Source organism: Massilia sp. CFBP9026 (assembly GCF_034045165.1).
GTDB classification, from domain to species: Bacteria; Pseudomonadota; Gammaproteobacteria; order Burkholderiales; family Burkholderiaceae_D; genus Telluria; species Telluria arenae.
In genome coordinates this window covers 1-114,106 of sequence record NZ_JAXCWH010000013.1, presented here as the reverse complement: position 1 = coordinate 114,106, position 114,106 = coordinate 1, and the positions used below count along the sequence as shown (strand labels likewise).

The following is a 114,106-nucleotide window of genomic DNA, read 5'->3' as shown; positions in this document are numbered from 1 at the left end:
TCATGCTGGGCACCGAGAAGAAGCTGCTGCCGGCATCGGTCATCAACCAGGTGGCCAAGGCCAAGGCGGCCGAGCTGGAAGAGCAGCAGGGCTTCCCGCCTGGCAAAAAGGCAATGAAAGAACTGAAGGAACGCGTGGCCGACGAACTGTTGCCGCGCGCCTTCACCCTGCGCAGCAATGTCTGGACCTGGATCGACCCGGTCAATGGCTGGCTGGTGGTCGATGCGGCGAGCCCGGCGAAGGCCGACGACATCGTCAAGCTGCTGCTCAAGGCGGTCGACAAGATGCCGCTGGAATCGCTGCGCGTACAGAAGTCGCCGGTCGCCGTGATGACCGGCTGGCTGGAAGCCGATGAAGCGCCGTACGGCTTCACGATCGACCAGGACACCGAGCTGCGCGCGACCGGCGAAAGCCGCGCCGCGGTGCGCTACGTGAAGCACACGCTGGAACCGGACGACATCCGCCGCCACATCGCCGCCGGCAAGCAGTGCACCCGCCTGGCCATGACCTGGAACGACCGCGTCAGCTTCGTGCTGACCGAATCGCTGGCGATCAAGGGCATCAAGCCGCTGGACGTGATCAAGGAAGGCGAGAGCCCGACCTATAACGACGATGAGCGTTTCGATAACGACATCATGTTGATGACGGGCGAGCTGGCCAAGTTGCTGACCGATGTGGTCGAGGCGCTGGGCGGCGAAGCCAAGGCCTGATGCGCTGAGGGTGATTGAACGCGTGGACGGGAAACCCGTCCACCCTACGGTACCAAAATGTAGGGTGGACGGCTCTGCCGTCCACGCGTTCAACTAACCTGTCTTATTTCGCCGCCGCGACTTCCTCGCTGGTCGCAGGCTCCGTCTTCCCACCCGCACCACCATTCTCCAGCTCCCCGCTGGTATACGTTGCTCCCTGCCGATCCTCATGCGGCGCCGGACGGTTCGGCAACGGCGGCAGCGCCTTGGCCTTCTCCAGATCGATCCCGGCGACTTCGGCCACGCGGCGACCGTAATCCTCGTCGCAGTGCCACAGATGCCACACCATGCGCAGCTGGATCGGTTCCGGGCATTGCTTCAGATCGCCCCCGACGTTGCCCACCAGATCGTCACGTTCCCAGTCCTCGAACGTGCGGTAGCGCGCGCCAGCCTGCTTGTAGTCGTCGCGCGTGGTCGTGGTCTGGTAGCGTCCCAGGTGACCTTCGACCCATTGATGGTATTCGTAGCCGGGCTGCTCGGCTTCCTGGTAGCCACCCATCAGGCTCGGCTCGTAGTTGATGTGCTTGTTCTCGTCCGAACCGTCGACGCCGTCCACATAGAACGTCATCTGGCCATCGCGCTGGTTGGTGCGCGCCTTCGCCTTCTCTTGCGGTGCGTTGATCGGCAATTGCAGGTAGTTGGGCCCCACGCGGTAGCGCTGCGTGTCCGAATACGACAGGGTACGGCCCTGCAGCATCTTGTCGTCCGAGAAATCGATGCCGTCGACCAGCACGCCGGTGCCGAAGGCCGACTGCTCAGTTTCTGCAAACACATTGTCCGGGTTCTTGTTCAGCACCATGCGGCCCACCGGCAGCAGCGGGAACTGGTCTTCCGGCCAGCGCTTGGTGTCGTCCAGCGGGTCGAAGTCGAGCTCGGGATGCTCGCCGTCGGCCATGATCTGGACGCACAATTCCCATTCCGGGTAGTCGCCGCGCTCGATCGCGTCATACAGGTCGCGCGTGGCGTGGTTGGTGTCGCGCCCCTGGATCTCGGCAGCCTGCTGGGCGGTGAGGTTGCGCACGCCCTGCTTGGGCTGCCAGTGGAATTTCACCAGGTGGGCAATACCCTTGTCGTTGACCAGCTTGTAGGTGTTGACGCCCGAACCTTCCATCTCGCGGTAGTTGGCTGGGATGCCCCATGGGCTCTTGACCCAGGTAACCATATGCAGCGCTTCCGGGTGGCTGCAGATGAAGTCATAGAAGCGCCACGGCTCTTGCTGGTTGGTGACGGGATCGGGCTTGAAGGCGTGGATCATGTCCGGGAACTTGATCGCGTCGCGGATGAAGAACACCTTCAGGTTATTGCCCACCAAATCCCAGTTGCCGTCGACGGTTTTCAGCTTGACCGCGAAGCCGCGTGGATCGCGTGCGGTTTCCGGCGATTCCTTGCCGCCGATCACGGTCGAGAAGCGAACGAATACCGGCGTCTGCACGCCCGTCTCGTTGAGCACGCGTGCCGTGGTGTAGGTGGAGGCGGGTTCGTCGCCGATCTTGCCATAGGCTTCGAAAACGCCGTGGGCGCCGGTGCCGCGCGCATGCACGACGCGCTCGGGGATGCGTTCGCGGTCGAAGTGGGTGATCTTTTCGATGAACTGGTAGTTCTCGAGCGTGGCCGGGCCGCGTTCGCCGACCGAGCGCAGGGACTGGTTATCGCGGACGGGATGACCCTGGCGCGTGGTCAGCGTGGGACGCTTCTCATTCATTGCCTTCTCCTTTGATGCGGGTGATCGAGAAGGGCAGTATAGGAAGTCGAACAGGAAGGCAGCGCGCGGCTGCCCTCGCTTTTAATCCCCGTCAAACAGACGCAGGAACTATTGCTTACAACTGCTGGAAGACGCCTTCGCTGCGGTTCTTGGTCACGTTATCCCACGGGAAAACCTGGCCGTTCATGGCGACATACACGCCGGCCGGCAGGGTCTGCGCTACGCCGCAGGCAAAGCCCAGGTTGAACAGCGCATCCGAATTGGCGATGGAATACGGGATCATGGCGCCGGTCAGCACGATGGTCTGGTCGAGTTTGGCGGCGCCGAGCACGGCGGCCGTCTGGGGCATGGTGTCGGTGCCGTGCACGATCACAATGGCCTTCTCGCTGGCGGCCTGGCACGAGGCCAGCACGCGCTGGCGATCGGCGTCCTGCATGTCGAGCGAATCGAGCAGCGGCAGCACGTCGAGCGCGACCGGCACCGTCATGCGGCTGCGCTTGATTACCTCTGGCAGATGGCTTTCAGCAAAGCCGAGTACGCCGTTCAGTTCGTTGTAATGCTTGTCGAAAGTGCCACCGGTGGCGATGAGTCGCAAAGTCATGTTGGTTTATCTACTCGCAGAAAAAAGGTGCGTCATGATAGCCGCAAACCATAGTGTATCCGACTGTGACTGCGCTAGAATCGTCCGGATCGGATGAGTACACTCATCGTCCTTCTTCTCTTTCTTTCCCTTGGCCATGAAAGCAGTCGCACCCGGCACCGTCATCTTCCACCGCCATCGCGGCTATGGCGTGATTACCCACGTCAACCTGCTCACTGGCTGGATCTCCGCGCGTTTCAACGACGAGGCGCGCGCCCTCGACCTGAACCTGTCGAGCGACGAGGTCCAGCACGCCGACGGCGAGCCGATCCTGTTCCGGCGCGCGCCGCCCGACCGCATGCCGCATGCGCGCCTGATGGCCGTGGTGCGCGCATTGCACGAGGCCGGCTACCAGAAGCTGTACCTGTACTCCTGGCCCAAGCCCTCCGGCCTGCACTGGCGCTGGCACTTGTTCACGGGGCCGCGCAACTGGATGCAGCGCACCTGGCGCGAAGGCTGGTATGGCTCGGGCGCCGACTACAACAACAATCCCGTGATGGGTTGGGGCGACGTGCCGGGCGCCACCACCGACGAGCTGATCCACGCGCTGGCGAAGTTCGATCCGCAAGGGCTGGCGCAGGCGTTGGGCCGCGACGAAGACCACACCGCCTGGTTCGCGCAAGCCTGCGACTTGCTGCTGCCGGGATACATGTACAGCCTCAATATGGAACGCCCCGCGGGCGGCGGGCTGGTCGAGACGCCGGCGGTGCCGGTCGTGCCGGTACGGGCGGGCTTGAAAGGCTACAGCGGCCCCGACATCGGCTGGCCGCCAGGCTGGGCGGGACTCTGGACCGGCACCCACGTGATGCCGGCGCCAAAGATCAAGCTCACGGGCGAGCCCGAGCTGGGCTGATCAGCGCTTGCCCAGCGCCTCCGGATTGAGGATGTTCGCCGGCTCGCCTTGCGCGAATTTCACGATGTTCTGGAACGCCGCCTTGAAATAGATTTCGTAACTGTCTTTCTCGACATAGCCCAGGTGCGGGGTGGCCAGCACCGTCGGGATGCGCAGCAGTGGCGAATCCTGCGCCAGCGGTTCGCTGGTGAACACGTCCAGCGCCGCCGTGCCCGGACGTCCCTGTTTGAGGGCTCCCTCGAGCGCGCCATCCGCCACCAGTTCGGCGCGGCTGGTATTGACGAACAGCGCGTCCGGCTTCATGCGCGCCAGGTCGCTGGCGGTGACGATGCCGCGCGTCGATTCCGCCAGCCGCAAATGCAGGCTCAGCACGTCGGCCTGCTCGAACAGCGCTTCGCGTGAGGGCGCCGCCTCGAGGCCGTCGGCGACGGCCGCCGCGCGGCTGGCCTCGCTGCCCCAGACCAGCACCCGCATCCCGAAGGCGCGCGCATAGCCGGCCACCAGCTTGCCGATCTTGCCGTAACTCCACAGGCCCAGGGTACGCCCGTGCAGCACCCGTCCCACGCCATTGAGCTCCGGATTGATCGAGGCCGTCTGCCACAAGCCATCCTTTAGATTGTTTGCATATGGCACGATCTTGCGGCTGGCCGCCATGATCAGGGCCCAGGTCAGCTCGGCCGGCGCGAACGGCGAGCCGACGCCCTCGGCGATGGCGATGCCGTGCGCGGTCGCGGCGGCCACGTCGATATGGCCGCTGACCTTGCCAGTCTGCGAGATGAGCTTCAGGTTCGGCAGCTTCGCCAGCAATGCCGGCGACAAGGCGGTGCGTTCGCGGATCAGTACCAGAGCGTCGAAAGGGGCCAGGCGGATCGCCATCTGGCCCAGTCCACGCGTGGTGTTATTGAAGACCTTGACCTCATGGCCGTCGAGCAGTCGGAAGCAGTCAAGACCGCGCACGGCGTCTTGATAATCGTCAAGAATCGCGATTTTCATTGGTGTTATCAGAGTTATATCAGTTAAATGTAAACAAATAACAGGGTAGGGCATTTGCCCAAATAGCCTACTACATTACTAGGGCATTTCTCCTACTTTTTTGTAGTGAAAGGGCCCGTAAGGCGGTTTTTGGGGTGTACAATCGGCGCAGAACTTACAGGAATGACACGTATCCAACGGTGCTCATGAGACGCACCGCTCAGCCTTGCCAGAGGCTGCCGACCCGACCGCTGACCCACCGCGATCCTGACCAGGCCGATTGCCCAATGATTGATCCCGACCCAGCGATCCACCCGAATTCTTTATTGGCATTTGGAGGACTCCCCATGAACCAGCCCGTGATGGGCGGCATTGCCGCACTGAACGTTCCAGCTTACATCAAACATCAAAAGCTCATCAATTGGGTCGCGGAAATCGCCGCCCTGACCAAGCCTGACAGCATTTACTGGTGCGACGGTTCGGAAGAAGAATACGACCGCCTGTGCGCACAGATGGTCGAAGCGGGTACGATGAAAAAGCTCAACCCCGCCAAGCGTCCGAACTCTTACCTGGCCTGGTCCGATCCGTCGGACGTGGCGCGCGTCGAAGACCGCACCTATATTTGCTCCACTACCAAGGAGCAGGCTGGCCCCACCAATAACTGGATGGAACCGGCCGAGATGCGCCGCACCCTGCACGGCCTGTTCGACGGCTGCATGGCCGGCCGTACCCTGTACGTGGTGCCGTTCTCGATGGGCCCGCTGGGCTCGCCGATCGCCCATATCGGCGTCGAATTGTCCGACTCGCCTTATGTCGCGGTCAATATGCGCATCATGACGCGCATGGGCAAGGCCGTGTACGACGTGCTGGGCCCGGACGGAGAGTTCGTTCCCTGCGTCCACTCGGTCGGCGCACCGCTGGCTGCCGGCCAGAACGACGTCGCCTGGCCATGCAATGCCACCAAGTACATCGTGCACTATCCGGAAACCCGTGAGATCTGGTCCTTCGGTTCCGGCTACGGTGGCAACGCGCTGCTGGGCAAGAAATGCTTCGCCCTGCGTATCGCCTCCAACATGGGTTATCAAGAGGCGCAGCAGGGCGGCACCGGCTGGCTGGCCGAACACATGCTGATCCTGGGCGTCGAGTCGCCCAAGGGTGATAAACAATATGTCGCGGCAGCTTTCCCTTCGGCCTGCGGCAAAACCAACTTCGCGATGCTGATCCCGCCGAAGACCTTCGACGGCTGGAAAGTGACGACCATCGGCGACGATATCGCCTGGATCAAGCCGGCGGCGGACGGCAAGCTGGTCGCGATCAATCCGGAAGCCGGCTACTTCGGCGTGGCCCCAGGCACCAACGAAAAGACCAATCCGAACTGCATGGCCTCGCTGCGCGAGAACGTGATCTTCACCAACGTGGCGCTGACCGACGACGGCGACGTGTGGTGGGAAGGCATGACGAAAGAAGCGCCTGCACACCTGATCGACTGGCAGGGCAAGGACTGGACCCCGGCCTCCGGCAGCAAGGCGGCGCACCCGAATGCGCGCTTCACCGTGGCAGCAACCCAGAATCCGGTGATCGACCCGGCCTGGGACGATCCGGCCGGCGTGCCGATCTCGGCCTTCATCTTCGGCGGCCGCCGCTCGACCACGGTGCCGCTGGTGACCGAGGCCAACAACTGGGTGGATGGCGTCTACATGGCCGCAACCATGGGTTCCGAGACCACCGCCGCAGCCGCCGGCCAGATGGGCGTGGTGCGCCGCGATCCGTTCGCGATGCTGCCCTTCATCGGCTACAACATGAGCGACTATTTCCAGCACTGGCTGGATCTCGGCAAGAAAGTGGCCGCAATCAATCCGGCTGTGCTGCCGAAGATCTTCTGCGTCAACTGGTTCCGCACTGGTGAGGACGGCAGCTTCGTATGGCCGGGCTACGGCGACAATATGCGCGTGCTGAAATGGATCCTCGACCGTACCGAGGGCAGCGCCGCCGCCGGCAACGCGCACCTGTTCGGCACGACGCCGTCGTATGGTGACCTGAACTGGGATGGCGTGGAGTTCACCGAAGCGCAGTTCACCCAGATCACGTCGATCGACAAGAACGCATGGGCCGAAGAGCTGAAGCTGCACGGCGAATTGTTCGACAAGCTGGCTTACCGCCTGCCGCAAGAGCTGGTGGATACCAAGGACCGCCTGGAGAAGCAACTGGCCGGCTGAAGACCGGCCGAGTGGGGGAGAGGCCGTGATTCAAAGCGGCAATATAAAAAAGAACAGGGGCAACGCCAATGGCGTTGCCCCTGTTTCATTTGGGTCTGAAGATCACCCCTTCAGCAGCGGCTTCAGGTACTTGCCCGTCGGGCTGTCCTTGACCTTCGCTACTTGCTCCGGCGTGCCGCAGGCCACGATGGTGCCACCGCCGGCGCCGCCTTCCGGCCCCAGGTCGACGATCCAGTCCGCGGTCTTGATCACGTCAAGGTTGTGCTCGATGATGGCGAGCGTATTGCCCTGGTCGCGCAGGCGGTGGATCACTTTCAGCAGCAGGTCGATGTCGGCGAAGTGCAGGCCGGTGGTCGGTTCATCCAGGATGTACAAGGTGCGTCCGGTGTCGCGCTTGGACAGTTCGAGTGACAGCTTGACGCGCTGCGCCTCGCCGCCCGACAGGGTGGTCGCGCTTTGTCCCAGCTTGATATAGCCCAGGCCCACGTCCAGCAAGGTCTGCAGCTTGCGCGCGATGACCGGCACTGGCTTGAAGAACTCGTGCGCATCCTCGACCGTCAAGTCCAGCACTTCGGTGATGTTCTTGCCCTTGTACTGCACTTCCAGCGTTTCGCGGTTGTAGCGCTTGCCATGGCAGACGTCGCACGGCACGTACACGTCCGGCAAGAAGTGCATCTCGACCTTGATCACGCCATCGCCCTGGCACGCTTCGCAGCGGCCGCCCTTGACGTTGAACGAGAAGCGGCCGGCGCTGTATCCGCGTTCCTTGGCGGTCGGCACGGTGGAGAACAGGTCGCGGATCGGCGTGAAGAGGCCGGTATAGGTCGCCGGGTTCGAACGCGGCGTGCGGCCGATCGGCGCCTGGTCGACCGAGATCACCTTGTCGAAGTGTTCCAGGCCGTGGATCGAGCTGTGCTCGGCCGGCTCGGTCTGCGAACCGTACAGGTGGCGCGACAGCGCCGGATACAGCGTGTCGTTGATCAGGGTCGATTTGCCGGAACCCGAGACGCCCGTCACGCAAGTCATCAGGCCCACTGGCAAGGTCAGCGTCACATCCTTCAGGTTATTGCCTTTCGCGCCCGTGATCACCAGCTGGCGCGCCGGGTCGGCCTTGGTGCGCTTCTTCGGCACTTCGATCTTGCGCCGGCCGTCCAGGTACTGGGCGGTCACCGAATGCTCGTTGTTCATGATCTGCTCGAGCGTGCCTTCGGCAATGATCTGGCCGCCATGCACGCCCGCACCCGGACCCATGTCGACGATGTAGTCGGCGGTGCGGATCGCGTCTTCGTCATGCTCAACCACCAGCACGCTATTGCCGATGTCGCGCAAATGCTTCAGGGTGGCGATCAGGCGATCGTTGTCGCGCTGGTGCAGGCCGATCGACGGTTCATCGAGCACGTACATGACGCCGGTCAGGCCCGAGCCGATCTGCGAGGCCAGGCGGATACGCTGGGCTTCGCCGCCGGACAGGGTATCCGCGCTGCGGTCGAGCGACAGGTAGTCCAGGCCGACATTGTTCAGGAACTTGAGGCGCGAAATGATTTCCTTGATCACGCGCTCGGCGATGTCCTTCTTGGCGCCAGTGAGTTCCAGGGTCTCGAAGAAGTTCAGGGTTTCGCGCAAGGGGCGATCCGACACTTCGTAGATCGCGCGCTGCTGGGCGCCCTGGCCGATCTTGACGAAACGTGCTTCGGTGCGCAGGCGCGCGCCTTCGCAGGCCGGGCATTTCTTCTCGTTGATGAACTTGGCCAGCTCTTCCTTGACCGCCATCGAATCGGTCTCGCGGTAGCGCCGCTGCAGGTTGTTGACCACGCCTTCGAAGGTATGCTCGCGGATCACGGTGCGGCCGCGTTCGTTCACATAGCTGAACGGGATCGCGGTCTTGCCCGAGCCGAACAGCACGGCTTCTTGCGAGGTCTTCGGCAATTGCTCGAAAGGCTTGTCGAGGTCGAAGTCGTAATGGGCCGCCAGGCTCTGCAGCATCTGGAAGTAGAACTGGTTGCGGCGGTCCCAGCCCTTGACGGCGCCGGAGGCGAGCGACAGGTGCGGGAAGGCCACGACCCGCTTCGGATCGAAGAACTCGATATGGCCCAGGCCATCGCATTCCTGGCAGGCGCCCATCGGGTTATTGAACGAGAACAGGCGCGGTTCGAGCTCTTGCAGCGAGTAGCCGCAAACATTACAGGCGAACTTGTTCGAGAAGACGGTTTCCTTCTCGGTATCCATCTCGTAGGCCACGGCGCGGCCATCGGCCAGGCGCAGGGCGGTCTCGAAGCTTTCGGCCAGGCGCTGCTTGATGTCCGGGTTCACTTTCACCCGGTCGATCACGACGTCGATGCTGTGCTTCTCGGTCTTCTTGAGCTTGGGCAGTTCATCGATTTCATAGATCTTGGCTGCATTGACGCCGCTGGCGATGCGGAAGCGCACGAAGCCCTGGGCCTGCATGGCCTGGAACAGGTCGCCGTGTTCGCCCTTGCGGCCGGCCACGACCGGCGCCAGGATCATCAGCTTGGTGCCTTCCGGCATGGCGAGCACGGCATCGACCATCTGCGATACGGTCTGGGCCGACAGCGGCTCATGCGGGTGCTGCGGGCAATACGGCGTGCCGACGCGCGCGTACAGCAGACGCAGGTAGTCGTGGATCTCGGTGACGGTGCCGACGGTCGAGCGCGGGTTGTGCGAGGTCGCTTTCTGTTCGATCGAGATCGCCGGCGACAGGCCTTCGATCAGGTCGACGTCCGGCTTCTCCATCAGCTGCAGGAACTGGCGCGCATAGGCCGACAGCGATTCGACGTAGCGGCGCTGGCCTTCGGCATACAGGGTGTCGAAGGCGAGCGACGACTTGCCCGAGCCCGACAGGCCGGTGATCACGATCAGCTTGTTGCGCGGCAGGTCGAGATTGATGTTCTTCAGATTGTGCGTGCGGGCACCACGAATGCGAATTTCTTCCATTAAGTTGGGCAGACTTTCTATCAGTTTTTGCGGGGCCGCAAACGCTACCAGCGCGGTAAGCGGGCCAATCGGGGAGAACCCGTAAGTGTAGCGCGTTTTTGTTTCGGCTGTACATCTATCCAGTGGTTGCTGTACCAGCGGTGCCAAGTTGGCATACCACTTTGACAAGCGCAGGAAGGCCGGGTCTATGCTATGTGGGCCGATCCCCGGGCGCTTCAATGACAAAGCGTTCAGAACTGGAAAATAATTTTCAGGGCGGTTATTTATCTGACTTAATCGACAACGAAACAGCCGATTCGATGGTGCGTCCGGACTGATGCCAGCCAACGAAAAGGATTGCTGAAACCGGGTGGCGGACCGCATAATAGTCAGCTGCAACACACCGTTCCCTGACGCCTAGAAATACGCAGAGTCAGGGCTTACCATACCCAGCAGGAGTAACACCATGGCATCAGTCAACAAGGTCATCATCGTCGGCAACCTCGGCCGCGACCCAGAAATTCGCTACATGCCGAGCGGCGACGCCATCGCGAACATCGCGGTCGCCACCTCGTACAAATCCAAAGACCGCAACACCGGCGAGCAGAAAGAGCTGACCGAGTGGCACCGTATTTCCTTCTTCGGCCGCCTGGCCGAGATCGTGGGCCAATACCTCAAGAAGGGTTCGTCGGTCTACGTCGAAGGCCGCCTGCAGACCCGCAAGTACACCGACAAGGACGGCATCGAGCGCTACGCCACCGACATCATCGCTGAAAACATGCAGATGCTGGGCGGTCGCCAGGGCATGGGCGGCGACAGCATGGGTGGCGGTATGGGCGGCGGCATGGACGACGACTACTCGGCCCCGCAGCGTCCGGCTCCGCGCCAGGCGCCACCGGCCCCGGCCGCGCGTCCACAGCCGAAACCGGCGCCGAACTTCTCGGATATGGATGACGACATTCCGTTCTAAACTGTCCGGACCGGTCTTGTAAAAAACGCCCTGTGGATCCTTGATTCACAGGGCGTTTTTCATTACGTGTATTCAGCGGTCAGGCGCTGTTGATGCTCAAGATATTCCCGTCAGGGTCTTTGAGCCACACGATCTTCAACTGGCCAGCAATATGGACGTCGCCCTCGCGCCGCAAGCCGCCCATGTCGTAATGCTCGAAGCGGGCGCCCTTGGCCTGCAGTGCGGCGACGATATCGTCAAACTTGTCGCCGACATCCCAGGTAATGGCGGTCGCCTGGTTCGTGCCGGCGTACTCCGAGCGGTAGACGAACACCCGTGTGTTGCCGCTGCGGTAGAGCGCCATGTCGTCATCGCCGCCATCGCTCTCGACCGGCTTCAATCCCAGCACATTACCGTAGAACTCTCTTGCCGCAGCCATATCGCGTACGCCGACTGTTGCGGCCGCATCCATATTCGCCAGCATGATCGTCTCCATGGTGATGGTGGCGAATACTCTAGCGCGAACAGGTCCGGTACCGCGCACGCCTTGCTAGCGCCGGGCCGCCTTCAGGAACAGTCCATGCGCCGGCGCGAAGTTGGCATGCAGCGGCAGATAGGCCGCGCCGATGACCTTGGCCGTCATCCCGATCGTCCCCGCCATCACCAGCGGCCGCTCCGTGCCCTGCCAGCTGTAGCGCGTCATCTGCTCCTGCATCGCGGCGATCAGGCGTTCGAGCAGGGCGCGGCTGACGGCGCCATCGACGATCACGCCATCCAGGTCGAGCAGGCAGGCCGCGCCGGTGACGCCGAAGGTGATCGCATTGGCGGCTTCCTCGATCCATTGCCGGGTCACGGCTTCCCACGGCCCGCTCAACAGGCGTTCATCGCCGAACGCCAGCAGTTCCAGGCCGGCCTGCGCATGCATCTCTTCCAGCCGCACCAGCGAAGCCGCCCCGAGCAGCTGCGGCGCCACGCCGCGTTCCTCCGTTCCGGCCAGGCCAAGTGGCATCGAGCCGATCGCGCCGGCATTGCCGAACTGGCCGCTGTGCGGCTCGCCGTCGATCACCAGGCCGCCGCCGACCAGGGTGTCGACGAACACGTACAGATAGCTTTTCAGCTTGCGTCCGCGGCCGGCCACCAGTTCGGCCACGCAGGCCGCGATCGTGTCCTTGGCGAAGTCCACGCGCAGCGGCGTCATGGCTTGCAGGCGAACGCGCACGTCGACCCGGCGCCAGGCTTCTGCCTCTTGCGGCAACAGGCTTTCCAGGCCGTGCCAGGTGCCCAGCGTGAGCGGGGCGGCCAGGCCGATGCCGGTCAGGCGCGGCGCCAGTTCCGGGCCGAGGAAGTCGTCCACCTCGCGCAGCCTGGCGTCGATGGCGGCGAATACCTGTTCCACTTCGGGGCTGGCGTAGGGCGTCGACGACTGCCAGCGCAGCGCGCCCGTGAAATCGAGCAGGACCACGTCCAGTGCGCGCCGGCCGATCTGGATCCCGATCGAGAACGCGCCTTCCGGGTTCAGGGCGATCGGCTGCGACGGCTGGCCGACCTTGCCCCGCACCGCGTCGCGCTTGACCACCAGTTGCTCGTCCAGCAGGCGGTTGATGATCACCGAGGCCGTTTGGGTACTGAGCTTGGTCAGGCGCGCGACTTCGGCCTTGGGCAGGCTGCCGTGGGTGCGGATCGCCTGCAGCACGACCCGCTCGTTGTATTCGCGCATGCCGACCTGGTTCGAGCCGACGCTGCGCAGCAGCGGCATGGTGGCGGGATCAAAGGCGGTAGGCGGTGCGTTATCGGGCGGCATGGCGCGGGCGTTCAAGGGGAGGGACGGCTGGAAGCCGCCAGTATAAATCCATTCCCGGTAAATAAACCCGTGCGATTTATTTTTCAGGGCAATCTCGATTGCGGAAGAAAAATAATGCGGTGACAACTGGTCGAACTTGGCGGTAGAATCGCGCCCAATCAAGTGAATGGTGCCTTCCTGCTCGTCTGCAGGGAGGTGAAACGGGAAGCCGGTGACGTGCGCGATAGCATCGCGCGCCAGTCCGGCGCAGCCCCCGCTGCTGTAAGCCTGACGACTCCGATCGAACGCCACTGTGCCCTGTGCACGGGAAGGCAGGACCGGGGAAGGAAGACGGCGAGCCAGAAGACCGGCCATCCACGATGCATTCGTACGTCCCGGGGTGAGGGCGTGCCTGTTGGTTGTTCGCTGTTCCTTCTTTTGCTGCTCGTGCTATCGCCCATGCGGTCGTGCGCCCTCGTGGCGTGCGCGCACGCGTCCCTGTTCATCGTGAAGGATGGCGGCTGCCTGTTGTCATGCGCGCTTCAAGCGCGCAGCTAAAAGGTCGACGTTCACATGAACACGCTTTTCCTTGTCCGCATCTGCGCCGCATTGGCGTTCCTGCTCGCCTGCGCTTCCAGCAGCGCCGCGACCCTGTTCGCCGTGGTCACCGAGCGCGCCGCACCCGGCGCCATCGAGGCCGCCCACCGCCACCTGGCCAGCCATCCGCAAGACCGCATCCTGCTGCGCACCCCGGCCCAGCTGATGGCGGCGGGTGAGCGCGACGTGGCCAAGTGGATCGCCGGCGCCGACACCATCCTGGCGGTATCGCTGTTCGGCGACCCGGCGCGCCGCATGAAGGATGGGCTGGCGCGCCACGCCAGGCCGGCCACCGCGGTGCTGGCGCTGAACGGCGAGGCGACCCTGAACCTCATGACGCGCTCGCGCCACGGCAGCCTGGCCGGATTCTCGCCCGAGCTGCTGCGCCAGCTGGCGGGCGAGGCCCCGCCGCCGGCCGCGCTGCAGGCGGCCGACGCCGATCCCGCCGCCCGCCACTGGCTGGCCGCGCGCCGCGTGTGGCAGGCGGGCGGCGTCGACAACACAACGGAGCTGATGCGGCACCTGCTCGCGCCAGGCACGCCCCTGGCCGATCCGCAGCCCGAGCCCACCCTGCGCCTGCGCGTGGGACAGCGCGAGATGCAGGACGCCGCCGCCTGGGGCAATGCCTCGAAGCTCGGCCTGCAGGACCGGCCGACCGTGGTCGTGCTCGACCTGGCGAATATGGATGGCGTGGTGCCCGCGGCGCTGTGCCGCCGCATCGAGCAACTGGGCCAGCCCTGCGTGCAGCTGCTCACGCGCTGGGGCGGCGCCTCGCGCGAAGCGCTCGAGCGCCTGCCGCAGCTGGTCGCGCCGGCCAAGCCTGCGGCGCTGGTGGTGCTGCAGGACTTCGTGGTCGGCGCCGCCGAGGGCCGTGCGGCGGTGGACGAAGCCTTCAAGCGCCTGGACATCCCGGTGTTCAAGGCGATCCGCCTGTCGGACCGCACCGCGATGCAGTGGCAGCTGTCGCCCGATGGCCTGCCACCCGATTCGGTCCAGTACCGCGTGGCCCTGCCCGAGCTGCAGGGCATCAGCCAGCCGATGGTGGTGGCGGCCCTGGGCCAGCCCCAGCGCGACCGCCAGACCGGCATCGAGAACCGCCCGCCGGTACTGCTGCCGGCCGAAGTCGACCGCCTGTCGGGGCGCGTGGCGCGCTGGCTGGCGCTGCGCGCCAAACCGAACGCCGACAAGAAGGTCGCGATGGTTTATTACAACCATCCGCCGGGCCGCCAGAACATCGGCGCCGACAACCTCAATGTGCCGGAATCGCTGTTCGACATGCTGCATGCCCTCAAGGCGGCCGGCTACACGGTCGGTGAACTGCCGGCGTCGTCCGAGGCGCTGCTCGACATGATCATGGCGCGCGGCGTCAACCTGCCGGAAGACCGCGCCGCCCTGCGCGAGATGGCCGGCACCGTCAATGGCGTCACGGCCCGGGATTACGCGCGCTGGTTCGCGACCCTGTCGCCGCGGGTGCGGGGCGAGATGCAGGACGGCCTGCTGGGGCGCCTGCATGCCGACGTGCTGGCGGCCGAAAAGGCCGGCGAACGCGCGCTGGGCCGCAAGCAGGCCGAGACCGTGATCGAGGAGCTGCTGCACCTGGTCGAGGGCGTCGACCATCCGCAGCGCGTGCAGGCCACGCGCGACCTGCATGCGCTGGAAGAGGGTTATTTTGCCTGCCTGGACGACGTCAAGCCACGTCCATGCCAGTCGCTTGCGCCCCTTTATCGGCGCCTGATCGGCTACGGCATCGAAGGCATGCGCGGCTGGGGCCCGGCGCCGGGCAAGGTGATGGTCGATGGCGGCAAGATGCTGGTGCCGGGACTGGTGTTCGGCAACGTCTTCATCGGCCCGCAGCCGCCGCGCGGCTGGGAAGTGGACGAGGAACTGCTGCACGCGAATACCAGCATCACGCCGCCGCACCAGTTCCTGGGCTTCTATCACTGGATCCGCGACCGCTTCAAGGCCGACGCCGTGGTGCACGTGGGGCGCCACTCGACCTATGAATTCATGCCGGGCAAGGCCGTCGGCCTGTCGAGCGACGACTATCCGAGCCTGATCGCGAGCGACCTGCCGGGCATCTACCCGTATATCGTCGACGGCGTCGGCGAGGGCACGCAGGCCAAGCGCCGCGGCCTGGCCATCATCGTCGACCACCTCACGCCGCCGCTGGCGACCACGCCGCTGTACGACGAGCTGCTGTCGCTGCGCCAGATCGTCGAGAGTTTCGAAGCCGCGTCGTCCGAATCGCTCAAGACCCAGGCCGCGCAGTTGATGCGCGAGCGCGTTGTGGCCCTGAACCTGCGCGCCGAGCTGGAGGCGTCGATGTCCGACGTGCTGGAGGTGCGCGGCATCGGCTTCGACGCGGCCGACGACGACCTGCTGGCGCACGAGATCGGTCACTATCTGACCAAGCTGCAAGAGAAATTCATGCCCCACGGCCTGCACGTGTTCGGCCGGCCGTGGAGCCGCGAGTCGCTCGATCTGATGCTCGACTCGATGAAGAAGAGCGGCATCGACGATCCCGACGTCGCGCATAAGCTGCGCGACTCGTCTCGGCGCGAGATGGCGGCGCTGCTGGCCGGCCTGGATGGTCGCTACATCGAGCCGGGCAAGGGCAACGATCCGCTGCGCTCGCCCGAGGCGCTGCCGACGGGCCGCAATTTCCATGCGGTCGACGGCGACATCCTGCCGACCCAGCTCGGCTACGGCCTGGGCCGGCAGATGGCGGGCAAGGCCGCCGAGCGAGACAAGGTAGGCGAGGGCAGCGAAGGCATCATCCTGTGGGCGTCCGACGCCGTGCGCGATGAAGGCGTGATGGTCGGCTTCGCGCTGGCGATGATGGGCGCCGAGCCGGTCTGGAATGCGCGCGGCATCGTCACCGACGTGAAGCTCACACCCGGCGCCGTGCGGCGCGACGCGGTGGTCACGACGTCCGGCCTGTTCCGCGACCTGTACCCGAACCTGATCCGCCTGATCGACCGCGCCGGCAGGCTGGCGCTGGCGGCGTCGGCGCAGACGCTGGTCGAGCAGGATCCATCGCTGCGCGAGGGTCTGCAGGCGGCGCTGGCGCCGATCGAAGGGGCTGTGTGGGGCAGCGAGCCGGCCACGAGCAATCGCGTGGCGCGCGAATGGCTGACCCGCCAGCGCGCGCTGGCGGCGGGCGGCATGGCGGCCGGCGAAGCCGGGCAGGCGGCCGCGCTGCGCGTGTTCGGCGATGCCCCGGGCGCCTACGGAACCGGCGTGAACCGCCTGGCCGAGCGCTCCGGCGCCTGGCGCGAGCGCGAAGAGATCGGGCGCGCCTACCGCAACCGCATGGGCCATGCCTATGGCTTGGATGCCGAGGGTGCCTCCAGCCACCGCGCCTTCGACGTGGCGCTCGACGGCATCCACCGCACCTACCATGGCCGCGCCAGCAATCTGTATGGCCTGCTCGACAATAACGACGCCTTCGACTACCTGGGCGGCCTGTCGCTGGCGGTCGAGACGCGCACCGGGCGCGTGCCGGCCGCGCTGATCCTGCAGCATGCGCAGCCGGGCCAGGCCGACGTCGAGCCGCTCGCCAGCGCCCTGCTGGGCGAGCTGCGCGGACGCTTCCTGAACCCGGCCTGGCTGCGCCCGCTGATGGACAACGGTTATTCCGGCGCGCGCACCATGGGCCAGGAATTCATCGAGAACCTGTGGGGCTGGCAGGTGACGCGGCCCGACCTGGTCAAGAACTGGGCCTGGGACGAAGTGAAAGCCGTCTACTTCGACGACCGGCACAAGCTCGGCCTGCCCGAATTCCTGGGCCAGCGCCACAACGCGCACGTGAAGGCGCACATGCTGGCGGTGTTCATGGTGGCGGCCGAAAAAGGATTCTGGAAGACCGATCCCGAGACCATCCGCCGCATGGGCGGCGAACTGGCGCGCCTGGTGGCGGCCAACGGCCTGCCGGGCAGCGGCCATACGGCGCCCGATCACCCGATGTGGGGCTGGCTGGCGCCGCAACTGGATGGCGCGGATGCGCAAAAGCTTGGCGTGACGCTTGCCAAGGCGCGTGGCGAGTTGCTGCCGGCAGTGGCGACGTCCGTCCCTGCCGTCGCCGCCCCGGCGCAGCAAACCCCAGCGCCTGACGCTGGCGAAGCGAGCGAACCGGCGTCGCCAGCGCCGGCGCCCGCGCTGTTGCCCGAACCAATGCGCGTCTACGAACTGAAGCAGCAACCCGAACCCGCGCAACCGGCAGCGCTGCGCATCGTGCAGGTGCTGGCCATCCTGGCCGCCTGCCTTGCCCTGTTCTCGCTCGGCCTGTGGCGCGGCCGGCACATCCCTCAACCTCTCAGGAGTCATCCATGATCGAAACCCTCTCTTACGCCTGGCTGCACGACGCCGTCAGCTGGCTGCTCGCGCCGTCCCTGGTGGCGCTGCTGGCCGGCTGCGCGATGGCGCTGGTCGAATCCGGCATCGCCGTCGGCGAACGTTTCCACGGCCTGGCCAGGCTGCGCGACAGCGGCGACGTCGAGGCGGTGCAGCGCATTGCCCGCTACCGCCTGGAGCGCGCCGACCTGCTGGCGCGCATCCCGCCGATGCTGGGCCTGATGGCCACCATCATCCCGCTCGGACCTGGCCTGGCGGCGCTGGGCGAAGGCGATCCGGCCAAGCTGGCCAGCGCCGTTACTGTCGCTTTCGACGCCACCGTGCTGGGCCTGGTGGCCGGCATCGGCGGCTTGGTGATCGGCAAGCTGCGCCGCCGCTGGTACGAAGAGACGCTGGACGCGATGGAGCCGCAAGCATGAGTGGGCGCGGCAGACTGCGGCTGTACCGCCACCTCGACGCGCGCTTCGACCAGAGCGACGAAGACCCGCGCGCCAGCCTCGTCAACCTGGTCGACGTGATGCTGGTGTTTGCCTGCGGCCTGATCGCCGCCATCGCCGGCACGCAAGGGAGTCTGAAAACCCCGCAGCCGGTGGAGAAGGGCCGCCAGATCGAGCGGCCCGCCAGCGGCGTGACCCAGGATGGCAGCGGCTATGACCGCGTCGGCGAGGTATTCCGCGATCCCAAGACCGGCCAGCTGATGCTGATCGAACCCGTGCAAACCAAGAACAAATAATGAACACCATTTTCCAAGCCCGCCCGCTCGCCGCGGCCATCGCCCTGCTGTGCGCCACCAGCGCCTTCGCACAGGACCTTCCCATCGTGACGATTCGTGGTCCGGCCGGCGACGAAGGCCTGGCGCTCGACCGCCAGAACACCATCGGCAGCCGCCTGGACATCAGTGCGCTCGACCTGCCGGCCAGCGCCGAGAGCCTGAGCGCCGCCACCATCGCCGCGCGGGGCGATCTGCTGGTCAAGGATGCGGTGACGCGCACCACCGGCCTGACCGACAGCAGTTCGCCCGGCAGCGGCATCAGCTATTCGGCGCGCGGCTTCAACGGCAACAACTCGATCGCGATGCTGGAGAACGGCCAGCGCCTGCTGGTCGGTTCCACCACCGCGACCTATCCGGCCGATCCCTGGGGATACGAGACGATCGAGGTGCTGCGCGGTCCCGGTTCGGTGGTCCATGGCAGCGGTACCACCGGCGCCATCATCAATGCCGTGCGCAAGGCGCCGCGCCGCGAATCCTCGCTCGAGATCCTGGGCGGCATCGGTGGCGGTGAATCACTGCGCGCCGGCATCGGCGCCACCGGTGCGCTGGGCGAGCAGGGCGCCTTCCGCGTCGACGCCTACGCCGGTCGCAGCGACGGTTTCATCGACCGCGGCGAATCCCGCCACGGCAAGATCCTGACCAGCATGACGACGACCCTGGCGCCAGGCGTGACCCTGTACGCCCAGCTCGATCATGCCGAACAGGAGCCGATCCGCTACTTCGGCACGCCGCTGGTGAACGGCGGCCTGGCCGAACGGCTGCGCGACGAGAACTACAATGCCGGCGACGCTGTGCTGCGTTTCGTCGACGACAAGGCCGTCGCACGCCTGAACTGGCAAGTGGCGCCGAACCTGGACATCAGCAACGAACTGGCTTACTTCAAGTCGCGCCGCGACTGGCGCAATATCGAATCGTATGCCTACGATCCGGTGCGCGACGTGGTGGACCGCAGCGACTACATCGGCATCCGCCACGACCAGGAGCAAACCGCAAACCGCCTGGAGGCGCGCTGGAAGACCGGCGCTAACCAGGTCGTGGCGGGCTGGGAAGCGTCGACCATCAACTTCAAGCACACCAACAACTCGCCGTACGGCGGCGCATCGACGGTGGCGCCGAGCGGCTTCGACCCGGGCAGCTTCTGGGACACCCCGGATCCGTTCCGCCCGAACTTCGCGACCGACACCACCACCCATGCCTTGTACCTCGAGGATGCCTGGCGCGTGGACGAGCGCCTGCTCCTGACGGCAGGCGCACGCCATGACCGCTACAAGATCGACCGCCGTAACCTGCTGGCCGACAGCGGCCATTTCGGCACCACCCTGCGCGCCAATTCGGTCCGCGTCGGCGCGAGCTGGAAGCTGGCTCCGGACACTTCGCTCTACGGCCAGGTCAGCACCGGCAGCGATCCGCTGACGAGCCTCTTGTCGATGACCCTGGCCAACAGCAAGTTCAAGCTGACCGACGCGCGCCAGGTCGAGGCGGGCGTCAAGCAGATGCTGGCCGGCGGCCGCGCCGAGTGGACGGCGGCGCTGTATCGGATCAAGAAGGACGACATCATCACGCGCGATCCCGAGAATCCGGCATTGTCGGTGCAGGGCGGATCGCAGACCTCGCAGGGCGCGGAAGTGAGCGCCAGTGTAAGCCTGGCCCCTGGCTGGCGCATGGATGCCAACGTGGCCTACACGGATGCCGAGTTCGACGAGCTGCTGGAGGCGGGCAACGTCTCGCGCGCCGGCAATCGCCCGGCCAACGTGCCGAAGGTCTCCTCGAACCTGTGGCTGACGCACCGCGCTGGCGACTGGCGCACGGGCGCCGGCCTGCGCTACGTGGGTGAACGCTTCATCAGCAATGCCAATACTCAGACCTTGCCGGCCTATACCACGCTGGACGCCTCGATCGGCTGGGCCCTGAGCCGCAACGTGCAGCTGCAGCTCAACCTACGCAACCTGACCGACAAGCTGTATGCGATCACCTCGTATGGTTCTTCGCAATACCTGCTGGGCGACGAGCGTCATGCCGAGCTGACCGTCCACTGGCGTTACTAAGTGGTGTCCTGGAAGCGCCAGCTCTACTGGTGGCACCGCTGGCTGGGCATCGCGATCGGCTTGCTGGTGCTGCTGTGGTTCGGTTCCGGCATCGTCATGATGTACGTGCCGTATCCGGAGCTGACGGAACGGGAGCGCATGGGCTGGCTGGCGCCGCTCGATCCGGACCGTGTGCAGGTAACTGCTGCTGAAGCCTGGACCGAAGGTGGGACTGAAAGCGCGGCGCCGGATGCGGTGCGCCTGAATACCGTGGCGGGCCGACCCGCGTGGCACTTCCAGCACGAACGCACCTGGCATTCGGTATGGGCCGACAGTGGCGCGCAGCTGGAAGTGAACTACCTGATCGTCTCGAGCAGCGCGCGCAGCGCGGCGCCCGATGCGCGTTCACTGGCAGTCGACAAGATCGAACTGGACCAATGGACTTTCGGCGCCGTGCGCGCGCACCGGCCCCTGTATCGCGTTGCCGCCGACGACGACGCCGGCAGCGTCCTGTACGTGTCCGGCCGCACCGGGGAGCTGGTGCGCGACACGACCCGCAGCGAGCGCGCCTGGAACTGGGTCGGCTCCGTCATCCATTGGGTATACGTGACGCCGCTGCGCAAGCACAACGAGGCCTGGCGCCAGGCCGTGATGTGGACGTCCGGCGTGGCCATGGTGCTGGCCGTGACGGGCATGGTGATCAGCATCTTGCGCCTGCGTGTGCGACGTCGTTACGCGGGAGGCCAAATGTCGCCCTATACGGGCTGGAAGGCCTGGCACCACTGGCTAGGTCTCGGTATCGGAGCGCTGGTCATCACCTGGCTGTTCAGCGGCTGGTTGTCGGTCGGTCCGTTCGGCTTTCCGTCAGGCGGCGGTGTCACCGCGCACGACCGGCAGGCATTCGCCGGCGGTGCGCTCGACAGCGACGACCTGGCGCTGGATGCGGCAGCGCTGCTGCGTGCGCATCCCGGCACCCTGGAACTGGAATGGCGTCGCGTGGGCGGCAAGCTGTATCTGAGTGCGCTCGGCCGCCAAGGACGCAAGCTGGTCGATACACGCGACAGCGCCGCCGTGCCTGGCGTGCCGCACGACGCGCTGCTGCATGCCGCGCAAGCGATCCGCCCCAGGGCGCCGATGCAGGCGGAACTGCTCACCGGTCCGGACGACTATTACTACAGCCATCACCGCGAAGCGGCCTTCCCGGTCTTGCGTGCGCGCTTCGACCTGCCTGAAGCGCCAGTGTTCTACATCGATCCGGCCCAGGGCCGCCTGGCCGGCTACGTCGACCGCGACAAGCGCTGGGACCGTTGGCTGTTCAACGGCTTGCACCAGCTGGACTTCGCCTTCCTGCGCACCAGGCCGCTGTGGGACGTGGTCGTGATCGTCCTGTGCGTGCTGGGCTTTGCCCTGACCTTCAGTGGCCTGGTGCTGGGCTGGCGGCGCTTGACGAAAGGATGATCAGCGCTGCTGGCCGCGGCCGGTCGCGGCCCAATAGATCCCGCCCAGCAGATGGCCCAGGTATTGCGGGTCGCGGTACATCTCGCCGTTGTGTCCGAGCGTGGTGACAAACACGCGGCCCTTCTCGTGCTGGTGGTGCCAGGCGATCGGGTGGTCCTTGCCCATGCCCTTCACCGTCTGGCCCGGCCAGATCAGGGTCGGGTCGTAGCTCGACTCGTCCACGTTCAGCACCGGGTTGATCGTCACGTTGTAGGGATTGGTGAAGGTGTAGAACTCGTCGCTCCAGACCCAGCGCTCGGGCAGGCCGAAGGTGGCGGGGAAACGCTTGTCGACGACGGTCACCACCCCGGTCTGCAGCTTGGGATGCAGGCCGACCGTGCGGCCCACCATCTTCTCGAACCAGACCCAGTCGTTCGGCTTGGCGATCGCCGCGCGGTGCACCACGACGGCATTGCCGCCGCCGCGCATATAGTCCTCGAAGTTGGCGCGCTGCGCCGGGTTCAGTTCTTCGCCCGGCGTGTTCAGGAACATCACGGCCGCATACTGTTTCAGGTCGCCTTCGAATACCTGGGTCTTGCTGGTGTAGGTGAGCGCAAATGAATGCAGCTTGGCCAGGCGCTCCAGGTTGTCGCGCGCGATCGGGATGTATTCGTAGTGGTATTTGCCGGGCGTGGCCAGGACCAGCAGCTTGAACTGGTCTTCGGCCAGGCTGTCCGCTGTGGCCAATGCGATCATGATGGATAGTGTCAGGTACTTCATCGTGTCTCCTCGTGTTATCAGGGCGCCGGCACGCCTTCGGGCTGGCGTCCGGCGCGCGGCACCAGCCAGCCGCCGTCGGACAGCCAGTCGGCCAGGCGGTCCGGCCAGTGCTGCAGCGAGACGCGCTCGCCGCGCTGGCCCATATTGAAGGCGTGGTCGGTGTCGGCATACAGGTGCAGTTCGGCCGAGACGCCGGCCGCCACCAGCTGCTGGTACAGCGCGATCGTGGGTGGCATGCAGCAGGCGTCGCGCGAACCGGCGACCAGGAAGGCCGGCGGGGCGTTGTTCGCATCGCTGGCGGGCGTGCCGAGCGGTCCAGGATATACCAGTACCTGGAAGTCGGGCCGGGCCGACTGGCGGTCCAGCACATCGCCGCCAGACGCGAGTGCCGGCGCCGGATGATTGGCCACCAGCGCCGCCAATTCGCCGCCGGCCGAAAAGCCCATCACGCCGATGCGTTCGGAATCGACGCCGTAGCGCGCCGCGTTGGCGCGCACCCAGCGCACCGCGCGCCGCAGGTCGCCGGCGGCGTCGCCCTCGATGCTGTAGGCCGAGTTTCCATCGCGCGCCAGCCGGTACTTGAGCACGAAGGCGGTGACGCCAATCCGGTTCAGGGTCTTCGCCGCCACCATGCCCTCGTTCTGGAACACCAGCATGCGGTGCCCGCCGCCAGGGACCACGATCACGGCGGCGCCATTGGCGTGGCGGCGGTCGGCCTGGGCCACCGTCAGCGACGGCGCATGCACATTGCTGAAGTAGACGCCGTCCTTGACCGTCTCGGGTTCGTGCTGGCGGCCCTGGGATCCGGGCGCCCCTTCGGGCCACAGCTGGATCACTGACGGCTGCTGCGCAATGGCGCTGCCGGACACCAGCAGCGCCGCGCACAGGATGCGGATCGCGCGCATCAATCCTTGACCCGGGTGGAGTACAGCGAGTGATGGGTCAGGATGAACAGCGTGCGTTTATCAAGGCCGCCGAAGATCAGCTGCAGCGGGCGTTCCGGCACGTCGATGCGGCCCTTCTGCTTGCCGTCCTTGCCATAGACGAAGACCTGGCCGTTGGCGACATAGACGTCGCCGTTCGGGCCGACCGCCGCGCTCTCGCCGCCGCGGTTGGCCAGCAGCTTGAGGTCGGTGATGCCGCCGCCCGCGTTGACGGTGCCGCTGAAGGTGCGGTTCTCGGAACCGTTGGTGAACACCACGCGCTGGCCCACCGGCGCCGTGACGAAGCCGAAGGCCTGCAGCGAATCGGCCCAGCGCCAGCCCAGGTGGTCCGCCGCGCCTTGTCGCAGCACGCGGTAGGCGGGCAGCACCAGGCTGCCGTCGGGCGATACGTATTCTTCCTTCTTCGGCAGGGCGACGTCGCGTGCGAACATCTCGGCCAGGGTCGTGAATTCGAAGGTGTCGTAGTTGAGCTGGTCCTTGAATTCGCCGTTCTGCCAGAAGTTGACCGGCACCGCGACCCGCGCACCCTGACGCGGTGCGACCGGGGTCGGCTTGATCATCGTGATCTCCGTTCCCGGCGTGCCCGGTTTGAAGGCGTAGACGCTGGCCTGCGGGCCGTAGTTCGAGATCACCATCAGGTTGCCGCTATTGTCGATCGCCAGGTTGACCGGATCGAGCGGGGCGTCGCGCACCACGACCAGGCCCTCGTCCTTCGTGTAGCTGTAGATGCGCTTCCAGTGGCGGTCGACGAAGTACAGCTTGCCCTTGGCGTCGACGGTGGCGCCGGCGATCGAATAGAAGCCGCCTTCCAGCTTGTCGACCTTGCCCAGCGGGGCGGGCGCCTTGCGCTGCTGGCCGGTGTAGTCGAACACGGCGAACTCGCGCTCGCGCACCTCGAGCTTGTTGGAGACGTCGCGGATCGCGTTCTCGTAGGCGAACTTGCTGGCGCGCAGATAGGTGGTGCAGCCATTGTCGTCGCAGGTGGCGAAGCCGCTCTCGCCATTCACGTGCACATTGCGAAAGCGGATGTCGCTGGAATTGGTGATCAGGATCGCCGCCGGCATCGGTTTATAGGAACGCGTCACGCGGTAACCGTGGTAGTTCGCGAACAGCAGGTTCTTCGAGTTGCGGATCTCCAGCGACACCGCATCGGCGCCGTCGCGGATTTCTTCCTCGGTCTGCGGCGCCAGGAATTCCCAGTTCTCGACGTTGTCCAGCACGATCTCGGCGCGGATATGGTGTTCGGCCGACAGCTCATAGACCTTGCCCGGTGTTTTGGTATTGCTCACGTAGAAGCCGGCCTGCGCATAGCCGCTGGGCGACCAGATGCCGGAGAAGGTGCCGCCTCCGCCATCGGTGACCCACACGCTCGGATACTGGCGGTCCCAGTGCGCGGTGGTGTCGAATTTTGCATCCTTCTGGTACGGGTCGGCGCGGCGGCCGTCGTACAGGCGGGTGCCATGGCCGCCCTGGATACGCACGTCGTCTACCAGCGAGTGTTCGCCGGCGCGCCACAGCAGCGCCACCGCGCGGTTGTTGATCTCGCCGGTCGCGAGGCCAATGCCGGACACGATGCCTTCGCCGCCGCGTGCGCTTTCCAGCAGCGCCTTGGGGCTGTCGACGCCCTGGAACTTGGGCGAGCCGTTCGGGATCAGGAGCTGGGTCAGGCCCGGGTGCAGGGCGATGATCACGGTGTCCGGCCGCATGCGGATGGTGTCGTTGACGACATAGAAGCCCAACGGCAGGTAGACCACGCGGTTGCTGTCGATCGCCTTCTGGATCGACGCCGTGTCGTCGGTCTTGCCGTCGCCTTTCGCGCCATAGGTGTGCACATTGGCCCATTCCTTCGACGCCGGCAGCGGGCGTAGGGCGCGGACGGGTTCCTTCAAAGGCGACGGCAACGCAGCCGTCTTGTAATTGGTCGAGAACGTCCCTGGCTCGCCCATCTGCTTGATGAACAGCCCGTAGTTGAATTCGCTGACGGTATAGTCGCGGCCCTTGCCCGCCAGCGTCTTGCCGCTGTCGCGGAAGCGCACGAACGTTGGCACGTTGCGCGCGATGGCGTTCTCCATGCCGACCTGGGTGTACACATTGTCTTCGTTGCTGACGATGAGCGCCGCCTTGCTGACGTTCTCGAAGCGCACATCCTTGCCCCACAACCAGTCGCCATAACCGCGGTTGATCTCGACGCCGACCGGTGTGTCCTTGATTTCCGTGTTGATCATCGTGAGGCTGGCTTCATGCTCGCGGATCGCGGCGTCGCGCTGCCCCTCGAACCTCGAATCCATCAGCGTGAACTGCCAGGCCGGCGAAGTCTTTTCGCTCAGGATGCCGTAGCGGCCGCCGTAGAAGCGCAGGTTGTAGGCCACGTTGCCAACCTGGTAGACGCCGGCCAGGCCGGAGCCAAGGTGGAAGTCGATGTGGCTCAGGTTGGAGTGCTGGGCCGTGTGCATGCGCACCGCGGCGGCGGCCGGATTGCCGTCCTTGATCTCGAAGTCGACGTTCGACAGCGCGGAATAGAAGGTCGAGGAGTTCGCGTTACGCACCGCCTTGCCTTCATCAAAGCTGAACGGCACCGCGCTCGGCACCGGCATCGGCACCTTGCCGACGCTGTACTGGTCGCCGCCGGTGAAGATGATCATATTGGCCACGCCCTTCTGGAAGCCGGGCGTGTTCTCGGCCAACACGAACACGGGACGGGTTGGGCCGACGCCGTACAGGCGCACGGCCAGCGGGATCAGCAGCGAGCGGGTAATGCGATAGCGGCCCGAGGGCAGGAACGCGATGCCGCCCTGGCCCTCGCCTTTTCCCGATTTTGCGGCGGTGTCGAGGGCAAGCTGGATCGCGGCCGTGTCGTCGGCCTTGCCGTCTCCCTTGGCACGCACTACGACGGCGCGCGGGTCTTCGGGCATGGTCTGGTAGGCCGAGATGGATGCGGCGTTCGCTGCGCCGGCCAGCAGGAGCGACAGCGCGAGAGCACGCGGAAATACGGATAGTGTTGTCATCATTGATCTTTTCCTCAGCTATTGAGAAACAGCGACAGAAGCATCACGAACAGCAGGCCGAACACGCCCACCAGGGTCTCCATCAGGGTCCAGGAGCGGAAGGTATCCTTCAGGGACAAGCCAAAATATTCCTTGAACATCCAGAAGCCGGAGTCGTTGACGTGGCTGCACATCAGGCTTCCCGCGCCGATGGCCAGCACCATCAGGTTCGGGTCGACGCCCGAACTGTGCACCAGCGGCGCCACGATCCCGCCGGCCGTCACACCGGCCACCGTGGCCGATCCCAGGCAGATGCGGATCACCGTTGCGACCGACCAGCCCAGCACCAGCGGCGGCACCGGAAGGCTGGACAACAGCGCACCGAGATCGGCGCTGACACCTGATTCCACCAGCACCTGCTTCAGTGCGCCGGCACCGGCGATAATCAACAGGATCGGTGCGATCTCGCGCATCGCCTCCGCCGGTCCCTGCATCACGGCGGAAAAGCGCCGCCCTTGCGCCAGGCCCAGGGTCCAGATCGCGACCACGTAGGACACCAGCATCACCACCAGCGGGTTGGCGAGGAAGGACAGGCTGCCGTTCAGGTCGGGCCGCGCCATCATGAGTACCGTCGTCGCCCCCAGCAGCAGCACCGGCAGCAGGGCGGTGGCGAAGCTGTTGACGACGCCCGGCAGCTCGCCCTCCTGCAGCGCATGGCCGTCCTGGAACATGGCCGCCGGCTGCGCCTGGATGCGGCGCAGCGACATCGCGAACACCGGGCCGGCGATGATCAGCGTCGGTATCGCCACCACGATCCCGTACAGCAGCGTGGTGCCCATGTCGGCGTGGATCGCCGAGACCAGCGCCACCGGCGAAGGATGCGGCGGCAAAAAGCCGTGCGCGATCGACAGCCCGGCCAGCAGCGGAATGGCCAGCGCCACCGCCGGACGTCCCGAGCTGACCACCAGCGAGAAGATCAGCGGCACCAGCAGCACGAAGCCGACGTTGTAGTACAGCGGAATGCCGACCACGAAGCCGGTGACGGTCAGCGCCACCGGGATGCGGGACGGTCCCAGCGCGTCGACCAGGCAGGTGGCGATGCGGCGCGCGGCCCCGCTGTCGGCGATCAGCTTGCCGAACACGGCGCCCAGGCAGATGATCACCACCAGGGAGCCGAGCAGGTCGCCGATGCCTTTCTCGATCGCGCCCGGGATCTTCGACGGCGGCACCCCGAGCAGCAGGGCCGCCACGATCGACGCCGCCACGAAGGCCAGCAGGGGCTGCACCTTGCCCCAGGCGATCAACAGCGTCAGCAGGCCGACCGCCAGCAGTACGGAAGCGATGTTCCACACGGCCGGCCCCTGTCAGAAGCCGTAGCGCAGGCCGGCCCGGTAGGTGCGTCCAACCACGTCGTACAGCGCCGGATTGATGCCATAGCTGGCATTGGTCTGCGGCGCCGCTTCCGGCGCGCGGTCGGTGACGTTGTCGATCTTGACGTAGGCCTGCAGCTGCTTCGACAGGTTGTAGCTCGCGCCGATGTCGAGATAGGCCGCACCCTTCATCTTGTTGTCGTAGATGGTCGGGTGGATCAGGGTCGACATCGGGCAGTTGGTCTGGCACTCGATGAAGTCGTTGCGATAGGTGCCGTCGCTGATCCAGCGCTCGGTCAGCGTGAGGCTCAGCTTGTCGTTCTCCCAGGTCTGCTGCGCCAGCACCTTCCACTTCGGCGTATTGCCCATGTTCGAGCCGGCCGAATCCACCGCGATGGTGCCGACCACGCCCGACTCGGTGATGTAGTGCAGGTTGCGGGTGGCCAGCGCGCGGAAGGTGAAGCGGCCCGGCAGGGCAAAGCGCTCGAGGCCAGTCCGGTAGGCGGTCTCGAGGTCGAAGCCCTTGACCTTCAGCGAGGCCAGGTTGAAGTTCTGCACCGTGACGTAGTTGTTGCCCGGGCTGTTGAGCACCATCGCCTGGCAGATCTCCTGGTTGCCGGCCACGCACAGGTCGACTTCCTGCTGGATCGTCAGCGCCGAGATCACGCCTTTGACTTCGATGTCGAAGTAGTCGGCCGAGATGGAAAAGCCCGGCGCCCACTTCGGCTGGCTAAGGACGATGCCGAAGGTGTTGTTGCGCGCGATCTCGGGACGCAGGCCGGTATTGCCGACGGTGCGTTCCTGGACGCTGATGGTATTGCCCTGGTACTGGACCACGTTGTTGACCACCACCGGCGCCGCGAACAGCTCGGAGAGGTTCGGCGCGCGCACGTCCTTCGAGGTCACGCCGCGCAGGCGCAGGCCGTCGATCGGCGTCTGCCAGGTGGCGCCGAGCTTCCAGCTGCCCACGCTGCCGGCGGTGCTGTACTTGGTCTCGCGGTCGGCCAGATTCAGGTTGGCCTCGCCCCAGGTCTCGGACTTGAACACCGGGATGTTCAGTTCCACATAGGCTTCGCGCACGTTGTAGCTGCCTTCGCCGGCGTGGAAGTTACCGGCGTACCAGTTGTTGCCGACGGTGGTATTGAGCAGAGGGTCGGCCGGGTACATCGCATTGTTCGGCGAAGACGGCATCACGCCGTTGCCATAGGCGTCGCCGCGCACGCGGTATTTCTCGCGCCGGTATTCGGCGCCGGTCGCCAGCGAGATCGGGCCGGCCCAGCCTTCGAACAGCTCGCCGTTGATGTTGAAGCTGCCAACGTCCTGGCTTTGCGTAGTGCGCTGGCGCGGGCCGTTGGCCGGTGCGATATAGGCCCAGGCGGCCGGATCGATCGGGTTGTCGCCGATGATATTGAGCGGCACGCAGCCCGACGCCGCGGCCACCGGGTTGCGGCAGACGATGCGCCCGTCCGGTGCGCGCACCGCATCGATCGCATTGTTGTAGCGCGCGTTGAGCGTCATGTTGAAGGCGTCGAGATTGGTCTTGTTCTCGCCGTGGGTCACGTAGGCGTCGTACGACCAGTCCTTGCCGAACAGGGCGAACTTGCCTTCGGCGCCGAGCACGAAGCGGCGCTGGGTGCGGGTCGGCTGGACGTCGATGTTCTCGGGGAAGACCGCGTTCGCGGTGCCGTACTGGAAGCTGGTGATGTTGTTGCGCGCGCAGGCATCGACGATCGACGCCGGCAGGAAGGGGTTCGAGCACTGGATGTTCAGGTTGGCGTTCTTGGCCGCGCCCGGGTTGGGCGAGAAGCGCGAGTCCACCTTGCCGAAGTTGGCGGTGAAGTAGAGCTGGTGGTCCGGGGTGAGGTCATACGACATGCGGGTGTAGGCCACCTGGCGCTTGAAGTTCATCGCCAGGTTGGTGCCCGAGCCCACGCTGCCGCTCAAGTCGCCGCCGATGCAGAACGGATTGACGCAGTTGGTGACGGCGCCGGTGCCGGTCGGCCGGCCGTTGGAGCCGTACTGGAACTGGTAAGGCACGCCGCCCGCGCCGAAGGCCGTGCCCTGCAGCGGGCCGCTGGTGATCAGGCCATACTTGGCGTACTGGTATTGCTGCGCCTGTTCGATCACCCGGTATTGCGGTAGCCCGTCGCCGGTCTGGTTCAGCGGACGCACCGAGTAGGCCGGGTTCTGGTACCAGGTGCGGCCGTTCGGGCCCTTGCCGCCGAAGCCGGGCGATTCGATCCCGTTCTCCTTCGTGAACTCGGCGCTGGCCGTCACGTGGAAGCGGTCGTTCAGGAAGGCCTTGCCCCAGGCCGCCTGCACGCTGCCGCCCCGGTCGTCGTCGTACTTGGTCTGGCCGCCCTGGACGTGGGCCTTGAAGCCGGTGAATTTTTTATCGGTGACGAAGTTGACCACGCCGCCCACCGCGTCCGAACCATACGATGCCGAGGCGCCGCCGGTCACCACGTCGACGCGCTTGACCAGCAATTGCGGGAACTGGCTGACGTCGGTCACGCCGGTGACGTTGGCGCCGACCACGCGCTGGCCGTCGAGCAGGGTCAGGGTCCGGATCGTGCCCAGGCCGCGCAGGCTCAGGGAAGACAGGCCCTGGATGCCGCTGCTGGTGCTGTTGGTGCTGGTGGTGCGGCCGGTGCTGCCCTGCAGGGCCGGCAGTTCGGCCAGGGTGTTGAACAGGTTCGGCTTGGCCGATTTCTCGAGGTCGGCGCTGGTGAGGCTGGTGGTCGGCGTCGGCATGGTGAAGCCGCGCGCGGCGATGCGCGAACCCGAGATGCGCACGACGGTGGTGGCGCTGCCGTCGGCCGGTGCCGGAGCGGCGGCCGCCTGTGCGGCGTCGGCCGGCACGGTCTGTTCCGCGCTGTCGGCGGCGGGCGCCGGCTCGGGCTGCACTTGCTGGGCGTGGGCGATGCCCACATTCCAGCAGGCGCTGGCCACGGCCAGGCTGATGAGAGTCCGTTGAACTGGTGTACGCATGATGTCTCCTCGATGCTTGTTGTATGGGAGCGCGCCGTCTCTATGGTCGGCTGCGCGACAGCTTGCACTGGCTGCTTGCGATGAATCTCGCCGAACCCCGGTGCCAGGGTCGTGGTTCGGGCGTCGTGGTTCAGGCGCTTCGGGTGATGCTGTCCACCAGCGCCGACGGCGCCAGGGTGATGTCCAGCGTGAGGCCGGCTTCGTCGGCCTGGAGCGGTTCGAGAATACTCAGCTGCGAATCGAGCAGCGAGGGCGGCATGTAGTGGCCGGGGCGGCCGTGCATGCGCGCGGCGATCAGCTCTCGCGGTCCGGCCAGGTGCACGAAGCGCAGCGCCGGATCGGCCATGCGCAGCAGGTCGCGGTAGCGCCGCTTGAGGGCCGAGCAGGACAGCACCAGGCCTTCGCCCCGGCTGCGGGCCTGGCCGATCTCGCCCGCCAGCGCGTCCAGCCAGCCGGCGCGGTCCTCGTCGTCGAGCGGGATCCCGGCCGTCATCTTGCTGACGTTGTCGGCCGGGTGGTAGGCGTCGCCTTCGAGGAAGGGGACGGCGAAGTGGCTGGCCAGGGCGGCGCCGATCGTGCTCTTGCCCGATCCGCTGACGCCCATGACGACCCAGCGCAGGGCGCCGGAAGCTGCGGACGGGGTGTTGACGCTTGATGCTGACATCGTTTCTCCTCGAAGACCGTTAGCGCTAACATCGCGGTTTCCGAAGTGTTGTTCAGCTAATTTTTTTTGTAAACACGTTATCGATGTTGCAATGCAATGTGATCTGCGGCTGGTTTTGCCGCTTTGCGAAGGGCGCAAACGGGGGTGCCGATGGTTTTTCACTCAGCAAGCGTCATGAAAACTTGATAGCGCTAACATTGTTGCGGCGCGCAATCTATTTTTCGCGATGTTGTATTTACTCGACGTTGGGGGGCATGAGGGCGATGAAAAAAAACGGCCTGGAGTATGTCCAGGCCGAGTTCGGGTTCGAGACCGATGCCGGGCCCTATTCGCGCGAGATGGTATAGACCTCGCCCGCGGTGGCCCCCGCGTCGCCCTTCTTCGCGCGCAGGTCGCGGTAGACGGCGGCGCGCATGATCATCATCGCCACCACCGGCGCGGTCAGGAGCACGAACACGGTGATGATGATCTCGTGCACGACCACGCGCGATTGCGCCACCGTGAAGTAGAGCATCGAGGCGATCAGCAGGCTGCCGGCGCCCAGCGTGACCGTGATCGCCGGGCCGTGGATGCGCTGGTAGAAGCTGCGCAGGCGTATCAGGCCGAGCGCGCCGATCAGGATGATGCTGGAGCCCAGGATCAGCAGCAGCGAGACCAGCAGGGCGGCCCAGTCGGGCAGGTGTTCGATGCCGGTCATTCGATGATCTCCCCACGCATCAGGAACTTCGCCATCGCGATGGTCGAGACGAAGCCGACCAGCGCGATCAGCATCGCCACTTCAAAATAGATCTGGGTGCCGAAGCGGATGCCCAGCACCAGGGCCAGCAGCATGCCGCACATCCAGAGGGTGTCGAGGGCCAGCACGCGGTCGTGGGCCGAGGGGCCGATCAGCAGGCGGGCGGCGCACAGCGCCATTGCCGCCAGCACGCACACGAGGGCGTAGCCGATCGAGAGTTCAAGCAGGGTCGCCATGGCGGGCCTCCGTGTCGAAGATTTGAATGAGGGGCTGTTCGTAGCGGGTCTTGATGGTGTCGACCCACCACGCGGCATCGTGCAGGTCGAACACGTGCAGCACCAGCTCATGTTTGTCGGGATCGCTCCCGGGCTGCAGCTCGGTCCACACCGTGCCCGGCGTCATATTGATCAGGCAGGACAGCGCCGCCAGGCCGTACGGGTCGCGCATGTCGAGCGGCACGCGGATGAACTGCGAGTTCAGGTTGGCATAGTCGGCGAACAGGATCACCTTGCTCACGTTGAGACAGGAGCGCACCACCTCGACCGAGGCAAAGCCCAGCAGGCGCAGCGCGACGATGGGCTTGTGCAGGCGCGGGTAGCCCAGCGGGTTGAGGTGGCGGGTCAGGATCGGACCGGCGATGCCCAGCAGCGCGCCGAGCAGGATGTGGCCCGGGTACAGGGTCTGGTTCAGCAGCAGCCACAGGCCGCACAGCGCCAGCGACACGAACGGGTAGGGTAGCCAGCGCGTCATGGCGCCTCCTTGGGCGAGAGGGTCGCGGGCGCGAGGCCAGGCGCGGAGCCCGGTCCGGGAACGGTCGGCTCGGACAGCACGCGGCCGATGTAGTTGCCCGGACGGTGGATGTCGTCGCTGGCGCGGGTCAGGTAGCCGAACAGCGGATTGGCCTGCACGGTCATCAGGACCGACAGCGCCAGCAGGAACAGGATCGGCGCCACTTCGGAGCGGTGCACCTTGGGCGGCTCGGTGGCGCCGCTGGCCCAGAAGGTACGCACGCCGAAGCGCATCATCGAGATCACGGCGATCAGGCCGGAGAGGATGATCAGGGCCATCAGGACCCAGCCGGACGTGGAGATCGCGGCCACGCCCGACACCGCGTCGACCTGCGGATTGAGCAGCGCATGGAACATGCCGAACTTGGCCACGAAGCCCGACAGCGGCGGCAGGCCGGCGATCATCAGCGCGCAGGCGGCGAAGGCCAGCGACAGGAAGGCCATCGCGGCCGGTACGCCGCGGCCGGTCGGCTCGTCCGGCGCATCCTCGACCGCGAACGCTTCCATGGTCAGCGCCAGCATCGCCGAGCGCGGGGTGCGGATGCGGTCGATCAGCTCGATCAGCAGCAGGAAGGCGGCCACCGCGATGGTCGAGCCGATCAGGTAATAGATGCCGGCCGTGACCAGGGCCGGCTGGCCGTAGCCGATCACCGCCAGCAGGGTGCCGGACGAGACGATCGCGCCATAGCCCGCCATGCGGCCGGCGGTGTCGGTCGACAGCATGCCGGCGGCGCCGAACACGATGGTCGCCATGCCTGCATACAGCAGCGCGTCGCCGCCGAAGCCGGCGGCGGCGCCTGCGTTGTCCGAGAAGATCAACAGCCACAGGCGCAGCACGACATAGGCGCCGACCTTGGTCATCAGGACCAGCATCACCGCCACCGGCGGCGAGGCCGCAGCATAGGTGGTGGGCAGCCAGAAGCCCAGCGGCCACATGGCGCCCTTGGTCAGGAAGGCCAGCGCCAGCACGCTCGCGCCGACCTTGAACAGCGCCAGTTCCTCGCCCGACAGCAGCGGCACGCGCGCGGCCAGGTCGGCCATGTTCAGGGTGCCGGTGGTGGCGTAGATCAGCGCGGTGCCGAGCAGGAACAGCAAGGCGGCAGCCAGGTTGATCGCGATGTACTGCATGCTGGCGCGGATGCGCTCGGCGTTATACCCGTGCAGCACAAGGCCATAGGACGCGGCCAGCATCACCTCGAAGAACACGAACAGGTTGAACAGGTCGTGGGTCAGGAAGGCGCCGTTGATCCCCATGAGCAGGAACTGGAACAGCGTGTGGTAATGCACGCCGATCCGGCCCCAGCGGGTGCGGGTGAAGTGCAGCGAGGCCAGGCCGAGCACCGCGGTGAGCAGCAGCATCAGGGCGGAGAGGCGGTCGGCCAGCAGGGCGATGCCGAACGGCGCGCTCCAGTTGGCGGCCAGGTAGATGCCCATGCCGTCCTGCCAGTGGCCGCCGTCGGTCATGAAGATCAGCGCTAGCGACGTCGCAAGAAGGCCGAGCAGCGAGGCGTAGCTGAGCCAGTACTTCAGGCGGTGCCAGCCCTGCGTCAGCGGGGCCAGGGCGGCGCCCACCAGCAGCGGCAGCAATACCGGCACCAGGATCAGGTGCTGGGTCCAGTGCAAACTCATAATTCAGGCTCCTTGCCATCCACGTGGTCGGTGCCGGTCAGGCCGCGCGAACCGATCATCACCACCAGGTACAGCGCGGTGGTGGCAAAGCCGATGACGATGGCCGTGAGCACCAGCGCTTGCGGCAGCGGGTCGGCCAGCAGGGCCGGGTTGGGCGTCGTGCCGGCGGGCGTGAGCGGCGGGGCGTCGACCCACAGGCGGCCCATCACGAAGATGAACAGGTTGACGGCGTAGGACATCAGCATCAGGCCGGCCAGCACCTGGAAGCTGCGCGGACGCAGGATCAGCCAGATGCCGGAGCCGAACACGATGCCGATGGCGAGCGAAATGACGAGCTCCATCAGAAGATCTCCTTGGCGGGCGGGATGGTGGCGCGCGTGGCGTCGGCCGCCGCGCGGTGGCTGCGCAGCGACTGGTGGGCCAGCGCGACCAGGGTCAGCATGGTGGAACCGACCACCACCAGGAACACGCCCAGGTCGAACATGAAGGCGCTCGGGATGTGGATCTCGTCCAGGATCGGCAGCGTGACGTGGGCGGTATGGCTGGTCAGGAACGGGTAGCCGAGGAACCAGGCGCCGATGCCGGTGAAAGCGGCGCAGATCAGGCCCCAGGCGATCCAGCGGTGCGGCCGCAGGCGCAGGTGCGATTCGACCCAGTCGGTGCCGGCCACCATGTACTGCACGATCAGCGCGGTGGCGAAGATCAGGCCGGCGACGAAGCCGCCGCCCGGCAGGTTATGGCCGCGCATGAAGAAGTAGGCCGCCATCACGCCCATTACCGGCAGCAGCAGGCGCAGGTAGACGGCCGGCACCATCAGGTAGCCGGTGCTGGCCTGCTCGGCCGGCGTCTGGGTGACGGCCGGATCGACGTCGCTGGCCTGCTGCACCGGAATCGCGATGCTTTCGGTGGCGGGGCGGAAGCGGCGCAGCAGGGCATAAACCGTCAAGGCTACAGCCGACAGCACGGTAATTTCGCCCATGGTGTCGAAGCCGCGGAAGTCGACCAGCAGCACGTTGACCACATTCGAGCCGCCGCCTTCGGTGAGCGCGCGCAGCACGAAGAATTCGCCGATCGAGGGCGGCGGGGACAGGCTCAGGACCGCATAGCTGGCGGCGGCGATGCCCAGGCCACCGGCGACGGCGATGGAGCTGTCGCGCCCGCGCCGGAACCAGGTGCTGACCGGCGCCCTTTGCTTGAGGCCGGCCGGCGCGAAGCGCGGCGGGAGCCAGCGCAGGCCGAGCAGGATCAGCACCGTGGTCACGGTTTCCACCATCAGCTGGGTCAGCGCGAGGTCGGGCGCCGACAGCCAGACGAAGGTAATCGCGGTCACGATGCCGGTGCCGCCGACCAGGGCCAGCGCCACCAGGCGGTGGTATTTGGCGCTGTAGGCCGCGCCCAGTGCACAGCCGGCGCCGATGATCCACAGCACCGCGAACAGCGGGTCGAGTGCATGCACGCTCAAGGTCGGAATGGTGGGCAGCGGATCGACCAGCAGCAGCGGCGTGGCCACCATGATGGCCATCAGCACCAGCATTTGCGGTTGCAGGCGGCGGGTGCCGGTCCAGCGGATCAGCGCGCTGGCGCCGGTCGACAGCGCCAGCATGGTGTTCTCGTAGGCTTGCGCGCCCTTCAGGCGGTGCAGCACCGGCACCTGGGTGCGCTCGCGCAGGTCGTGGCGGCGCAGCAGCACCCAGTACAGCAGGGCGCCCAGCAGCAGCGCGGCGCCGCTCATCCCGAGCGCCAGGTTGAAGCCGTGCCAGATCGCCAGGTCGTATTCCGGCATGGCGCTGCCCAGGATCGAGCCCGACGCGACGGCCAGCACGTCGCCGACCACGCGCTCGGGCATCACGCCGACCGCGATGCACAGCACCACCAGGCACTCGACCGGGAAGCGCATCCAGCGCGCCGGCTCGTGCGGCTCTTGCGGCAGGTCCTTGGACAGGCGGCCGAAGAACACGCTGATGAAGCGCAGCGAGTAGGCGACGCTGAAAATGCCCATCGCCACCGCCACGTACGACAGGGTCCAGTCTTCGCTGCCGCCCACGTGGGCGGTCTCGGCGAAGAACATCTCCTTCGACAGGAAGCCGTTCAGCAGCGGCACGCCGGCCATCGAGGCCGAGGCCACGATCGCCAGCGCGGCCGTCACCGGCATCGCCTTGCGCAATCCGCGCAGCACGCGCATGTCGCGGGTGCCGGTCTCGTGGTCGACGATGCCGACCGCCATGAACAGCGAAGCCTTGAAGATCGCGTGGTTCATGATGTGGAACACCGCCGCCACCACCGACAGCGGGGTGCCGATGCCCAGCAGGCAGGTGATCAGGCCCAGGTGGCTGATGGTCGAGTAGGCCAGCAGCCCCTTCATATCGTTCTGGAATATCGCGAAGAACGAGGCCAGCACCAGGGTGGTGGCGCCGGCGCCGAGGATGAGCCAGGTCCATTCCGGGGTGCCGCCGAGGGCCGGGTACAGCCGCGCGAGCAGGAACACCCCGGCCTTGACCATGGTGGCCGAGTGCAGGTAGGCCGACACCGGGGTCGGCGCCGACATCGCGTGCGGCAGCCAGAAGTGGAACGGGAACTGCGCGCTCTTGGTCAGCGCGCCGAGGGCGATCAGCACCAGCGCCGGCAGGTACAGCGCATGGGCGCGGATCTGGTCGCCGGCCGCCAGCACCGCCTCGAGCTCGTAGCTGCCGACGATGTGGCCGAGCGTGAGCACGCCGGCCAGCAGGCACAGGCCGCCGGCGGTGGTGACGGTGAAGGCCATGCGCGCGCCGCGGCGGGCGTCGATACTGTCTTGCCAGTAGCCGATCAGCAGGAAGGACGTCAGGCTGGTGAGTTCCCAGAACACCACCAGCTGGATCAGGTTGCCCGACAGGACCACGCCCATCATCGAGCCCATGAAGGCCAGCATGTAGGCGTAGAAGCGCGCCACGGGGTCGCGCTTGGACATGTAGTAGCGCGCGTACAGGATCACCAGGAGGCCAATGCCGAGCACCATGATCGAGAACAGCCAGGCCAGGCCGTCCATGCGGATGATGATGTCGAGGCCGAACATCGGCAGCCAGCTGTGGCGTGATTGCAGCACCTCACCGGCATCGAGGGCGGGAAACTGGGCAATGGCGAAGATGAGGGCCGTCAGGGTAAACGCGCCGGCCGCGATGGCGGGACGGTTGCGTGACCCATTGGGCAGGCAGGCGGAGACGAAGGCGCCGGCGAAGGGAAGAAGGACGAGCAGGATCAGTGGCAGTGAGGTCATCGACATCATCCTTCGGGGCAGTGCGACATATAGCGGCGCGCGCAGAGGCGCAGGGCGATTTTAGGTTTTCTCATTCTCATCATCTTCTCCAGGGCGCACAGGGGGACGTACAAGCAGCGTGTCGCACACGACTGCCTGCAGCAGGTATTCACTGCGGCTACCGGTCAGGAGGCGCATCAGCGCCGATTCTTCATGCAGGCCGAGCACGACCAGATCGATACTATTATCCACTACATGGCGCGCAAGCTGGGAGGCGGGTTCGCCTTCGCCGATCACCGGGTCGACCAGTTCACGGGCGCCGGGCGGCAGCGCGCAGCCGTCCAGGAAGCGGATCAGCTCCGCGTGCGGCGGCGCATCCGGCGCCAAAGTGTCGGCTACCCGCATGTCGGCGTCATGGGCGTGGAACACGGTGATCCGGCGCCCCGGGAACAGGCGGGCCGCCGTTTCCAGTGCCAGGGTCGATGCCGGCGTGAAGTCGGTCGCGACCATGATGCGGCGGTAGGGGCCGCGCACGCGCTGGCGCACCACCAGCAGCGGCTGCGCCAGGCCGCGCGCCAGTTTCTCGACGGTGGACCCGAGCAGCAGATCGCCCAGGCTGTCGTGCTGCGAGGCGCCGGCGACCACGATGGCGCCGGGCAGGGTGGCCGCGCTGTCGAGGATGGCGGCGGGGGCCGCACCGGTGGCGAAACGCTGGGCGACCTGCAGGGACGAGCCGGCGAACTCGCGCGCGAACTCCTCGCGCGCCGCGCGTTCCTGGTGGGCGCGGCCGGCGTCGCCGTCGAGCCATTGGAGTACGTCGCCGGGGGCCTGGGGTGCGTCGTGCACCGTCAGGACCACCAGCGGTATTGAAAATTCGTCGGCCAGCTGCTTGGCGCGTTCCAGGGGCCGGTCGCAGCGGGCGCTCAGGTCCGTCGCAAGCAACAATCCGGGGGGCGTAGTCGGGCTAGGGTCTGGCATGCGCCGCCTCATGGAAAGTCTTCTCGGAAGGCGACACTCTACCGTAGTTGACTACCTGACTACAACGCGTTTCTTCAGTTATTTTGAATTTACTTCGTATAACTCCGGGTGCAGTGCAGCATTCTCGCGCATCGTCGACCCGGATCTCTGCGTCAGGCGGTAACGTCGAGCGCCGGCGCGGCGGCATCAATCTGTCCATACGCGGCGCGCACCTCGGCCTGCTTTTCGTTCTGATCGCGCAGTTTGGCCTCGTAGGCGGCGCGCTCCTCGTCGCTGACCGTCTTGTCCGAATTGGTGTCGGCTTCGGCGATGTAGTCGGTGTCGGTGGTCTCCGAGGACGCTGCAGCGCCGCCTGCCGGCGCAGGGGGCGCCGCGGCCGGGGCCTGGGCGCTCGCGGTTTCCTCGACCGCTTCACTGGTTTCGCTCGACGCCGTGGCCGATGCCGGCGCTGCGTCCACGGCGCGCTGTACGCGCGCGGCGTCGGCCTGGGCATTCAATTCGTCGCCCAGGCGCGCCGCGGCCACCGACTCGGCGCTTTGGGCCGGCGCCGGTGGCGGCGCGTCGGCGTCCGGTGGCGTGACCGTAGTGGCGGAGGCAATCGCCGCCTCGTCGTTCTTCTTCAGGCTTGGGGCATATGCCGCCTGTGCGACGCTGGCGCCGCCGATGCTGTCGATCATGGTCGTTTCCTGTTGCGGGGTTCGTCCATGATTAACGGCCGGGCGGACCGCGCGGCGCAGGGTGCGAAATGTAAAGCGGCGTAAAACCAACACGTTTGGGGGGATCGATCTCCCCTCGATTGGGGATAGGCCGGGATGGGTCCCGTGGCCGACAATTCTGGCAAGGAGAGTCTTCGATGAGTAAATACATGCGCCGCAGTGCGCTGGCGTTCGCGGCATGCGCCGCCGCCGCCCAGACCCAGGTTCAGGCCCAGACCCAGGTCCAGCTCTATGGCCGCCTGAACGCTTCGGCCGAGTACGTGAAGGCGTCCGCCACTGCCGACGGCCCGCGCCTGAGCCAGCAACGGGTATCGAACAACCGCTCGGTGCTGGGTTTTCGCGGCAGCGAAGACCTGGGCGGCGGGGTCAGCGCCATTTTCCAGGTCGAGGGCACGCTCTCGCTCGATACCGGCGCGGGTGAGCTCGCGCGCCGCGATACCCGGGTCGGCCTCGATGGCGGCTTCGGCACGCTGTTCGCCGGTCACTGGGTCACCGCCTACAACGGCGCGACGTCGAGCCTCGACCCTTTCTACCCGACTACCGCCGGCTATATGAGCATCATCGGCAACGGCGCCGGGGCGGCGGTCGACAACGTGAACAATCTGTCGTCCTTCGACCGGCGCCAGGCCAACTCCATCCATTACTGGAGCCGGCCCTGGAAGGGTCTCGGCCTGCGCCTGACGCACGGCCTGGCAGAGGAACGCCCGGCCAGTGGCGCCAAGCCATCCCTGACCTCGGTCGCGGCGGTCTATGAGCAGGGGCCGTGGTATGCGACGCTGGCCCACGAGCGGCACCACGAATACCAGGGGCCGGGATTGCGCGACAGCGGCACCAAGCTGGCCGTGGCGCGGCGCTTCGGCGATACCCGGGTGGCGTTGCTGGCCGAACGCCTCGAATACGAGACGCCTGCGGGCGGCCTGGATCGCAATGCCTGGTATGTCTCGGTCACCCACCAACTCGGCGCCCACGGCCTGCGCCTCGGGCTGGCGCGCGCCGGCGACGGCAAGGGCGCCGGCGGCAACCGGGTCGGCTTCATCCGCGGCGGCGCGCAGACCGGCGCTACCCACCTCACGCTCGGCTACGAGTACACGCTGTCGAAGCGCACTGCGCTGCATGCCTACTTTACTCACCTCGACAACGAGGAAAATGGCGGCTACGACTTCGCGATCAACAGCCTGGGCGCGGCGCCCGGCGCCACCTTGAAAGGCGCCACGCTCGGGCTGCGCCACGCCTTCTGATCCGGACGATTGTCCGGCGCCGATACTGGCGCTACACTTGGTTGCCCCGTCGCCGATACGGGAATTCAGCCGAGGAGAAGCCGATGAAAATGCTGTTGGTGGCAGTCGTGTCGCTGTTGGTTGTCAGCTGTTCGAGCGCGCCGCGCGGGCCCGACCCAGGCTTCTCGGACCGCGACGTCGAGGCCCTGATGGCGCGCGAAAAAGTGGTGGGGCTGGCGCTGGCGGTGATCGACGAGGGCCAGGTGGTCAAGGTCGCGACCTACGGCAAGCGCAATCTGGAGCGCGACCTGCCGCTGCAGCCCGATACCGTCATGTACGGCGCCTCGCTGACCAAGACCGCCTTCGCCTATATGTTGCTGCAGCTGGCCAGCGAGGGCCGGCTCGATCTCGACGCACCGCTCACGCGGCTGCTGCCGAAACCCTTGCCCGACTATCGCCTTGGCGAGCGCCGGGATTTCAGCGACCTGGCCGGTGACGAACGCTGGCGCCAACTGACGCCGCGCATCCTGCTGACGCATGCGGGCGGCTTCGCCAACTTCCGCTGGCTCGAGCCGGACGAGAAGCTGCGCTTTCACTTCGACCCCGGCGCGCGCTATGCCTATTCGGCCGAAGGCATGTACATCCTGCAGTTGATCGTCGAGCAGGGCCTGGGGCTCGATGCCGGCCGCGAGATGCAGGTGCGCGTGTTCGACCGCCTCGGCATGCCCAATACCTCGATGCGCTGGCGGCCGGACTTCGCCGCCAACCTGGCCGACGGCTACACCATCGAAGGCAAGATGGAGCCGCACGACCAGCGCAGCGCCGTCACCGCCGCCGGTTCGATGGACACCACGATCGCTGACCAGGCCCACATGTGGGCGGCGCTCGTGCGCGGCGACGGCTTGACGCCCGCGCTGCGCGCCGAGATGGTCCGCCCGCAACTGCCGATCGTGAGCGCCGGCCAGTTCCCGACCCTGGTGTCGCGGCCCGGCGCGCAGGTAGCGGGGCTGGCCGCCGGCCTGGGCGTGGTCACCTTCCAGGACCGCAGTGGCACCGGATGGTTCAAGGGCGGGCACAACGACAGCACCGGGAATATGGCGATCTGCCTCGAGGCGCGCCGGCGCTGCCTGGTGATGCTGTCCAACGACGTGCGCGCCGAGCGCATCTTCCCCGAGATCGCGCGCCTGGCATTGGGCGAGAACGACATGCCGTGGCGCTGGGAATATGGCTGGTACGGGAGCGCGGCGCAGCCCTGACGGTTTGCTCCTGGGCATCCGTGCCCGCCTGAAAAGTCGCGGCTGGTAGCATGGGCGGGTATGCAACCATTCACCAGCCCATGAGGACTTCTCCCACCCTGCCTCTCGTTGCTGCGGGCGCCGCACTCGCCTGCCTGCTGCTTGCGACCGTCACGCTCGCGGGCTGGGGCCTGCATTCGGCATCGCTGATCGGCGCGGCGGGCGGCAGCCCGCAGATGTACCCGGTGACCGCGGCCGGCTTCCTGTGCGCCGCCGCCAGCGTGCTGCTGCAATTGCACCCGGTGCGTGCGATCGCACGCGCCGGCCGCGTGCCGGCCCTGCTGGCCGTGGGGATCGGGGTGGGTAGCGCGGCGATGCGTCTCTCGGGATGGGCGCCGGCGCCGCTGTCGCTCGGCCTGGGCGGCGCGTCCAGCGCATGGAGCCTGCCGGCGCCGTTGACCTCCGGCCTGCTCGTCGTGCTCGGCGCCAGCCTGGCCCTGGTGGGCGTGCGGCGCACGGTCGGCATCGCCCAGGCGCTGGCCGCCAGCGTGCTGCTGTTCGCGCTGTTGACCATCGCCGGCTTCGCCGCCGAAGACACCATCCTGTACCAGCTGCTGCCGGGACGCGGCACCTCGCTGCGCACCGCGCTGGCCTTCATGCTGGCCGCCACCGGCGTGCTGGCGCTGCGTCCGGACCGGGGCATGATGGTGGCGCTGGCCAGTTCCACGCCCAGCAGCCGCACGTTGCGCCGGCTGATCGTGCCGCTGGTGCTGGCACCGATCGCGCTGGGCATGGTCGCCACTGCCGCGGTGCGCACGGCCAATCCCGCCATCGACCTGACCACCATGATCTGGCTGTTCGTGTGGGGCCTGCTGGTGATCCTGATCGCCGTGGTGTGGCGCTTCGCCTATCAGCTGTACCGCCAGGACCTGATCCGCGGCATGGCCGAGCGCGAACGCAATGAGGCCCTGCAGGCGCTGCGCCTGGCGGACGAGCGCAAGAACGAATTCCTGGCCATGCTGGCGCACGAGCTGAGAAATCCGCTGGCGCCGATCAGCACTGCGGCGAGCCTGCTCAGGAGCGTGTATGCGAGCGATCCCGACCGGGTGCGGCGCACCAGCGACATCATCACGCGCCAGGTCGACCACATGGTGCACCTGATCGACGACCTGCTCGACGTGTCGCGCGTCACGCGCGGCATGATCGAACTGAAACGCGAGCGGGTCGACCTGCGTCAGGTGGTCGGCGCCGCGCTGGAGCAGGTGCAGCCCTTGCTCGACGCCAGGCGCCAGCGCCTTCGTACCGGGCTGCCTGATGGCGGGGTGCTGGTCGAGGGCGACGCCAAGCGCCTGATCCAGGTGCTGGCCAACCTGGTCAACAATGCGGCGAAATACACGCCAGAGGAAGGCAATGTGCACGTGTCGTTGCGGATCGAGGGGGCGCAAGCGGTGCTGGCGGTGCGCGACGACGGCATCGGCATCGCTCCCGATCTGCTGCCGGACATTTTCGGCCTGTTCACCCAGGCCCGGCGCACGCCGGACCGGACCGAGGGCGGCCTGGGCCTGGGGCTGGCGCTGGTGCGCAACCTGGTCGAGCTGCACGGCGGGCGCGTGCGCGCCGACAGCGCCGGACCGGGCCAGGGCAGCACGTTCACCGTGACGCTGCCGCGCGTGGAAGAGGCATCCTCTGCCGTGTCCGCTTCCGCGCCCACGGCGGCGGCGGGGCATGCGCGCGGCGCGCGCGCATCGAGCGTGCTGGTCGTGGACGACAACGCCGATGCCGCGGCCTCGCTGGCGCTGCTGCTGGAGGTCCAGGGTTACGGGGTGGACGTCGAACATGCCCCGGCGCCGGCCTTGCGGCGCGTGCTGGAAGAGCCCCCGGATGCCTGCATCCTCGACATCGGCCTGCCCGATATGGACGGCCGCGAACTGGCGCGCCGCATCCGCGCCGGGCTGGGAGAACGCACGCCGCTCCTGATCGCGCTGACCGGCTACGGCAGCGCCGCCGACCGCCAGGCAACGCTGGACGCCGGCTTCGACCACTACCTGGTCAAGCCGGCCAATATCCAGCAGCTCGAAGCGCTGCTGGCCAGCTCTCAGGCGTCGCTCGGATAGCGCAGGCCGATCTGCCTGCGGATCGTGTCGAGCAGGTCCATGATCGCCAGCGTCTCGTCGTGGGTCATGTCGAGATGCTCGAGCAGGCCGTCGCGCAGGCACTGGCCGGCGGCGATCGCCTCGTGGGTGTAGCCGTTGCCGAGCCAGGGCGTGGAGATCGTGCGCGAAGGGCCGTCCAGCAGGTCGACCGTGACGCTCTCGGTCATGTGGAACATGCGGTGCATGCGCACGCTGCCGCGCGTGCCGGACACCACCAGCTCGCTCGGCGCGCGCGCCCGCAGCGAGCAGCTGCAGATCGACAGGGTGCCGCCTGCGTGGCGCATGGTGAATGCCGTGGTGAGATCGACACCGGTCTCGCCCATGACGGCCTGCGCCTGCACCGTCTCGACCCGGCCCAGCAGGGCGCAGGCGATCGACAGCGGATAGATGCCCAGGTCGAGCAGGGCGCCGCCGCCCAGGGTCGGATCGTTGACCCGGTGGGCTGGGTCGGGCGTGGCGGAGAAGCCGAAGTTGGCGTGCAACTGGGTCACGGCGCCGATCTCGCCGGAGCCGATGATGCGCCTGACCTCCGCCAGGGCCGGCATGAAGCGGGTCCACATCGCCTCCATCAGGAACAGGTTCTTTGCCCGCGCCAGCGCCACGACCTCGCCCGCCTCGCGCCGGTTCATCGCGAACGGCTTCTCGCACAGCACCGCCTTGCCGCCGCGCAGGGCGAGCAGGGCGTTGGCGGCGTGCATCGGGTGCGGCGTGGCGATGTAGATGATATCGGCCTCGGGCGAATCGGCCAGCTCCTCATAGGTGCCGAAGGCCAGGGGCACGTCGAACTGCTGCGCGAAGGCCTGCGCGCCTTCGCTGCTGCGCGAGGCGACCGCCGCCAGCACGGCGTCGGGCGTGGCGCGCAGGCCGGCGGCGAAGTCGCGGGCGATGCGCCCGGTGCCGAGGATGCCCCAGCGGACGATGCGGGTCATGGCTGTTCTCCGATATGCAGATGGTCTTTCAGCGCGGCCACCACCAGCGCGTGGTCGTCGGCGCCGGGCAAGCCCGAGACCGTGACCGTGCCGACTGCGCCGCGGCCGCGCACGACGATCGGGTAGGCGCCGCCGTGGGCCGCATAGTCGCGCATGTCGAGGCCGGGCAACTTGTCATGGTCGCCGCCGGCCTGGCGCACCTCGTTGTGGGTGTAGAAGGAGCTGTGGCCGGTGCGCCTGACCAGGTTGTTCTTGCGCCGGATCCAGTCGGCGTGGTCGGGCGAGGCGCCCGGCATCGCATGTGCGAACAGGACGGTGTCGCCTTGCCTGATCTCGAGCGTCACCGGCCGGCTGGCGCTTTTGGCCCGCGCGACCAGTGCCGCGCCGAGGGCGGCGGCGGTGTCCTGGTCGAAGCGGTCGAACTGGAGCTGTCGTTCTTCCTGCAGCAGGGCATCGAGTGACATGGTGGCGTGCATGGCGGATAAAGGTGGAGCTTGTTGCGCCGTGGCCGCGGCCGCAGACAGCAGCAGGCAGGTAGCAAACCGGGCATGACGCTTCATGCCGGCACCGTCTTGCCCTCGGCTCCGGCGTCCGGCTCCGCCTTCGGCTGGCTGCCGTCGTCGTGGTAGAACGGCGCGAACCAGGTGGCGAGGAAGGAGGGAATGGTGGCGACCATCACCAGCACGAAGTAGCCGACATAACCCATCATCTCTTGCAGGTGGCCGCTGATCACGCCGGTGACCATCCCGCACAGGCCCATCAGGCCGGTGCCGAAGGCATAGTGGGTGGTGGTGTACTTGCCCGGGGCGAGCTGCTGCATCAGGTAGATCATGAAGCCGACGGCCCCGAAACCGAAGAAAAATTTTTCGATCGCGACGCCGAGCGTGATCAGGACCAGGCTCGATGGCATGGTGAGCGCCAGCACCAGGAAGGCCACGTTCGGGATGTTGATCGCGCAGCACAGCACGAACAGCGTCGCCTTCAGGCCGCGTCTGGCGACATACAGGCCGCCGAGCAGCGAGCCGACCAGCACCGCGGCCAGGCCATAGGTGCCGTAGATCAGGCCCAGCATCTCGTTCGACAGGCCCAGGCCGCCCTTGGAGGCGGGATCGACCATGAAGAAGGGGCCGATCTTTTCCAGCAGGCCCACGCTGAAGCGGAACAGGAAGGCGAAGGCGATCATGCGCCACACGCCGCGCTTCTGGAACAGGGTGACGAAGGCGTCGAGCAGGATGTGGCCGGCATCCTTGACCGAGGACGGCGTGTCGGCCGCGCGCGCGCCTTGCGGCATGGTGCGCCAGTGCCACAGCGCCATCAACAGGGTCAGGCCGCCGACCAGCAGGAAGATGATGCGCCAGGCGTCGATCCAGTCCGGCCCGAACACGGTGGGATCGTGGCCGAAGACGTGCGTGTGCAGGTAGCCGGAGAGGTAGACCATGCCGCCGGCGGCCACGATCGGGCCGATATTCCAGGACAGGCTCTGGATGCCGCAGTACAGCGACTGCGCGCGGGCGTCGAGCGAGGTGACGTAGACGCCGTCGCTGGCGATGTCCTGCGTGGCGCCGATGAACGACAGGGCGAAGAAGATCGCCATCAAAAAGGTCATGTAGCCGGGCAGTTCCATCAGCAGCGCGACCCCGGCGAAACCGGCGCCGATCGCCACCTGTGCGCACAGCACGAAGAATTTCTTGGTGCGGTACATCTCCACGAAGGGCGCGAACAGCGGCTTGACGGTGTAGGCCAGGATCAGCAGGCTCGAATACTGGGCGGCGCGGCCGTTGTCCATGCCCAGGTTCTTGAACATGATGGCGGTGACGCTGGTGAGCATCACGTAGCCGAGCGCCATCGTGAAGTAGCCGGTCGGCACCCACAGCAGCGGCGAGGCGATCTTACGCATGGGCGGCCTCCGTGTTCATATGCGGTGCTGTCGCACGGGTCCAGGCCAGGTGGTCCGACAGGATCGCCGACGCCCCCTGCAGGGCCGGATAGGGCGCCGTGATCAGCCAGGTAGGGATGCGCGCGGTGAATTCGCTGAAGCGGCCCTTGCGCTCGAAGCGCGGGCGGAACGGCGAGGCGACGAAATAGGCGCCCAGGCGCGGCACGACGCCGCCGCCGATATAGATGCCGCCGCGTGCGCCGAGGGTCACCGCCAGGTTGGCCGCCACCGTGCCCAGCATGCCGCAGAAGCAGTCGATCGCTTCCAGCGACAGCGCATCGCCGCCGGACAGGCCGCGCGTCACGATGTCGGACGGCGACAGGTCCTTGTCCGGCGCCATGCCGCGGCTCATGGCCAGCGCCTCGCGGATCAGCACCAGGCCGGGGCCGGAGACGAAGCGCTCGGCCGAGACGTGGTCATAGCGCTGCCAGGCGTGGCGCAGCACGGTCACCTCGCGCTCGTCGAGTGGGGAAAAGGCGACGTGGCCGCCTTCGCTATTGAGGGGAATCCAGCGCTCGCCGCTCGCGACCAGTCCCGAGACACCGAGGCCGGTGCCGGCGCCGACCAGGCCGATGGCGGCGCCGTCCAGGGGCGCGCCGCCGCCGACCTGGGCCAGGTCGCCCGGCCGCAGGGCCGGCAGCGACATCGCCAGCGCCGTGAAATCGTTCACCACCAGCAGCGTCTCCAGGCCCAGCGCACGGCGCGCCGCCTCGATCGAGAACGCCCAGTGGTGGTTGGTCATGCGGATGGCGTCGCCGTCCACCGGATTGGCGATCGCGATCACTGCGTGGCTAACCTTCGCATTGGCGCCCGCCAGGTAGCAGCGCACCGCGTCTTCGAAGCGGGCATGGTCGGCGCAAGCCAGCGTCTGCACGGCCTGGATGGTTCCCGGCGCCAGCTCGAGCGCGAAGCGCGCGTTGGTGCCACCGATGTCGGCCAGCAGGCGCGGGCCGTCGGGGTAGGTGTTCATTTGCATGTCTCCTCCTTGTCGCTCTTTTTTGTGGCGATCAAGTCTTGATGCGGTTTGCCCTGTTACGGGCCGCAATGAATTCGCGATACCACAGCGCGCTGTCCTTCAGGGTGCGCTGCTGGGTCGCATAATCCACGTGCACGATGCCGAAGCGCTTGGCGTAGCCCGAATTCCACTCGAAGTTGTCGAGCAGGCTCCAGAGGAAGTAGCCGCGCACGTCGACGCCGGCATCCATCGCCTCCTTGAGCGCGGCCAGGTGGCTGCGCACGTAGGCGATGCGTGCCGGATCGTGGACACGGCCGTTCTCGACCACGTCGGGATTGGCCATGCCGTTCTCGGTAATGTACACCGGCGGCAGGTCGGGGTACTCGGCTTTCAGTTTGATCAGCAATTCCGGCAGGCCTTCCGGGAAGATCTCCCAGCCCATGTCGGTCACGCCGTGGCGCGCCGGCGGCGGCACCGGCGGCGTGGCGGCGCTGCACCAGCTGCGGAAATAATAGTTCGAGCCGAGGAAGTCGATCTTCTGTTTGATGATGTCGAAGTCGCCGTCGCGGACCTGCGGCGCGTTGGCGCCATGGCCGCGCAGGGCGAGTTCCGGGTAGTGGCCCTTGAAGATCGGGTCCATGAACCACTGCACCGAGCGCGCATACTCGAATTCGGCCATGGCGCGGTCGGCCTCGGAACCGGTGGCGGGATCGGCGGTCCACTGATTGAGCACGATGCCGAGTTGCGCCGCGCCGCCCACCTCGCGCATGGCGCGCATGGCCAGGCCGTGCGACAGCAGCAGGTGGTGCGAGACCTGGATCGACTGCTTCAGGTCGACCACGCCCGGCGCGAACTGGGCGTTGCCGTAGCCGAGATTGGCCGTGCACCACGGTTCGTTATGGGTGGCGATCGCCTCGATGCGGTTGCCGAAGCGGCGCGCCACTTCATGCGCGTAGTCGGCGAAGCGGTGCGCGGTGTCGCGATTCATCCAGCCGCCATCGTCCTGCAAGCCTTGCGGCAGGTCCCAGTGGTACAGCGTGGCGTGCGGGCGGATGCCCCTGTCGAGCAGCTCGTCGAGCAGGCGGTCGTAGAAGCCGAATCCGGCCTCGTTCCAGGCGCCCTTGCCATCCGGCTGGACGCGGGCCCATGCCATCGAGAAGCGGTAGGCGTCCACGCCCAGCGAGGCCATGATGCCGACGTCTTCGCGGTAGCGGTGGTAGTGGTCGCAGGCGACGGTGCCGTCGCTGCCATCCTTGATGTTCGCCTTGTCCTTGCAGAAGGTATCCCAGATCGACGGGCCCTTGCCGTCGACGTCATGCGCGCCTTCGATCTGGAAGGAACTGGTGGCCACGCCCCAGGTGAAGTCGGATGGGAAGTCGTTGTTGAAGTCGAAGTTGGGGCTCTTGGTCATGGAACTCTCGAATCTGGAACAAATCCACGTGAAAAACAAAAAAGCAGGCCCGGTGAACGGGCCTGCCGTGCTGCGGCTTAGAAATCGAAGCCGGTGTTGATGCCGACGGTGCGCGGCGGCTTGTACTGCGCCAGCCACGGACCGAAGCCGTTGAAGGCGCTGGTCTTGATCTTCTTGTCGCTCACGTTACGCACGAAGGCGTCGACCCACCATTTGTCTTTCGCATAGCGCAGGCCGAGGTCGGCGCTGGCATAGGCTTTCTGGCGGTCTTCCTCACCCAGGTCGAACACGCTCAGGCGAACGTCATCCTCGTAGCGCGCCGTGATGCGCGGCACGATGGTGCCGCCGTTGGCCAGGTAGAAGGTGTGCTGGTACTGGACCGTGGTCGAGAACTTGGGCGCATGCGGCAGCTTGTGGCCGGTGACCTCGAGGCAGTTCGAGATGCGCGGGTCGACCGTGCACGGCGGCAGCGCGTAGTCGTTCGAACCGGCGATCAGGCGACCGAGCTTGGTGTCGAGCACCGCCAGCGCGATCGACAGGCGGCCGTCCTTGGCGATGCGTGCCGCGATCTCGGTTTCCAGGCCGTACACCTCGGCGCCTTCCGCGTTCTCGATGGCCAGGCCGCGGCTGCCGTCAGCAAAGCTGACCGGCGAATTGAACTGGAAGTCCTTGAAGTCCATGTAGAACAGCGCGTTGTTGATGCGCAGGGCGCCGTCCATGAAGGTGCTCTTGGAGCCGATCTCGTAGTTGGTCAGGGTCTCTGGTTGATACGGCAGGCCGCGGTCCTGCACGCCGCCCGACTTGTAGCCGGTCGACACGCTGGCATAGACCATATTGTTGCGGTCGATGTCGTAGTTCAGGCGTACCAGGCCGGTGGCCTTGTTGTCACTGTAGCGGCCGTCGTTCGGCACGCCTTCGACATAGCCGTTGGCCGGGTCGCGCGGGTCGATGTGCGGGTTGAGCGGCAGCTGCGGCGCGCTGGCGTCATAGCCCCAGGTATAGCCGCGGCCACCGATGTGGACGCGCTTGTCGTGCGTGTAGCGCACGCCGCCGGTCAGGTGCCAGGCGTCGTTGATGTTCCAGGTGGCCTGGCCGAACACGGCCGAGGTGTCCACGGTCTGCTCCGGCTGGATGAAGGAACCCTGCCAGTTGACGGCGCCGTCCTGCGTGGCGCGCATGCCGGCGATGTCGAAGCGGATATCGTTCTTCTCGTGGCCATAGTAGGCGCCCACCTGCCAGTCGATGGTGCGGGTGCCGGTCGATTGCAGCAGCACCTCGTGGCTGTAGCTGCGGTAGTTGGAGTCGACCGTCGTGTGTTCCTGGAAGATGCCGCCGGTGGTGATCGAGGTCGGGACCACTGTGCCGCCATCCTGGTCGAAGCGCATGTCGCCGCTGTACTTGGACCAGCCGGCCACGTATTGCAGCGCCATGTCGGGGCTGATGTCCCAGCTCAGGCGGCTGCGCACATTGTGGCTGTCGCGGTTGATCCACGGGGCGCTGTCGGACAGGGTCGACCAGTGCTTTTCTCCCGGACGCGGGGTCTGCATCAGGTTGGCGCTCGGGGTGCCGCGGTCGATGAATTTTTCGTAGGCGATGTCCCAGCGCAGGTTGGGCGCCAGTTGCCACAGCAGCGACAGGCGCGCCGCGCTCTGGTCCTGGGCGCTGTACTTGTCGCCGCCCGACACGAACTGGTTCGGATTGATCGGACGGAAAGCCGCCGGGTCGGCGCCCGAGGCCAGGTAGGCGGCGCGCTGCGACTCGACCGACGGGTTGTTGAAGCGCTGGTAGTCGACGTAGCCGTCATGGCGCTCGTGCACCACGGAGAAACGCAGCGCCGCATTGTCGGCGATCGGGATGTTGATCGCGCCGCGCGCGCCCAGGCGGTTGTAGTCGCCGATGCCGCCTTCGACATAGCCCGAGCGGCTGTTCAGTTCCGGCTTGACGGTCTGGATGTTGACTGCACCGACGGTGGAGTTGCGGCCCCACAGCGTGCCTTGCGGACCGCGCAGCACCTCGATGCCCTCGACGTCGAACAGCAGGGCGGTGGCGCCTTCGGCGCGCGGCGAATAGACGTTGTCGACGAAGGTCGCAACCGCAGGATCGGCGTACTCGGTCTTGGCGCTGTCGTTGCCGATGCCGCGCAGGGTCATGGTGGTGACGCCATGGTCGCCCTGGGCCGTGGCCTGGAAGCCCGGCACCAGCGCCACCACGTCGAGCATGGTCTGCACGTGGTTGTCCTGCAGGGTGGCGGCATTGAGCGCGGTGACCGCGATCGGGGTGCGCTGCAGCGAGGTCGACCGCTTGGTGGCGGTGACCTTCACCTCGGCGATCTGGCCGTTGTCGACGACGGCGGGCGGCGTGGCGGCGGCAGGGGATGCCGGATCGGACGCGCTTTGCGCCTGGGCGCTGCCGATACCGGCCAGCAGGGTCAGGATGGCGAGGCGGATGGGGGTGGACGACGAGGTGCGTACTGCGGCCCCCGCGGGCGTAGTCTTGGTCATTGCTTGTCTCCGAGTATTGTTTTATGGGGTAAATCAAGGCGCTGAGAGCGCTAACACATGAATTGACGAGAAATCGATTTCATCAATTCTGAAAACGGTTTCATAGTAGTTTCGTCCGTAAAAAAATGTCAATTAGAATTTGTGAACACCGTTGTCTGGTTTGTTGCATCTCAACGACGGCCTTCTTATGAAAGATTTTCATAATGTCGCTCTTTCTATCCTTTCCGGGTGAGTATCGGTGATATACTTCAAGCAACTATCTGCCTTGAATGGGTCCGGAACGCTTCATGAAAAACGTCGAGAGCAGCACCAGCACCCTGTACCAGGTCGCCAGCGCTGCCGGCGTCTCTCCCGCCACGGTCTCGCGCTTCCTGAACGGCACCGCCAAGGTGTCCGAAGACAAGCGGCGTACCATCGAGCGCGTCATCGATGAACTGAACTACCGGCCGAACCGCCTGGCGCAAAGCCTCAAGATCGGCAGCACCCGCACCATCGGCGTGCTGACCCAGTCGCTCGAGAGCGGCTACTTCAACCGCGCCATGGTCGGCATCGAGGATGCGATGAAGGCGGCCGGCTATGCGCTGCTGATCATGAGCGGGCACTGGCACGCCGACGAAGAAGCCGAGCGGGTCGAGCTCTTGATCGGCCGCCGCGTCGACGGCGTGGCTATCCTGACCGGCAATATGAGCGACCAGCAGATCCTCGATTTCTCGAAGCGGGTGCCGATCGTCGCCTTCGGGCGCGACGTCCAGGGCGCGCGCACCCACGGCTTTTGCCTCGACAACTACGGCGGCGCCTGCGAGGCGGTGGAATACCTGATCGCGCAAGGCCATCGCCGCATCGCCCATATCGCCGGCCCGGACGACCACCGCGACGCACGGGCGCGCCTGGCCGGCTACCACGACACCCTGGCCAAGCACCGGATCGAGGCCGATCCGCGGCTGGTGGTGGCGGGCGACTTCAGCGAGTCCGGCGGCTTGCTGGCCCTGAACGGGCTGCTGGCCGCCAACCTGCGCTTCACCGCGATCTTCGCGGCCAACGACCTGACGGCGTATGGCGCGCGGCTGGCCCTGTACCGGCGCAATATCCGGGTGCCGGAAGATATCTCCCTGGTCGGCTTCGACGACCTCGAAAGCTCGATGTATACGACGCCTCCATTGACCACGGTGCGCCAGCCGCTGTACGACGCCGGAATCGGCATCGGACGCCGCATGCTGGCGATGCTGGCGCACGAGCAGCCGGAAGGCGAGGTGCCGCAACTGAGCCTGATCGTCAGGGAATCCGTCAGATTGCTGTGAGTACCATGCTGGCACTCAGTTACATCTGGTAACACACCGGCAAACAAAATCGTTTGCAATTAAATCGTGAGCTATGTAATATGCTTTCCATGGCAGCGCCGAACGGACAGATAAACGGGTCGGCGGGCCAAGGCAGCAAACCATTTATATAGCGCGCTATTAAATAGCGATTTAATTAAAACGGGCGGCAAGCGCCGCCGACCAAGACAAGGAGTCTCATCATGGCAATCGAACAAGTCCTCTACCGTGCAAGTGCTAAAGCCTCGGGTGGCCGCGAAGGTCGCGCCGTTTCCTCGGATGGCGTGCTGGACGTGAAATTGACCACCCCGAAAGAACTGGGCGGCGCTGGCCTGGAAGGCACGAACCCGGAACAGCTGTTCGCTGCCGGCTACTCGGCCTGCTTCCTGGGCGCCATGAAATTCGTCGCCGCCCGCGACAAGCTGAAAATCTCCCCGGACGTGTCGGTGGAAGGCACCGTCGGCATCGGCGCGATCCCGACCGGTTTCGGTATCGAAGTCACCCTGAAGATCAGCCTGCCAGGCGTGCCGGCCGATGAAGCGCAAATCCTGGTCGACCGCGCCCACATCGTCTGCCCTTACTCGAACGCGACCCGCGGCAATATCGACGTGACCCTGCAGTTGGTGTGATGTACCGCTCCCCCGGGCAACCGGGGGACACGGAACCACGTGAATAAGCAAGTAGCCAGAATGAATAGGTAGTGTGCGATTTAATCGTGAATATAATCACCAGTCCGCTACTACCACCGAATGATCCGTTTATGCAATCAAGGCCTGCGGCGCGCTGCTAATGTGGCAGACGGCCCCCGCCCGATCCAATCGAACCCAACAAGAAAGGAAGCACCATGAACACCCTGAGCAAAGCCCTCGTCGCCGCCTCCCTGGCCCTGACCTATGGCGCCGCCGCAGCCGCCGACATCCAGCCCACCGTGGAACGTCGTACCGCCGAATTCCTGAAGGCGCTCAACTCCGGCGGCGGCAAGCCGATCGAGCAACTGTCGCCGGCGGACGCCCGCAAGGTGCTGGAAGGCGCGCAAAAAAGCGTCAAGGTCAACCTGCCGGCGGCCGACGTCTCGGACAAGGTGATCACCGTCGACGGCAAGCAGATCAAGCTGAAGATCGTGCGTCCGGCCGGCGTCAAGGGTGTGCTTCCCGCCTTCATGTTCGTCCACGGCGGCGGCTGGGTGCTGGGCGATTATCCGACCCACGAACGCCTGGTGCGCGACGTGGTCGAGAGCTCGGGTGCGGTGGCGGTCTTCGTCGACTATACCCGCTCGCCGGAAGCCGGCTACGGCGTGGCGATCAACGAGATCTATGCCGCGACCAAGTGGGTGGCGGAACATGGCAAGGAATTGAATATCGACGGCAGCCGCCTGGCGGTGGCGGGCAATAGCGTCGGCGGCAATATGGCGGCCGCGCTGACCCTGATGGCCAAGGACAAGGGCGGACCGAAACTGCGCTACCAGGTGCTGATGTGGCCGGTGACCGATGCCAACTTCGAGACCGGTTCGTACAAGCAGTTTGCGGATGGTCACTTCTTGAGCCGCAATATGATGAAGTGGTTCTGGGACAGCTATACGAAGGATGCCGCGATGCGCAAGGAAATCTATGCCTCGCCGCTGCAAGCCACCCTGCCGCAGCTGAAGGGCCTGCCGCCGGCGCTGATCCAGGTCGCCGAGAACGACGTGCTGCGTGACGAAGGCGAAGCTTATGGCCGCAAGCTGGACCAGGCCGGCGTCGACGTGACCGTCACCCGCTACAACGGCATGATCCACGACTTCGGCCTGCTCAATCCGCTGGCCACTGTACCGGGCGTGCGTTCCCAAGTGCTGCAGGCCGGCACCGAACTGAAGAAACACCTGGCCAAGTAAAGCTTGCTGCTCCCTGTTTGGGCCGCCTGAGGGCGGCCCTTTTTTATGGGCGCCGTTATCGATCGGTGTCATCGGTGCGCATGGATTTAACAATTGAGGGAATGGTTTCGTGGCTGGCGCAGGCGGATGAAAAGTGATGGGAAATCATGAACATGGTCTGGTCTCGGCGGCGCTTGACTTGATCCGATGGCATGTCGCTTTGTCCAAAAAAAGACCGCTTTTGAATAAAAATGCTGCTTTGCAGCAATTTTTGCGAATCGGTGCGGTACCGACAGGCTCAGCAATAAATGCTTACATCTACCCCTAAATTCCAACTTCTCCTTCCGTAAATCGTGCCGAGCTGACATGAATTCGTATGTGTCCAGCAAGTAAGTTGTCATATTTGCGTCAGCGCAATACAACGACGCGAAATATTTTTCCGCACGGAAAAGAAAAGCGAAAAAAGGTGTTTAGAATTGCCGTCCATCAGCTTCCTGACGTAAATATTTCAGACGCGTCCGGGCTGTAAAAAGCACTCTAGCAATTACTTTACACCTCAAGAAATTTAACAATTCGCGGCTTCCATGCAAACCACTGTTTCTGTTCCACGTCGTTCTTCTTCCGTACTCGTACAAGCCCAGCTGTTTTCGCTGCCGGTCGTGTTTGCCCTGTTCGGTCTGATCATGGGCTCGTGGGCCGGCCGCATCCCGGCCCTGGCCGCCGGCGTCAACGTCTCGCACGCGGCGCTGTCGATGGTGCTGCTGTGCGGCGGCCTCGGCGCCGTGATCTCGTACCCGATCTCGTCGTTCCTGATGGCCCGCTTCGGCGCGCGCAAGACCATCATGATCGCGGGCCTGGCCCTGCTGTGCGTGCTGGTGTCGATCGGCATGGCGCCGGACGTGTCGCGCCTGATGATGGCGGTCCTAATGCTGGGCATCACGGCCAGCACCTTCGACGTCGCCATGAACTCGGCGGCCGCCCGCCGCGAAAAAGAGAGTGGCAAGTCGGAAATGTCGCGCCTGCACGGCCTGTGCTGTGCCGGCGGTCTGGTCGGCGCCACCCTCGGCAGCCTGATGGCCAGCATGAAGATCGCCCCCGCCACCCACTTCCTGATGCTGGCCGGTCCGCTGGCCGTCGTGCTGTGGCTCGCCGTCAACCTGCTGGAAGCGGATGAAGTCGGTGAGAAGGTCGAGAAAAAGAAGTTCGCACTGCCGCGCGGTCCGCTGGTCCTGCTGGGTCTGCTGGGCTTCTTCGGTTCGATGGCCGAAGGCAGCATCGCCGACTGGAGCGGCGTGTTCCTGAAAGAGCATTTCGGTGCATCGGACGGCCTGGCGCCGCTGGCACTGTCGTCGTTCTCGCTGATGATGCTGATGTCGCGCATGGTCGGCGACAAGATGAAGGAACGCTATGGCGCCAAGCGCCTGGTGACCCTGGGCGCGCTGGTCGCCGCATCAGGCCTGTTCTTCGCGGTGCTGGCGCCGAACGCCTACGTCGCCCTGGGCGGCTTCGCGATCGCCGGCGTCGGCCTGGCCCTGGTATTCCCGTTCGTGTTCAGCGCCGCCGGTGCGCAAGGCCCGGCTGCCCTGGCGGCAGTGGCCAGCATGGCCTATAGCGGTAGCCTGATGGGCCCGCCGGCGATCGGCGCCGTCGCCCACTTCGTCGGCATGCAGGCAGCCATCGCCTACGTCGGTGGCCTGTCGCTGGTGATCGCCATGGTGGCGTGCCGTACCCGATTGCTGAAGTAAGAAGATGGCGGCCTCGACGGCCGCCTCGTAGTAGTTCGACGCAGACGCATCCGCAAGGATCGTCTGCGTTTTTTATTAGCTGGCCGCCTGCTTGAGCCACTCGCGCGGCGAGGCGCCCATCATCGTGGTGAAGGCGCGGGTAAACGTGGAGGGGCTGGTGTAGCCGGCGCGGCTGCTGACCTGCTTGACCGGCATGCCCTGGCGCAGCAGGCGGCTGCCGACGCCGATGCGCCAGCGGGTGAGGTATTCGCCCGGCGGGATGCCCATCACTTCGCGGAAGCGTTCGGTGAAGGCGGCGCGCGACATGCAGGCGACCTGGGCCAGCGATTGCAGGCTCCAGGGTTCGTGCGGACGCTCGTGGATGGCAGCCAGCGCCAGCGACAACTGGCGGTCGGACAGCCCGGCCAGCAAGCCCACCGACAGCCTGCCACTGTCGAACTCGCGACGGATGACCTGGATCAGGAGGACGTCGCACAGGCGGTCCAGGATCACTTCGCGTCCCGGTTCGCTGCGGGCGGCCTCGTTGAAGAGCAGGTCGAGCGTGGAGTGCAGTCCGGCGATCTCGCTCAGCGGCAATACCAGGCATTGCGGCAGGATGCGCGCCAGTGGATTGCTCATCCCGTCCTGGAACACGATGTGTGCGCACAGCAACTCGGCGCTGTGGCCCGGATGCACCTGCAGCCGGTGGCTGGCGCCGCGGGGATAGAACAGCAAGGTCGGCTGGGTAATGCTGGTCACGGTCCCGTCGTCATGGAAGAAATCCACGGGGCCGGCTCGCACGACGTGCAACTGGCCGGATACGCCGTCTTCCGTGAATTGATTGGCATCGCAAAACGTCCCGTTGTAGAAGATGCGGGCATTGAACGAGTGGCGGCCGACCAGTGATGACAGTTTGTCCATGACGATAAGGATGTCGAATTGATCCAGGTATTCTGGACGAAAAAATAGTTTGCCGCGTGGGAATTGGTGAGATTTAGGATGCGGATACAACGCTTTGTGACATCCGTGACGTTTCCCACGTGTTTCTCGGCAAAGGAAGAACTCCACTGACGCCGGCTTTGTCACGGGTGTGCTTGACTGCGTGCAACTCCCTATAGTGGTGGCAACATACCTTGGAAAGCCGGTACGTAGTAATGGCTGGCTTTACATCATCGGTTCATAGCCTGTTCATCATTATCGATCAACAGTCACGGTGGCCAGCCGATGGCGGCCGAGGTTTTCGCGGATGCGGGACGCGGTCGCTCACCAATAAGGCCACATCCCCGCTGCCCGTTGCCTGCTGGGTTCGGCTCCCGTGAGCAAGGTGCGCGCGTGTTGCAGCACGACGGTGGCGCGCTCGGCCCCGGGATCCCAGATGCAGCGGTGACGCAGGCGGTCGAGCGGCGCCCAGCGCGCGATGTCGGCCTTGCTGAAGATGACCACGCTGTTCAGCCCCAGCCCGGCCGCGATGTGCGACACCCCGGTGTCGTTGCAGACCAGCAGGCGCGCGCGGCTCATCAGGGCCGCCATGGCGCCGATCGAGATCGGGGCGGCCGCGATGATGGCAGGCGCGTGCATGCGATCGGCGACCGCCTGCGCGAGCGGCGCCTCGTCCGCCGACCCGGTCAGGACGATGCGCATGCCGAACTCGTCGGCAAGCCGGTCGGCCACCCTGGCGAAGCGTTCCGGCGGCCAGCAGGTGTCGCGCTGGCGCGCTCCCGGGTGCACGCAGATATAGGCGCCCGGCTCGAGCCCTGCCGCCAGTCCGCTGGCGGCAAGCTCGTCCTCGTCTTCGCGCAGGATCGGGAACTCCAGGTGCGTGCCGGCCACCGGCGCCCCGAGCTGGTCGACCAGGTGCAGCAGGCGTTCCGGCTCGGCGCCCGTCTCGGGGTAGGGGACGAGGACGGTCTTTTCGGTGGTCAGGGGCTTGCCGCGGGAGTGGCCCGCCATCGCGGTCGCCCCGAACCCGGAAACGATGTGGTTCGCGATGTCGCCGCTGCCGTGCAACTGCACCGCCAGGGTGAATTCGCGCGCACATACCGTGGCATAGAACGGGGGCAGGTCGTCGTGGTGCACGGTTTGCTCGGGCAGCAGGGGATGGCCCGGGAAGGGCAGGAATTCATCGAGGTAGGCGCTGAAACGGTGGACGAACTGCGCCGCCCAGGGCAGGCCGACAAGGGCAATCCGGGCCTTGGGCAGGGCGGTGCGCAGGGCGCGCAGGGCAGGAACCGCGCACAGCATGTCGCCCAGATGCAGCGCGCGGAACACCACGACGGACTGGACCGGGAGACGATGCAGCAAAGGTCGCCGGAGCATGGTTTTCTCCTCTCACTATCGTTTTTCATCGTCGCGAATTCTTGTCGTTCGCCGATGTGCCATCTTGCTACGCTACCTAAGCCGGCCCATGCCGCTCGCGCGAAGGAAGGTCTTGCCAGTGGCAGTCGAGGTGGCAGGCCGCCAGCACCTGGTAGCCGCGGATCATGCCGGCAGCCCGGGTTCGTGGCGCTTCATGACGAGGTAGGGCGGCATGGCCAGGCCGTGCAGGGGCAGGCGCCGGAAGGTGGCGACGGCCTCTTGCGGCGTCTCGACCAGGGGTTCATGCCTGTCGCTCAAGGAGGCGTTGAGCAGCACCGGCACCCCGGTACGCACTTCGAAGCCGGCCAGCAGGGCGCGCAGCACAGGATCGTCGCTGGGCCCGACCGTTTGCAGGCGCGCGCTGCCGTCGACGTGGGTGACCGCCGCCAGCAGCGGCATCACGCTGCTGCGCACCGGTACGGCGAACTGCATGAAGGGCGATGGCGCCCCCAGGTCGAAGTACTGGGATGCACGCTCTTCGGCCACCATGGGGGAGAAGGGGCGGAACCACTCGCGTTCCTTGACGCGCACGTTGATCCAGTCGCGCATGCGTTCGCGGCGCGGATCGGCCAGGATGCTGCGGTGGCCCAGCCCGCGCGGGCCGAATTCGCTGCGGCCCTGATACAGGGCGACGACCCGCCCCGAACACAGCAGGTCGAGCATGCGCGCGCACAGGGCGTCGCGCCCGCGCGGATGCTCGACGATCAGGTCGCTCGCGCCATCGAGCGCCGCCTCGATGTCGGCCAGCTGGGGCGCCGGACCGAGATAGTCGTGGGTCCAGCGGAAGTCGACGCTGCGGCCGGCCAGTTCGAGCAGGCCGTGGATGGCGCAGCCGAGGGCGGCGCCGGCCGCGCCCGGCGCCGGCGGCACGAACACGCGCCGGAACGGGCCTTCGCGCAGCAGGCGCGCATTGGCCGCGCCATTGAGGGCGGCGCCGCCGGTGAGGCACAGGTCGTCCAGGCCGGTGCGCCCGTGCAGCCAGTGGGCCAGCGCCAGCAGCGCTTCTTCGAAGGCGCGCTGGCCGGCCGCCGCCAGGTTGGCGCAGTCGGTGAAACTGGCCTTGGGCGAGCCGAAGCGGAAACGCTCGGCGTTTTCGAGCAGCACCGGCCAGGCCTGCGGGATGGTGAGCTGCATGCCTTCGACCCCGAGGTGCGGCAAGCCGAGCGCGTGCGGATCGCCGTAGGGCGCCAGGTCGGCCACCTTGCCCTCGTTGCCCTGGCCCGGGAACAGCGCCTGGGGGAGGCTGGCGTAGAACATGCCGAGCCCGGCCGCATGCCGGTCGTCATCCCCGCCCAATTGCCGGCCGATGCAGGCGATGCGTTCGCGGTCGACGCGGTGGCAGGAGGCGACTTCGCGCCGCCCGTCGGCCCCCGGGCTGCCCCGGCCCCCCACGACCATCACCGCCGCCTCGCGGAAGGGAGACGGGTGGAAGGCGCCGACCACCTGCGCCAGGTGCTGCGGAATGCGGGCGCGCCGCGCGCCGCGGGCGAAGGAGAGCGTGCTGTCGCCGTCGCTGCTGGCCTCCTCGCTGACCACCCCGTCGGCAACCCCGCCGGACGCATGGCATTCGACCAGTACGTCGAGCGGCCGCTCGAGCCCGGACAGGCGGGGCAGGTAGAACGCGCCCATGTCGCCCGGTTCTCCCGGGTGGTGCTTGTGGCGCGTGAGGCGCTCTTTCTGGATTGCCCATTGCACGTGCGAGCCGTGCATGAGGCAGACGCTCGCATGCCGGCCGCGGTTTATGCCGAGCACAACGGGGGTATCGTCCATCGTTTTCTCCTGGTTAGCGCAGCGGCAGGTCAGTGGGTCGAACACCGGGGGCGAAAGCCGGTGTCGTATGCCGGAATGAAAGCGGCGGGCAGCATGCGGTGGTCAGCCATTCTTTGAGCGCGACCGTTCAGGATTAGTTCGCGGCCACGCGGCGAATTCGGCCCGCCGCGCCGGGCCGGCGCCTGTACGTTGCCGGGAAAGGCGGTATCATCATTGGATCCTGGCCACCATCCTCCCGACCATGCTCCAGACGCCCGCCTCCTTCACGCCGCTGTTCGCGCCGCATCCCGATCCGGAACCCTTGAACTTCATTTTCCACAAGGGACAGCTCCTGGTGCGCGAAGACGGGCCGGCATTGCCGGACGTGGCGGCGCTGGAGCGCATGGGCGTGGCGCCCGCCACGCTGCAACCGCTGGGCTTGCTGGACGGGCGGTATTGCCAGGCCGGCTGGTTCGACCTGGAACCCGCGCTGCCGCCGGGCCATGCCTGGCGCGGCCTGCGCGCGCTGTTCGGGGCGATCGACGAGGCGCTGGTGGGCGTCGCGGGCCGTGCGGCGCAAGTGGCCGAATGGGCGCGCACCCACCGCTTCTGCGGCGTGTGCGGCAGCGGCACCGTGCTGGCCGTCGGCGAGCGCTGCTTCAAGTGCGTCAATTGCGGCCACATGGCCTATCCGCGCATCTCGCCGGCCATGATGGTGCTGATCCGCAAGGGCGACTCGGTGCTGCTGGCCAAGCACCTGCAGCATGCGACGCAGCGCTTCGTGCCGCTGGCCGGTTTCCTGGAAGCGGGCGAGTCGATCGAGGAAGCGATCCACCGCGAGGTGTTCGAAGAGGTGGGCCTGCGCGTGCACAATCTGCGCTACTTCGCCAGCCAGTCGTGGCCGTTCCCGCATTCGCTGATGCTGGCCTTCACGGCCGACTATCTCGAAGGCGAGATCCGGGTCGATACCAGCGAGATCGCCGAGGCGCGCTGGTTCGGGCCGGACGACGAATGGCCGGAGCGGGTGCCGCAGATGTCGATCTCGAGCGTCCTGGTGGACGCCCATCGCCCGCCCGGCCGTTAAAGACCGGCCAGCGGACGCACGCGGGGCTGCACGCTCAGGAGTGGACTGGCGCCACTGCCGGGGCCACTGCCGGGGCCACTGCCGGGGCCACTACGACGGTCACGCCATCCGGCGCGCGGGCGGCGGCCGGCGTCGGCGTGGGCGCCAGGGCCTGTTCGACATTGAACGGGGCCGGCTTGGCGCCGGTGCCGCGCAGGTTGATCGCGCGCTGCAGGATGTCGAACCAGAATGGCGCGCCGAACAGGGTGGTGCTGGCGGTGACCAGCCAGCCCGAGGCCTGCAGCGCGAACGCGGCATCGAGCACCGGCGGAAAGAGTTGCCAGCCGATCGGCAGCACCCACAGCTGGGCCATCACCTCGGCGTCCAGCCCGTCGGGCACGGCGGTGATGTGGGCCGCCATGGCGGGATGCTGCCACAGCGTCTGGAACAGGTGGATGCTGTCGATGTTGAACAGGATCGTCAGCAGCAGCGAAACCAGGAACGAGATCAGCAGCTGGCGCCGCTTGTAGACGCCGGACAGGCGTTCCATGGCGGTTTCGAACCAGCCGGCAAGGGCCGCCTGGAAACGCTGCAAGTCGCCGTCCGCCTGCCGGTACAGGGTCTGCAGGGTGCGCCGCAATTGAGGATCGGGGATGGCGGCGATGTCGGCCTCGAGCGAGCCCTGGGTGCCGCGGATGGCGTCGATCAGCGCGATCGCGAAGTTTGCCGGTTCGATGTAGGATGGCCGATGCCTGGCGGGCAGGCGTGCGCCGGGATCGAGTCCACCGGCGCGCGGGTTGACCAGCGGATGCGCATACAGCACCCGCGCCGTGGCCTCGAAGCGGGGATCGTTGAGCATGCGCTTGACGGCATCCTGCAGCATGCTGGCGCGCAGGTGGAAGCTGGCGGCCAGGGCCTCTTGCAAAGTGGTGACGACCAGCGCCAGGGTGCCGTAGCAAAATGCCAGACCGATGGCGACTTCCAGAACCGTGCTGCCGAACATAGCGCTCTCCCAGGCTGGAACCACGCTCAACGCTAAGCGAGATGTGTCATATCGGATTTAATTTTCCTCAAGAATAGGGTGGTCGCCAGCCGGTGACAGTGCTTCCCTATATACTTGCGGCAATCGTTTTTTTAAGGTGCACCATGTCTGACAAAGAAGCTTTCACCGAACACGACTGGCGTCGTCTCCTCACCAGCCTGGGCGAAAATCCGGAACGTCCGGGCCTGGTCGAAACGCCGGCGCGCGTCGCGAAAGCCTGGAAACACTGGACCTCGGGCTACAACCAGGATCCGGTGGAAGTGCTCAAGGCGTTCGAGGATGGCGCCGAGGAATACAATGAACTGATCGTGGTGCGCGGCATCCCGGTGTATAGCCACTGCGAACACCACCTGGCGCCGTTCTTCGGCAAGGCCACCGTCGGCTACCTGCCGAACGGGAAGATCGTGGGCCTGTCCAAGCTGACCCGCCTGGTCGACATCTTCTCCAAGCGCCTGCAGGTGCAGGAACGCATGACGATGCAGATCGCCAATGCGCTAATGGAAGTGCTGGAACCGAAGGCCGTCGGCGTCGTTGTCAAGTGCCGCCATATGTGCATGGAAAGCCGTGGCATCCGCGCCATCGGCGAAGAAACCATCACCTCGACCCTGCTGGGCGAACTGCAACCGAACCTGGCGCTGCGCACCGAGTTCCTCGCGCTGGCGCGCGACTGAGATCCCTGGAATAGGTTACCTTGTAAATACAACGGGAACCTGTTCCAGATCAGGACCTCCAAGTTGTTTTGGAGGTCAGTATGGATCGTCCAGCCTATCCCAGTGATATTCCCCGCGAGCAGTTCGAGGCGATTCGCACCATGCTCGAGGCGGCCCGGCGCAAGACGCGTCCGCGCAAGCATGATTTATACGATGTGTTCTGCGCCGTGCTGTACTTCCTGCACACCGGCACCACCTGGCGTGCGATGCCTCCCGGCTATCCGCCCTGGCGCACCGTGCACGAGTATTTCACCCAGTGGACCATGCAGCGCGAGAACGGCCAGTCGCTGCTAGAAAGTGTGCTGGAGAGAGCGGAGAGACCGGCCGAACTTGCCCAGCTGCGCTCCCTGCTGCACAAACGCTAGGCACTGCCCGCAGGCTGTCACTTCTTTGTCACATTCTGTTGCACTTTGCCAAAGGTGTGCAGGAATGGATGGGCTAAGCTATGGAAAAAGTTATCAATTTTTCATCAATAGCCCCGCGCCATGATCGAGCACGTCAACCTCATCCTGTTTTCCGTCCTGAACGCCCACGCTGGCCTGACTGGCTGGCAATTGCTGGGGGCTGTGTTTGCGGCCGAATGGCTGATTTTCCTGGTGCCGTTTTCCCTGGTGCTATTGTGGGTCAGCGGAACGGGACCGCGGCGCGAGGTGGCGCTGCGCGCCTTCCTGGCGGCGGCCTGTGCGCTGACCGTGAACGCCATGATCGGCCACCTGTGGTACAGCCCGCGTCCCTTCGTGGCCGAGATCGGCCATACCTTCCTGCGGCATGCCCCCGACAGCTCCTTCCCCAGCGACCACGCAACCAGCATCTTCTCGGTGGCGCTGGTGCTGGCCTTCAGCCGCGTACCGCTGGCGCGCAGCCTGGGACTGGTGATGCTGCCGCTGTCCCTGATCGTGGCCTGGTCGCGCGTCTATCTGGGCGTGCATTGGCCGAAAGACATGATCGGCGCGCTGCTGGTGTCGGGCGGCTTTGCACTGCTGGCCTATACGCCGCTGGCCCAGGCCGCCTGTACACGGGCGCTGCCGGCGCTCGAGCTGGTCTATCACCGGCTGCTGGCGCTGCCGATCGGTCGCGGCTGGCTGCGGCCCTGATTTCCTGATTATTCGGTCGGCGCTTCCGGCTTTTCGAAGGTCAGCTTGTCGTCGTCCCCGAGTTCGAAGATCCCCAGCGGCAGGCCGGTGATGGCGTCGGCATCCGGCGCTTCCTGCCCGGTGCAGTCCGTGGTGTCGATCTGCCAGGCCTGGTCGTCGGCGCGCAAGGTATAGACGTTGTTGCCGTTGCCGAACAGCTCGACCTGCAAACCCGACAGCCATACCGAACCCAGCTCGAGCTGGCGCTGGCATTCCGGCAGGCGCGACATGATCACGCGCAGCGTTCCTTCCTTGGTCCAGAAAGTATCCTTTTCGACCCTGACCGTGATCGCGTGATCGGTATTGGGATCGATGGAATAGGTGGCCGTCTCGATGAAGCAGCCGGTCAGCAGCAGGGGAGCCAGGAAGATGGGGAGTAGACGCATCGGCAGTGTCATTGTTCATTCATGCAACAGTGTGGTGTGCCGAGTATAGCAATAGCGATAAGGGCCAGGCCAATTCAGGCGGACACCATGGATTGCCGTTTTGCGCCATCATGCGCCGCATGGAACAGAACGACTACGATGTGCTCGGCGGTACGGACCAGCTTCGTCCCATCAAGATGTGGACCCGGGGCGTGCCGGTCGAGCCCGAAGCGAAGGAGCAGTTGTCGAAACTGGCGCAACTGCCGTTCGTCTTCCACCACGTCGCCGTCATGCCCGACGTCCATGTTGGCAAGGGATCGACGATCGGTAGCGTGATCCCGACCCTGGGGGCCGTGATCCCGGCCGCGGTCGGCGTCGACATCGGTTGCGGCATGATGGCCGCCAAGACCACGCTGCGCGCCGAGGACTTGCCCGACAACCTGGGCAAGCTGCGCAGCGCCATCGAGCAGGCGGTGCCGCATGGCATGTCGCCCAAGACACGCAATGCCAGGGGCCGCGACGCCGGCTCCTGGGACAAGCCGCCGCCGGCCGCCGATGCCGGCTGGGCCAGGCTCAAGGATGAGTTCGACGAAATCTGCCGCAAATACCCGAAGCTGCGCCATGCGAACCACTACAAGCACCTGGGCACACTGGGTAGCGGCAACCACTTCGTCGAGGTCTGCCTGGACGAGGAAAACTTCGTCTGGCTGATGCTGCATTCCGGCTCGCGCGGCGTGGGCAATGCGATCGGCACCCATTTCATCGAGCTGGCGCGCCAGGACATGCGGCGCCACATGGTCAATCTGCCGGACCAGGACCTGGCCTACCTCGAAGAAGGCACCCAGTACTACGACGACTATGTCGAGGCGGTCGGCTGGGCCCAGAAGTTCGCGCGCATCAACCGCGAAGTGATGATGCAGAACCTGATCGGCGCCGTCCGCAGCGTGATCAGGAAGCCTTTCGAGACGCATGTCGAAGCAGTCAATTGCCACCATAACTATGTGCAGCGCGAGCGCCACTTCGGCAAGGACGTCCTGATCACGCGCAAGGGCGCGGTGTCGGCGCGCGAAGGCGAGCTGGGCATTATCCCCGGTTCGATGGGCGCGCGCAGCTTCATCGTGCGCGGCAAGGGCAATCCAGAAAGTTTCAACAGCTGCAGCCATGGCGCGGGACGCGTGATGAGCCGCACCGAAGCCAAGCGCCGCTTCACGGTGGCCGACCAGGAACGCGCCACGCGCGGGGTCGAATGCCGCAAGGACGAAGGCGTGATCGATGAAATCCCGATGGCCTACAAGGACATCGACGCCGTCATGCACGCCCAGCGCGAGCTGGTCGACGTGGTCCACACCCTCAAGCAGGTGGTGTGCGTGAAGGGATGAGCGCCCCATCTTCCACAAAGCGAGCCTGTCCATGATTGAAGACCAAAGCCTGACTGCCCGTTCCGGCAACGCGCCGGTAGCGCCACGCGCCGAGGTGAGCGATCCGGAGCACAATCCGGCGCCATCTACTCCGCCCGACAACCTGTGCCGCGCCGGCAGCTATGCCGGTCTCGTCACGGCGGTACGCAAGGCGGTCGAGCGCAAGGCCGACTTCGGCAGCTGAAGCGGGCTGAGGGGCGCTACCGCCGCGCCAGCGACAGCAGGTCGGCGGGCGCGCCGAACTCGCGCTCCGGCGCCGTCCGGCGCAGCATCTCGATCGGCGCATAGCCCCAGCTGACCGCGCCGAAGCCGATGCCGGCGCGGCGCGCGGCGTCGGCGTCGGTGCTCTGGTCGCCCACGTACAGCGCCTGCGAGGGCGGCGTGCCCGCCCGCCGCACCACCTTGCGGATGCGCGCGGCCTTGCCGAAGATCGACATCCCGCATTCGTACTGCCCCATCAGGGCCGCCAGCTCGGGGCCGAGCACGGCGCGCACGTTTTCCTCGGCATTCGAGGACACCACCGCCAGCCGCACGCCAGCGCGGTCGAGCGCGTGCAAGGTGGGGCCGATGCCGTCGAACAGCGGGATGCGGCCCGAGCCGGTGACGGCGCGCATGTGCTCGATAAAGGAGCGCGAGGCGAACGGCAGCTTCCAGGCCGGCATGCCGACGTGGCGCATGACGTCGCGCGGACCGTAGTGGCGCAGCCGCTCGGCCTGCTCGGCGTCGACGCGCCGGAAACCATGCTGGTCGGCGATATCGTTGAACACGCTCAGGAAGAAGGGCCAGGAGTCGGCCAGCGTGCCGTCGAAGTCGAAGATCGCCAGGCGGTAGCTCATGCGGGGAGCCGGGAAAGAATGGTCATGGCGCGATTATAGAAGAGGGCGACCATGGGACGACGCCATCGAAACCGAATGGCATGCGTTTTGCTTAACGGGAAGTAGATTTTACCCCTACCTCCCATGAACCAAGAACCCGATACCGATCTGGTGGAGAGCTTCCTGCCATACATGCAGGATGTCGTGAAGCGCCAAACGGCGCTGCATGAGCTGCACCAGACATGGCGCCTGATCGAGGCGTCCGCGAAGATGAATTGCCCGCTCGAGGCGCGCCTGCTGTTGCCGGCCGTGCTGGCCACGCGCACCGGCCTGGTGCAGCTGGAGCGCGACCTGGTCGCCAATATGGTGTCCGAAAAGGTGCGCCAGGTAACCCGCGAGGCCGCCACGCGCGCGCAGTATGCGCTCGACCTGCTGGTGCGCAACCTGTTCGAGCGCACTGCCGATGTGGGCTTCCTGGCGGCCGACCTCGACCTGTGCCGCTTCCTGGCGCGCCTGGCCGCCGGCGAGGCGCCTGACCGCGAGGCGGCGCGCCGGCGCCTGGTGGCCTACCGCGACAAGTACACCGTGTACGACGACATCGTGCTGCTGGCGCCGGACGGAGCGGTGCTGTTGCGGGCCGATGCCGGCGCCACGCTGGAGCGGAGCAGCGATCCCCTGGTAGAAGCCACCCTGGCGGCGCCGGGCTATGTGGAGACCTTCCGCGCCAGCGACCTGCGTCCCGGTGCGCCGCATGCATTGCTGTACTCGCAGGCCATGCGCGATCCCGACAGCGGCGCCATCCTCGGCGTGCTGTGCCTGAGTTTCTCTTTCGAGCACGAGCTGGACGCGATCTTCACTGCCTATGGCGGCGCCGACCGGCGCGCCAATATGCTGCTGCTCGATGCCGATGACCGCGTCGTCAAGAGCCTCGATCCGCTGTGGATCGCGCCCGGCGTGCGGGTGCCGGTCAACCTCGATGGCGCCCCGGCTCCGTGCCTGTTCGCCGGCCGCGAATACCTGGTCGCCACCGGCATCTCGCAGGGCTACCAGGGCTATCCCGGCCCGCCTGGCTGGAAGACGCAAGTGATGGTACCGCTCGAGCTGGCCTTCCGCGGCGCGCACCCGGACGCGGCGGCCCAGCTGGCGCCACGCATGCTGCAGGGACTGCTGTCGCACGCCCACACCTTCAGCCCGGCGTTGCATGCGCTGATGTCGTCGGTGCTCGGCGCCACCCAGGCGATCAAGCGCATCGTCTGGAACGGCAAGGTGACCAGCAGCGGCGCCGCTGCCGGCAATAGCGGCGGCCGCCTGGATCCGGTGCTCGACCAGATCACGGAAACGGGCGAACGCAGCGACGAGGCTTTTTCGAAGTCGATCCAGGGCCTGTACCAGACCGTGCTGGCGTCGAGCCTGCAGGAGGCCGGCGCCACCGCCCAGCTGCTGGTCGACATGCTCGACCGCAGCCTGTACGAGCGCGCCAACGACTGCCGCTGGTGGGCCCTGGCCGGCCAGCTGCGCCAGGCGCTGGCCGGCGGCGACGATCCACGGCAAGCCGAGGCGATCGGCGCGCTCCTGGGCCACATCAACGGCCTGTACACGGTGTACAGCCGCCTGTTCGTGTACGACCGCAGCGGCCGCATCGTGGCCGCCACCGGTTCGCAGGAGGTGGTGGGCAGCCGCATCGCCAGCGATACGCTGGGCGCCGTGTGCGGCCTGCGCAGCGAGATGGACCACTATGCCGAACCGTTCGGCGCATCGGCGCTGTACGACGGCCGGCCGACCTTCGTCTATCACGCGGCGATCCGCCACCCGGAGCGCGAAGCGACGGTGGTGGGCGGCATCGGCATCGTGTTCGACAGCGGGGTGGAGCTGCGCAATATGCTGGACAGCGGCGTCGCCGGCCGCGCCGACATGCAGGCCTTCCTGGTCAGTCCCGACGGCCGCGTGCTGTGCGGCACCGACCCGGACCAGCCGGCGGGGACGCAACTGGCGCTCGATCGTTCATTGCTGGAGGCGGCGGCGCGGCACGGCGCCGCGCGCCGCATCGTGGAGCATGCCGGCCATTACTGCGTGGCGGCCTGCGCGCGCGCCGGGGGCTACCGCGAGTTCCGCGCAGGCGCCAGCCGCGAGGAGCCGGTGCTGTCGGTGCTGCTGCAATCCTTCGGGCCGGTGCGCGAGGAGGCCGAGCTGGCGGCGCTGGCCGGCGCCGAACGTGTAAGGTCGGAGCACGAGCATGGACGCGACTATGCGCTGTTCCAGGTGGCCGGCGCCCTGATGGCGCTGGACGCCGCGGTCGTGATCGAGGCGCTGCCGTTCGCGCGGGTCAAGCGCACGCCGCCGACGGACGGCGCGCGCATCGGCATGCTGGACGTCGAGGCCGAGCTTGGGCAGCACCCTGGCCAGGTAAGGCGGCCAGGTTTCGTCTGGGTGTTCGACCTGGCGCGCCTGGTCTCCGGCCGTGCGCATGCGCCGCGCGCGGACGGCCAGGTGATCCTGGTGCGCCACGGCGCCACCACGGTCGGCCTGGTGGTGGACGACGTGCATTCGGTGCAGCGCTTCGATCCGGCGGCGTCCACCGCCATCGGGCTGGCGGGCGACGATGCCGCGCTGGCGGCCGGCCTGATCAAGGCGAACGGCGGCGCGCTGCTGATCCAGGAGCTCAGCGCGCAGCGCATCCTGGAGCGGGTCTGCGGCGCGCCGGTGACCGCCTAGCGCATCGCCTGCAGCAGGCTGGCGCCACCCTGCGACTGGCGCAGCCGCGTCGAGTCGCGCCCCGGCGACAGGCCGAAGAAGCGCGCGTATTCGCGCGAGAACTGCGAGCTGCTCTCGTAGCCGACCGCATGGCCGGCGCGCGCCGCATCCTTGGCGCCGGTGAGCATCAGGCGCCGCGCTTCCTGCAGGCGCAGCTGCTTCTGGTATTGCAGGGGGCTCATCGACGTCACCGACTTGAAGTGCTCGTGCAGGGTCGATGAACTCATGCCCACGTCGCCGGCCAGGCGCTCGATGCTCAGCGGGCGGTTGAAGTTATCCTTGATCCAGCAGATCGCGCGCGTGACCTGGGCCATGCGGCCTTCGCCGCGTGCGATGTGGCGCACCACGTCGGCGTGTTCGCCGGTGAGCAGGCGGTAGTGCAGCTCCTTGAGCAGCAGCGGGGCCAGGACCGGGATGTCGTCCGGGTTCTCGAGCAGGCGCACCAGGCGCGCCGCGACGTCGGCCAGGCCGGGCGTGGTCTCGCTCAAAAACAGGCCGCGCGCCGACGCCGCGCCGCGTGCGCGCGGGATGGGGCGTCCCGGCAGTTCGAGGTCGAGCGCGGCCAGCATCTGCGGATCGAGGTCGACCCGCAGGCACAGATAGGGCTCTTCCTCGCTGGCCTGGGTGACGCAGCCGGTCACCGGCAGGTCGACCGACACCACCAGGAACTTGGCGGGATCGTAATGAAAATCGCTGCCGGCCAGCGACACCAGCTTGGCTCCCTGGGCGATGATGCAGACCGCCGGCGCATGCACCACGTGCAGCGGGTCGGTGGTGCGGTCGCTGCGGATCAGCCACATGCCCGGCACCTGGCTCCGGTGCATGCCTTCGTCAGGCGCATGGCGGGCGATCAGGTCGGCGAGGTCACGGATCGCTTGCATTGTCGGCCTCCTCGTGGCATGGTGATTGGTGCCCCTATTACACCTTATTAACGGGGTACGATGCTCCGCAAGACTTGCCCAATCCTCCGGAAATGGCGCTAGACGACGCCACCGTTGGCGCGCAAGACCTGGCCGTTGATAACAATCTCAGTAGCAGAACTCATTATTGGCGGTCATGCAGACGGTGGCGACCCGTTTCCGTTCCACGTAGTCGGGCCGTGGCACGCTGGCGTCGTCCGGGCAGGCGCCAGCGCCATTGCAGGCGACCGACTCGATCCGGTAGATGTGCTTGATGACCGATACCGGCGCCCCGCTGGCATCGGCTTGCTCGCCTTCGCGATAGACGCGGTAGGAACACGTGACCTTGACGTTGAAGCCGGCGTCGCTGACGAAGTCGGTGAGGCTCGCGGTGCTGCCGGCCTCCGTGCAGCGGCTGCCGAGGTCCTGGTAGACCCATTCGATGCCGCCGCGCGCGGCCAGACCAGCGCGAGCTGAGAGCAAGGCCTGGTTGACGGTGGTTTGCTGGGTATTGGTCAGCTGCAGCAGGGCCACCGCGATCCCGGCGATCACCACCAGGAACACGATCGCCGCGATATAGGCGAAGCCGGATTGTGGGCGCGGTTGGCTCATGGCACGTTGTCCACGTGGGCGCCGATGATGAGCGGGACCGACTCGCCCTTGTCGCTCAGGGTCAGCTGCAGCTGGATGAAGCCGCTTTCCTGGGTCGCGCCCTGGTTGGGGGAATAGATGAAGGCGCAATGCGATACCTTGTCCGCGACCAGCGCGGCGCCGGCCGGCGCCTCGCTCGGGCAGGTCGGTTCGGGATGGAAGGCCGCGTCGGCGAGGCGATACAGCTTGCCTGCCCCAGTGCACAGGTAGGTGACGACTTTTTCGTCCTTTGGCACGACAACGAAGCGTCCGCCGTCATAGCCCGGGGGGATCTGGATGGCGGCGTCGAGGGTGATGCTGGAGACACCAGTGGCGGCGTTCGTGGGGGCGCCCGATGCATTGACGATGCCGACGTTCACCTGCTTATAGACGTCGTCCGTGTTCTGGTTGCCGATCACGATGGCATCGCCCTGGACGGGCGTGTTGGTGGCCTCGGTCAGCACATCGAACCGGCTCCTGGCTTCGGTATCGTCGAGGAAGTCGCCGGCCACAGTGTTGCCGTCGATGTGAGGACCCATGCGATAGCGGCCGCCATCCTTGGTCGGCACCAGTTCCATGCACGTGGACGACCCGAGCCGCAACGAATTGGGCACCGCGCTGCGCACTTCGCCGACGATCTTGCGCAGGGCGGTGTCGGCCTGGTTGGTCAGCGCCGCGCGCTGCCCGACCAGCAGGTAACTGCGGATTGCCGGCAGCAGTTGCAGGACCAACACGCCGCCGATGATGCCGATCAGGACGATGACGACGATCAGCTCGACCAGCGTGAAGCCACGCGCAGGCAGGCGCCTCATGGTGTTGCTGGCTGCCATGGCCGGGTCCTCCATCCGGTGAGCTGCAGTTGCTGGCCGCCGCGTTCCGTCACCACCACCTGGATGCGCCGGGCATCGGCGGCATCGGCGACGTTCGTCAGCGTTGTCGGGGTGACGCTGACCGCGACGTCGTAGCGGTCCAGGCCCGCGACTGCGCTGCCGTCCACGGCCACGATGCCGCCGGCGGTCGCATACTTGTTGTAGTGGCCGATCTCGGTATAGTCGGCGCGGCCTGCGGGCTGTGCGGCGTTGCCACCGTCGGTCAGATAGGGCTTGAGCATGACCTCTTCCATCATGGTCTCGGCGATCGCCAGCATTTGCTGGGTGATCAGCGGGTCGGCGCTGGCGACGTTGGCGCGGTTGTAGACCGCGACCAGGCCGGCCAGCGCCGTGCCCACGATCACGATGGCGATGATCAGCTCGACCAGGGTCATCCCGGCCATGCGCTTAATTGACAAGGCCGGTCCTCCCGTCGACGTGGATCGTGCGCCGTACGCCACTGGAATCGCTGACCGTGATGTCGAAGCCCGTGAGCGGTGCGTCGCCCGCCGTGGCGGCGATGGTGCCGTCCGGACGGAAGAACAGGGCGGGCCGCGGGTTGTTCATGCTGATCTTGTCATCGTTGCTGTCGAACGTGCCGTCCCCGGCGCCGTCGAGCTGCAGGTTGCAACTGGCGGTGCCGGCAGTCGGGCTGATGCGCAGTTGGAGAGTGCGTTGGAGGGTCGTCACGCACACGATGCGGCGCTTGGCCACCGCGCTCTTCTGGGCGGTGCGCAATGCGCTGGCCACCTGGTCGCCGAAGACGATCGCATTGATGCTGTTCTCGCCCATCAGCCGTGGGATGCCGATCGCGGCCAGCACGCCGATCAGCACCATGACCGTGATCAGTTCGACCGTCGTGAAGCCGTCCTGCGGCCTAGTGTGCTTCAATTGAACACCTCGCGCATGTGGATGATGCGGCGGCTCTCGGGCGCGAAGATGCCGAAGGTGGCGCGGCCGGATGGGTCGGTGCAGCCGCTGAGCGATTGCAGCCAATGCAGGTTGGCGAACGATGTCTGAGGATGCGACTTCAGGCAGGATTGGTCCTGCCCGGTGCCTGCGCCGGCGCCGAGGTTGAATGCGATGTCGATCCAGCCCGCCGTATCGCCCTGGACTGGCAGTTTTGCCTTGCCGCCCTCGAGTTTTAGATCGGATAAGACCTGGGTCTTGGGCTTGGCGCCGTTTCCGTTGGCATGCGCATGCGAGGTCTGTGCGATGGCCGCCGCAGGCACGATGGTGAAATCATCCCGGTTGTTGAACAGCCAGCTCTTGCCGCTCCAGTATTCCGCCGTGACTGGTAGATCGAGCGTGGAGCCTGCGCGGCCGAATAGCGTGGCGATGCGCAGGCGTCCGCTGCGGATTTCCGGCTGCGCTTTTTCATGGGCTTTTTCGCCCGCCGACGTGATGTCGTGGCCGGCAGGCAGGATGCCGGTGGCCGCCTTGTTTGCTACGCGCAGGCGAATCGGCGTGGGCGTGGTGCGCGCGTTACCGAACTGGAAGGTCGCCTGGGGCGACTTCGTCGAAGAAGTCCAAGTGGCGATGCCTGCCACGAAATCGCTCGCCGCGAGCGTTCCGGCAAGTGTGCCGAAATCGTCGGTAAACGGCGTGCCTTCGGTATCGACAGCACTCAGGGTAAATGCGTGATCCGACCCATACACGGCCGGATAATTGGTGGTCGGCTGGCCCTTCGCGTTCATGGCCGTGATCTTGAGCGGAATCGGCTCGCGCGAATAATAGAAGGTCAGGTCCTTGCCGTCCTGCTGCACGATGCGCGCGGTGTCGTTCAGCTCGACCTGGAAGTACATCGGCACGAAGGGGCCGACGGTGCTCGTCGTGCAGGGCTCCGGTTCATTCTTGCCTGTAGTGCTGACGGTATCCAATTCGGTGCCCAGGAAATCCTGCAAATCCGCCCGCAGGTTGATCGAGCCGGCTTCGGAATAATTCGCCGCTACCGTTGCCTTGCCGTCGGTGAACTCGGTCATGACGGGCGCCAGCGCGCCTTTGGTGCAGGGCATGCTGACCGTGGTTCTGGTTGCATTAGCGGTGGTGGGATAGCCGGCCTTGTTGAAGTTGGGTGTCGTGGCGCCGCCTGCGTTTCGTGCGGTCAGCTTCACGTCGAAGTCCAGGCCGGCGCGCAAGGGGCTCGGAGTGACGATGTCGAAATGGTCCGGTGCGGCCGTGAACGTGTGGGCGCCGCTGATCTCATCGGTCTTGGCACTCAGCGTCACCTTGCCGGCGTCGGTGTAGGTCAGGCCGATCTGCGCTTTGGCGTTGCCGTCGAAAGCGGTGTCCCACAAGACCAGCTTGGTGGCTGAGCACATCAGTTCGACAGGATTGGCGGGATTCGTTCCGAGCGTGCGCGCGAGCATCACCGGCATGGTGCCGCTCGTCGGCTCACCATGGCTGCAGGTGTACTGGACCGGCTTGGTGACATTGATGAAGGCCGGTTTGCATTCGGCGCCGTTCGACTTGAGCGCCTGCAGTTCGGCCGTCACCCAGTTGCCGGCCTTGTGGTTCGGCACCTTGATCTGGAAACCGACGTCGCCCGTGAAGTTGACGTCGCAACTGGACGAATTGTTCGAACTGTTCTTCGTGTTGCGGCACCTGAACTGCGTCGCCCCGCCGTCGAGCGTCAGCGACAGCTTGTTGACGCCCTTGCGGGCGCTCGATACCTGGACCGTGCCGGAGCCGATGAAGTTGGCGCTGGCGCCGCCCGGCTGCATGATCACCCTTGTGGAAGTGGCGAGCTTCTGGCTGCAGTCGTCATTCGCGCACGCACTGACCTTGACGTCCTTTGTCGAGCAGGTGGCGACGTCGTTGCCGTCATGTTCGATGAGGAAGTGGCTGAACGTGCCGCCTACGGGTTTTGGACTTTCGCAGCGCGGCCCATTGGCGGTATTGACCGGATAATCGCTCTGGTTGTCGACGCAGTCGCAATATCCCGGCCGCGTGCCCTTCTTGCAGAAGATCTTCTCGCTGACGCGACCATGCCAGTACAGGGTCGCGAAGTCCACGGCAGCATTGCCGTTGACAATCGCGTCCGAGGCTTCCAGCTTGAGTTGGCCGGTATCGACGTCGCCCTTGATGCGCACGGCGTGCCCCATGGTGAGGTATTTGGCCGCAGTGACCTTGCCGGTGACGACGCTGCTGGCCGCATACATGTCGATCTCGGGCGAGGTGATGTCGCCGTTGACCGTGCTGCCCGAGGCCAGCGTGAAGCGGCTGGTTGCGACGATATTGCCTTTCAGGGTGACGGGCGAACTGGTGGTGACGACGGTGCCGCTGATCGCGCCATCGATGTTCGCGTGCGATCCGATCGTGATCGGCCCTTTCGAGGTCACGGTGCCCACGATGGTCGACGGCGAATTGAGCGTGATCGAGGTCGTGCCGCTGATCGGTCCGCGGATCGACGAATGCGAGCCCACCGTCAGGACGTCGCTGGCCTTGACCGCGCCGGTGATCGTGACCGAAGCATCGAGGGTGATGGCGGTGCCGGTGACATCCGAGCCCACGCTGCTGCTGGAGCCGATCGTTACCCGCCCCGCCGAGGTCAGGCTGCCGCCGATCTTGACAGACGAGTTGGTGGTGACCTCGGATCCGCTGACCGCGCCGGTGACGATACTGCTGGAGCCGATCGACACAGCGCCTGGCGACGCCAGGTTGCCGGTAACCGTGACCGATGAGTCGGCGGTAATGGATGCGCCGGTGACGCCCGCGCCGATGCTGCTGCTCGAGCCGATCGACACCGCCCCCGTCGCGTTCAGGCTGCCGCTGATCTTGACCGACGAGCCGACGGTGACCTGGACGCCACTGACCGAGCCGTTAACGATGGCGCTGGTGGCGACCGACAGCGCGCCTTTCGACACCATATTGCCGGTGATCTGGAAACCCGCTTCGCCACCGAGCGTCATGGAGCCAGCCGTCACATTGGCCGTCACGCGGATCGGCCTGGTCAAGGTGAACTCGCCGGCCGCGTCGAACGAACCGCCGGAAATGCTGATTTTTGCCGGGTTGATCCCGTTGAGGTTGATGGAGCCGCCACTGGTCAGGCGTGCGCTGCCGGACATCGACACGCCATAGTCCCAGCCTGGACTGACACTGGATTTAATATGGACGCTGTAGCCGTTGGCGATCGCCATCGAGTCGTCCCATGCGGTCGAGGGCAGGTTGCCGCAGGTGTAGGCATTGCCGTCAAGTTGGCAACCTTTTACTTTATTTCCATTGAATGCATGCACCTCTCCAGCTTCGGCCGGCGCCTGGCTCAGGCATAGGGCGCCCAGCAGCAGCCACGCCCACAGGCGTAACGCTGGAGTCGGAATCGCGAGGAAGACGGAAGGTAAATGCACGAAGACCCTGACGCTATGCGTAATGCCCGAAAGTGTGCACCGGATTGCCGCCAGGCGACAATAAGTTTTTCACTTCGGCAACGATTCCCCAGCTTTCCCCGCCAATAATGCGTTCCCCCGACAACGGTGTGTGACTATCAGGGAAACAGACTTACAATAGTTTCCACCTTACTAACGCTTGCGGACACCATGGCTCATATCCAACCTGCCGGCTGGCGCGAGATGGCCGTCACCGGCGCCGCCGCGCGCGAGATCGAAACCCTGAGCTACCTCGAGCAGCGCCTGGCCGACACTCCCTACGTGATCTACCACGGCGTGCACTGGACGAATGTCGAGCAGGGTTACTCCGTATATGGTGACGTCGACTTCATCGTACTGGCCCCGAACGGCCGCATGCTGGTGATCGAGCAGGTCGCGGGCTTTCTCAACGAGACGCCGGAAGGCCTGGTGAAAAGCTACCAGGGCAAGCCGCGCAAGATCCGCAGCCAGATCCTGACCACCATCGAGGGCCTGACCAGGCGCTACCACGGCACGCTGTCGGTCGACTATCTGCTGTACTGCCCCGACTACATCGTGCGCGACCAGCAGTTGGCGGGAATCGACCCGGACCACATCATCGACGCCACCAACAAGCCCAAGCTGGCGCGGGTGATCCGCGAGTCGCTGCCGGTCACTGACCGCACCGACGACTTCGACAAGGTCACGCGCTTCCTGGGCGACACGCTGAACCTGCGGCCCGACCCCAGCGCCATGATCGGCAACGCGGTCAAGATGGTAACGCGGCTGTCGGGCGGCCTGGCGACATGGGCGCGGCGGCTGGAGTTTTCTCCGTTCCGCCTGCACGTGATCGGCACCGCCGGCAGCGGCAAGACCCAGCTGGCGCTGGCCGAGTACACGGCCGCGCTCGACGCCGGCCTGCGTCCGCTCTACGTCTGCTTCAACCGGCCGCTGGCCGACCACATCGAACGGCTGGTGCCGGCCGGCGGACGGGTCGCCACCTTCCACATGCTGTCCGACGCCTGGCTGCGGGCGCAGGACGTCACGCCCGACTACGGCGCGGCCGACGTCTGGGACAAGATCGAAACCTCGATGACGGGCGCCGAGCTGCCCGAGACCTGGCAGTTCGACGTGGTGATCGTCGACGAGGGCCAGGACTTCTCGGTGGCCTGGCGCGATATCGTGCTGCGCATGCTCAAGCCGAACGGGCGCGCGATCTGGATGGAGGACCCGGACCAGAACCTGTACGGCCGCGCGATGGTGCCGCTGCCGGGCTGGGTCACCCTGCATTCGCACACCAACTACCGCAGCCCGCGCCAGATCGTCGACATGCTGACGGAGCTCGGCGCCGCGCGCCAGCCGGTGGAGGCGGGCAGCCCATTCAAGGGCGCCGACATCGAGGAGCTGACCTATCCGGAAGGGGACGAGGAAGCGATGCTGGCCCAGACGCGGCGCGCCGTGACCTCCTGCCTGGCGGCTGGCTTCGGGCGCCAGGACATCGCGATCTGCGCGTTTCGCGGGCGCGAAAAATCGGCGATCCTGAAGCTCGACCGCCTGAGCGATGCGCACACGCTGCGCTCGTTCACCGGCGCCTATGATTTGTTCGGCAACCCGGTGTTTCGCGAAGGAGGCTTGCTGGCGGAGTCGGTGTACCGCTTCAAGGGCCAGTCGGCGCCGGCGCTGATCTTCACCGAGATCGATTTCGAGGAACTGGACGAGCGCGCGCTGCGTAAGCTCTTTGTGGGCATGACGCGTGCGCGCCTGAAGCTGGTGCTGGTGATGAGCGAACGGGCCTCGCTGCAGATACTCGACCGGATGAGCGGACCGGGAGCCGCCGAGTGAAGCGCGCGCCGCCTGGCGCGCGCCGGCGTATAGTCGGTGCATCCGGCCACATTGGCGGGGCACAGGAGGCAGCATGCGCGAAGCGACCCCGGGCACCACGTTCCACGGCCTGCCATTGACCTCCGAACAGCATAGCGAGATCCAGCACTACATCCACCGCCGGCAGCGCGCTGGCGAAGACTGGGACACGCCGGAACTGCAGGCCATGCTGGCCGACATGCTCGATCCGCCCGAGGCGGCCGTCCATTCCCCATCCGACGACGATGTATCGACCGCAGCCGAGCGCTTCACGGCCGGCCGCGACGACGGCGAAGAGCCGATGCCGCATTGAGCCAGTACGAACATTATTTTGTGCGCCGCACAAAAATGCTGTTATACTGGGTTGCTCGATCAGGTAACGCCTGCTCGAAAGTCCTCCGATCCGTGACCGCGCCTGTGCAGTGCGCGACTTTCCGGAGGACGTGTTTTCGGTATGTCAGTCAGCCTGTACAGCGGACGCACCACGCAGATAGCGCGGGCGCCCACAGCTCCGGCACCACGCAGATAGCATGGGCGGGAGCGGCGATAAATCGGTAATGCTTTGAAACGAAGCCCGCAGGATGCGGGCTTTTTTTTCATCCCTCTCCTGGCGTTGCATGCCGGGCCCTAACGATCCCCCGCATCCACGACGCCCGGCGCCTGCCGGCGCCACACCAGGAGAACCCGCATGGCAAAAGAAGAACTGATCGAAATGAACGGCCTCGTGTCCGAAGTGCTGCCCGAGCTGCGTTTTCGCGTCGAGCTGGAAAACGGCCACAAGATGATCGCCTATACGGCCGGCCGCATGAAGAAGAACCACATCCGCATCCTGATGGGCGACCGCGTCACGCTGGAGCTCTCGCCTTACGACCTGACCAAGGGGCGCATCGTGTTCCGTCATCTCGAGTCGCGCGGACCGGCCGGCCCGCGCCGCGCGCCACAGCGCCGCCGCTGATCGATCGGCGGCGCAGGCAGGGCGTTCCTCGCCCCGCCGCCCGCCCCGAACCTCAGGCCGCCAGCGCGGCCGAATTCTCTCCGCCCGCCGCCATGTGACGGTTCACCGCCGACAGCACCGACTTGAACGAAGCGGTCACGATATTGCTGTCGATGCCGACGCCGAACAGCGTCGGGCCATTCCCCACGCGCAGTTCGACGTAGCAGGCCGCGCGCGCATCGGCGCCCGAGCCGATCGCATGCTCGTGGTAATCCATCAGGCGGATATCCAGGCCCAGCGCCGTCACGAAGGCGTCGATCGGACCGTTGCCGGTGCCGCTGAAGGATTGCTGCGCATGGTGGCGCGTTACCGTCACGTCCAGCTGCACGTCATGCTCGCTGTCCTCTACCATGCGGTGCGAGACGTAGTGATATGGCTCGTCCTGCTCCAGGTATTCGCGCGCGAACAGCGCGTGCAGGTCGCCCGCGTTGATCTCGCGGCCGCTCTCGTCGGCCACGCGCTGCACGGCGCGCGAAAACTCAATTTGCAGGCGCCGTGGCAGCTGCAGGCCGAATTCCTGCTCCAGCAGGTAGGCCATGCCGCCCTTGCCCGACTGGCTGTTGACGCGGATGACGGCGTCGTAGCTGCGGCCCAGGTCGGCCGGGTCGATCGGCAGATACGGCACCTCCCAGATCGCGTCGGGCTGCTGCTTGGCGAAGCCCTTCTTGATCGCGTCCTGGTGCGAGCCCGAGAAGGCGGTGAACACCAGGTCGCCCGCATACGGATGGCGCGGATGCACGGGCAGCTGGTTGCAGTCTTCCACCAGCTGGCGCACGGCGTCGATGTCCGAAAAGTCCAGGCCGGGGTTGACGCCCTGCGTGTACAGGTTCATCGCCAGGGTGACCAGGTCGACGTTGCCGGTGCGTTCGCCATTGCCGAACAGGCAGCCTTCGACGCGGTCGGCGCCGGCCATCACTGCCAGCTCGGCGGCGGCAACGGCGGTGCCGCGGTCGTTGTGCGGGTGGACGCTGATGACGAGCGATTCGCGGTTGTTCAGGTTGCGGCACATCCATTCGATCTGGTCGGCATAGACGTTCGGCGTCGCCGCCTCGACCGTCGACGGCAGGTTGACGATCATCTTGTTATCCGGCGTCGGCTGCCACACGGCGCTGACCGCATCGGTGATCTGCTTCGAGAAATCGAGTTCGGTGGTCGAGAACGATTCCGGCGAATACTCCAGGCCCCATTGGGTATGCGGGTGCTGCGCCACCAGTTCCTTGATCAGCTGGACGCCCTTGACGGCGATCTGCACGATCTCGTCACGCTCCATATTGAACACCACGCGGCGGAACACCGGGGCCACCGAGTTGTAGACGTGGACGATGGCGCGCTTGGCGCCGACCGCCGATTCCACCGTGCGGCGGATCAGCTCATCGCGCGACTGGGTCAGCACGATGATGGTGACGTCGTCCGGAATGTGCTTGTCTTCCACCAGCATGCGCACAAAGTCGAAGTCGGTCTGCGAGGCGGACGGGAAGCCGACCTCGATCTCCTTGATGCCGATCTTGACCAGCATCTTGAAGAAGCGCAGCTTCTTCTCCACGCTCATCGGCTCGATCAATGCCTGGTTACCGTCGCGCAGGTCAGTGCTCATCCAGATCGGCGGCGTGGTGATGCTGCGGCTCGGCCACTGGCGGTCGGCCAGGGGGACGGCGGGGAAGGGACGGTATTTGGTGGCGGGGTTGTTCAGCATGATCGGGGCTCCTGATGGGGTGGTCACTGGGCGACCTTGTGGGTCTGAGGGGTGGCGACAGGCTGCCGGGCGGGCCACGAAAACGCTAGGCCCGGCAACCGATCGGTAGCTTTAGCAGCGCACGTGTCGGTGCGCGCAAGCCGGCCGCCAGGACGAACCCGGTGAGGAAAAACGATGGTGCGAAAAATTGGGTGGTAGACATCGGTGCGAATCCTACTGCTGTTGGGGCCGGCGGAGCCGGGACGTACGGCGGAGAGTTACGCGCGTAGTAGCAGGGCAGCCAGCGATAGCGCGCCGGCGGCTGGTAGGGTGGTCGACAGATGCAGGGTGAAAGACATATTTTCGACTTTAAGGAACTCTTGGCCGTATGTCAAGCGGGCAATTGGCAATTGTGGGAAAGAAAGTACGGGAAATTCGTTGTGTTGCTTAGGCAGATTGCTCGGCGAAAGTGTCACTTCAATGTCGTGGTGGCGCCGTGACGATGCAGTTTATGCAGCTACCATGGCTGAGAACAGGGGCGGGTAGTTTGCTGCGTGATAGCATCGAAGGCGGACCTTTCTGGAGAGATTCATGACCCGCCGTGCCGTGACCGATAACGCCCGACTCCGCCTCAAGCTGTGTGGCGCCGCCGCCCTGATGCTGCTGTGCTCCGCGTGCGGCGACGGCATCCCGAAGGACCAGGACGACGAGGACGGCGGCGATCCGCCGCCGGCGCCGGTGGCGGCGCTGTCGATCCTGGCGGGTGATCCGACCATTGAAGGCACGATGGATGGCAGCGGTACGGCCGCGCGCTTCAAATGGCCGCAGGGCATTGCGATCGATGCCGATGACAATCTGTATGTCGCGGACACCGGCAACTTCATTATTCGCAAGATCACGCCGGCAGGCGTGGTCACGACGGTGGCTGGGGCGGCCGGCACCAGCGGCTTTGTCGATGGCGATGCGGGTAATGCGCGCTTCGGCAATCCGGTGGCCGTGGCGGTGAGCCGGCGCGGGACGATTTATGTTGCCGATAATTTGCGCATCCGGAGCATCACGTCCGCAGGACGCGTCAGCACCACGGCCACGATTCCGATCGGGAGCAACGTTGGCGCGGGCCGGGTGGCTTCCGTGGTGCCTGGTGCGATCGCGGTCGATGCCAACGATAACCTGTTCATCACCAATAGCTACAGTACGCGCAGGATTTCGGGAGGCGACACGCTGATGCTGGAAGGCCAATCCGTCGTGAACGACCTGAGCGGCGTGAGCCTGTTCGAACCGCGCGGCGTGGCGCTGGACAACAGCAACAACCTGTTCGTGTTCGACCTGGATCGCGAGATCAGCCGCTGGAATCCGAATGGCCTGATTGGTGTCAACAATATGATTTTCCTGGCCGGCGCGGCGAATGCACGGGGGGCAATCAACGGCATCGGCACTGCCGCGCGCTTCGAGCAGGTGGTGGCGCTGACGGTCGACCCGCGCGGCAATGTGTATGCCGCCGATGCGATCAACAACCTGGTGCGCAGGATCACGCCGGAAGGCGTGGTCACCACCGTGGCGGGATCGACGCGGTCGACGACCCTGCGCACCGGCGACCTGCCGGGCAGCCTGGCCGACGTGCGCGGCATCGTCACGGATGGCAAGGGCAATCTGTATGTCACGTCCGGCAATGCGGTGGTCAAGATCAGGCTGCCGTAGGCGCTGACCCGCATCTTCGGATGATCGTGCAAGCTTCCCGGATGATCGAGCTAACGTGCGCCAGCGCATGCGCTGCACACTAGCCGGAAGCGGAAGAGCCGGGATGGCCTTCCCATTCAACGATCATCAAGGAGGACGATATGGAATTTTCTCGATCGGGTTCGGGTGCCTCGTCACGTTGGACGGCTGCCTGGGTGTTGATGGCTGCGCTGGTCTGGTGCGCGTCCGCGGCGCGCGCCGACAGCGGGTCTACGCAAGCGCAGGGCAACAAGGAAGCGGTCGGCAAGGCATTCGCCGCCTGGGCAGCCGGCGGGAAGACCTTCTTCGACGACATGCTGGCGCCGGATGTGGTCTGGACCATCAAGGGCAGCAGCCCGACCGCGCGCGTTCTTCGCGGCAAGCAGGCATTGATCGACGGCGCCGTCACACCGCTGTCGACCCGACTACAACGCCAGATTCGGCCCACGATCCGCAACCTGTGGGCCGATGGCGATCACGTCATCATCGAGTGGGACGGCGAAGCGGTGGCGAAGGACGGCAAGCCCTATCGCAACAGCTATCTGTGGATCTTCCGCATGCAAGGCGGCCGCGCGACCGAGGTGACTGCTTATCTCGACCTGGCGCCTTATGACGACGTGTTGCGGCGGGTGCCGGCCTCGCAGTAATCAGGCTGGCATTACGACAGCCTGCTTTCCATACTCGACCAACCGGCCGCCATGTTCACGTTGCCAGGCGGCGGCAGTCGGCTGGTCCGCAAACCAGATGTGCTCATGGTCGCCGAATGCGCCGAGATCGAGCCGGAACCGGTCCAGCACTTCCGGCGGACGGCGGTCGATGTCGCGCTTGCAGGCGTCCCAGGTCGCGTAGCCCAGCTCCGCGGCCAGCGTGCGGAATATGTGCTTGAGCTGCAGCGCCGTGCGTGCGTGGTAGAGCTGCGTGACGCGCGCGTCTGCCGTCTTTCCAGCCGCGTGCACGCGGCGCACGATGGGTAGGGCTTTGCTGGGCTGGTCCGAATGGACGCTGCGCAGCATGCCGCGGGCGTAGCGGCGCAGGAAATCGGTATTGGTATCGGGAGGGGTGTTTCGATGGAGGCGCATGCCAAGTCCTTTTCACATGGTATTGGCCGTTCTCGCTACGGCATCAGTGAATGAACAGGGGATGAACTCCTGAAAAACGGTCACGTCGTGGGACGTTGGCAGGTGCGCTGGCTTTCGCGAGAGTGGGCGTCCTGCACAGCCCGGAGCGGATGGTAGCACGAGTTTTATGTCTTGTTGTCGCTGTGTTGCAAACATGCCATGGCAAAAAAGGCGTAACCAGTCAGTGATCGTGTTTGATACCATCCCGAAATGAACGTTACCCCTACTCACCTGATCGCGACTTCGCGCATCCGCTACCGCCAGAATCTGGCGCTGACGCTGCTGGTCGTCACCGGCGTCATCAACTACCTCGACCGCGCCACGCTGGCCGTCGCCAATGAATTCATTCGCGCCGACCTCGGCCTCTCGCTCGGCGAGATGGGCGTGCTGCTGTCGGCCTTCTCGTGGAGCTATGCGCTGTGCCAGCTGCCGGTCGGGGCGCTGGTCGACAAGATCGGGCCGCGCTGGCTGCTCGGTGCGGGACTGGTGATCTGGTCGCTGGCCCAGGCCGCAGGTGGACTCGTCTCCACCTTCGGTTGGTTCGTGCTGGCGCGCGTCGTGCTGGGGATCGGCGAGGCGCCGCAATTCCCGGCCGCGGCGCGGGTAGTGAGCAACTGGTTCCCCTTGCGCGCGCGCGGCACGCCGACCGGTATCTATAACTCGGCCTCGCCGCTGGGCTTCGCGCTGGCGCCTTTGTGCCTGTCGCCGTTGATCGCCGCGACCAGCTGGCACTGGGCCTTCTTCATCACCGGCGCGCTGGGCATCGTCGCAGCCATCGTCTGGGTCATGCTGTATCGCGACCCGGTGCGCGAAGAGTTGACCGACGCCGAGCGTGCATACCTGGACGAAGGACAGACTTCGGAAGCCGCGCCGGCGGCGGGCTTCGCATCCTGGCGCGCGCTGTTCCGCCAGCGCGCCACCTGGGGCATGCTGCTTGGCTTCTTCGGCTCGGTGTATCTGAACTGGGTGTTCCTTACCTGGCTGCCGGGGTATCTGCGCACGGAGCGTCATATGGACGTGGCCTATGTCGGTGTGGCGGCGACGATTCCCTTCCTGTGCGGCTTCCTGGGTGCGCTGTCGGCCGGCTGGGCGTCGGACCAGATCACACGCCGCGCGAAATCGGTCGTGGCGGGGCGTCGAACGGCTGTGGTGCTGTCGATGCTGGGCATGGTGGCGTTCACGATTCCGGCCGCGCTGGTCGAGAGCAATACCGCGGCTATTGCGTGCATCTCGGTCGTGATCTTCCTGGCCAATGCGGCGTCGGCCTGCTCGTGGTCGCTGGTGACGGCAGTGGCGCCGCGCAGCCGCATTGCCTCGCTGGGTGCGATCCAGAACTTCGGCGGCTTTATCGGCGGCGCCCTGGCGCCGATCTTTACCGGCTATATCGCACAGGGCTGGTCGTTCGTGCCGGCATTGCTGACTGGCGCCGGCATCGCCTTCCTTGGCGCGATGTCATACCAGTTCCTGGTGGTTCGGCCGATACCCGAGCAGGATTGAGCAGCAATAAAAAACGGCCTCATGAAGAGGCCGTTTTGACTTGAAGTGCAATACGATCAGACGTCGATATTGCCAGCGCGCAGAGCATTGGCCTCGATGAAGTTGCGACGTGGTTCGACCTCATCGCCCATCAGCGTCGTGAAGATCTGATCCGCCGCAATGGCATCCTCGATCTGCACTTTCAACAAACGACGCACGGTCGGATCCATCGTGGTCTCCCACAGCTGCTCCGGATTCATCTCGCCCAGACCTTTGTAACGCTGCTTGGACACGCCACGTTCCGCTTCTTCACGCAGCCATTCCATCGCTTGATGGAAATCGCGCACCGCGAATTCCTTCATGCGTTCGCCTTCGCCGCGGCGCACGATGGCGCCTTCGCCCATCAGGCCCTGGAAGGTCGCCGCCGAATCGGCCAGCACTGCGTAATCCGCACCTGCGACGAAGTCGGCGTCGATCGACGTCACCTGCACGTTGCCGTGGTAGATGCGTTCGATACGCAGGGAATGCTTCTCGGACAATTCGTCCGAACGCACCTTGACCTGCACCGCCTTGTCGCCGATCGCGCTTTCCATGGCCTTGGCCGATGCCTCGGCGCTCTCGAGCGTCGTCAGGTCCAGCGCCACGCCGCCGCTGAAGATCGCGGTCAGTGCGGCGCGGTCAATCACGCGCGCCAGGCGCAGCATGATGGCGTTGGCCAGGTTGTACTTGCGTGCCAGTTCGCCCAGTGCTTCGCCATTCACAGGTTCCGCACCATCTCTTGGAATCAGCGACGCGGTGTTCAGCGCGAACGTCATCATGTAGCTGGCTTCTTCGACGTCATCTTTCAGATAACGCTCGTCACGGCCGGCCTTGACCTTGTACAGCGGCGGTTGCGCGATATAGATGTGGCCGCGCTCGACCAGTTGCGGCATCTGGCGGTAGAACAGGGTCAGCAGCAGGGTACGGATGTGGGCGCCGTCGACGTCCGCATCGGTCATGATGATGATGCGGTGATAGCGCAGCTTGTCGACGTTGAATTCGTCCGGGCCGATCGACGTGCCGAGGGTCGCGATCAGGGTCGTGATCTGCTCCGACGACAGCATCTTCTCGAAACGCGCCTTTTCCACGTTCAGCACCTTGCCGCGCAGCGGCAGGATCGCCTGGAATTTACGGTCGCGGCCCTGCTTGGCCGAACCACCTGCCGAGTCACCCTCGACGATGTACAGCTCGGCCAGCGCCGGGTCGCGTTCCTGGCAGTCGGCCAGCTTCGACGACAGGCCCAGGCCGTCCATGATGCCCTTGCGGCGGGTCAGGTCGCGCGCCTTGCGCGCCGCTTCGCGGGCGCGGGCGGCTTCGACGATCTTGCCGCAAATGATTTTCGCGTCGTTCGGCTTTTCCATCAGGAAGTCGGTCAGCGTCTTGGCGACGATTTCCTCGACCGGGCCACGTACTTCGGACGACACCAGCTTGTCCTTGGTCTGCGACGAGAATTTAGGTTCAGGCACTTTCACGGACAGCACGCAGGTCAGGCCTTCGCGCATATCGTCGCCCGAGATCTCGACCTTGGCCTTCTTGGCGAAGTCGTGCTCGTCGATGTACTTGTTGATCACGCGCGTCATCGCCGCGCGCAGGCCGGTCAGGTGGCTGCCGCCGTCGCGTTGCGGGATGTTGTTGGTGAAGCACAGCACCTGCTCGTTGAACGAATCGTTCCACTGCATCGAGACGTCGACCGAGATATTCGTGTTCTGGTCCGACAGGCGGTCGCCCGTTGCCTGGAACACGCTCGGGTGCAGCACGGTCTTGGCCTTGTTGATGTACTCCACGAAGCCGCGGGTACCGCCTTCGAAGGCGAACAGCTCTTCCTTGCCGGTGCGCTGGTCGGTCAGCTTGATGCTGACGCCATTGTTCAGGAACGACAGTTCGCGGATACGCTTCGACAGGATCTCGTAGTGGAACTCCACCAGCGTGAAGATCGTTTCGTCGGCCCAGAAGTGCACCTCGGTACCGCGCTTGTCGGTTTCGCCGGTCACCTTCATCGGGGAGACTTCGAAGCCGTCGCGCATCTCGATCAGGCGATCGACCGGGACGCCGCGCGTGAATTCCATCTGGTGTACCTTGCCGTTCTGGCGCACGGTTACGCGCAGCAGCTTCGACAGTGCGTTCACGCAAGACACGCCGACGCCGTGCAGGCCGCCCGACACTTTATAGGAGTTCTGGTTGAACTTGCCGCCGGCGTGCAGCTCGGTCAGGGCGATCTCGGTTGCCGAGCGTTTTGGCTCGTGCTTGTCGTCCATCTTGACGCCGGTCGGGATGCCGCGGCCGTTGTCGGCGATCGAAATCGAGTTGTCGGAGTGGATGGTGACGTGGATCTCGGTGCAATAACCGGCCAGCGCTTCGTCGATCGAGTTGTCGAGGACTTCGAACACCAGGTGGTGCAGGCCGGTGCCGTCCGAGGTGTCGCCGATATACATGCCAGGGCGCTTGCGCACCGCTTCGAGGCCTTCCAGGATCTGGATGGAAGACGCGCCGTAATCATCCGCGCTTGGGGCGGGCTGTTCTGCTGGGATATTCTCGGACATGGACTGCTTTCTATAAAACGGGTGGATCCGGTGTATGCAGTCCGGCACATCAACTTCGGCCTGCAGCTCGGAAACGTCGTTCCCGCGCAGGCGGGAACCCAAGCTCGTTGGCTGTTCACGCAAACTTGGGTCCCCGCCTGCGCGGGGACGACGGTCTTGAGGCTAACTGTTGTTGGCGCGCCGTCTGCCTGCCAACCTTCTTAAATGCGCATCGGCATGACGACATACTTGAAGTCGCCATTGTCGGGAATCGAGATCAGGGCCGACGAATTCGAGTCGCCCAGGGCGATGTTCACCTGGTCGCACTTGAGGTTGTTCAGCACGTCGAGCAGGTAGGTGACGTTGAAGCCGATGTCGATCGAATCGCCACCGTAGTCGATCTCGAGTTCTTCGACCGCTTCTTCCTGGTCGGCATTGGTCGAGCTGATCTTCATGACGCCCGGCTCGATGATGCAGCGCACGCCCTTGAACTTGTCGCTGGTCATGATCGCGGCGCGCTGCAGCGAACGCAGCAGTTCATCGCGGCTGATCGTGAAGTCGTTCTTGTAACCCTTCGGGATCACGCGGGTGTAGTCAGGGAACTTGCCCTCAACCAGTTTCGAGACCAGCTCGATGTCGGCGAAAGTCAGTTTTACCTGCGAGGCCGCGATGTCCAGGCGCACGGTTTCATCGCTTTCTTCCAGCAGGCGCTGCAGCTCGATGATGGTCTTGCGCGGGATGATGACTTCCTGGCGCTCGAACTGCTGCTCGGTTTCCACCTGGCAGAACGCCAGGCGGTGGCCGTCGGTCGCTACCGCGATGATATTGCTGCCGTCCAGCACCAGCAGCAGGCCGTTCAGGTAGTAACGGATGTCCTGCTGGGCCATCGAGAAGTACACCATATTGAACAGGTGCTTCAGCGTTTTTTGCGGCAGGGTCACCGAGGCGTTATAGCTGTCGGCCACCGAGACGGTCGGGAATTCCTCGGCCGCCAGGGTTTGCAGCGCGAAGCGCGATTTGCCGCTCTGGACCGCCAGGCGCTTGTTCTGCAGCGTCATCGTGACGTCGCCCGATTCCGGCAGCGCGCGCAGGATGTCCAGCAGTTTACGCGCGGCCACCGTGGTGCCGGTCACGTCGTCGCCCGAGCCGATATTGGCGTGCGTGGTGATCTGCACTTCGGTGTCGGTCGACAGGAAGGACACGCTCTCGCCGGTCTTGCGAATGAGGATATTGGCCAGAATCGGCATAGTGTGCCGACGCTCGACAATACCGCTCACGATCTGCAGTGGCCGGAGAAGCGTATCTCGGGTGGTTTTGACCAATTGCATAGTTATCCTCAGTACGTTTGAAAGGTGATGTGTTACTAAAGCGATATTGTGCCATTGCCTGAGGCAAACACAAAAAAACTGCTCAAAGACAGGCGATCAGCCCTTGAGCGTCTGTTCCAGCACGTGCAGCTCGTGGTTGCACTCCGGATTCTTCTGACGGTCGCCGGCGATCTTGCGCACCGCGTGCAGCACGGTCGTGTGGTCGCGGCCGCCGAACAGTTCGCCAATTTCCGGCAGACTCTTTTGCGTGAGCTCTTTTGCCAGGTACATGGCGATCTGGCGCGGACGGGCGATGTTCGCCGGCCTGCGCTTCGAATACATGTCCGCGACCTTGATGTTGAAGAAGTCGGCCACCGTCTTCTGGATGTTTTCTACAGAGATCTGGCGGTTTTGCACCGACAGCAAATCCTTCAGTGCTTCCTTGACCACGTCGATGGTGATGTCCTTGCCGTGGAAGCGCGAGTAGGCCAGGATCTTGCGCAGCGCGCCTTCGAGCTCACGCACGTTGGAGCGCAGGTGCTTGGCCACGAAGAAGGCGACGTCGTCCGACAGGGTCACGTCCTCGGACTGCGCTTTCTTCAAGAGAATCGCCACGCGCATCTCGAGCTCGGGCGGCTCGATCGCCACCGTCAGGCCGGAATCGAAGCGCGAGATCAGGCGGTCGTCCATGCCCGTGATCTCTTTCGGATAAGTATCCGAGGTGATGATGATCTGCTTCTTGGCCGCGATCAGCGCCTCGAACGCATAGAAGAATTCTTCCTGCGTCCGGCTTTTGCCACCGAAGAATTGAATATCATCGATGAGGAGCATGTCGAGCGAGTGGTAGTAGTGCTTGAAATCGTCGAAGCCCTTGCGTTGATAGGCGGTGACGACGTCGCGCACATACTGCTCGGCGTGGATGTAGCGGATGCGCGCGTTCGGCTGGTCGGCCATGACCTGGTTGCCGATCGCATGGATCAGGTGGGTCTTACCGAGGCCGACGCCGCCGTAGAAGAACAGCGGGTTGTACGACACGCCCGGGTTGTTGGCGACCTGGATCGCGGCGGCGCGCGCCAGCTGGTTGGCCTTACCGGTCACGAAGCTATCAAAAGTAAGCTCGGTGTTGATCCGGCTTTGCTCGCGCTTGGGCGAGTTGGCGATGTTCAGGTTCTGGGTCAGGCTCGGGCCGGCGGACGGATGCGGGTTCTCGGCGCCAGGCGCAGGGCGCGGCGCATTGAAATCGACGGTGGCCGAGTTGCCGGACGCGCTCGAGTCGCTCGCTTTGCGGGCAGGATTGTTCTTCGGGTCGAGCACGAACTGCACCTCGACCGGCGCTTCCCAGTACTGGGCGGCCAGTTCGGTGATGCGAGTGGCGAACTGCGTCTTGACCCAGTCGAGCTTGAAGCGGTTGGGCGCAGCGATGCGCAGCTTGCCGTCTTCGTAGTCGAGGGCGACCAGCGGTTTGATCCACGCGCTGAATTGCTGCGGCGTGAGCTCTAGCTCAAGCTGCGCGGATGCTGACTGCCAAAAATTTTCCATACTTCGCTTTTGATACGTAACACGCTATTTTACCTGTCTCGGCCCAAGTTATCCACAGGCGCTGCACATATTTTCCACCGAAATGGCGAGCCGGGCCGACCCCTTGCCAAGCTGGAAACGTGCGCGGGCGGCGCTTGGTGAAACAACACCTGCCTTGACACGAGGGTGCGAAGTAGAGTCTAATTCAGGGTTCCCCGTCCATGCGCCATGCCAGGCTGTGATTTTTCAGCGGCTGGTGGTTGGGCGACGAAAGACTTGCTGTGGCGTGACGCTGGTATAACCTTGAGCGAAACTGTCATCGGCGCCGAATCTGACACGACGTCAGACCCGATTTTGCATCTTATTTTGCTTTAAGCGAGACCACCATGAAACGTACTTACCAACCTTCCGTCGTCCGTCGCAAGCGCACGCACGGCTTCCGCGCACGTATGGCTACCCGTGGTGGCCGTCAAGTCCTGAACGCTCGCCGCGCCAAGGGCCGCAAGCGTCTGGCTGTCTAAGTCACGCACCGCAGATCGATTGCGGTCGGTGATGACAGGCGAAGGTTCGCACGACTTCGCGCGCGCTCGGCGCATCGTTAAAACGGATGAATTTTCATCCGTTTTTCGTTTGCGGCCGACGCAAAAAACGGCGCATTTCGTGCTCTACACGCGTCCGAACGACCTGCCGCATGCGCGGCTGGGCGTCGTTGCGGCCAAGCGTTTTGCGCCGCGCGCGGTGACCCGCAATACGATCAAGCGCATGACGCGCGAGCTGTTCCGTACGAGCAGCCTGGCGCAGGTCGATTGCATCGTCCGCCTGTCGCGTCCCGTCAATACCAAGGACGGCCCGGCCACCACGCGCGCCCTCAAGGCCGCGCTGAAGGTGGAACTGGCGCGCCTGTTCGGGTCACAGCAAGCCCTGCAGCAGCGGCCGCGTCCTACGCCGGCCAGCACGCCATGAAGACGCTGCTCGTCTGGTTGCTTCGCGGCTACCAGCTGCTGCTGTCCCCCATGCTCGGGCCGCGTTGCCGGTTCTATCCCAGCTGTTCCAATTATGCGATCGAAGCGCTGCGCGTCCATGGCGCCGCACGCGGTTCCTGGCTGGCCGCGCGCCGCGTGGGCCGCTGCCATCCGTGGAATGCGGGTGGCGTCGACCCGGTGCCGCCGAAAGACGGCCCCAAGGAATCTCACTCAGCCGCTTGCGGTTGCAACCACTCCTGAAGACTCCAATGGAATTCAATAAACGTACTGTCCTGTGGATCGTGTTCGCCATCTCTCTGATTGTTCTCTGGAACAATTGGATGGTGGCTAACGGCAAGCAGTCGCTGTTCTCGGCGCAACCACCAGCGCAAGTCGCGCAGCAGACCAAGCCGACGGATGTTCCAGCCGCGGCGCAGCCGGGCAGCGCCGCCGTGCCGGGCGCTCCGGCCGCCGCCGCTACCGCGGTGCCGGGTGCTCCCGCTGCCCCTGCAGCGCCAGCCAGCCAGATCGTCACCGTCACCACCGACGTGGTGAAAGTCGACATCGACTCGGTCGGCGGCGTCATCAAGCGCCTCGAACTGCTGCACTATCCGGATCACTTCGACAAGACCAAGAACCAGGTCCTGTTCAATGTGAACGGCCCGAACGTCTACCTGGGCCAGACCGGCCTGATCGGCACCAGCGCCGCCGGCGTGCTGCCGAACCACACCACGCCGTTCACCGTCAAGTCGGCGCAGACCACGCTGGGCGGCAACAACCAGGCGCAGGTCGTGCTGGAAGCCGAGCAGGGTGGCGTGCGCCTGACCAAGACGCTGACCTTCCGCAAGGGCGACTACCTGGTCGGCGTGCGTCATGACGTCACCAACATCAGCGCCGCGCCGGTCCAGCCATCGATCTACCTGCAGCTGCAGCACGACGGCAACAAGCCGGCGACCGATTCCTGGTTCATGCCGAGCTACACCGGCCCGACCCTGTACACCGACGCCGACAAGTACCAGAAGCTGACCTTCGAGGAAATCGAAAAAGGCAAGGCGGACCACTCGACCAAGGCCGACAACGGCTGGGTCGCGATCTCGCAGCACTTCTTCGTCTCGGCCTTCATCCCGGCCGACAAGACGCCGCGCGACATCTTCACCAAGAAGATCGCCAACAACCTGTACGCGATCGGCACCGTGCAGTCGCTGGGCACCGTGGCGCCTGGCGCGACCGTGTCGAACGACACCCGCCTGTATTCGGGTCCGCAGGACGAGCAGATCCTGGAAACCATCACTCCGGGCCTGGAGCTGGTGAAGGACTACGGCATGCTGACCGTGATCGCCAAGCCGATCTTCTGGGTGATGACCCAGCTGCACTCGATGCTGGGTAACTGGGGCTGGACCATCGTCGCCCTGACCATCCTGATCAAGCTGGCCTTCTTCCCGCTGTCGGCGGCCGGCTACCGCAGCATGGCCAAGATGCGCGTCGTGACGCCGAAGATGCAGGCGATCCGCGAACGCTACAAGAGCGATCCGGCCAAGATGCAGCAGGCCACCATGGAGCTGTACAAGACCGAGAAGATCAACCCGCTGGGCGGCTGCCTGCCGATCCTGGTGCAGATGCCGGTGTTCTTCGCCCTTTACTGGGTGCTGCAGGCATCGGTCGAGATGCGCGGCGCGCCATGGATCCTGTGGATCCAGGATCTGACCCAGCCTGACCCGTTCTACATCCTGCCGGTGATCTACGCGGTGTCGATGTTCATCACGACCAAGCTCAATCCGCAGCCGACCGATCCGGTGCAGGCCAAGATGATGCTGTTCATGCCGATCGCGTTCTCGGTGGTGTTCTTCTTCTTCCCGTCCGGCCTGGTGCTGTACTGGGTGGTCAACAACATCCTGTCGATCGCCCAGCAGTGGGTTATCACCCGCAAGTTCGAGACCGCCGCGGCGAAGTAAGCTGCGTGGTTCTTCGCAAAAGCCCGCGCCTTGTGCGCGGGTTTTTTGTTTGTGGTCGATGTAGCCGTTGTGGTTTGCACGGGACTTGGGTTCCCGCCTTCGCGGGAACGACGTGCGTCGGGAGCGGGCCAAGGCATCTGCCATAGTCCGCTACCGCGAAACCGTCGTTCCCGCGAAGGCGGGAACCTAAGGTTCCCCGCATACCCGCCGCACCCGCATCCACCTCGCATCCCTTACAATCCCCCCATGAAACTCGACACATCCCCCATCGCCGCCATCGCCACCGCCCCGGGCCGCGGCGGCATCGGCGTCGTGCGCGCCTCCGGCAAATCGCTGGCCTTCCTGGTCGACGCCCTGTTCCCCGGCGTGACCCTGGCGCCGCGCCACGCTACCTACATCCCGTTCAAGGCCGCCAATGGCGACATCCTCGACGAGGGTCTGGCCCTGTACTTCAGGGGACCGCATTCGTATACCGGCGAGGACGTGCTAGAACTGCAGGGCCATGGCGGCCCGGTGGTGCTGCAGATGCTCCTGGCCCGGGTGCTGGAAGCCGGCGCGGCGTCCGGCCTGCGCCTGGCCGAACCGGGCGAGTTCACGCGCCGCGCTTTTCTGAACGATAAACTCGACCTGGCCCAGGCCGAGGCGGTGGCCGACCTGATCGACGCCTCTACCGAAGCCGCCGCCAAGTCGGCGTCGCAATCGCTGTCGGGCGCCTTCTCGCAAGTGGTGCACACCCTGGTCGACGGCACGATCAATCTGCGCATGCTGGTCGAGGCCACGCTCGACTTCCCGGAAGAAGAAATCGACTTCCTGGAAAAATCGAACGCGCGCGGCCAGCTGGCCGGCATCATCGAATCGCTGGAAAACGTGTTCCGCCAGGCGGCGCAGGGCGCGCTGCTGCGCGAAGGGCTGAACGTGGTGCTGGTCGGGCAGCCCAACGTTGGCAAGTCCTCACTGCTGAACGCGCTGGCCGGGGCCGAAGTGGCGATCGTCACGCCGATCGCCGGCACCACGCGCGACAAGGTGAGCGAGACGATCCAGATCGAGGGCATCCCGCTCAACATCATCGACACCGCGGGCATCCGCGCGGTGAGCGAAGAGATCGACGTGGTCGAGCGCATCGGCATCGAGCGCACCTGGGGCGAGGTCGGCAAGGCCGACGTGATCCTGCACCTGCTGGACGCGAATCTCGGCCCGAGCGCCGCCGACGAGGCCATCGTCGCGGCCTTCCCTCCGAACGTGCCGGTGGTGCGCATCTGGAACAAGATCGACCTGTCGGGCCACAAGCCGTCGAAGGACGAGAGTTCGGACGCTGTTCACTTGTACCTGTCGGCGTACGAAAAGCTCGGCATCGACCTGCTGCGCGCCGAACTGCTGCGCATCGCCGGCTGGCAGCAGACCGGCGAATCGCTGTACCTGGCGCGCGAGCGTCACCTGATCGCGCTGCGCGCCGCGCGCGAACATCTGGAGCTGGCGCGCCAGCACGCGATGCAGGACGACCAGTCGCTCGACCTGTTCGCCGAGGAACTGCGCCTGGCGCAGGATCGGCTCTCAAGCATTACAGGTCAATTTACGCCGGACGATTTGCTGGGGGTGATCTTCAGCCGCTTCTGTATCGGCAAGTAACCGTCAATGAGCCATGGGCGGGCTCGTGCTAGGCTTTGAATATGGATAAATACACGCCACCTTATTCCTCCACGCCGATGCGGCGCACGGTCGTCAGGCTGGCCGCCATCGCGGTCGGCGCTGGCCTGCTGGCCTCCTGCTCCAGCCTGATCGGCCCGCGCCAGGTCGAGCTCCCCCTGCACAAGCTGCAGGCCGGCCTGGACAAGCGCTTCCCCGTCAACGAGCGCCTGCTGGAACTGTTCGACGTCCAGCTCACCCGTCCGCAACTGGCGATCCAGCCGGAAGACGACCGGGTCGCGCTGGCCGTCGAGGCCTCGGTCGCGCCGCCGTTCGCGCGCGCCTGGACCGGCAATATCGCGTTCTCGGGACGCCTGTACGTCGATCCGGGTCGCGCCGCCGTCATGATGGCTGAGCCGCGCATCGATCGCCTGCAGCTCGGTAATCCCGAAGCCGAGCGTCACCTGACCCGCGTCGCCAACGGCCTGATCGACACCGTCGCACGCGACATGCCGGTCTACACCTTCGAGCAAAAAGACCTGCGCTATGCGGGTGTGCAATTCGTCCCTACGCGAATCCAGACCACGCGCACCGGCCTGGTCGTGACGCTCGAGCCGGCGAAATAAGCAGTGTGCGCAAGCATGCATGCCGATAGTTGGCATTACACTACGATTTTTGGCGGTGCATTGGGGCTCGTGCAGCCGAAACGTTGCACGCATGTCAAATCGGTCCCCGGGAGCGGGGCAGGGGATTGCACCCGCCTGGCATTGGGCGCACACTGATACGCAACGAAAGTCGTGATGGGTTCGCCTGTCGCGGTCCGGCTTGCGCTTTCTCATGCGCACGGAGTTCCGCTGAAGTAATCTTTCTCTGACTAAAGGCTGCCGTATCAGGGGGTGGATCTTGGAAACGACACACGAGAGTCTTCCGGACAGTGGGCTGCCCGCTGAGCCGCCGGTGGCCGTCTCAGTTGCCTCCACAGGCAGCATGCCGACCCGCGCCAGTCTTCCGGCCAAGGGCTCGTGCTGGTACTGCGAAAAGCCGCTCGACAGCGTGCGGCGCTTTTGCGGCAAGCCCTGCGCCGACTCCTTCGACGAAGAAGCCGAGTTCACGCGCTGAGGGCTAGCGCCGGCCGGCCTGCTCCAGCAGCGCCAGCGCGTTCTCGAAATCGAAGCGCCTGAGCGCCGCGTCGAACGCCGCCACCTTCTCGCTTCCCATGCTTGCCAGCAGGCGCGGACGCAGCTGCGTGGCCAGGTCCGGCGCGCGGCCGTCGCCGAGGTCGAGCATGTCGCGCAGGCGCGCCAGGTCGTCGCAGGCGGCCGGCGAGCTTGCCGGCGCCGGCGCCGGTGTCGGCGCATCAGGCGCGGCCAGCAGCGCGTCGACTTCCGCCAGCACCCGCGCCAGTTCCTCGTCCAGCGCCGCGATCAACGCCAGCGGCGCCGCGTCGCCGGCCTTCATCGCCAGTTCGACCTCCAGCGCCAGCTCGCGCAGCTGGTTCGCCTCGATCATCCCGGCCGCGCCCTTGAGCGTGTGGGCGATGCGGTGGGCCAGCACGGCGTCGCCGGCATCCAGCGCCGCATGCAGGCGCGCCGCGAGGTCGCGGTAGTCGCCGGCGAAGCGTCCCAGCACGCGCAGGAACAGCGCGCGGTCATCCATCACCCTTTCCAGGCCGGCCGCGAAGTCGATGGCCACCGCTGCGCCGCTCACCGCGTCGTGAACGACCAGGCGCGCGTAACCGCCGCGCCATTGACCGTACCGGTGAAATTGACCTCATAGGTCGTGGCCGCGCGCAGCGGAGCCACGGGGATGATGGAGGCCGCCGTTGCCTGCCCGAGCGGATCGACGCGCAGCACTTGCAGGTTGGCGCCGCCGCGCGGGCGCACCGTGAAGCTGCCGACCGCCAGCGTCGAATCGAGGTTGGTGTGCACGCTGATCGGATATCCCACCTCGTTGCGGTCCGGGACCGGGTCGGGTTCCTCGGTATCGCTGAAGAAGTTGGGCGCGACCCCGGTCTGGCCGTTGAAGGGCCAGCTGACGATCGTGCCGCGCGCGATGCCGGGGCCATAGCCGTTGCGGCTGGCGAAATCGGCGGTGAAATAGTGGTAGCCGCGGCTGGCGCTGGCGGCGCCGGTGCCGAGCTCGCGGAACATCGGCTCGAAGATCACGAAGCGGTGATAGATCGCCGTGATCAGTTCTTCGGTCATGAAGACGCCCGAGCCGTTGTTGCTGCCGGAGATCACTTCGCCATAGGCGAAACCGCGCGTCCGGTCCAGCGTGTAGCCAGCCGCGTTCAGGCGGTCGCCCAAGGTGGCGCCGGTGAAGCCCTGGCGGCCCGGCTCCTGATCGTGGCTCATCAGGTTGTTGATGCGCAGGTATTCGGAGTGTCCGAGCGCTGCATTGTCGATCTGCGCGTTCTGGGTGACCGTCGGCACGCCGGCCTGGGCGCGCCGGTAATTGATCCAGTTGCGGCCATCGAGGGCGATATTGCCGGTTAGGGCGGGGGCATCCACCGCCGGGGCGGGTGCGGGTGCAGCGGGGCTTGGCGCGGCCGCCATGCCGCCACCGGCCTGGGGCGTCGGACTGCTGCTCCCGCCGCCGCCGCATGCACTCATGGCCAGGGCAGCGCCCAGGATCGCGGCGATCGACCGCCAGCGTGGCGTATAGCTCATCTTGCAACTCCTGTCAATACATAAGCGTGGGGCATCATTCTAGGCCAAAAACGACGATCGTGACCGCCGCTGCAACCATCGCGCAACACCCTTACAGGGGTCCCTGTAGAATAAGCCAACATTTCCCTTGTCGAGTCGACCATTGAAGCTATCTAACCAGCAACGCCTCGCGCGCGCCAAGTTCGCCCTGCCCAGTTCCGTGACGCTGCTGTCGATCGCCTGCGGTTTCGCCAGCATCGTGATCTCGGTCGACAACGCACGCGTCGGCGACCCGGACGACTTCCGCCTGGCCGCGATCCTGCTGGTGCTGGCCGGCGTGTTCGATGCGCTCGACGGTTTCGTGGCGCGCGCCACCAATACCCAGTCCAGCTTCGGCGTGCAGCTCGACTCGATCGCCGACGTGATGAATTTCGGCTGCGCCCCCGGCCTGCTGCTGTACTGCTACGGCTTCACCCAGCTGGGCGACGTGCACCCGACCCTGGAGCGCATGGGCGGCCTGGCCTGCTTCGTGTTCGTCACCTGCGGTGCGTTGCGCCTGGCGCGCTTCAACATCAGCCATGGCCGCACCGACCCGCGCTACTTCGTCGGCATGCCGATCACCGCCGGCGCGGCCTGCGTGGCCTCGGTGGTGGTGGCCTGGCCCGATCCCGTCGTTTCCCTGGCGCCGGCCTTCATGGTGTGTGCGCTGATGGTCTGCGTCGGCGCGCTGATGGTCTCGACCATCCGCTTCCCCAGCTCCAAGCACCCGAAAGGCAAGGTCATGCTGGCGCTGGTGGGCGTGTGTCTGGTGTTGTTGGCGCTGTTGCAGGAGCGCTTCTTCGTGCTGTTCTTCCTGCTCTATGTGTGCGTGACCCTGCTGCTCAACATCGGCTGGAAGCTGGGCTGGCGCGGCGTCGCGCCGCCGAAGGTGTTCGAGGACTGACGCAGCGCCGTCGTTCCCGCGGAGGCGGGAACCCAAGTGTGCGTGCAGGAGCAGCTACGTTTGATGCTGCCAGTGTGCAAATGACTTAGGTTCCCGCCTCCGCGGGAACGACGTTTTTACGCCCGTTGTTCAAGCGAACTTGTCCAGCATCGCCGCCAGGTGGGCGGCGCGGGCGCGCGCGTCTTCGAGGTCGGTGGCGTCGCCGGTCTGGGTCAGGATGGATGAAGTCAGCAATTGCACGAAGGAGCGGTCGAGCGCCTTGCGCGCCGCCGCCATCTGCTGCGCCACCGCGTCGCAATCCGACGGCGAGTCGGCCAGCGCGATCAGTTTCTGCACGCCTCGCAGCTGGCCCTCGATCCGGGCCAGCCGGTTCAGCAAGTCCTTTTTTTGCTGCGCGCTGAGGGCCTTGCCCTCGACGATCCGAAGCGGGCCCTCGACCATCTCAGGCCACCTCGTGTCCGCGCGCGGCGCGCAGGATGCGGAACCAGTCCTCGCGTTCGAGCTCGAAGCTGGCGCCCACCACCGCCTCGCGGATCGCCGCGATGCGTCCGCTGCCGGTGAGCGGGATCGGCCGGCAGGGCAGACGCATGATCCACGCGAACACCACGCTGCAGAACGGCTTGTCCATGCGCTCGGCCACGTCCTGGATGGCCTGGCGCAGCGCGGCGCCGTGTTCATCCTGCGCGCCGAACAGGCGGCCGCCGCCCAGCGGCGACCAGATCATCGGCGCGACGCCCAGGTCTTGCAGGCCGTCGAAGGTCTCGTCGAACATCGGCGCGGTGTGCAGCGGAGAGAACTCGACCTGGTTGGTGGCCAGCGGTATGCGGCGATTCAGTGACTCGAACTGGTGGCGCGTGAAGTTCGACACGCCGAAGTGCAGGACCTTGCCGTCCTGCTTCAGGCGCGTGAAGGCGGCGGCGATCTCGTCGAATTCCATCAGCGGATCGGGACGGTGGATCAGCAGCAGGTCGAGGCGGTCGGTGCCCAGCTTGCGCAGCGACTCCTCGGCCGAGCGCATGATGTGGCTGGCGCTGGTGTCGTAATGCTGGATGGTGTGGCCGGGATGCTTGTCCGATAAAAGCTTGATGCCGCATTTGCTGACCAGTTCCATGCGCTCGCGCAGCGACGGTTGCGCGCGCAGGGCTTCGCCGAACAGCTCCTCGACGCCGTAGTTGCCGTAGATGTCGGCGTGGTCGAAGGTCGTCACGCCCAGCGCCAGGCACTGTTCGATGAACTCGACGCGCGCCGCCACCGGCATGTCCCATTCGACCATGCGCCACATGCCGGCCACGATGCGCGACAGTTCGAGGCCGCCCTCGCGCGTCGGAATGCGGGGGAAGAGGAGTTCGGCGGGCGCTTGCGGCATCGGAGTTCTTTCGTGATGACTGGATAGCATGATTATAGCGGGCCGAAGCCTGCCCCGCGTCAGCCGCCGCGCATGAAAAAAGCCCGTCCGGCGTGACGCGCGGACGGGCTTTCTGGGATCAAGCGCGGGAGATTACTGCATCCAGAGACGCATCGAATCCCAGGCGCGTCCAAAAATGCTCGCTTCCTGCACTTCTTCCAGCGCCACCACCGGCAGCACCAGCAGCGGCTTGCCGTCGACGGTCATCTTGAGGGTGCCGACCTGGCCGTTCAGCGCCAGCGGCGCGACCAGCGGATCGCGGCGCTCCAGCACCGGCTTGAGCTTGCCCGCCACGCCTTTCGGCACGGTCACCAGGATGTCGCGCGTGAAGCCGATCTTGACGGTCGATTGCGCGCCCTTCCAGATCGATGGGGTCTGGATCGCCTGGCCTTTCGAGTACAGCTTGACGGTGTCGAAGTTCTGGAAGCCCCAGTTCAGGAGCTTCTGGCTTTCCTGCGTGCGCACGTCGGTCGAGCTGGTGCCCAGCACCACCGAGATCAGGCGGCGTTCGCCGGTGCTGCCGTTCGGACGGCGCGCCGAGGTGATCATGCTGTAGCCCGAGGAGTTGGTATGGCCGGTCTTCATGCCGTCCACGGTCGGGTCCAGCCACAGCAGGCGGTTGCGATTCTGCTGGGTGATCTTGTTATAGGTGAACTGCTTGATCGAGTCGATCTTGTACAGCTCCGGGAAGTCGCGGATCACGTGGGCGGCCAGTTGCGCCAGGTCGGCCGCGGTCGAGTAGTTGTTCGCGTCCGGCAGGCCGTGCGGGTTGGCGAAACGGGTGCCCTTGAGGCCCATGCGCTGCGCTTCGCGGTTCATCAGGGTGACGAAGGTAGCTTCGTCGCCCGCCACTGCTTCGGCGATGGCCACGGCAGCGTCGTTACCCGACTGGATCATCAGGCCATGCAGCAGGTCGTCGATCGAGACCGGCACGCGCGGATCGATGAACATCTTCGAGCTGCTGGAGTCGACCTTCCAGGCACGCTCGGACACGTTCACCATCTGGTTCAGGCTGATGCGCTTGTCGCGGATCGCGACAAAGGCGACGTAGGCCGTCATGACCTTGGTCAGCGATGCCGGTTCGATGCGCATATTCTGTTCTTGCGAGGCGATGACCTGGCCGCTCGTCGCGTCGAGCAGCAACCACGATTTGGCGGCGATGGCGGGCGCGGGCACGGTTTGCGCACTGGCCGAGACCATCACCAGGCTGGCGGCGAAGGCCGCTAACAGTTTTTTCATGGGGAGAATTTCGTCATTAAAAAGGTAGGGCGGTGTTAAAGCGCAAGGCAATGTCCCGAAGGAAGCATTGCCTCAAGAGAAGGGAATTATTATAGGGGACTGTGACGACTAAATGTCACGCCGCCACAGTTGAATCACGAGATTTTTAATGTGGCCGAGCTTGCGATGGAAGAAGTGGTCGGCGCCTGTAATGACGGTGACAGGCAGGTCGAGCGGTCGCGCCCAGTCGAAAACTTCCTTCAGGGTAATAGTGTCGTCCAGTTCGCCGTGAATCAGGATGGTGTCTTGCGGCACTTCCGGCATCGGCCATTTGCCGGCCGCCGTGCCCACCAGCACCAGGCGCTCGGCCGGCCGCCCCTCGGCCGCCAGGCGCAGCGCGAATTGCGCCTGCACGAAGGTGCCGAACGAGAAACCGGTCAGCGTGATCGGCAGGTCCGGGTATTGTTCGCGCATGTGCGCATACATCACGGCCATGTCGTCGACCTCGCCCCGGCCTTCGTCATGCACGCCTTCGGATTCGCCCACGCCGCGGAAATTGAAGCGCGCTGCCGCATAGCCGAGCGTCACGAAGGTGCGCGCCAGGGTCTGGGCAACCTTGTTTTCCATGGTGCCGCCATACAGCGGATGCGGGTGCGCCACCAGGGCGACGCCACGCGGCGCGCCGTCAGGCAGGTCGAGCAGGCATTGCATCTTGCCAGCGGGGCCGTCGAGTTCGAATTTGTGCGAATGGATGTTCATAGAGCGTCTTGTCGGATCAGATCTTGAGGCGGTCGACGACCTTGCCGCCGACCAGGTGGGTGTCGATGATGTCGTCGATGTCATCGGTGTCGACGTAGGTGTACCAGGTGCCTTCAGGATAAACCACGAGCACCGGGCCTTCCTCGCAGCGGTCGAGGCAGCCGGACTGGTTGATGCGCACCTTGCCCTGGCCGCTCAGGTCCAGTTCCTTGATGCGTTTCTTGGCATGCTTCTGGGCTTTTTCGGAACCGCACTTGCCGCAGCTCGGGCGCGCGTCCTTGCCCTCGCGGATGTTCATGCAGAAAAATACATGATGCTTGTAAAACTGCTCGTCATTCACTTGATCGTTCATGTCGTTCTCATTGGAAAGAGTGGCATGGCGTCGCGCCAAAGCGCCATCATACAAGCTCTTATTGCCGATTGAGTTTATGCGAGGGCAGCAGCAAGAACCATAGGGCAACGAAGGGCCAGGCCAGCGCCAGGCCCTGGGCCGCGCCATTGAAGTTGAGGAACCTGCCTTGCACCCAGCCCTGCAGGGTGGACGAGAAATACGGGTTCACCGGGATCGTATTGACCACCACCAGCGCCAGGATCAGGGTCACGACCGCCAGCCGGCGCTGCGCCACTTGCGGCGCGAACACCAGGCCGGACAGCATGATCAGGCCGATCAGGAAGCCGCCTTCGGCGCCCGGCGTGACCCAGACGAAGGCGTTATCGGGCCTGAACAGCAGGGAGCTGGAGAACGCTTTCACCACGAGCGCGCTCGCCAGCAGGGCCAGCATGAGCCAGAAGCGCGGGGCGCCGCGGCGCACCAGGCACATCAGGGTGAGGGCGGCGCCGGTCATGCCGCAGGCGGTGATGATGGTCTCCGACAGCCAGTATTGTTCCACGCTCATGGTATCGCCGCCGGGCCGCAGCAGGCCCACCAGGTCGATCTCGGTGTCGAACCAGGACGACATCCAGCCGGACAGGATCGGCAGCACCTGGCCGTGGCCGAACAGATAGCTCTGCGGGTAGATCTGGGCCAGCGGCCACATGGCCACCAGCACCAGGCCCTGGCTGGCGTGCGGCGCGAACCAGCGCTGGCGCAGCTTGAACAGGCGGCTGCGGTCGAGCAGGCCCGGGGCCCACAGCGCGCCGAGGATGGCGCCGATGAAGCAGCCGCCGGCGTTGGTGACGAAGTCGAGGTTCGACGGCACGCGGCTGGGCAGGTAGGTCTGCACGGCTTCCATCGTGCCGGTGGTGAGCAGACCGGCGAGCGTGGCCAGCAGCACCGCCCACACGCCGCGCACGCGCGGATACATCGACAGCACCAGCAGCATGCCGAACGGGATGTAGCCGGCGATGTTGACGCCGGCGTCGAAGCCGGTCCAGTAGCGCTGCTTGACCAGGTTCAGGAAGGCCAGCGGCGAGATGCCGCTGTCGCGCCAGCCGGTGAACGGGAACCAGCTGGCGTAGACGATCAGGAGCAGATAGGCCAGCAGCGCGGCGCGCACGATGGGCGAGCCGCGCGAGCGGCCGGCGGCGACGTCGGCAGGGACTTCCGCTTCGGTCATTTGCCTTGGGTGTCCAGCGACGCCAGCCAGGCCAGGAGGTCGGCCGCCACCTGGTCGGTGCCGGTGGCCAGCGCCGCCACGCCGCCGGCGGCGTCCTGGCTCGGCGCGGGCGCATTGCGGTGGAAGCTGCGCTGGTCGACCAGGCGGTGTTCCTGGAACACCGAGGCGCGCAGCATGATCTGGCCTTCACTCTGGCCGGCGCTGGCAAAGGCGTGCACGAAATCGTCGATCTCGATGCGCAGGATCGGCACGCCGGTGGCGGCGTCGGTGGCCGACAGCACCTTCATGCCCGACTGCGCCAGGCGCGCCTTGATGCGCTGGGTGACCAGGCTGACCGGGGTCGCGCTCCAGCGGCTGTTGGCGTAGGTGCGGGCCTGCTGGGCATCGGCGTAGTTCAGGCGGTAGAACATGCGCTCGGTATCGAGGGTGGCCGGGCCGGTGACGTCCATCACCACGATGGCGGCAGGCTTTGGTGCAGCCGCCGCCTGCATGGCAGGCGCCACGGGGCCGAAGTCGAAAATCGTATTCGACGTGCGTTCCTTGCTGGCGCAGCCGGCCAACATCAGGGAACAAGCGATAGCGACGGCAGCGGAAAAGCGAAGGGGTTGAAGATTCACTGTGGTCCTCATTTGGTCGGTGGCGCGTAGCCCGGCTCGCCGGGGCCGGGCGCGTCGCCCGGGGTGCCGAACAGGATGCTCTGCGGGCGATCGGAGAACGAGTTGGCGGTGCGCCGCACCGCGCGCAGCGAAGCGCGCGCCTCGTCGGTCATCTGCACCACGTGCGGCAGGGTCTCCAGTTCCAGGTGGCTGGTGGCGGCGCCGAGCGCACCGATGGTGGTGTTCAGGCGCTCGATCGGGCCGTCCGGCGCCTGCAGGCGGGTCGCCAGCTGGTCGTAGTTGCGGGTCATCGAGTTGGCGCTGTTGGCCAGGTTCTGGATCGAATCCATGCTGTCGTTGGCTTTGGCGACCATCCCGGGCAACTGGTTCAGCACCGGATCGAGGCGCTGCGGAATGGCGGCGTAGGCCTCGGCGGCGCGGTCGACGCTCTCGAAGGCGCCGACCATCTTGGCGCGGTTGTCGTCGCTCAGCAGCTCGTCTAGGCTGGCGGTCACTTTCTCTGCCTTCTCGAGGATCGCAAGGCCGCGGTCTTCCAGCTGGTCGAGCAGGCCTGGACGCAGCGGGATGCGGGCGATGCGATCACTGCCGGTCGCCATGCGCGGCGAACCGGTGCGCTCGTCGTCGAGCTGGATGAAGGCGATCCCGGTCACGCCCTGGTAGCCGAGGGTGGCGAAGGTGGTGCTGGTAATCGGCGAGGCGGCATCGACCGACAGGCGGATCAGGATCTGGCCGGTGACGCGCGGGTCGAAGATGATCTCGTCGACGCGGCCAATCTCCAGCCCGCGGTAGCGCACCGTAGCTTGCGGGTTCAGGCCGGGGATCGACTGGGTGGTGACGATCTCGTAGGGCACCAGTTCGGTCTTGTCGCGGTTGAACCAGAGGCCGATCAGGACGGTCGCCACCAGCAGCGCGATCGTGAAGATGCCGGTCATCAGGGCATGTGACCTGTTTTCCATAACTATCGATTCTCCGATTCATGCTGGGCGTGGCGCTCGTCGAGCACTTCGAGCGCCCGCTGGCCGCGCGGGCCCAGGAAAAAGTGTGTAATGAAGGGATGCTCGACCTGCAGCACGTCGCACGACGGTCCCACCGCCAGCACGTGCTTCTCGGCCAGCACCGCGATGCGCGAGGACAGCGCGAACAGGGTGTCCAGGTCGTGCGTGACCATCACCACCGTGAGCTTGAGCTCGCGGTGCAGGGTCTGGATCAGGGTGACGAAGGCGTCCGACAGGTCGGGGTCGAGCCCGGCCGTCGGCTCGTCCAGGAACAGCAGCTGCGGTTCGAGGGCCAGCGCGCGCGCCAGCGCGGCGCGCTTGACCATCCCGCCCGACAGGTCGGACGGCATCTTGTTGGCGTGCTCGGGGCCCAGGCCCACCATATTCATCTTGAGCAGCACCGCGTCGCGGATCACGTCCTCGGGCAGGGAGCGCAATTCGCGCATCGGCAGCGCGATGTTGTCGAACACGCTCAGCGCCGAGTACAGCGCGCCCTGCTGGAACAGCATGCCCCAGTGGTTGCGCATGCGCTGCAGCTGTTCGGGCGAGGCCGCGCTGATGTCCTCGCCGAACACGTGCACGCTGCCCTGCGATGGCCGCTCGAGGCCCAGCATCTGGCGCAGCAGCACGGTCTTGCCGGTGCCCGAGCCGCCGACGATGGTGAGGATTTCGCCGCTGTAGATCTCGAGGTTCAGGTCCTGGTGCACCACGGTGCGGCCGAATTTGGTCCACAGCTTGCGGATCTGGACCACCGGCGCGCCGACTTCTTCGTCGGGGCGCAGGTTCAGCTCTTGCTTGCGGGGTTGTTTGGAATCCGGCATCTAGAAACCCGTCCCGCTGAAGATGATGGCGTACACCGCGTCGGCCAGGATCACTACCGTGATCGCGGTGACCACCGAGGTGGTGGTGCCGCGGCCCAGGCTCTCGGTGTTAGGCTTGATGCGCAGGCCGTAATGGCAGGCGATCAGGGCGATCAGCACGCCGAAGGTCGCGCCTTTGAGCAGGCCGATGGTGTAGTTCACGAACGGCACCGCGTCCGGCAGCTTTTGCAGGAAGTAGCGGAACGACATGCCCATCTCGATCTTGGCCGAGACCATGCCGCCCAGCAGGGCCATGGCGTCGGTCCAGACGACCAGCAGCGGCATCGAGATCGCCAGCGCGATCACCTTGGGCATGATCAGGCGGTAGCCGTGCGAGACGCCCATCACCAGCATGGCGTCGAGTTCTTCGGTCACCCGCATCACGCCCAGTTGGGCGGTGATCGAAGAACCGGAGCGGCCGGCGACCAGGATCGCGGCCAGCAGCGGGCCCAGTTCGCGGATCACCGCCATGCCGAGGATGTTGACCAGGTAGGCGTCGCCGCCGAACATGCGCAGCTGCTGTGACGACAGGTAGGACAGCACGATCCCGATCAGGAAGCCGACGACGGCCGTGATGCCCAGCGCCTGGAAGCCGGAATGATAGATATTGGCCGAGATTTCGCGCCACGGCCCGCTTTGCGGACGGCGCAGGAAACGGCCCAGGTCCTGGATCACGATGCCGATCAGGCCAATGAAGCTGCGCAGGTGCTCGAAGAAATTCAAGATGCCGGCGCCCAGCTTGATTACCCAGTCGAAGGGACTGGTGCGGTGGCGCGGCAGCTTGATGTGGCTGGCCTCTTCGATGCGCTTGAACAGGTCTTCCTGGCGCGGGTCGAGCTTGAGGCGCTTGGGACGCTCCTTGTTCCAGGTGTTCCAGAACATCTGGGCGCCGATGTGGTCGAGGCTTTCGATGCCCGACAGGTCCCATTCGCAGGCGCCCTTGTCCTTCAGGCCGGCCAGCTGGCGCGTGATGCCCTTGAGGACGCCGCGCTGCGACAGGCCGTGGACTTGCCAGACCCCCTCGGCAATGACGGATTGGCCGGCACCCTGGCCGGACTGTTGAATGGTTAATGTTGGCGCATTTTCAATCCGCATTGCGCCAGTGTAAAAGAGAATCGTTACTGTTGCCAGCCACGATCCTCTTGCGTGCTTGCCCCATCAGGCAGCCAGATGGCGGACCTGGCGCGCCGGGGCCACCGCTTTCGGCGCATCCGACGGCTGCTTCACGGGGCGTGCCGGGGCGTCGACCTTGCCGGCATAGTCGCTGGCCAGCAGCGCCGCCGCCTCACCGGCATCCATGCCGCGTACCTGCAGCCACTGGGCCACCAGCTTGGCCAGGCGGTCCAGCGCGATGCGGTGGGTGGCGTCGGTATGGGCATAGATCCAGTCCGAGAAGGCCATGAAATTGTCGAACGGGGTCTCGCCCAGCAGCACCGGGGTGGTGTTGGCGAAGCGGCCCGAGTTGGCCACCAGGTCCCAGTAGCGGGCAAAACGCACCAGGCGCTGCATGGTGGCGAAGTCGATCTTGTTCGTCGCCAGCACGGTATAGGGCGGGTAGGGATCGTAAACCATGCCGAATTCCTGGGTATGGCGGATGATCGGCGTGCCGCGCAGGCGCTTGAGGATGCCGAACTGGATCTCTTCGGCGCCCAGGCTCACCAGGTGGTCGAAGCCGCGCGCGAAGCTGGCCATGTCCTCGCCCGGCAAGCCGGCGATCAGGTCCACGTGCAGGTGGGCGGTGGAGTGCTGGGTCAGCCAGCGGATGTTCTCGGCCGCTTTTTCATTGTTCTGGCGGCGGCTGACCAGGGATTGCACCTCGGGATTGAAGCTCTGGATGCCGATCTCGAACTGCAGCGCGCCGGCCGGGAACTTGGCGATCGTTTCCTTCAGCGCTTCCGGCAGGTGGTCGGGCACCAGCTCGAAGTGGGCGTAGACCGGGTCGTTTGGCGCCGCCTCGATCTTATCGAGGAAGAACTGCATGATGCGCAGGCTGGTCTTGACGTTCAGGTTGAAGGTGCGGTCGACGAACTTGAACAGGCGCGCGCCTTTCTGATACATCGTCTCCATCTCGGCCAGGAAGGTATCCAGGGGGAAGGGCCAGGCCGTCTTGTCCAGCGAGGACAGGCAGAATTCGCACTTGAACGGGCAGCCGCGCGAGGCTTCCACATATAAGGTGCGGTGGGCGATGTCCTCCTCACTATATAGAGAGTAGGGCAGGGCGATGTCTTCCATCGGCGGCTGCACGCCCGCATGCACCTTCATGATTGGCTTGGGGCCGTCCAGGATCTCGCGGCACAGCTTGGGGAAGGTGACGTCGCCCCAGCCGGTGACGACGTAGTCGGCCAGCTTGACGATTTCCTGCTCGCCTGTCTCGTGCGAGACTTCCGGGCCGCCCAGGATGATGGTCAGATGCGGCGCCACGCGCTTGAGCATGGCCACCAGGCGGGTGGTCTCTTCCACGTTCCAGATATAGACGCCGAAACCGACGATGCGCGGCGCGTGCGCCAGGATGCGCTCGACCAGGTCGGTGGTCTTGGCGCCGATGACGAATTCCTGGATCTTCGTCTGCTCTTGCAACGGGCCCATATTGGCCAGCAGGTAGCGCAGGCCGAGCGAGGCGTGCGTGTAGCGGGCGTTGAGGGTCGAGAGCAGGATGGTCATGGCGGGGAGCAGGAGGGCGGCGGCGGAAAGGCGGTATTTTACTGTGATTACAAGCACTTGCCTTTATATAGAAGCGTCTCCCCCATGTGTTTTTGTGGCGTGGCGGCCAATAACGCTGGCGCTTGGCAGGATTGCTTGTTAGAATGCTCGCCGGAATTCAGGAAGCCTGTTGCCCAGTAGAGGAACAGTTTTCCAGCAAGTTATGCCTGATGACCATAGCAAGTCGGTACCACCCCTTCCCATCCCGAACAGGACCGTGAAACGACATTGCGACGATGATAGTGCTGCAACCAGTGTGAAAGTAGTTTATCGTCAGGCTATTCAATAGAGAGAAAGCCCACCAGATGTCTGGTGGGCTTTTTGTTTTCTGGCCTTGTTTCTGGTCTTGCCTAGCGCCAGGGCCTTACTACGCCGATGCTGCGGGAGTGGCGATCGCTTCCAGTCGCGCCAGGACATCCGCCGACAGCACCATCTGGGCCGCCGCCAGGTTTTCGCGCAGGTGGAGGAGCGAGGAGGTGCCCGGGATCAGGAGGATGTTCCGCGAACGCTGCAGCAGCCAGGCAATCGCCACCTGCATGGGCGTTGCGCCGAGCTGCGCCGCGACGGCCGACAGGGCATCCGACTGCAGGGGCGAGAAGCCGCCGAGCGGGAAAAACGGCACGTAGGCGACGCCTTCGGCAGCCAGCGCATCGATGAGCGGGTCGTCATGGCGGTGCGCCAGGTTGTACATATTCTGGACGCAAGCGATCGGCACGATCCGCTGTGCCTCCCTGACTTGCTGGATCGAGACGTTGCTCAGGCCGATGTGGCGGATCAGGCCGCGCTGGCGCAGCCCGGCCAGGGCCTCGAGCTGGGCTGCAAGCGAACCTTCAGCCGGCTTGAATGGATCGAACATGGCGCGCAGGTTAACTACGTCCAGTGTTTCCAGGCCCAGGTTGCGCAGGTTGTCGTGCACGGCTAGTTCGAGTTCCTGCGCCGAGAAGGCGGGCAGCCAGCTGGCGTCATCGCCGCGGCGTGCGCCGACCTTGGTAACGATCACCAGGTCGTCGCGGTAGGGATGGAGTGCTTCGCGGATCAGCTGGTTGGTGATGTGCGGGCCGTAGTAATCCGAGGTGTCGATGTGGTTGACGCCGAGTTCCACGGCTTCGCGCAGCACCGCCCGCGCGGCATCGGCGTCCTTCGGCGGACCGTAGACATGCGGCCCGGCCAGTTGCATGGCGCCATAGCCGAGGCGGCGGACTGTTCGGTTGCCGAGTGTGTAGGTGCCGGCTTGATCGATCGTGGTGGACATGGCGTCACTCCTTGTTGGGTTGGTGCGATCAAGATAAGCCGCGGCGATCTGTGTGACAATCGGGTGAAATCCACACGGGCTGTGCGAAAAAACGAACAATGAAAATCGAACTAGGGGATTTATCCGCTTTTGTCGCCGTTGCACGCGCTGGCGGCTTCCGGGAGGCGGCACGCGCGACCGATGGCAGCGCTTCCGGATTAAGCGAAGCGGTCCGGCGCCTTGAAGCTCGCTTGGGCGTGCGCCTGCTGAACCGGACGACGCGCAGTGTGGTTCCGACCGAAGCAGGCAGCAGTCTGCTGGCGCGCCTGGATCCGGTGTGGAGCGAAATCGACAGCGCCCTGGATGTGGTCAATGGTTTTCGCGATACGCCGACCGGTACCTTGCGCCTGAATGTCTCGATGAGTGCGGCGCGCCTGGTGCTGCCTTCGATTGTGCCGGCGTTTCTTACAAAGTATCCTGAGATCCGCCTGGAGGTGGTGGCCGAGGAGAGCTTCGTCGACGTGCTCGCGGCAGGTTGCGACGCCGGCATCCGCTACGAGGAGCGGCTGGAGCAGGACATGATTGCTGTGCCGATCGGTCCCCGCACCCAGCGCATGGCGGCCGCAGCGTCTCCCGCGTGGCTGGGCCGCCATGGAATGCCCGGGCATCCACGCGAGCTGGCGCCCGGCGCATGCATCCGGGCGCGCTTTGCCAGTGGCGCGATGATCGATTGGGTGTTCGAGCGGGGCGGCGAGACGGTGACCATCGAGCCGAGCGGGCAGTTGCTGGTGCAGGTGGGCGGGGCGCTGGACCTGGCGATCGACTCCGCCGTGCAGGGATTGGGGGTGATCTATTTGTTCGAGGATTGGTTGAAGCCATATGTCGAGCGTGGGGAGCTGGAGCCGGTGCTGCGGTCATGGTGGCCGCAGTTCTCCGGCCCTTATCTGTACTACTCCGGCCGTAGGCTGGTGCCGGCGCCGCTGCGGGCCTTCATCGACTTCATCCGTAACGACGCGGTTTCGTCACAAAACTGAAAAATAAGGTGTTGACGAAGCTCAGCAGGACGAGCATAATCTCATTCCTCTGCTGCTGACGAACAAAACGATTCGAAGCAAACGGCAGAGATGCAGCACCGAATAAAGTTCTTTAAAAATTAACAGTCGATAAGTGTGGGCGTTTGATGAAGGTGCCAGGAACTTCGGTTCTTGATTACTTAAATTATCAAATGTTCACAAAAAAGAAATACGTTGTCTCAGCAATGAGATAACGGTCAGTATTTTGAGTGAGCGACCCCTGCAGCAATGCAGGGTGACTCGAAAGAGTCAACAAACAGAGATTGAACTGAAGAGTTTGATCCTGGCTCAGATTGAACGCTGGCGGCATGCTTTACACATGCAAGTCGAACGGTAACAGGGAGCTTGCTCCGCTGACGAGTGGCGAACGGGTGAGTAATATATCGGAACGTACCCAAGAGTGGGGGATAACGTAGCGAAAGTTACGCTAATACCGCATACGATCCAAGGATGAAAGCAGGGGATCTTCGGACCTTGTGCTCCTGGAGCGGCCGATATCTGATTAGCTAGTTGGTGAGGTAAAGGCTCACCAAGGCGACGATCAGTAGCTGGTCTGAGAGGACGACCAGCCACACTGGAACTGAGACACGGTCCAGACTCCTACGGGAGGCAGCAGTGGGGAATTTTGGACAATGGGCGCAAGCCTGATCCAGCAATGCCGCGTGAGTGAAGAAGGCCTTCGGGTTGTAAAGCTCTTTTGTCAGGGAAGAAACGGTGGGGGCTAATATCCTTCGCTAATGACGGTACCTGAAGAATAAGCACCGGCTAACTACGTGCCAGCAGCCGCGGTAATACGTAGGGTGCAAGCGTTAATCGGAATTACTGGGCGTAAAGCGTGCGCAGGCGGTTTTGTAAGTCTGTCGTGAAATCCCCGGGCTCAACCTGGGAATTGCGATGGAGACTGCAAGGCTAGAATCTGGCAGAGGGGGGTAGAATTCCACGTGTAGCAGTGAAATGCGTAGAGATGTGGAGGAACACCGATGGCGAAGGCAGCCCCCTGGGTCAAGATTGACGCTCATGCACGAAAGCGTGGGGAGCAAACAGGATTAGATACCCTGGTAGTCCACGCCCTAAACGATGTCTACTAGTTGTCGGGTTTTAATTAACTTGGTAACGCAGCTAACGCGTGAAGTAGACCGCCTGGGGAGTACGGTCGCAAGATTAAAACTCAAAGGAATTGACGGGGACCCGCACAAGCGGTGGATGATGTGGATTAATTCGATGCAACGCGAAAAACCTTACCTACCCTTGACATGTACGGAAGCCACGAGAGATCGAGGTGTGCTCGAAAGAGAGCCGTAACACAGGTGCTGCATGGCTGTCGTCAGCTCGTGTCGTGAGATGTTGGGTTAAGTCCCGCAACGAGCGCAACCCTTGTCATTAGTTGCTACATTCAGTTGAGCACTCTAATGAGACTGCCGGTGACAAACCGGAGGAAGGTGGGGATGACGTCAAGTCCTCATGGCCCTTATGGGTAGGGCTTCACACGTCATACAATGGTACATACAGAGGGCCGCCAACCCGCGAGGGGGAGCTAATCCCAGAAAGTGTATCGTAGTCCGGATCGCAGTCTGCAACTCGACTGCGTGAAGTTGGAATCGCTAGTAATCGCGGATCAGCATGTCGCGGTGAATACGTTCCCGGGTCTTGTACACACCGCCCGTCACACCATGGGAGCGGGTTTTACCAGAAGTAGGTAGCTTAACCGCAAGGAGGGCGCTTACCACGGTAGGATTCGTGACTGGGGTGAAGTCGTAACAAGGTAGCCGTATCGGAAGGTGCGGCTGGATCACCTCCTTTCTAGAGTAGCACCGGAGTCAGCCTTAAAACTGAACTCATCATCAAGCGTCCACGCTTATCGACTGTTGAATGTAAAGAACAGTTTTATCGGGGCTGTAGCTCAGCTGGTTAGAGCACCTGCTTTGCAAGCAGGGGGTCGTCGGTTCGATCCCGTCATCCTCCACCAAAAAAGTTCAAACGTAAGTCGTCAGTAAATAACTGATGAGATTTAGGTTTGGTCTTTTCGAGATCACTGTTTTTTCGTTCTTTAACAATCTGGAAGAAGTAAAGTTTTTTTAAGCGTGTGCGAAAGCACACACTTAGGGTAGTAGTAATTTGTATCAAGCAAACATAGTTGTACTCTTGAATCCTGTGACGATCTCTGTAACTCATGCAGAGGCCAACGTTATA

General features: G+C 65.3%; 94 protein-coding genes, 1 tRNA gene, 2 rRNA genes, 1 pseudogene and 1 riboswitch (1 of these 99 cut by a window edge). Of the genes and pseudogenes, 41 read left to right on the top strand and 57 right to left on the bottom strand.

Features of this window, described 5'->3' with window-relative positions:
• On the top strand, nt 1–710 hold the 3' portion of the coding sequence (locus SOM28_RS24490) for a recombination-associated protein RdgC (RefSeq protein WP_123070554.1). The gene continues 187 nt to the left of window position 1, outside the view; only the last 710 of its 897 coding nucleotides appear in the window; its start codon lies beyond the left edge, outside the window; its stop codon occupies nt 708–710.
• A gap of 103 nt (nt 711–813) precedes the next feature.
• Here the strand turns inward: SOM28_RS24490 and SOM28_RS24485 are convergent, their stop codons facing one another.
• Both SOM28_RS24485 and SOM28_RS24480 read right to left on the bottom strand, forming a co-directional pair.
• Nucleotides 814–2,451: a catalase gene (locus SOM28_RS24485; protein WP_320469732.1), complete on the bottom strand. Its 1,638-nt coding sequence runs from the start codon at nt 2,449–2,451 to the stop codon at nt 814–816.
• A 115-nt stretch (nt 2,452–2,566) separates the two neighbouring features.
• Nucleotides 2,567–3,052: an asparaginase domain-containing protein gene (locus tag SOM28_RS24480; RefSeq protein ID WP_123068451.1), complete on the bottom strand. Its 486-nt coding sequence runs from the start codon at nt 3,050–3,052 to the stop codon at nt 2,567–2,569.
• 136 nt (nt 3,053–3,188) lie between these two features.
• Here SOM28_RS24480 and SOM28_RS24475 point away from each other — a divergent pair, with 136 nt between their 5' ends.
• On the top strand, nt 3,189–3,944 hold the full coding sequence (locus tag SOM28_RS24475) for an L-asparaginase (RefSeq protein WP_123068478.1): 756 nt from the start codon (nt 3,189–3,191) through the stop codon (nt 3,942–3,944).
• Here the strand turns inward: SOM28_RS24475 and SOM28_RS24470 are convergent, their stop codons facing one another.
• Nucleotides 3,945–4,937 carry a D-2-hydroxyacid dehydrogenase family protein gene (locus SOM28_RS24470; protein WP_320469731.1) on the bottom strand — a complete coding sequence of 331 codons (993 nt, stop codon included), beginning with the start codon at nt 4,935–4,937 and terminating at the stop codon, nt 3,945–3,947.
• A gap of 326 nt (nt 4,938–5,263) precedes the next feature.
• Between SOM28_RS24470 and SOM28_RS24465 the strand changes: the two genes are divergently transcribed.
• Nucleotides 5,264–7,132, top strand: coding sequence for a phosphoenolpyruvate carboxykinase (GTP) (locus SOM28_RS24465; RefSeq protein WP_320469730.1), 1,869 nt, complete (start codon nt 5,264–5,266; stop codon nt 7,130–7,132).
• 102 nt (nt 7,133–7,234) lie between these two features.
• On the opposite strand, the gene uvrA is transcribed toward SOM28_RS24465, so the two are convergent.
• On the bottom strand, nt 7,235–10,084 hold the full coding sequence (uvrA, locus tag SOM28_RS24460; protein WP_123068454.1) for an excinuclease ABC subunit UvrA: 2,850 nt from the start codon (nt 10,082–10,084) through the stop codon (nt 7,235–7,237).
• 445 nt (nt 10,085–10,529) lie between these two features.
• Between uvrA and ssb the strand changes: the two genes are divergently transcribed.
• Entirely contained in the window at nt 10,530–11,033 is a 504-nt protein-coding gene (gene ssb, locus SOM28_RS24455; RefSeq protein ID WP_109345880.1) for a single-stranded DNA-binding protein, read from the top strand.
• 79 nt (nt 11,034–11,112) lie between these two features.
• On the opposite strand, the gene SOM28_RS24450 is transcribed toward ssb, so the two are convergent.
• Both SOM28_RS24450 and SOM28_RS24445 read right to left on the bottom strand, forming a co-directional pair.
• Nucleotides 11,113–11,496, bottom strand: coding sequence for a VOC family protein (locus SOM28_RS24450; RefSeq protein ID WP_320469729.1), 384 nt, complete (start codon nt 11,494–11,496; stop codon nt 11,113–11,115).
• Nucleotides 11,497–11,562: 66 nt separating this feature from the next.
• Nucleotides 11,563–12,813 carry an ROK family transcriptional regulator gene (locus SOM28_RS24445; protein ID WP_320469728.1) on the bottom strand — a complete coding sequence of 417 codons (1,251 nt, stop codon included), beginning with the start codon at nt 12,811–12,813 and terminating at the stop codon, nt 11,563–11,565.
• Nucleotides 12,814–12,963: 150 nt separating this feature from the next.
• Nucleotides 12,964–13,182: riboswitch (cobalamin riboswitch) on the top strand.
• Nucleotides 13,183–13,365: 183 nt separating this feature from the next.
• Between SOM28_RS24445 and SOM28_RS24440 the strand changes: the two genes are divergently transcribed.
• From SOM28_RS24440 to SOM28_RS24420, 5 genes are read left to right on the top strand one after another with little or no spacing between them, the layout of a single operon-like run.
• Nucleotides 13,366–17,721, top strand: a complete 4,356-nt coding sequence (locus SOM28_RS24440; protein ID WP_320469727.1) for a cobaltochelatase subunit CobN — start codon at nt 13,366–13,368, stop codon at nt 17,719–17,721.
• Nucleotides 17,718–18,161, top strand: coding sequence for a MotA/TolQ/ExbB proton channel family protein (locus tag SOM28_RS24435; protein WP_320469726.1), 444 nt, complete (start codon nt 17,718–17,720; stop codon nt 18,159–18,161). Before SOM28_RS24440 ends, SOM28_RS24435 begins: the two co-directional genes overlap by 4 nt.
• Nucleotides 18,158–18,475: a DUF2149 domain-containing protein gene (locus SOM28_RS24430; RefSeq protein WP_123068461.1), complete on the top strand. Its 318-nt coding sequence runs from the start codon at nt 18,158–18,160 to the stop codon at nt 18,473–18,475. The genes SOM28_RS24435 and SOM28_RS24430 overlap by 4 nt, the downstream gene beginning before the upstream one ends.
• Nucleotides 18,475–20,559, top strand: coding sequence for a TonB-dependent receptor (locus SOM28_RS24425; RefSeq protein ID WP_320469725.1), 2,085 nt, complete (start codon nt 18,475–18,477; stop codon nt 20,557–20,559). The genes SOM28_RS24430 and SOM28_RS24425 overlap by 1 nt, the downstream gene beginning before the upstream one ends.
• Nucleotides 20,560–21,996, top strand: a complete 1,437-nt coding sequence (locus SOM28_RS24420) for a PepSY domain-containing protein (protein WP_320469724.1) — start codon at nt 20,560–20,562, stop codon at nt 21,994–21,996.
• On the opposite strand, the gene SOM28_RS24415 is transcribed toward SOM28_RS24420, so the two are convergent.
• From SOM28_RS24415 to SOM28_RS24350, 14 genes are all read right to left on the bottom strand, one after another.
• Nucleotides 21,997–22,755 (bottom strand): ThuA domain-containing protein, encoded by a 759-nt coding sequence (locus SOM28_RS24415; RefSeq protein ID WP_123068464.1) that lies wholly within the window; start codon nt 22,753–22,755, stop codon nt 21,997–21,999.
• A 17-nt stretch (nt 22,756–22,772) separates the two neighbouring features.
• Nucleotides 22,773–23,660, bottom strand: a complete 888-nt coding sequence (locus tag SOM28_RS24410) for an alpha/beta hydrolase (protein ID WP_123068465.1) — start codon at nt 23,658–23,660, stop codon at nt 22,773–22,775.
• Nucleotides 23,660–26,707, bottom strand: a complete 3,048-nt coding sequence (locus SOM28_RS24405) for a glycosyl hydrolase family 28-related protein (protein ID WP_320469723.1) — start codon at nt 26,705–26,707, stop codon at nt 23,660–23,662. The genes SOM28_RS24410 and SOM28_RS24405 overlap by 1 nt, the downstream gene beginning before the upstream one ends.
• Before the next feature lie 11 nt (nt 26,708–26,718).
• Nucleotides 26,719–28,035 (bottom strand): gluconate:H+ symporter, encoded by a 1,317-nt coding sequence (locus tag SOM28_RS24400; protein ID WP_320469722.1) that lies wholly within the window; start codon nt 28,033–28,035, stop codon nt 26,719–26,721.
• A gap of 12 nt (nt 28,036–28,047) precedes the next feature.
• On the bottom strand, nt 28,048–31,044 hold the full coding sequence (locus SOM28_RS24395) for a TonB-dependent receptor plug domain-containing protein (protein WP_320469721.1): 2,997 nt from the start codon (nt 31,042–31,044) through the stop codon (nt 28,048–28,050).
• 130 nt (nt 31,045–31,174) lie between these two features.
• Nucleotides 31,175–31,708 (bottom strand): gluconokinase, encoded by a 534-nt coding sequence (locus SOM28_RS24390; protein WP_320469720.1) that lies wholly within the window; start codon nt 31,706–31,708, stop codon nt 31,175–31,177.
• 325 nt (nt 31,709–32,033) lie between these two features.
• The gene (mnhG, locus tag SOM28_RS24385; RefSeq protein ID WP_123068469.1) at nt 32,034–32,405 is read right to left on the bottom strand and encodes a monovalent cation/H(+) antiporter subunit G; all 372 of its coding nucleotides are present in this window, start codon (nt 32,403–32,405) and stop codon (nt 32,034–32,036) included.
• Nucleotides 32,402–32,680, bottom strand: a complete 279-nt coding sequence (locus SOM28_RS24380; protein ID WP_123068470.1) for a K+/H+ antiporter subunit F — start codon at nt 32,678–32,680, stop codon at nt 32,402–32,404. The genes mnhG and SOM28_RS24380 overlap by 4 nt, the downstream gene beginning before the upstream one ends.
• The gene (locus SOM28_RS24375; RefSeq protein WP_123068471.1) at nt 32,664–33,194 is read right to left on the bottom strand and encodes a Na+/H+ antiporter subunit E; all 531 of its coding nucleotides are present in this window, start codon (nt 33,192–33,194) and stop codon (nt 32,664–32,666) included. The genes SOM28_RS24380 and SOM28_RS24375 overlap by 17 nt, the downstream gene beginning before the upstream one ends.
• On the bottom strand, nt 33,191–34,861 hold the full coding sequence (locus SOM28_RS24370; RefSeq protein WP_123068472.1) for a monovalent cation/H+ antiporter subunit D: 1,671 nt from the start codon (nt 34,859–34,861) through the stop codon (nt 33,191–33,193). Before SOM28_RS24370 ends, SOM28_RS24375 begins: the two co-directional genes overlap by 4 nt.
• Nucleotides 34,858–35,202: a Na+/H+ antiporter subunit C gene (locus SOM28_RS24365; protein WP_123068473.1), complete on the bottom strand. Its 345-nt coding sequence runs from the start codon at nt 35,200–35,202 to the stop codon at nt 34,858–34,860. The genes SOM28_RS24370 and SOM28_RS24365 overlap by 4 nt, the downstream gene beginning before the upstream one ends.
• Nucleotides 35,202–38,114 (bottom strand): monovalent cation/H+ antiporter subunit A, encoded by a 2,913-nt coding sequence (locus SOM28_RS24360; protein ID WP_320469719.1) that lies wholly within the window; start codon nt 38,112–38,114, stop codon nt 35,202–35,204. Before SOM28_RS24360 ends, SOM28_RS24365 begins: the two co-directional genes overlap by 1 nt.
• Nucleotides 38,115–38,174: 60 nt before the next feature.
• Nucleotides 38,175–39,071, bottom strand: a complete 897-nt coding sequence (locus SOM28_RS24355; RefSeq protein WP_320469718.1) for a universal stress protein — start codon at nt 39,069–39,071, stop codon at nt 38,175–38,177.
• 152 nt (nt 39,072–39,223) lie between these two features.
• Entirely contained in the window at nt 39,224–39,748 is a 525-nt protein-coding gene (locus SOM28_RS24350) for a hypothetical protein (RefSeq protein WP_123068475.1), read from the bottom strand.
• Between the two features lie 176 nt (nt 39,749–39,924).
• Between SOM28_RS24350 and SOM28_RS24345 the strand changes: the two genes are divergently transcribed.
• The 3 genes from SOM28_RS24345 (at nt 39,925) to SOM28_RS24335 (ending at nt 44,353) form a co-directional block, all read left to right on the top strand.
• Nucleotides 39,925–41,025 carry a porin gene (locus tag SOM28_RS24345; protein WP_320469717.1) on the top strand — a complete coding sequence of 367 codons (1,101 nt, stop codon included), beginning with the start codon at nt 39,925–39,927 and terminating at the stop codon, nt 41,023–41,025.
• An 83-nt stretch (nt 41,026–41,108) separates the two neighbouring features.
• The gene (locus SOM28_RS24340; protein ID WP_123068477.1) at nt 41,109–42,260 is read left to right on the top strand and encodes a serine hydrolase domain-containing protein; all 1,152 of its coding nucleotides are present in this window, start codon (nt 41,109–41,111) and stop codon (nt 42,258–42,260) included.
• 80 nt (nt 42,261–42,340) lie between these two features.
• Nucleotides 42,341–44,353, top strand: coding sequence for a hybrid sensor histidine kinase/response regulator (locus SOM28_RS24335; protein ID WP_320469716.1), 2,013 nt, complete (start codon nt 42,341–42,343; stop codon nt 44,351–44,353).
• On the opposite strand, the gene SOM28_RS24330 is transcribed toward SOM28_RS24335, so the two are convergent.
• The 6 genes from SOM28_RS24330 to SOM28_RS24305 all read right to left on the bottom strand — a co-directional run bounded on the left by SOM28_RS24330 (nt 44,335) and on the right by SOM28_RS24305 (nt 52,124).
• Entirely contained in the window at nt 44,335–45,321 is a 987-nt protein-coding gene (locus SOM28_RS24330) for a Gfo/Idh/MocA family protein (RefSeq protein WP_320469715.1), read from the bottom strand. The genes SOM28_RS24335 and SOM28_RS24330 overlap by 19 nt on opposite strands.
• Complete coding sequence (locus SOM28_RS24325) at nt 45,318–45,881, bottom strand: heme-degrading domain-containing protein (RefSeq protein WP_320469714.1); 564 nt, start codon at nt 45,879–45,881, stop codon at nt 45,318–45,320. Before SOM28_RS24325 ends, SOM28_RS24330 begins: the two co-directional genes overlap by 4 nt.
• Nucleotides 45,878–47,218 (bottom strand): MFS transporter, encoded by a 1,341-nt coding sequence (locus SOM28_RS24320; RefSeq protein WP_320469713.1) that lies wholly within the window; start codon nt 47,216–47,218, stop codon nt 45,878–45,880. Before SOM28_RS24320 ends, SOM28_RS24325 begins: the two co-directional genes overlap by 4 nt.
• Complete coding sequence (locus tag SOM28_RS24315) at nt 47,211–48,233, bottom strand: glucokinase (protein ID WP_320469712.1); 1,023 nt, start codon at nt 48,231–48,233, stop codon at nt 47,211–47,213. The genes SOM28_RS24320 and SOM28_RS24315 overlap by 8 nt, the downstream gene beginning before the upstream one ends.
• 31 nt (nt 48,234–48,264) lie before the next feature.
• A complete protein-coding gene (locus tag SOM28_RS24310; RefSeq protein WP_123067993.1) occupies nt 48,265–49,623 on the bottom strand; it encodes a GH1 family beta-glucosidase in 1,359 nt (452 codons plus the stop codon).
• A gap of 77 nt (nt 49,624–49,700) precedes the next feature.
• Nucleotides 49,701–52,124, bottom strand: a complete 2,424-nt coding sequence (locus SOM28_RS24305; protein ID WP_320469711.1) for a TonB-dependent receptor — start codon at nt 52,122–52,124, stop codon at nt 49,701–49,703.
• 287 nt (nt 52,125–52,411) lie between these two features.
• Between SOM28_RS24305 and SOM28_RS24300 the strand changes: the two genes are divergently transcribed.
• The 4 genes from SOM28_RS24300 to SOM28_RS24285 all read left to right on the top strand — a co-directional run bounded on the left by SOM28_RS24300 (nt 52,412) and on the right by SOM28_RS24285 (nt 57,034).
• Nucleotides 52,412–53,422 carry a LacI family DNA-binding transcriptional regulator gene (locus SOM28_RS24300; RefSeq protein ID WP_229414822.1) on the top strand — a complete coding sequence of 337 codons (1,011 nt, stop codon included), beginning with the start codon at nt 52,412–52,414 and terminating at the stop codon, nt 53,420–53,422.
• 221 nt (nt 53,423–53,643) lie between these two features.
• Complete coding sequence (locus SOM28_RS24295) at nt 53,644–54,069, top strand: organic hydroperoxide resistance protein (RefSeq protein ID WP_123067990.1); 426 nt, start codon at nt 53,644–53,646, stop codon at nt 54,067–54,069.
• Nucleotides 54,070–54,284: 215 nt separating this feature from the next.
• Nucleotides 54,285–55,310, top strand: coding sequence for an alpha/beta hydrolase (locus tag SOM28_RS24290; protein ID WP_123067989.1), 1,026 nt, complete (start codon nt 54,285–54,287; stop codon nt 55,308–55,310).
• 563 nt (nt 55,311–55,873) lie between these two features.
• A complete protein-coding gene (locus SOM28_RS24285; protein WP_123067988.1) occupies nt 55,874–57,034 on the top strand; it encodes an MFS transporter in 1,161 nt (386 codons plus the stop codon).
• Nucleotides 57,035–57,109: 75 nt separating this feature from the next.
• Here the strand turns inward: SOM28_RS24285 and SOM28_RS24280 are convergent, their stop codons facing one another.
• The 3 genes from SOM28_RS24280 to SOM28_RS24270 all read right to left on the bottom strand — a co-directional run bounded on the left by SOM28_RS24280 (nt 57,110) and on the right by SOM28_RS24270 (nt 61,138).
• Nucleotides 57,110–57,934: an AraC family transcriptional regulator gene (locus SOM28_RS24280; RefSeq protein ID WP_320469710.1), complete on the bottom strand. Its 825-nt coding sequence runs from the start codon at nt 57,932–57,934 to the stop codon at nt 57,110–57,112.
• 342 nt (nt 57,935–58,276) lie between these two features.
• Entirely contained in the window at nt 58,277–59,329 is a 1,053-nt protein-coding gene (locus SOM28_RS24275; RefSeq protein ID WP_320469709.1) for a glycosyltransferase family 9 protein, read from the bottom strand.
• 162 nt (nt 59,330–59,491) lie between these two features.
• Entirely contained in the window at nt 59,492–61,138 is a 1,647-nt protein-coding gene (locus SOM28_RS24270; RefSeq protein WP_320469708.1) for a carbamoyltransferase C-terminal domain-containing protein, read from the bottom strand.
• Between the two features lie 241 nt (nt 61,139–61,379).
• Here SOM28_RS24270 and nudC point away from each other — a divergent pair, with 241 nt between their 5' ends.
• Entirely contained in the window at nt 61,380–62,201 is an 822-nt protein-coding gene (gene nudC, locus SOM28_RS24265) for an NAD(+) diphosphatase (RefSeq protein ID WP_320469707.1), read from the top strand.
• A gap of 34 nt (nt 62,202–62,235) precedes the next feature.
• Here the strand turns inward: nudC and SOM28_RS24260 are convergent, their stop codons facing one another.
• Entirely contained in the window at nt 62,236–63,183 is a 948-nt protein-coding gene (locus tag SOM28_RS24260) for a hypothetical protein (protein ID WP_320469706.1), read from the bottom strand.
• Between the two features lie 143 nt (nt 63,184–63,326).
• On the opposite strand from SOM28_RS24260, the gene folE reads away from it, so the two are divergent.
• The 3 genes and pseudogenes from folE to SOM28_RS24245 all read left to right on the top strand — a co-directional run bounded on the left by folE (nt 63,327) and on the right by SOM28_RS24245 (nt 65,026).
• Entirely contained in the window at nt 63,327–63,893 is a 567-nt protein-coding gene (gene folE, locus SOM28_RS24255) for a GTP cyclohydrolase I FolE (RefSeq protein ID WP_005664537.1), read from the top strand.
• Between the two features lie 80 nt (nt 63,894–63,973).
• Nucleotides 63,974–64,246: pseudogene (locus tag SOM28_RS24250) on the top strand (transposase); the annotation flags it as partial.
• A gap of 171 nt (nt 64,247–64,417) precedes the next feature.
• Complete coding sequence (locus SOM28_RS24245; RefSeq protein ID WP_123067981.1) at nt 64,418–65,026, top strand: phosphatase PAP2 family protein; 609 nt, start codon at nt 64,418–64,420, stop codon at nt 65,024–65,026.
• An 8-nt stretch (nt 65,027–65,034) separates the two neighbouring features.
• Here SOM28_RS24245 and SOM28_RS24240 read toward each other — a convergent pair whose 3' ends face one another.
• Nucleotides 65,035–65,451, bottom strand: a complete 417-nt coding sequence (locus SOM28_RS24240; protein WP_229414821.1) for a hypothetical protein — start codon at nt 65,449–65,451, stop codon at nt 65,035–65,037.
• Between the two features lie 119 nt (nt 65,452–65,570).
• On the opposite strand from SOM28_RS24240, the gene SOM28_RS24235 reads away from it, so the two are divergent.
• Together SOM28_RS24235 and SOM28_RS24230 are read left to right on the top strand one after the other, a co-directional pair.
• Nucleotides 65,571–66,809 (top strand): RtcB family protein, encoded by a 1,239-nt coding sequence (locus SOM28_RS24235; protein ID WP_320469737.1) that lies wholly within the window; start codon nt 65,571–65,573, stop codon nt 66,807–66,809.
• A 31-nt stretch (nt 66,810–66,840) separates the two neighbouring features.
• Nucleotides 66,841–67,032, top strand: a complete 192-nt coding sequence (locus SOM28_RS24230; RefSeq protein WP_320469705.1) for a hypothetical protein — start codon at nt 66,841–66,843, stop codon at nt 67,030–67,032.
• Nucleotides 67,033–67,048: 16 nt separating this feature from the next.
• Here the strand turns inward: SOM28_RS24230 and SOM28_RS24225 are convergent, their stop codons facing one another.
• Nucleotides 67,049–67,684, bottom strand: coding sequence for an HAD hydrolase-like protein (locus tag SOM28_RS24225; RefSeq protein WP_123067979.1), 636 nt, complete (start codon nt 67,682–67,684; stop codon nt 67,049–67,051).
• A 123-nt stretch (nt 67,685–67,807) separates the two neighbouring features.
• On the opposite strand from SOM28_RS24225, the gene SOM28_RS24220 reads away from it, so the two are divergent.
• On the top strand, nt 67,808–70,375 hold the full coding sequence (locus tag SOM28_RS24220) for a chemotaxis protein CheW (protein WP_320469704.1): 2,568 nt from the start codon (nt 67,808–67,810) through the stop codon (nt 70,373–70,375).
• Here the strand turns inward: SOM28_RS24220 and SOM28_RS24215 are convergent.
• The 6 genes from SOM28_RS24215 to SOM28_RS24190 all read right to left on the bottom strand — a co-directional run bounded on the left by SOM28_RS24215 (nt 70,372) and on the right by SOM28_RS24190 (nt 77,158).
• Nucleotides 70,372–71,295: an AraC family transcriptional regulator gene (locus tag SOM28_RS24215; RefSeq protein WP_320469703.1), complete on the bottom strand. Its 924-nt coding sequence runs from the start codon at nt 71,293–71,295 to the stop codon at nt 70,372–70,374. The two genes, SOM28_RS24220 and SOM28_RS24215, sit on opposite strands and share 4 nt — an antisense overlap.
• Nucleotides 71,296–71,442: 147 nt before the next feature.
• Nucleotides 71,443–71,925 (bottom strand): MSHA biogenesis protein MshP, encoded by a 483-nt coding sequence (locus tag SOM28_RS24210; protein WP_320469702.1) that lies wholly within the window; start codon nt 71,923–71,925, stop codon nt 71,443–71,445.
• A complete protein-coding gene (locus tag SOM28_RS24205) occupies nt 71,922–72,773 on the bottom strand; it encodes a prepilin-type N-terminal cleavage/methylation domain-containing protein (protein WP_320469701.1) in 852 nt (283 codons plus the stop codon). Before SOM28_RS24205 ends, SOM28_RS24210 begins: the two co-directional genes overlap by 4 nt.
• Nucleotides 72,752–73,231, bottom strand: a complete 480-nt coding sequence (locus tag SOM28_RS24200; protein WP_320469700.1) for a prepilin-type N-terminal cleavage/methylation domain-containing protein — start codon at nt 73,229–73,231, stop codon at nt 72,752–72,754. Before SOM28_RS24200 ends, SOM28_RS24205 begins: the two co-directional genes overlap by 22 nt.
• Nucleotides 73,221–73,703: a GspH/FimT family pseudopilin gene (locus tag SOM28_RS24195; protein ID WP_187271464.1), complete on the bottom strand. Its 483-nt coding sequence runs from the start codon at nt 73,701–73,703 to the stop codon at nt 73,221–73,223. Before SOM28_RS24195 ends, SOM28_RS24200 begins: the two co-directional genes overlap by 11 nt.
• A complete protein-coding gene (locus SOM28_RS24190) occupies nt 73,700–77,158 on the bottom strand; it encodes a DUF6701 domain-containing protein (protein WP_320469699.1) in 3,459 nt (1,152 codons plus the stop codon). Before SOM28_RS24190 ends, SOM28_RS24195 begins: the two co-directional genes overlap by 4 nt.
• A gap of 189 nt (nt 77,159–77,347) precedes the next feature.
• Here SOM28_RS24190 and SOM28_RS24185 point away from each other — a divergent pair, with 189 nt between their 5' ends.
• The 3 genes from SOM28_RS24185 to infA all read left to right on the top strand — a co-directional run bounded on the left by SOM28_RS24185 (nt 77,348) and on the right by infA (nt 79,970).
• On the top strand, nt 77,348–78,997 hold the full coding sequence (locus SOM28_RS24185) for an ATP-binding domain-containing protein (protein WP_320469698.1): 1,650 nt from the start codon (nt 77,348–77,350) through the stop codon (nt 78,995–78,997).
• Nucleotides 78,998–79,070: 73 nt separating this feature from the next.
• Nucleotides 79,071–79,328, top strand: coding sequence for a hypothetical protein (locus SOM28_RS24180; RefSeq protein WP_123067969.1), 258 nt, complete (start codon nt 79,071–79,073; stop codon nt 79,326–79,328).
• Between the two features lie 375 nt (nt 79,329–79,703).
• Complete coding sequence (infA, locus tag SOM28_RS24175; protein ID WP_005664553.1) at nt 79,704–79,970, top strand: translation initiation factor IF-1; 267 nt, start codon at nt 79,704–79,706, stop codon at nt 79,968–79,970.
• Between the two features lie 52 nt (nt 79,971–80,022).
• On the opposite strand, the gene leuA is transcribed toward infA, so the two are convergent.
• Complete coding sequence (leuA, locus tag SOM28_RS24170) at nt 80,023–81,705, bottom strand: 2-isopropylmalate synthase (RefSeq protein WP_320469736.1); 1,683 nt, start codon at nt 81,703–81,705, stop codon at nt 80,023–80,025.
• Between the two features lie 567 nt (nt 81,706–82,272).
• Between leuA and SOM28_RS24165 the strand changes: the two genes are divergently transcribed.
• Both SOM28_RS24165 and SOM28_RS24160 read left to right on the top strand, forming a co-directional pair.
• The gene (locus tag SOM28_RS24165) at nt 82,273–83,379 is read left to right on the top strand and encodes an NHL repeat-containing protein (protein ID WP_320469697.1); all 1,107 of its coding nucleotides are present in this window, start codon (nt 82,273–82,275) and stop codon (nt 83,377–83,379) included.
• A 140-nt stretch (nt 83,380–83,519) separates the two neighbouring features.
• The gene (locus SOM28_RS24160; protein ID WP_320469696.1) at nt 83,520–84,044 is read left to right on the top strand and encodes a nuclear transport factor 2 family protein; all 525 of its coding nucleotides are present in this window, start codon (nt 83,520–83,522) and stop codon (nt 84,042–84,044) included.
• On the opposite strand, the gene SOM28_RS24155 is transcribed toward SOM28_RS24160, so the two are convergent.
• The gene (locus SOM28_RS24155; protein WP_320469695.1) at nt 84,045–84,476 is read right to left on the bottom strand and encodes a hypothetical protein; all 432 of its coding nucleotides are present in this window, start codon (nt 84,474–84,476) and stop codon (nt 84,045–84,047) included.
• A 249-nt stretch (nt 84,477–84,725) separates the two neighbouring features.
• Here SOM28_RS24155 and SOM28_RS24150 point away from each other — a divergent pair, with 249 nt between their 5' ends.
• Complete coding sequence (locus SOM28_RS24150) at nt 84,726–86,012, top strand: MFS transporter (protein ID WP_320469694.1); 1,287 nt, start codon at nt 84,726–84,728, stop codon at nt 86,010–86,012.
• Between the two features lie 56 nt (nt 86,013–86,068).
• Here the strand turns inward: SOM28_RS24150 and gyrB are convergent, their stop codons facing one another.
• The 3 genes from gyrB to dnaA form a co-directional block, all read right to left on the bottom strand.
• Nucleotides 86,069–88,570, bottom strand: a complete 2,502-nt coding sequence (gene gyrB / locus SOM28_RS24145) for a DNA topoisomerase (ATP-hydrolyzing) subunit B (RefSeq protein WP_320469693.1) — start codon at nt 88,568–88,570, stop codon at nt 86,069–86,071.
• A 200-nt stretch (nt 88,571–88,770) separates the two neighbouring features.
• Nucleotides 88,771–89,877 carry a DNA polymerase III subunit beta gene (dnaN, locus tag SOM28_RS24140; RefSeq protein WP_109345937.1) on the bottom strand — a complete coding sequence of 369 codons (1,107 nt, stop codon included), beginning with the start codon at nt 89,875–89,877 and terminating at the stop codon, nt 88,771–88,773.
• A gap of 96 nt (nt 89,878–89,973) precedes the next feature.
• Entirely contained in the window at nt 89,974–91,395 is a 1,422-nt protein-coding gene (gene dnaA, locus SOM28_RS24135) for a chromosomal replication initiator protein DnaA (protein WP_320469692.1), read from the bottom strand.
• Nucleotides 91,396–91,760: 365 nt separating this feature from the next.
• On the opposite strand from dnaA, the gene rpmH reads away from it, so the two are divergent.
• The 7 genes from rpmH (at nt 91,761) to SOM28_RS24100 (ending at nt 97,030) form a co-directional block, all read left to right on the top strand.
• A complete protein-coding gene (rpmH, locus tag SOM28_RS24130; RefSeq protein WP_040378179.1) occupies nt 91,761–91,895 on the top strand; it encodes a 50S ribosomal protein L34 in 135 nt (44 codons plus the stop codon).
• 31 nt (nt 91,896–91,926) lie between these two features.
• On the top strand, nt 91,927–92,337 hold the full coding sequence (gene rnpA / locus SOM28_RS24125) for a ribonuclease P protein component (protein ID WP_320469691.1): 411 nt from the start codon (nt 91,927–91,929) through the stop codon (nt 92,335–92,337).
• Nucleotides 92,334–92,597 carry a membrane protein insertion efficiency factor YidD gene (gene yidD, locus SOM28_RS24120; protein WP_123067961.1) on the top strand — a complete coding sequence of 88 codons (264 nt, stop codon included), beginning with the start codon at nt 92,334–92,336 and terminating at the stop codon, nt 92,595–92,597. Before rnpA ends, yidD begins: the two co-directional genes overlap by 4 nt.
• 8 nt (nt 92,598–92,605) lie before the next feature.
• Nucleotides 92,606–94,288: a membrane protein insertase YidC gene (gene yidC / locus SOM28_RS24115; protein WP_320469690.1), complete on the top strand. Its 1,683-nt coding sequence runs from the start codon at nt 92,606–92,608 to the stop codon at nt 94,286–94,288.
• A 246-nt stretch (nt 94,289–94,534) separates the two neighbouring features.
• Entirely contained in the window at nt 94,535–95,914 is a 1,380-nt protein-coding gene (gene mnmE, locus SOM28_RS24110) for a tRNA uridine-5-carboxymethylaminomethyl(34) synthesis GTPase MnmE (RefSeq protein WP_320469689.1), read from the top strand.
• Between the two features lie 41 nt (nt 95,915–95,955).
• Nucleotides 95,956–96,537 carry a DUF1439 domain-containing protein gene (locus tag SOM28_RS24105; RefSeq protein ID WP_123068598.1) on the top strand — a complete coding sequence of 194 codons (582 nt, stop codon included), beginning with the start codon at nt 95,956–95,958 and terminating at the stop codon, nt 96,535–96,537.
• A 361-nt stretch (nt 96,538–96,898) separates the two neighbouring features.
• Nucleotides 96,899–97,030, top strand: a complete 132-nt coding sequence (locus SOM28_RS24100; RefSeq protein ID WP_267874118.1) for a hypothetical protein — start codon at nt 96,899–96,901, stop codon at nt 97,028–97,030.
• A 3-nt stretch (nt 97,031–97,033) separates the two neighbouring features.
• On the opposite strand, the gene SOM28_RS24095 is transcribed toward SOM28_RS24100, so the two are convergent.
• Both SOM28_RS24095 and SOM28_RS24090 read right to left on the bottom strand, forming a co-directional pair.
• Nucleotides 97,034–97,603 carry an Hpt domain-containing protein gene (locus SOM28_RS24095; protein WP_320469688.1) on the bottom strand — a complete coding sequence of 190 codons (570 nt, stop codon included), beginning with the start codon at nt 97,601–97,603 and terminating at the stop codon, nt 97,034–97,036.
• Between the two features lie 11 nt (nt 97,604–97,614).
• Nucleotides 97,615–98,580, bottom strand: coding sequence for a CAP domain-containing protein (locus SOM28_RS24090; protein WP_320469687.1), 966 nt, complete (start codon nt 98,578–98,580; stop codon nt 97,615–97,617).
• A 142-nt stretch (nt 98,581–98,722) separates the two neighbouring features.
• Between SOM28_RS24090 and pssA the strand changes: the two genes are divergently transcribed.
• The gene (gene pssA, locus SOM28_RS24085; RefSeq protein ID WP_123068601.1) at nt 98,723–99,502 is read left to right on the top strand and encodes a CDP-diacylglycerol--serine O-phosphatidyltransferase; all 780 of its coding nucleotides are present in this window, start codon (nt 98,723–98,725) and stop codon (nt 99,500–99,502) included.
• Between the two features lie 129 nt (nt 99,503–99,631).
• Here the strand turns inward: pssA and SOM28_RS24080 are convergent, their stop codons facing one another.
• The 11 genes from SOM28_RS24080 to SOM28_RS24030 all read right to left on the bottom strand — a co-directional run bounded on the left by SOM28_RS24080 (nt 99,632) and on the right by SOM28_RS24030 (nt 109,573).
• On the bottom strand, nt 99,632–99,943 hold the full coding sequence (locus SOM28_RS24080; protein ID WP_123068602.1) for a metal-sensitive transcriptional regulator: 312 nt from the start codon (nt 99,941–99,943) through the stop codon (nt 99,632–99,634).
• Nucleotide 99,944: 1 nt separating this feature from the next.
• On the bottom strand, nt 99,945–100,868 hold the full coding sequence (locus SOM28_RS24075) for an aldo/keto reductase (RefSeq protein WP_320469686.1): 924 nt from the start codon (nt 100,866–100,868) through the stop codon (nt 99,945–99,947).
• Between the two features lie 132 nt (nt 100,869–101,000).
• Nucleotides 101,001–102,146, bottom strand: coding sequence for a D-alanyl-D-alanine carboxypeptidase family protein (locus tag SOM28_RS24070; protein ID WP_123068604.1), 1,146 nt, complete (start codon nt 102,144–102,146; stop codon nt 101,001–101,003).
• Between the two features lie 108 nt (nt 102,147–102,254).
• Nucleotides 102,255–102,884, bottom strand: coding sequence for an alpha/beta hydrolase (locus tag SOM28_RS24065; protein ID WP_123068605.1), 630 nt, complete (start codon nt 102,882–102,884; stop codon nt 102,255–102,257).
• 16 nt (nt 102,885–102,900) lie between these two features.
• Nucleotides 102,901–103,236 carry a (2Fe-2S) ferredoxin domain-containing protein gene (locus SOM28_RS24060; RefSeq protein WP_320469685.1) on the bottom strand — a complete coding sequence of 112 codons (336 nt, stop codon included), beginning with the start codon at nt 103,234–103,236 and terminating at the stop codon, nt 102,901–102,903.
• Nucleotides 103,237–103,294: 58 nt separating this feature from the next.
• On the bottom strand, nt 103,295–104,440 hold the full coding sequence (locus SOM28_RS24055) for a VanZ family protein (protein WP_320469684.1): 1,146 nt from the start codon (nt 104,438–104,440) through the stop codon (nt 103,295–103,297).
• On the bottom strand, nt 104,437–105,003 hold the full coding sequence (locus tag SOM28_RS24050; RefSeq protein WP_320469683.1) for an ABC-type transport auxiliary lipoprotein family protein: 567 nt from the start codon (nt 105,001–105,003) through the stop codon (nt 104,437–104,439). The genes SOM28_RS24055 and SOM28_RS24050 overlap by 4 nt, the downstream gene beginning before the upstream one ends.
• Nucleotides 105,004–105,065: 62 nt before the next feature.
• Nucleotides 105,066–106,013 carry an MlaD family protein gene (locus tag SOM28_RS24045; protein WP_123068609.1) on the bottom strand — a complete coding sequence of 316 codons (948 nt, stop codon included), beginning with the start codon at nt 106,011–106,013 and terminating at the stop codon, nt 105,066–105,068.
• A gap of 2 nt (nt 106,014–106,015) precedes the next feature.
• Nucleotides 106,016–106,873, bottom strand: a complete 858-nt coding sequence (locus SOM28_RS24040) for an ABC transporter ATP-binding protein (protein ID WP_320469682.1) — start codon at nt 106,871–106,873, stop codon at nt 106,016–106,018.
• Nucleotides 106,874–108,007 (bottom strand): MlaE family ABC transporter permease, encoded by a 1,134-nt coding sequence (locus SOM28_RS24035; RefSeq protein WP_320469681.1) that lies wholly within the window; start codon nt 108,005–108,007, stop codon nt 106,874–106,876.
• Nucleotides 108,008–108,070: 63 nt separating this feature from the next.
• Nucleotides 108,071–109,573 carry a B12-binding domain-containing radical SAM protein gene (locus tag SOM28_RS24030; RefSeq protein ID WP_320469680.1) on the bottom strand — a complete coding sequence of 501 codons (1,503 nt, stop codon included), beginning with the start codon at nt 109,571–109,573 and terminating at the stop codon, nt 108,071–108,073.
• A gap of 205 nt (nt 109,574–109,778) precedes the next feature.
• Here SOM28_RS24030 and rrf point away from each other — a divergent pair.
• Nucleotides 109,779–109,891, top strand: a 5S ribosomal RNA gene (gene rrf, locus SOM28_RS24025).
• Nucleotides 109,892–109,979: 88 nt separating this feature from the next.
• Here rrf and SOM28_RS24020 read toward each other — a convergent pair.
• A complete protein-coding gene (locus tag SOM28_RS24020; protein ID WP_320469679.1) occupies nt 109,980–110,864 on the bottom strand; it encodes an aldo/keto reductase family oxidoreductase in 885 nt (294 codons plus the stop codon).
• Nucleotides 110,865–110,962: 98 nt separating this feature from the next.
• Here SOM28_RS24020 and SOM28_RS24015 point away from each other — a divergent pair, with 98 nt between their 5' ends.
• The 3 genes from SOM28_RS24015 to SOM28_RS24005 all read left to right on the top strand — a co-directional run bounded on the left by SOM28_RS24015 (nt 110,963) and on the right by SOM28_RS24005 (nt 113,882).
• Nucleotides 110,963–111,877 carry a LysR family transcriptional regulator gene (locus tag SOM28_RS24015; RefSeq protein ID WP_320469678.1) on the top strand — a complete coding sequence of 305 codons (915 nt, stop codon included), beginning with the start codon at nt 110,963–110,965 and terminating at the stop codon, nt 111,875–111,877.
• A 304-nt stretch (nt 111,878–112,181) separates the two neighbouring features.
• Nucleotides 112,182–113,716 (top strand): 16S ribosomal RNA (locus SOM28_RS24010).
• Nucleotides 113,717–113,805: 89 nt separating this feature from the next.
• Nucleotides 113,806–113,882: transfer RNA gene (locus tag SOM28_RS24005), tRNA-Ala, on the top strand.
• Nucleotides 113,883–114,106: the final 224 nt, after the last annotated feature.

What these genes read in the sequence shown, in the direction of transcription:
- SOM28_RS24485 (WP_320469732.1), bottom strand. Translation starts at nt 2,451, where the DNA reads ATGAATGAGAAGCGTCCCACGCTGACCACGCGCCAGGGTCATCCCGTC.
- SOM28_RS24480 (WP_123068451.1), bottom strand. Translation starts at nt 3,052, where the DNA reads ATGACTTTGCGACTCATCGCCACCGGTGGCACTTTCGACAAGCATTAC.
- SOM28_RS24475 (WP_123068478.1), top strand. Translation starts at nt 3,189, where the DNA reads ATGAAAGCAGTCGCACCCGGCACCGTCATCTTCCACCGCCATCGCGGC.
- SOM28_RS24470 (WP_320469731.1), bottom strand. Translation starts at nt 4,937, where the DNA reads ATGAAAATCGCGATTCTTGACGATTATCAAGACGCCGTGCGCGGTCTT.
- SOM28_RS24465 (WP_320469730.1), top strand. Translation starts at nt 5,264, where the DNA reads ATGAACCAGCCCGTGATGGGCGGCATTGCCGCACTGAACGTTCCAGCT.
- uvrA (WP_123068454.1), bottom strand. Translation starts at nt 10,084, where the DNA reads ATGGAAGAAATTCGCATTCGTGGTGCCCGCACGCACAATCTGAAGAAC.
- ssb (WP_109345880.1), top strand. Translation starts at nt 10,530, where the DNA reads ATGGCATCAGTCAACAAGGTCATCATCGTCGGCAACCTCGGCCGCGAC.
- SOM28_RS24450 (WP_320469729.1), bottom strand. Translation starts at nt 11,496, where the DNA reads ATGCTGGCGAATATGGATGCGGCCGCAACAGTCGGCGTACGCGATATG.
- SOM28_RS24445 (WP_320469728.1), bottom strand. Translation starts at nt 12,813, where the DNA reads ATGCCGCCCGATAACGCACCGCCTACCGCCTTTGATCCCGCCACCATG.
- SOM28_RS24440 (WP_320469727.1), top strand. Translation starts at nt 13,366, where the DNA reads ATGAACACGCTTTTCCTTGTCCGCATCTGCGCCGCATTGGCGTTCCTG.
- SOM28_RS24435 (WP_320469726.1), top strand. Translation starts at nt 17,718, where the DNA reads ATGATCGAAACCCTCTCTTACGCCTGGCTGCACGACGCCGTCAGCTGG.
- SOM28_RS24430 (WP_123068461.1), top strand. Translation starts at nt 18,158, where the DNA reads ATGAGTGGGCGCGGCAGACTGCGGCTGTACCGCCACCTCGACGCGCGC.
- SOM28_RS24425 (WP_320469725.1), top strand. Translation starts at nt 18,475, where the DNA reads ATGAACACCATTTTCCAAGCCCGCCCGCTCGCCGCGGCCATCGCCCTG.
- SOM28_RS24415 (WP_123068464.1), bottom strand. Translation starts at nt 22,755, where the DNA reads ATGAAGTACCTGACACTATCCATCATGATCGCATTGGCCACAGCGGAC.
- SOM28_RS24410 (WP_123068465.1), bottom strand. Translation starts at nt 23,660, where the DNA reads ATGCGCGCGATCCGCATCCTGTGCGCGGCGCTGCTGGTGTCCGGCAGC.
- SOM28_RS24405 (WP_320469723.1), bottom strand. Translation starts at nt 26,707, where the DNA reads ATGATGACAACACTATCCGTATTTCCGCGTGCTCTCGCGCTGTCGCTC.
- SOM28_RS24395 (WP_320469721.1), bottom strand. Translation starts at nt 31,044, where the DNA reads ATGCGTACACCAGTTCAACGGACTCTCATCAGCCTGGCCGTGGCCAGC.
- SOM28_RS24390 (WP_320469720.1), bottom strand. Translation starts at nt 31,708, where the DNA reads ATGTCAGCATCAAGCGTCAACACCCCGTCCGCAGCTTCCGGCGCCCTG.
- mnhG (WP_123068469.1), bottom strand. Translation starts at nt 32,405, where the DNA reads ATGACCGGCATCGAACACCTGCCCGACTGGGCCGCCCTGCTGGTCTCG.
- SOM28_RS24380 (WP_123068470.1), bottom strand. Translation starts at nt 32,680, where the DNA reads ATGGCGACCCTGCTTGAACTCTCGATCGGCTACGCCCTCGTGTGCGTG.
- SOM28_RS24375 (WP_123068471.1), bottom strand. Translation starts at nt 33,194, where the DNA reads ATGACGCGCTGGCTACCCTACCCGTTCGTGTCGCTGGCGCTGTGCGGC.
- SOM28_RS24370 (WP_123068472.1), bottom strand. Translation starts at nt 34,861, where the DNA reads ATGAGTTTGCACTGGACCCAGCACCTGATCCTGGTGCCGGTATTGCTG.
- SOM28_RS24365 (WP_123068473.1), bottom strand. Translation starts at nt 35,202, where the DNA reads ATGGAGCTCGTCATTTCGCTCGCCATCGGCATCGTGTTCGGCTCCGGC.
- SOM28_RS24360 (WP_320469719.1), bottom strand. Translation starts at nt 38,114, where the DNA reads ATGACCTCACTGCCACTGATCCTGCTCGTCCTTCTTCCCTTCGCCGGC.
- SOM28_RS24355 (WP_320469718.1), bottom strand. Translation starts at nt 39,071, where the DNA reads ATGCCAGACCCTAGCCCGACTACGCCCCCCGGATTGTTGCTTGCGACG.
- SOM28_RS24350 (WP_123068475.1), bottom strand. Translation starts at nt 39,748, where the DNA reads ATGATCGACAGCATCGGCGGCGCCAGCGTCGCACAGGCGGCATATGCC.
- SOM28_RS24345 (WP_320469717.1), top strand. Translation starts at nt 39,925, where the DNA reads ATGAGTAAATACATGCGCCGCAGTGCGCTGGCGTTCGCGGCATGCGCC.
- SOM28_RS24340 (WP_123068477.1), top strand. Translation starts at nt 41,109, where the DNA reads ATGAAAATGCTGTTGGTGGCAGTCGTGTCGCTGTTGGTTGTCAGCTGT.
- SOM28_RS24335 (WP_320469716.1), top strand. Translation starts at nt 42,341, where the DNA reads ATGAGGACTTCTCCCACCCTGCCTCTCGTTGCTGCGGGCGCCGCACTC.
- SOM28_RS24330 (WP_320469715.1), bottom strand. Translation starts at nt 45,321, where the DNA reads ATGACCCGCATCGTCCGCTGGGGCATCCTCGGCACCGGGCGCATCGCC.
- SOM28_RS24325 (WP_320469714.1), bottom strand. Translation starts at nt 45,881, where the DNA reads ATGAAGCGTCATGCCCGGTTTGCTACCTGCCTGCTGCTGTCTGCGGCC.
- SOM28_RS24320 (WP_320469713.1), bottom strand. Translation starts at nt 47,218, where the DNA reads ATGCGTAAGATCGCCTCGCCGCTGCTGTGGGTGCCGACCGGCTACTTC.
- SOM28_RS24315 (WP_320469712.1), bottom strand. Translation starts at nt 48,233, where the DNA reads ATGCAAATGAACACCTACCCCGACGGCCCGCGCCTGCTGGCCGACATC.
- SOM28_RS24310 (WP_123067993.1), bottom strand. Translation starts at nt 49,623, where the DNA reads ATGACCAAGAGCCCCAACTTCGACTTCAACAACGACTTCCCATCCGAC.
- SOM28_RS24305 (WP_320469711.1), bottom strand. Translation starts at nt 52,124, where the DNA reads ATGACCAAGACTACGCCCGCGGGGGCCGCAGTACGCACCTCGTCGTCC.
- SOM28_RS24300 (WP_229414822.1), top strand. Translation starts at nt 52,412, where the DNA reads ATGAAAAACGTCGAGAGCAGCACCAGCACCCTGTACCAGGTCGCCAGC.
- SOM28_RS24295 (WP_123067990.1), top strand. Translation starts at nt 53,644, where the DNA reads ATGGCAATCGAACAAGTCCTCTACCGTGCAAGTGCTAAAGCCTCGGGT.
- SOM28_RS24290 (WP_123067989.1), top strand. Translation starts at nt 54,285, where the DNA reads ATGAACACCCTGAGCAAAGCCCTCGTCGCCGCCTCCCTGGCCCTGACC.
- SOM28_RS24285 (WP_123067988.1), top strand. Translation starts at nt 55,874, where the DNA reads ATGCAAACCACTGTTTCTGTTCCACGTCGTTCTTCTTCCGTACTCGTA.
- SOM28_RS24280 (WP_320469710.1), bottom strand. Translation starts at nt 57,934, where the DNA reads ATGGACAAACTGTCATCACTGGTCGGCCGCCACTCGTTCAATGCCCGC.
- SOM28_RS24275 (WP_320469709.1), bottom strand. Translation starts at nt 59,329, where the DNA reads ATGCTCCGGCGACCTTTGCTGCATCGTCTCCCGGTCCAGTCCGTCGTG.
- SOM28_RS24270 (WP_320469708.1), bottom strand. Translation starts at nt 61,138, where the DNA reads ATGGACGATACCCCCGTTGTGCTCGGCATAAACCGCGGCCGGCATGCG.
- nudC (WP_320469707.1), top strand. Translation starts at nt 61,380, where the DNA reads ATGCTCCAGACGCCCGCCTCCTTCACGCCGCTGTTCGCGCCGCATCCC.
- SOM28_RS24260 (WP_320469706.1), bottom strand. Translation starts at nt 63,183, where the DNA reads ATGTTCGGCAGCACGGTTCTGGAAGTCGCCATCGGTCTGGCATTTTGC.
- folE (WP_005664537.1), top strand. Translation starts at nt 63,327, where the DNA reads ATGTCTGACAAAGAAGCTTTCACCGAACACGACTGGCGTCGTCTCCTC.
- SOM28_RS24245 (WP_123067981.1), top strand. Translation starts at nt 64,418, where the DNA reads ATGATCGAGCACGTCAACCTCATCCTGTTTTCCGTCCTGAACGCCCAC.
- SOM28_RS24240 (WP_229414821.1), bottom strand. Translation starts at nt 65,451, where the DNA reads ATGCGTCTACTCCCCATCTTCCTGGCTCCCCTGCTGCTGACCGGCTGC.
- SOM28_RS24235 (WP_320469737.1), top strand. Translation starts at nt 65,571, where the DNA reads ATGGAACAGAACGACTACGATGTGCTCGGCGGTACGGACCAGCTTCGT.
- SOM28_RS24230 (WP_320469705.1), top strand. Translation starts at nt 66,841, where the DNA reads ATGATTGAAGACCAAAGCCTGACTGCCCGTTCCGGCAACGCGCCGGTA.
- SOM28_RS24225 (WP_123067979.1), bottom strand. Translation starts at nt 67,684, where the DNA reads ATGAGCTACCGCCTGGCGATCTTCGACTTCGACGGCACGCTGGCCGAC.
- SOM28_RS24220 (WP_320469704.1), top strand. Translation starts at nt 67,808, where the DNA reads ATGAACCAAGAACCCGATACCGATCTGGTGGAGAGCTTCCTGCCATAC.
- SOM28_RS24215 (WP_320469703.1), bottom strand. Translation starts at nt 71,295, where the DNA reads ATGCAAGCGATCCGTGACCTCGCCGACCTGATCGCCCGCCATGCGCCT.
- SOM28_RS24210 (WP_320469702.1), bottom strand. Translation starts at nt 71,925, where the DNA reads ATGAGCCAACCGCGCCCACAATCCGGCTTCGCCTATATCGCGGCGATC.
- SOM28_RS24205 (WP_320469701.1), bottom strand. Translation starts at nt 72,773, where the DNA reads ATGGCAGCCAGCAACACCATGAGGCGCCTGCCTGCGCGTGGCTTCACG.
- SOM28_RS24185 (WP_320469698.1), top strand. Translation starts at nt 77,348, where the DNA reads ATGGCTCATATCCAACCTGCCGGCTGGCGCGAGATGGCCGTCACCGGC.
- SOM28_RS24180 (WP_123067969.1), top strand. Translation starts at nt 79,071, where the DNA reads ATGCGCGAAGCGACCCCGGGCACCACGTTCCACGGCCTGCCATTGACC.
- infA (WP_005664553.1), top strand. Translation starts at nt 79,704, where the DNA reads ATGGCAAAAGAAGAACTGATCGAAATGAACGGCCTCGTGTCCGAAGTG.
- SOM28_RS24165 (WP_320469697.1), top strand. Translation starts at nt 82,273, where the DNA reads ATGACCCGCCGTGCCGTGACCGATAACGCCCGACTCCGCCTCAAGCTG.
- SOM28_RS24160 (WP_320469696.1), top strand. Translation starts at nt 83,520, where the DNA reads ATGGAATTTTCTCGATCGGGTTCGGGTGCCTCGTCACGTTGGACGGCT.
- SOM28_RS24155 (WP_320469695.1), bottom strand. Translation starts at nt 84,476, where the DNA reads ATGCGCCTCCATCGAAACACCCCTCCCGATACCAATACCGATTTCCTG.
- SOM28_RS24150 (WP_320469694.1), top strand. Translation starts at nt 84,726, where the DNA reads ATGAACGTTACCCCTACTCACCTGATCGCGACTTCGCGCATCCGCTAC.
- gyrB (WP_320469693.1), bottom strand. Translation starts at nt 88,570, where the DNA reads ATGTCCGAGAATATCCCAGCAGAACAGCCCGCCCCAAGCGCGGATGAT.
- dnaN (WP_109345937.1), bottom strand. Translation starts at nt 89,877, where the DNA reads ATGCAATTGGTCAAAACCACCCGAGATACGCTTCTCCGGCCACTGCAG.
- dnaA (WP_320469692.1), bottom strand. Translation starts at nt 91,395, where the DNA reads ATGGAAAATTTTTGGCAGTCAGCATCCGCGCAGCTTGAGCTAGAGCTC.
- rpmH (WP_040378179.1), top strand. Translation starts at nt 91,761, where the DNA reads ATGAAACGTACTTACCAACCTTCCGTCGTCCGTCGCAAGCGCACGCAC.
- rnpA (WP_320469691.1), top strand. Translation starts at nt 91,927, where the DNA reads ATGACAGGCGAAGGTTCGCACGACTTCGCGCGCGCTCGGCGCATCGTT.
- yidD (WP_123067961.1), top strand. Translation starts at nt 92,334, where the DNA reads ATGAAGACGCTGCTCGTCTGGTTGCTTCGCGGCTACCAGCTGCTGCTG.
- yidC (WP_320469690.1), top strand. Translation starts at nt 92,606, where the DNA reads ATGGAATTCAATAAACGTACTGTCCTGTGGATCGTGTTCGCCATCTCT.
- mnmE (WP_320469689.1), top strand. Translation starts at nt 94,535, where the DNA reads ATGAAACTCGACACATCCCCCATCGCCGCCATCGCCACCGCCCCGGGC.
- SOM28_RS24105 (WP_123068598.1), top strand. Translation starts at nt 95,956, where the DNA reads ATGGATAAATACACGCCACCTTATTCCTCCACGCCGATGCGGCGCACG.
- SOM28_RS24100 (WP_267874118.1), top strand. Translation starts at nt 96,899, where the DNA reads ATGCCGACCCGCGCCAGTCTTCCGGCCAAGGGCTCGTGCTGGTACTGC.
- SOM28_RS24090 (WP_320469687.1), bottom strand. Translation starts at nt 98,580, where the DNA reads ATGAGCTATACGCCACGCTGGCGGTCGATCGCCGCGATCCTGGGCGCT.
- SOM28_RS24080 (WP_123068602.1), bottom strand. Translation starts at nt 99,943, where the DNA reads ATGGTCGAGGGCCCGCTTCGGATCGTCGAGGGCAAGGCCCTCAGCGCG.
- SOM28_RS24075 (WP_320469686.1), bottom strand. Translation starts at nt 100,868, where the DNA reads ATGCCGCAAGCGCCCGCCGAACTCCTCTTCCCCCGCATTCCGACGCGC.
- SOM28_RS24070 (WP_123068604.1), bottom strand. Translation starts at nt 102,146, where the DNA reads ATGAAAAAACTGTTAGCGGCCTTCGCCGCCAGCCTGGTGATGGTCTCG.
- SOM28_RS24065 (WP_123068605.1), bottom strand. Translation starts at nt 102,884, where the DNA reads ATGAACATCCATTCGCACAAATTCGAACTCGACGGCCCCGCTGGCAAG.
- SOM28_RS24060 (WP_320469685.1), bottom strand. Translation starts at nt 103,236, where the DNA reads ATGAACGATCAAGTGAATGACGAGCAGTTTTACAAGCATCATGTATTT.
- SOM28_RS24055 (WP_320469684.1), bottom strand. Translation starts at nt 104,440, where the DNA reads ATGACCGAAGCGGAAGTCCCTGCCGACGTCGCCGCCGGCCGCTCGCGC.
- SOM28_RS24050 (WP_320469683.1), bottom strand. Translation starts at nt 105,003, where the DNA reads ATGTTGGCCGGCTGCGCCAGCAAGGAACGCACGTCGAATACGATTTTC.
- SOM28_RS24045 (WP_123068609.1), bottom strand. Translation starts at nt 106,013, where the DNA reads ATGGAAAACAGGTCACATGCCCTGATGACCGGCATCTTCACGATCGCG.
- SOM28_RS24040 (WP_320469682.1), bottom strand. Translation starts at nt 106,873, where the DNA reads ATGCCGGATTCCAAACAACCCCGCAAGCAAGAGCTGAACCTGCGCCCC.
- SOM28_RS24035 (WP_320469681.1), bottom strand. Translation starts at nt 108,007, where the DNA reads ATGCGGATTGAAAATGCGCCAACATTAACCATTCAACAGTCCGGCCAG.
- SOM28_RS24030 (WP_320469680.1), bottom strand. Translation starts at nt 109,573, where the DNA reads ATGACCATCCTGCTCTCGACCCTCAACGCCCGCTACACGCACGCCTCG.
- SOM28_RS24020 (WP_320469679.1), bottom strand. Translation starts at nt 110,864, where the DNA reads ATGTCCACCACGATCGATCAAGCCGGCACCTACACACTCGGCAACCGA.
- SOM28_RS24015 (WP_320469678.1), top strand. Translation starts at nt 110,963, where the DNA reads ATGAAAATCGAACTAGGGGATTTATCCGCTTTTGTCGCCGTTGCACGC.